108 protein-coding genes, 1 tRNA gene, 3 pseudogenes and 1 riboswitch (2 of these 113 running past the window's edge) are annotated in these 111843 nt (G+C 65.3%); of the genes and pseudogenes, 66 read left to right on the top strand and 46 right to left on the bottom strand.

The annotated features are described in order from the left end of the window. On the bottom strand, positions 1-1107 hold the 5' portion of the coding sequence (gene dnaG / locus ACVILL_RS20020; RefSeq protein ID WP_456730626.1) for a DNA primase. 927 nt of this gene lie to the left of the window's left edge; 1107 of the gene's 2034 nt are visible here — the first part of the coding sequence; it begins with the start codon at positions 1105-1107; its stop codon lies off the left edge, out of view. Between the two features lie 200 nt (positions 1108-1307). Here dnaG and ACVILL_RS20015 point away from each other — a divergent pair, with 200 nt between their 5' ends. Further along, entirely contained in the window at positions 1308-1862 is a 555-nt protein-coding gene (locus tag ACVILL_RS20015) for a chlorite dismutase family protein (RefSeq protein ID WP_456730625.1), read from the top strand. Positions 1863-1955: 93 nt separating this feature from the next. Here the strand turns inward: ACVILL_RS20015 and ACVILL_RS20010 are convergent, their stop codons facing one another. The 3 genes from ACVILL_RS20010 to ACVILL_RS20000 form a co-directional block, all read right to left on the bottom strand. Beyond that, entirely contained in the window at positions 1956-2354 is a 399-nt protein-coding gene (locus ACVILL_RS20010; RefSeq protein WP_456730624.1) for a gamma-glutamylcyclotransferase family protein, read from the bottom strand. 97 nt (positions 2355-2451) lie between these two features. After that, positions 2452-3261, bottom strand: coding sequence for a transglutaminase-like domain-containing protein (locus ACVILL_RS20005; RefSeq protein WP_456730623.1), 810 nt, complete (start codon positions 3259-3261; stop codon positions 2452-2454). Positions 3262-3263: 2 nt separating this feature from the next. Next, positions 3264-4166, bottom strand: coding sequence for a transglutaminase family protein (locus ACVILL_RS20000; RefSeq protein WP_456730622.1), 903 nt, complete (start codon positions 4164-4166; stop codon positions 3264-3266). Between the two features lie 102 nt (positions 4167-4268). Here ACVILL_RS20000 and ACVILL_RS19995 point away from each other — a divergent pair, with 102 nt between their 5' ends. Then, positions 4269-5066 (top strand): N-formylglutamate amidohydrolase, encoded by a 798-nt coding sequence (locus ACVILL_RS19995; protein ID WP_456730621.1) that lies wholly within the window; start codon positions 4269-4271, stop codon positions 5064-5066. A gap of 191 nt (positions 5067-5257) precedes the next feature. On the opposite strand, the gene ACVILL_RS19990 is transcribed toward ACVILL_RS19995, so the two are convergent. After that, entirely contained in the window at positions 5258-6037 is a 780-nt protein-coding gene (locus tag ACVILL_RS19990; RefSeq protein ID WP_456730620.1) for an ArsR/SmtB family transcription factor, read from the bottom strand. A gap of 252 nt (positions 6038-6289) precedes the next feature. Here ACVILL_RS19990 and ACVILL_RS19985 point away from each other — a divergent pair, with 252 nt between their 5' ends. Both ACVILL_RS19985 and ACVILL_RS19980 read left to right on the top strand, forming a co-directional pair. Next, positions 6290-7705, top strand: coding sequence for an MFS transporter (locus ACVILL_RS19985; protein ID WP_456730619.1), 1416 nt, complete (start codon positions 6290-6292; stop codon positions 7703-7705). 198 nt (positions 7706-7903) lie between these two features. Then, entirely contained in the window at positions 7904-8107 is a 204-nt protein-coding gene (locus tag ACVILL_RS19980; protein ID WP_456730618.1) for a DUF1127 domain-containing protein, read from the top strand. Positions 8108-8239: 132 nt separating this feature from the next. Here ACVILL_RS19980 and ACVILL_RS19975 read toward each other — a convergent pair whose 3' ends face one another. The 3 genes from ACVILL_RS19975 to ACVILL_RS19965 all read right to left on the bottom strand — a co-directional run bounded on the left by ACVILL_RS19975 (position 8240) and on the right by ACVILL_RS19965 (position 10868). Next, positions 8240-8422, bottom strand: a complete 183-nt coding sequence (locus tag ACVILL_RS19975; protein ID WP_456730617.1) for a hypothetical protein — start codon at positions 8420-8422, stop codon at positions 8240-8242. A 7-nt stretch (positions 8423-8429) separates the two neighbouring features. Then, positions 8430-9593, bottom strand: a complete 1164-nt coding sequence (locus ACVILL_RS19970; RefSeq protein WP_456730616.1) for a PepSY-associated TM helix domain-containing protein — start codon at positions 9591-9593, stop codon at positions 8430-8432. 204 nt (positions 9594-9797) lie between these two features. Further along, entirely contained in the window at positions 9798-10868 is a 1071-nt protein-coding gene (locus ACVILL_RS19965) for a CobW family GTP-binding protein (protein WP_456730615.1), read from the bottom strand. A 291-nt stretch (positions 10869-11159) separates the two neighbouring features. Here ACVILL_RS19965 and ACVILL_RS19960 point away from each other — a divergent pair, with 291 nt between their 5' ends. Then, positions 11160-12080, top strand: a complete 921-nt coding sequence (locus tag ACVILL_RS19960; RefSeq protein ID WP_456730614.1) for a cyclase family protein — start codon at positions 11160-11162, stop codon at positions 12078-12080. A gap of 69 nt (positions 12081-12149) precedes the next feature. On the opposite strand, the pseudogene ACVILL_RS19955 reads toward ACVILL_RS19960, so the two are convergent. From ACVILL_RS19955 to ACVILL_RS19945, 3 genes and pseudogenes are all read right to left on the bottom strand, one after another. Next, a pseudogene (locus ACVILL_RS19955) lies at positions 12150-13358 on the bottom strand (NAD(P)/FAD-dependent oxidoreductase). A 109-nt stretch (positions 13359-13467) separates the two neighbouring features. Beyond that, positions 13468-13803 (bottom strand): hypothetical protein, encoded by a 336-nt coding sequence (locus ACVILL_RS19950; RefSeq protein ID WP_456730613.1) that lies wholly within the window; start codon positions 13801-13803, stop codon positions 13468-13470. Positions 13804-13900: 97 nt separating this feature from the next. Further along, positions 13901-14848, bottom strand: coding sequence for a helix-turn-helix transcriptional regulator (locus tag ACVILL_RS19945; RefSeq protein ID WP_456734304.1), 948 nt, complete (start codon positions 14846-14848; stop codon positions 13901-13903). A 153-nt stretch (positions 14849-15001) separates the two neighbouring features. Here ACVILL_RS19945 and ACVILL_RS19940 point away from each other — a divergent pair, with 153 nt between their 5' ends. The 3 genes from ACVILL_RS19940 to ACVILL_RS19930 all read left to right on the top strand — a co-directional run bounded on the left by ACVILL_RS19940 (position 15002) and on the right by ACVILL_RS19930 (position 18189). Then, positions 15002-15718 carry an RrF2 family transcriptional regulator gene (locus tag ACVILL_RS19940; RefSeq protein WP_456730612.1) on the top strand — a complete coding sequence of 239 codons (717 nt, stop codon included), beginning with the start codon at positions 15002-15004 and terminating at the stop codon, positions 15716-15718. Between the two features lie 170 nt (positions 15719-15888). Next, positions 15889-17409, top strand: a complete 1521-nt coding sequence (locus ACVILL_RS19935; protein ID WP_456734303.1) for a PAS domain-containing sensor histidine kinase — start codon at positions 15889-15891, stop codon at positions 17407-17409. An 87-nt stretch (positions 17410-17496) separates the two neighbouring features. After that, positions 17497-18189: a response regulator transcription factor gene (locus ACVILL_RS19930; RefSeq protein WP_456730611.1), complete on the top strand. Its 693-nt coding sequence runs from the start codon at positions 17497-17499 to the stop codon at positions 18187-18189. A 60-nt stretch (positions 18190-18249) separates the two neighbouring features. Here ACVILL_RS19930 and ACVILL_RS19925 read toward each other — a convergent pair whose 3' ends face one another. Beyond that, a complete protein-coding gene (locus ACVILL_RS19925) occupies positions 18250-18429 on the bottom strand; it encodes a hypothetical protein (protein WP_456730610.1) in 180 nt (59 codons plus the stop codon). A 10-nt stretch (positions 18430-18439) separates the two neighbouring features. After that, positions 18440-18673, bottom strand: a complete 234-nt coding sequence (locus ACVILL_RS19920; protein ID WP_456730609.1) for a DUF6894 family protein — start codon at positions 18671-18673, stop codon at positions 18440-18442. A gap of 212 nt (positions 18674-18885) precedes the next feature. On the opposite strand from ACVILL_RS19920, the gene ACVILL_RS19915 reads away from it, so the two are divergent. The 3 genes from ACVILL_RS19915 to ACVILL_RS19905 are packed head-to-tail and all read left to right on the top strand — an operon-like array spanning position 18886 to position 23170. After that, positions 18886-19572 (top strand): TetR/AcrR family transcriptional regulator, encoded by a 687-nt coding sequence (locus ACVILL_RS19915; RefSeq protein WP_456730608.1) that lies wholly within the window; start codon positions 18886-18888, stop codon positions 19570-19572. Further along, a complete protein-coding gene (locus ACVILL_RS19910) occupies positions 19569-22250 on the top strand; it encodes a molybdopterin-dependent oxidoreductase (RefSeq protein ID WP_456730607.1) in 2682 nt (893 codons plus the stop codon). Before ACVILL_RS19915 ends, ACVILL_RS19910 begins: the two co-directional genes overlap by 4 nt. Then, positions 22247-23170: an FAD binding domain-containing protein gene (locus tag ACVILL_RS19905; RefSeq protein WP_456730606.1), complete on the top strand. Its 924-nt coding sequence runs from the start codon at positions 22247-22249 to the stop codon at positions 23168-23170. Before ACVILL_RS19910 ends, ACVILL_RS19905 begins: the two co-directional genes overlap by 4 nt. A gap of 24 nt (positions 23171-23194) precedes the next feature. Here ACVILL_RS19905 and ACVILL_RS19900 read toward each other — a convergent pair whose 3' ends face one another. The 3 genes from ACVILL_RS19900 to ACVILL_RS19890 form a co-directional block, all read right to left on the bottom strand. Further along, positions 23195-23812: a LysE family translocator gene (locus tag ACVILL_RS19900; RefSeq protein WP_456730605.1), complete on the bottom strand. Its 618-nt coding sequence runs from the start codon at positions 23810-23812 to the stop codon at positions 23195-23197. Positions 23813-23933: 121 nt separating this feature from the next. Beyond that, entirely contained in the window at positions 23934-24467 is a 534-nt protein-coding gene (locus ACVILL_RS19895; RefSeq protein WP_456730604.1) for a hypothetical protein, read from the bottom strand. A 7-nt stretch (positions 24468-24474) separates the two neighbouring features. Continuing rightward, entirely contained in the window at positions 24475-25920 is a 1446-nt protein-coding gene (locus ACVILL_RS19890) for an LVIVD repeat-containing protein (protein WP_456730603.1), read from the bottom strand. 119 nt (positions 25921-26039) lie between these two features. On the opposite strand from ACVILL_RS19890, the gene ACVILL_RS19885 reads away from it, so the two are divergent. Genes ACVILL_RS19885 through ACVILL_RS19870 form a run of 4 tightly spaced genes read left to right on the top strand, consistent with a single transcriptional unit; the run spans position 26040 to position 27816 of the window. Next, on the top strand, positions 26040-26354 hold the full coding sequence (locus tag ACVILL_RS19885) for an ArsR/SmtB family transcription factor (protein ID WP_456730602.1): 315 nt from the start codon (positions 26040-26042) through the stop codon (positions 26352-26354). Then, on the top strand, positions 26347-26811 hold the full coding sequence (locus ACVILL_RS19880; RefSeq protein WP_456730601.1) for an SRPBCC family protein: 465 nt from the start codon (positions 26347-26349) through the stop codon (positions 26809-26811). The genes ACVILL_RS19885 and ACVILL_RS19880 overlap by 8 nt, the downstream gene beginning before the upstream one ends. Next, positions 26804-27271, top strand: a complete 468-nt coding sequence (locus ACVILL_RS19875; protein WP_456730600.1) for an SRPBCC family protein — start codon at positions 26804-26806, stop codon at positions 27269-27271. The genes ACVILL_RS19880 and ACVILL_RS19875 overlap by 8 nt, the downstream gene beginning before the upstream one ends. A gap of 32 nt (positions 27272-27303) precedes the next feature. Further along, the gene (locus ACVILL_RS19870) at positions 27304-27816 is read left to right on the top strand and encodes an SRPBCC family protein (protein WP_456730599.1); all 513 of its coding nucleotides are present in this window, start codon (positions 27304-27306) and stop codon (positions 27814-27816) included. Between the two features lie 144 nt (positions 27817-27960). Here the strand turns inward: ACVILL_RS19870 and ACVILL_RS19865 are convergent, their stop codons facing one another. The 5 genes from ACVILL_RS19865 to ACVILL_RS19845 all read right to left on the bottom strand — a co-directional run bounded on the left by ACVILL_RS19865 (position 27961) and on the right by ACVILL_RS19845 (position 33001). Continuing rightward, positions 27961-29571: an acyl-CoA synthetase gene (locus tag ACVILL_RS19865; RefSeq protein ID WP_456730598.1), complete on the bottom strand. Its 1611-nt coding sequence runs from the start codon at positions 29569-29571 to the stop codon at positions 27961-27963. A gap of 38 nt (positions 29572-29609) precedes the next feature. Continuing rightward, complete coding sequence (locus tag ACVILL_RS19860; RefSeq protein ID WP_456730597.1) at positions 29610-31130, bottom strand: FAD-dependent oxidoreductase; 1521 nt, start codon at positions 31128-31130, stop codon at positions 29610-29612. Positions 31131-31207: 77 nt separating this feature from the next. Further along, the gene (locus tag ACVILL_RS19855; RefSeq protein WP_456730596.1) at positions 31208-31675 is read right to left on the bottom strand and encodes a hypothetical protein; all 468 of its coding nucleotides are present in this window, start codon (positions 31673-31675) and stop codon (positions 31208-31210) included. Positions 31676-31785: 110 nt separating this feature from the next. Next, positions 31786-32241, bottom strand: a complete 456-nt coding sequence (locus tag ACVILL_RS19850) for a GatB/YqeY domain-containing protein (RefSeq protein WP_456730595.1) — start codon at positions 32239-32241, stop codon at positions 31786-31788. A 58-nt stretch (positions 32242-32299) separates the two neighbouring features. Next, positions 32300-33001, bottom strand: a complete 702-nt coding sequence (locus ACVILL_RS19845; protein WP_456730594.1) for an alpha/beta fold hydrolase — start codon at positions 32999-33001, stop codon at positions 32300-32302. A gap of 160 nt (positions 33002-33161) precedes the next feature. Between ACVILL_RS19845 and carA the strand changes: the two genes are divergently transcribed. The 5 genes from carA to ACVILL_RS19820 all read left to right on the top strand — a co-directional run bounded on the left by carA (position 33162) and on the right by ACVILL_RS19820 (position 37980). Next, entirely contained in the window at positions 33162-34352 is a 1191-nt protein-coding gene (gene carA / locus ACVILL_RS19840; protein ID WP_456730593.1) for a glutamine-hydrolyzing carbamoyl-phosphate synthase small subunit, read from the top strand. A gap of 103 nt (positions 34353-34455) precedes the next feature. Further along, positions 34456-34953, top strand: coding sequence for a PaaI family thioesterase (locus ACVILL_RS19835; RefSeq protein ID WP_456730592.1), 498 nt, complete (start codon positions 34456-34458; stop codon positions 34951-34953). A gap of 127 nt (positions 34954-35080) precedes the next feature. Next, the gene (locus ACVILL_RS19830; RefSeq protein WP_456730591.1) at positions 35081-36181 is read left to right on the top strand and encodes a mandelate racemase/muconate lactonizing enzyme family protein; all 1101 of its coding nucleotides are present in this window, start codon (positions 35081-35083) and stop codon (positions 36179-36181) included. 70 nt (positions 36182-36251) lie between these two features. Beyond that, positions 36252-36797 (top strand): hypothetical protein, encoded by a 546-nt coding sequence (locus tag ACVILL_RS19825; RefSeq protein WP_456730590.1) that lies wholly within the window; start codon positions 36252-36254, stop codon positions 36795-36797. A gap of 142 nt (positions 36798-36939) precedes the next feature. Next, entirely contained in the window at positions 36940-37980 is a 1041-nt protein-coding gene (locus tag ACVILL_RS19820; protein ID WP_456729119.1) for an IS110 family RNA-guided transposase, read from the top strand. A gap of 295 nt (positions 37981-38275) precedes the next feature. Here ACVILL_RS19820 and ACVILL_RS19815 read toward each other — a convergent pair whose 3' ends face one another. Further along, positions 38276-38803 carry a Dps family protein gene (locus ACVILL_RS19815; RefSeq protein WP_456734302.1) on the bottom strand — a complete coding sequence of 176 codons (528 nt, stop codon included), beginning with the start codon at positions 38801-38803 and terminating at the stop codon, positions 38276-38278. Positions 38804-38944: 141 nt separating this feature from the next. Between ACVILL_RS19815 and ACVILL_RS19810 the strand changes: the two genes are divergently transcribed. The 5 genes from ACVILL_RS19810 to ACVILL_RS19790 all read left to right on the top strand — a co-directional run bounded on the left by ACVILL_RS19810 (position 38945) and on the right by ACVILL_RS19790 (position 45005). Beyond that, positions 38945-39634, top strand: coding sequence for a class I SAM-dependent methyltransferase (locus ACVILL_RS19810; RefSeq protein WP_456730589.1), 690 nt, complete (start codon positions 38945-38947; stop codon positions 39632-39634). A 77-nt stretch (positions 39635-39711) separates the two neighbouring features. Further along, positions 39712-39787 (top strand) — tRNA-OTHER (locus ACVILL_RS19805). A 346-nt stretch (positions 39788-40133) separates the two neighbouring features. After that, positions 40134-43598 carry a carbamoyl-phosphate synthase large subunit gene (gene carB / locus ACVILL_RS19800; RefSeq protein WP_456730588.1) on the top strand — a complete coding sequence of 1155 codons (3465 nt, stop codon included), beginning with the start codon at positions 40134-40136 and terminating at the stop codon, positions 43596-43598. Positions 43599-43794: 196 nt separating this feature from the next. Then, positions 43795-44268, top strand: coding sequence for a transcription elongation factor GreA (greA, locus tag ACVILL_RS19795; RefSeq protein ID WP_018269816.1), 474 nt, complete (start codon positions 43795-43797; stop codon positions 44266-44268). 341 nt (positions 44269-44609) lie between these two features. Further along, positions 44610-45005, top strand: a complete 396-nt coding sequence (locus tag ACVILL_RS19790; RefSeq protein WP_456730587.1) for a DoxX family protein — start codon at positions 44610-44612, stop codon at positions 45003-45005. Positions 45006-45152: 147 nt separating this feature from the next. Here the strand turns inward: ACVILL_RS19790 and ACVILL_RS19785 are convergent, their stop codons facing one another. Further along, positions 45153-45632: an Lrp/AsnC family transcriptional regulator gene (locus tag ACVILL_RS19785; protein WP_050628849.1), complete on the bottom strand. Its 480-nt coding sequence runs from the start codon at positions 45630-45632 to the stop codon at positions 45153-45155. Positions 45633-45915: 283 nt separating this feature from the next. On the opposite strand from ACVILL_RS19785, the gene trxB reads away from it, so the two are divergent. The 3 genes from trxB to dapA all read left to right on the top strand — a co-directional run bounded on the left by trxB (position 45916) and on the right by dapA (position 49245). Then, positions 45916-46881, top strand: coding sequence for a thioredoxin-disulfide reductase (trxB, locus tag ACVILL_RS19780; protein WP_456730586.1), 966 nt, complete (start codon positions 45916-45918; stop codon positions 46879-46881). 2 nt (positions 46882-46883) lie between these two features. After that, entirely contained in the window at positions 46884-47804 is a 921-nt protein-coding gene (locus tag ACVILL_RS19775; protein ID WP_028344089.1) for a LysR family transcriptional regulator, read from the top strand. Positions 47805-48324: 520 nt separating this feature from the next. Further along, positions 48325-49245 (top strand): 4-hydroxy-tetrahydrodipicolinate synthase, encoded by a 921-nt coding sequence (dapA, locus tag ACVILL_RS19770; protein ID WP_456730585.1) that lies wholly within the window; start codon positions 48325-48327, stop codon positions 49243-49245. Positions 49246-49350: 105 nt separating this feature from the next. Here the strand turns inward: dapA and ACVILL_RS19765 are convergent, their stop codons facing one another. Continuing rightward, entirely contained in the window at positions 49351-51744 is a 2394-nt protein-coding gene (locus ACVILL_RS19765) for a heavy metal translocating P-type ATPase (RefSeq protein ID WP_456730584.1), read from the bottom strand. Positions 51745-51810: 66 nt separating this feature from the next. On the opposite strand from ACVILL_RS19765, the gene ACVILL_RS19760 reads away from it, so the two are divergent. Then, entirely contained in the window at positions 51811-52086 is a 276-nt protein-coding gene (locus ACVILL_RS19760) for a metal-sensitive transcriptional regulator (RefSeq protein WP_456730583.1), read from the top strand. Between the two features lie 166 nt (positions 52087-52252). Here ACVILL_RS19760 and ychF read toward each other — a convergent pair whose 3' ends face one another. The 4 genes from ychF to ACVILL_RS19740 all read right to left on the bottom strand — a co-directional run bounded on the left by ychF (position 52253) and on the right by ACVILL_RS19740 (position 55332). Continuing rightward, on the bottom strand, positions 52253-53350 hold the full coding sequence (ychF, locus tag ACVILL_RS19755; RefSeq protein WP_456730582.1) for a redox-regulated ATPase YchF: 1098 nt from the start codon (positions 53348-53350) through the stop codon (positions 52253-52255). Positions 53351-53403: 53 nt separating this feature from the next. Further along, entirely contained in the window at positions 53404-54018 is a 615-nt protein-coding gene (gene pth, locus ACVILL_RS19750; RefSeq protein WP_456730581.1) for an aminoacyl-tRNA hydrolase, read from the bottom strand. Between the two features lie 55 nt (positions 54019-54073). After that, complete coding sequence (locus tag ACVILL_RS19745; RefSeq protein WP_456730580.1) at positions 54074-54796, bottom strand: 50S ribosomal protein L25/general stress protein Ctc; 723 nt, start codon at positions 54794-54796, stop codon at positions 54074-54076. A gap of 272 nt (positions 54797-55068) precedes the next feature. Then, a complete protein-coding gene (locus ACVILL_RS19740; RefSeq protein WP_456730579.1) occupies positions 55069-55332 on the bottom strand; it encodes an accessory factor UbiK family protein in 264 nt (87 codons plus the stop codon). Positions 55333-55509: 177 nt separating this feature from the next. Between ACVILL_RS19740 and ACVILL_RS19735 the strand changes: the two genes are divergently transcribed. The 6 genes and pseudogenes from ACVILL_RS19735 (at position 55510) to ACVILL_RS19710 (ending at position 60950) form a co-directional block, all read left to right on the top strand. Beyond that, positions 55510-56244, top strand: a complete 735-nt coding sequence (locus ACVILL_RS19735) for a dienelactone hydrolase family protein (RefSeq protein ID WP_456730578.1) — start codon at positions 55510-55512, stop codon at positions 56242-56244. 17 nt (positions 56245-56261) lie between these two features. Beyond that, complete coding sequence (gene lgt / locus ACVILL_RS19730) at positions 56262-57098, top strand: prolipoprotein diacylglyceryl transferase (RefSeq protein WP_456730577.1); 837 nt, start codon at positions 56262-56264, stop codon at positions 57096-57098. Positions 57099-57196: 98 nt separating this feature from the next. Then, positions 57197-58258, top strand: a complete 1062-nt coding sequence (locus ACVILL_RS19725) for a class I SAM-dependent methyltransferase (protein WP_456734301.1) — start codon at positions 57197-57199, stop codon at positions 58256-58258. Next, positions 58255-59023, top strand: a pseudogene (gene pgeF, locus ACVILL_RS19720) (peptidoglycan editing factor PgeF). The gene ACVILL_RS19725 and the pseudogene pgeF overlap by 4 nt, the downstream one beginning before the upstream one ends. Before the next feature lie 185 nt (positions 59024-59208). Beyond that, entirely contained in the window at positions 59209-59817 is a 609-nt protein-coding gene (locus tag ACVILL_RS19715; RefSeq protein ID WP_456730576.1) for a hypothetical protein, read from the top strand. 179 nt (positions 59818-59996) lie between these two features. After that, positions 59997-60950, top strand: coding sequence for a ribose-phosphate pyrophosphokinase (locus tag ACVILL_RS19710; protein WP_181196283.1), 954 nt, complete (start codon positions 59997-59999; stop codon positions 60948-60950). Positions 60951-61102: 152 nt separating this feature from the next. On the opposite strand, the gene ACVILL_RS19705 is transcribed toward ACVILL_RS19710, so the two are convergent. Both ACVILL_RS19705 and ACVILL_RS19700 read right to left on the bottom strand, forming a co-directional pair. After that, the gene (locus tag ACVILL_RS19705) at positions 61103-61909 is read right to left on the bottom strand and encodes an SDR family NAD(P)-dependent oxidoreductase (protein ID WP_456730575.1); all 807 of its coding nucleotides are present in this window, start codon (positions 61907-61909) and stop codon (positions 61103-61105) included. A 203-nt stretch (positions 61910-62112) separates the two neighbouring features. Next, positions 62113-62694: a 6,7-dimethyl-8-ribityllumazine synthase gene (locus tag ACVILL_RS19700; protein WP_456730574.1), complete on the bottom strand. Its 582-nt coding sequence runs from the start codon at positions 62692-62694 to the stop codon at positions 62113-62115. Positions 62695-62772: 78 nt separating this feature from the next. Then, positions 62773-62926, bottom strand: a riboswitch (FMN riboswitch). A gap of 441 nt (positions 62927-63367) precedes the next feature. Here ACVILL_RS19700 and ACVILL_RS19695 point away from each other — a divergent pair. Both ACVILL_RS19695 and proC read left to right on the top strand, forming a co-directional pair. Beyond that, positions 63368-63868, top strand: a complete 501-nt coding sequence (locus ACVILL_RS19695) for a YbjN domain-containing protein (RefSeq protein ID WP_456730573.1) — start codon at positions 63368-63370, stop codon at positions 63866-63868. A gap of 166 nt (positions 63869-64034) precedes the next feature. After that, positions 64035-64865: a pyrroline-5-carboxylate reductase gene (gene proC / locus ACVILL_RS19690; RefSeq protein ID WP_456730572.1), complete on the top strand. Its 831-nt coding sequence runs from the start codon at positions 64035-64037 to the stop codon at positions 64863-64865. Between the two features lie 136 nt (positions 64866-65001). On the opposite strand, the gene ACVILL_RS19685 is transcribed toward proC, so the two are convergent. Beyond that, on the bottom strand, positions 65002-65406 hold the full coding sequence (locus ACVILL_RS19685; protein ID WP_456730571.1) for a thioesterase family protein: 405 nt from the start codon (positions 65404-65406) through the stop codon (positions 65002-65004). 187 nt (positions 65407-65593) lie between these two features. Between ACVILL_RS19685 and ACVILL_RS19680 the strand changes: the two genes are divergently transcribed. Beyond that, entirely contained in the window at positions 65594-66634 is a 1041-nt protein-coding gene (locus ACVILL_RS19680; protein ID WP_456728609.1) for an IS110 family RNA-guided transposase, read from the top strand. Between the two features lie 294 nt (positions 66635-66928). Here ACVILL_RS19680 and ACVILL_RS19675 read toward each other — a convergent pair whose 3' ends face one another. From ACVILL_RS19675 to ACVILL_RS19665, 3 genes are all read right to left on the bottom strand, one after another. Continuing rightward, a complete protein-coding gene (locus ACVILL_RS19675) occupies positions 66929-67132 on the bottom strand; it encodes a tautomerase family protein (protein ID WP_044538952.1) in 204 nt (67 codons plus the stop codon). 113 nt (positions 67133-67245) lie between these two features. Further along, positions 67246-68760 (bottom strand): histidine--tRNA ligase, encoded by a 1515-nt coding sequence (gene hisS, locus ACVILL_RS19670; RefSeq protein ID WP_456730570.1) that lies wholly within the window; start codon positions 68758-68760, stop codon positions 67246-67248. A 146-nt stretch (positions 68761-68906) separates the two neighbouring features. Continuing rightward, positions 68907-69986 carry a branched-chain amino acid aminotransferase gene (locus tag ACVILL_RS19665; protein WP_456730569.1) on the bottom strand — a complete coding sequence of 360 codons (1080 nt, stop codon included), beginning with the start codon at positions 69984-69986 and terminating at the stop codon, positions 68907-68909. 330 nt (positions 69987-70316) lie between these two features. Between ACVILL_RS19665 and ACVILL_RS19660 the strand changes: the two genes are divergently transcribed. Genes ACVILL_RS19660 through ACVILL_RS19650 form a run of 3 tightly spaced genes read left to right on the top strand, consistent with a single transcriptional unit; the run spans position 70317 to position 72984 of the window. Further along, a complete protein-coding gene (locus ACVILL_RS19660) occupies positions 70317-70865 on the top strand; it encodes a MarR family winged helix-turn-helix transcriptional regulator (RefSeq protein WP_456730568.1) in 549 nt (182 codons plus the stop codon). Positions 70866-70885: 20 nt separating this feature from the next. Next, positions 70886-71590: a response regulator gene (locus tag ACVILL_RS19655; RefSeq protein WP_456734300.1), complete on the top strand. Its 705-nt coding sequence runs from the start codon at positions 70886-70888 to the stop codon at positions 71588-71590. Positions 71591-71598: 8 nt separating this feature from the next. Continuing rightward, complete coding sequence (locus ACVILL_RS19650) at positions 71599-72984, top strand: ATP-binding protein (protein WP_456730567.1); 1386 nt, start codon at positions 71599-71601, stop codon at positions 72982-72984. A gap of 28 nt (positions 72985-73012) precedes the next feature. Here ACVILL_RS19650 and ACVILL_RS19645 read toward each other — a convergent pair whose 3' ends face one another. From ACVILL_RS19645 to ACVILL_RS19635, 3 genes are all read right to left on the bottom strand, one after another. Continuing rightward, a complete protein-coding gene (locus ACVILL_RS19645; protein WP_456730566.1) occupies positions 73013-75148 on the bottom strand; it encodes a TonB-dependent siderophore receptor in 2136 nt (711 codons plus the stop codon). A 679-nt stretch (positions 75149-75827) separates the two neighbouring features. Next, positions 75828-76358, bottom strand: a complete 531-nt coding sequence (locus ACVILL_RS19640; protein WP_456730565.1) for a DUF3617 domain-containing protein — start codon at positions 76356-76358, stop codon at positions 75828-75830. Positions 76359-76401: 43 nt separating this feature from the next. Then, the gene (locus ACVILL_RS19635) at positions 76402-76701 is read right to left on the bottom strand and encodes a hypothetical protein (protein WP_456730564.1); all 300 of its coding nucleotides are present in this window, start codon (positions 76699-76701) and stop codon (positions 76402-76404) included. Positions 76702-76867: 166 nt separating this feature from the next. Between ACVILL_RS19635 and ACVILL_RS19630 the strand changes: the two genes are divergently transcribed. The 4 genes from ACVILL_RS19630 (at position 76868) to ACVILL_RS19615 (ending at position 79720) form a co-directional block, all read left to right on the top strand. Beyond that, positions 76868-77350 (top strand): hypothetical protein, encoded by a 483-nt coding sequence (locus ACVILL_RS19630; RefSeq protein WP_456730563.1) that lies wholly within the window; start codon positions 76868-76870, stop codon positions 77348-77350. 115 nt (positions 77351-77465) lie between these two features. Further along, positions 77466-78152: a ribonuclease T2 family protein gene (locus tag ACVILL_RS19625; RefSeq protein ID WP_456730562.1), complete on the top strand. Its 687-nt coding sequence runs from the start codon at positions 77466-77468 to the stop codon at positions 78150-78152. Positions 78153-78387: 235 nt separating this feature from the next. Continuing rightward, positions 78388-79248 carry a 23S rRNA (adenine(2030)-N(6))-methyltransferase RlmJ gene (locus ACVILL_RS19620; RefSeq protein WP_456730561.1) on the top strand — a complete coding sequence of 287 codons (861 nt, stop codon included), beginning with the start codon at positions 78388-78390 and terminating at the stop codon, positions 79246-79248. Positions 79249-79507: 259 nt separating this feature from the next. Then, entirely contained in the window at positions 79508-79720 is a 213-nt protein-coding gene (locus tag ACVILL_RS19615; RefSeq protein WP_013501119.1) for a cold-shock protein, read from the top strand. Positions 79721-79988: 268 nt separating this feature from the next. On the opposite strand, the gene ACVILL_RS19610 is transcribed toward ACVILL_RS19615, so the two are convergent. Further along, positions 79989-80612, bottom strand: coding sequence for an outer membrane protein (locus ACVILL_RS19610; protein WP_456730560.1), 624 nt, complete (start codon positions 80610-80612; stop codon positions 79989-79991). Between the two features lie 264 nt (positions 80613-80876). On the opposite strand from ACVILL_RS19610, the gene uvrC reads away from it, so the two are divergent. The 7 genes from uvrC (at position 80877) to ACVILL_RS19575 (ending at position 87939) form a co-directional block, all read left to right on the top strand. Beyond that, positions 80877-82985 (top strand): excinuclease ABC subunit UvrC, encoded by a 2109-nt coding sequence (gene uvrC, locus ACVILL_RS19605; protein ID WP_456730559.1) that lies wholly within the window; start codon positions 80877-80879, stop codon positions 82983-82985. Positions 82986-83177: 192 nt separating this feature from the next. Beyond that, on the top strand, positions 83178-83792 hold the full coding sequence (gene pgsA, locus ACVILL_RS19600; RefSeq protein ID WP_016844474.1) for a CDP-diacylglycerol--glycerol-3-phosphate 3-phosphatidyltransferase: 615 nt from the start codon (positions 83178-83180) through the stop codon (positions 83790-83792). Then, the gene (gene moaD / locus ACVILL_RS19595; RefSeq protein WP_456730558.1) at positions 83789-84040 is read left to right on the top strand and encodes a molybdopterin converting factor subunit 1; all 252 of its coding nucleotides are present in this window, start codon (positions 83789-83791) and stop codon (positions 84038-84040) included. The genes pgsA and moaD overlap by 4 nt, the downstream gene beginning before the upstream one ends. 68 nt (positions 84041-84108) lie before the next feature. Continuing rightward, a complete protein-coding gene (locus ACVILL_RS19590; protein ID WP_456730557.1) occupies positions 84109-84576 on the top strand; it encodes a molybdenum cofactor biosynthesis protein MoaE in 468 nt (155 codons plus the stop codon). After that, complete coding sequence (prmB, locus tag ACVILL_RS19585; protein WP_456730556.1) at positions 84576-85535, top strand: 50S ribosomal protein L3 N(5)-glutamine methyltransferase; 960 nt, start codon at positions 84576-84578, stop codon at positions 85533-85535. The genes ACVILL_RS19590 and prmB overlap by 1 nt, the downstream gene beginning before the upstream one ends. Before the next feature lie 121 nt (positions 85536-85656). After that, the gene (locus ACVILL_RS19580; RefSeq protein ID WP_456730555.1) at positions 85657-87069 is read left to right on the top strand and encodes an EAL domain-containing protein; all 1413 of its coding nucleotides are present in this window, start codon (positions 85657-85659) and stop codon (positions 87067-87069) included. Between the two features lie 15 nt (positions 87070-87084). Next, the gene (locus tag ACVILL_RS19575; protein ID WP_456730554.1) at positions 87085-87939 is read left to right on the top strand and encodes a TIGR01459 family HAD-type hydrolase; all 855 of its coding nucleotides are present in this window, start codon (positions 87085-87087) and stop codon (positions 87937-87939) included. Between the two features lie 193 nt (positions 87940-88132). Here the strand turns inward: ACVILL_RS19575 and ACVILL_RS19570 are convergent, their stop codons facing one another. Further along, complete coding sequence (locus ACVILL_RS19570) at positions 88133-89449, bottom strand: ISNCY family transposase (protein WP_456727712.1); 1317 nt, start codon at positions 89447-89449, stop codon at positions 88133-88135. A 302-nt stretch (positions 89450-89751) separates the two neighbouring features. Further along, complete coding sequence (locus tag ACVILL_RS19565; RefSeq protein WP_016844467.1) at positions 89752-90147, bottom strand: response regulator; 396 nt, start codon at positions 90145-90147, stop codon at positions 89752-89754. A 377-nt stretch (positions 90148-90524) separates the two neighbouring features. On the opposite strand from ACVILL_RS19565, the pseudogene ACVILL_RS19560 reads away from it, so the two are divergent. The 8 genes and pseudogenes from ACVILL_RS19560 to arfB all read left to right on the top strand — a co-directional run bounded on the left by ACVILL_RS19560 (position 90525) and on the right by arfB (position 100437). Next, positions 90525-91497: pseudogene (locus ACVILL_RS19560) on the top strand (bifunctional riboflavin kinase/FAD synthetase). Beyond that, positions 91494-92045: a sugar O-acetyltransferase gene (locus tag ACVILL_RS19555; protein ID WP_456730553.1), complete on the top strand. Its 552-nt coding sequence runs from the start codon at positions 91494-91496 to the stop codon at positions 92043-92045. Before ACVILL_RS19560 ends, ACVILL_RS19555 begins: the two are co-directional and overlap by 4 nt. 369 nt (positions 92046-92414) lie before the next feature. Continuing rightward, positions 92415-95459, top strand: a complete 3045-nt coding sequence (ileS, locus tag ACVILL_RS19550; RefSeq protein ID WP_456730552.1) for an isoleucine--tRNA ligase — start codon at positions 92415-92417, stop codon at positions 95457-95459. Next, complete coding sequence (gene lspA / locus ACVILL_RS19545) at positions 95432-95953, top strand: signal peptidase II (RefSeq protein ID WP_456730551.1); 522 nt, start codon at positions 95432-95434, stop codon at positions 95951-95953. Before ileS ends, lspA begins: the two co-directional genes overlap by 28 nt. A 100-nt stretch (positions 95954-96053) precedes the next feature. Then, positions 96054-96785: a hypothetical protein gene (locus ACVILL_RS19540; RefSeq protein ID WP_456730550.1), complete on the top strand. Its 732-nt coding sequence runs from the start codon at positions 96054-96056 to the stop codon at positions 96783-96785. A 151-nt stretch (positions 96786-96936) separates the two neighbouring features. After that, the gene (locus tag ACVILL_RS19535; RefSeq protein ID WP_456730549.1) at positions 96937-98328 is read left to right on the top strand and encodes a M16 family metallopeptidase; all 1392 of its coding nucleotides are present in this window, start codon (positions 96937-96939) and stop codon (positions 98326-98328) included. Continuing rightward, positions 98325-99689, top strand: coding sequence for a M16 family metallopeptidase (locus ACVILL_RS19530; protein ID WP_456730548.1), 1365 nt, complete (start codon positions 98325-98327; stop codon positions 99687-99689). Before ACVILL_RS19535 ends, ACVILL_RS19530 begins: the two co-directional genes overlap by 4 nt. 328 nt (positions 99690-100017) lie before the next feature. After that, positions 100018-100437 (top strand): alternative ribosome rescue aminoacyl-tRNA hydrolase ArfB, encoded by a 420-nt coding sequence (arfB, locus tag ACVILL_RS19525; protein WP_050426392.1) that lies wholly within the window; start codon positions 100018-100020, stop codon positions 100435-100437. Positions 100438-100655: 218 nt separating this feature from the next. Here the strand turns inward: arfB and ACVILL_RS19520 are convergent, their stop codons facing one another. After that, complete coding sequence (locus ACVILL_RS19520) at positions 100656-100976, bottom strand: hypothetical protein (protein WP_456730547.1); 321 nt, start codon at positions 100974-100976, stop codon at positions 100656-100658. Positions 100977-101366: 390 nt separating this feature from the next. On the opposite strand from ACVILL_RS19520, the gene ACVILL_RS19515 reads away from it, so the two are divergent. From ACVILL_RS19515 to ACVILL_RS19500, 4 genes are read left to right on the top strand one after another with little or no spacing between them, the layout of a single operon-like run. After that, positions 101367-101687, top strand: a complete 321-nt coding sequence (locus tag ACVILL_RS19515; protein WP_456734299.1) for a c-type cytochrome — start codon at positions 101367-101369, stop codon at positions 101685-101687. Next, positions 101688-102083 carry a VOC family protein gene (locus ACVILL_RS19510; protein ID WP_456730546.1) on the top strand — a complete coding sequence of 132 codons (396 nt, stop codon included), beginning with the start codon at positions 101688-101690 and terminating at the stop codon, positions 102081-102083. It begins immediately after the preceding gene. Positions 102084-102116: 33 nt separating this feature from the next. Next, on the top strand, positions 102117-102665 hold the full coding sequence (locus ACVILL_RS19505; RefSeq protein WP_456730545.1) for a gluconate 2-dehydrogenase subunit 3 family protein: 549 nt from the start codon (positions 102117-102119) through the stop codon (positions 102663-102665). A gap of 18 nt (positions 102666-102683) precedes the next feature. Further along, positions 102684-104252: a GMC family oxidoreductase gene (locus ACVILL_RS19500; protein ID WP_456730544.1), complete on the top strand. Its 1569-nt coding sequence runs from the start codon at positions 102684-102686 to the stop codon at positions 104250-104252. Between the two features lie 87 nt (positions 104253-104339). Here ACVILL_RS19500 and ACVILL_RS19495 read toward each other — a convergent pair whose 3' ends face one another. Then, a complete protein-coding gene (locus tag ACVILL_RS19495; protein ID WP_456730543.1) occupies positions 104340-104651 on the bottom strand; it encodes a ribbon-helix-helix domain-containing protein in 312 nt (103 codons plus the stop codon). Between the two features lie 231 nt (positions 104652-104882). Here ACVILL_RS19495 and mutL point away from each other — a divergent pair, with 231 nt between their 5' ends. Then, on the top strand, positions 104883-106703 hold the full coding sequence (gene mutL / locus ACVILL_RS19490; RefSeq protein ID WP_456730542.1) for a DNA mismatch repair endonuclease MutL: 1821 nt from the start codon (positions 104883-104885) through the stop codon (positions 106701-106703). Between the two features lie 177 nt (positions 106704-106880). On the opposite strand, the gene ACVILL_RS19485 is transcribed toward mutL, so the two are convergent. The 3 genes from ACVILL_RS19485 to ACVILL_RS19475 all read right to left on the bottom strand — a co-directional run bounded on the left by ACVILL_RS19485 (position 106881) and on the right by ACVILL_RS19475 (position 110438). Beyond that, a complete protein-coding gene (locus tag ACVILL_RS19485; RefSeq protein WP_456730541.1) occupies positions 106881-107516 on the bottom strand; it encodes a hypothetical protein in 636 nt (211 codons plus the stop codon). A gap of 100 nt (positions 107517-107616) precedes the next feature. Further along, positions 107617-108174 carry a 16S rRNA (guanine(966)-N(2))-methyltransferase RsmD gene (gene rsmD / locus ACVILL_RS19480; protein WP_456730540.1) on the bottom strand — a complete coding sequence of 186 codons (558 nt, stop codon included), beginning with the start codon at positions 108172-108174 and terminating at the stop codon, positions 107617-107619. 197 nt (positions 108175-108371) lie between these two features. Further along, positions 108372-110438, bottom strand: a complete 2067-nt coding sequence (locus ACVILL_RS19475; protein ID WP_456730539.1) for a pseudouridine synthase — start codon at positions 110436-110438, stop codon at positions 108372-108374. 131 nt (positions 110439-110569) lie between these two features. Here ACVILL_RS19475 and ACVILL_RS19470 point away from each other — a divergent pair, with 131 nt between their 5' ends. Further along, complete coding sequence (locus ACVILL_RS19470) at positions 110570-111028, top strand: nucleoside deaminase (RefSeq protein WP_456730538.1); 459 nt, start codon at positions 110570-110572, stop codon at positions 111026-111028. 132 nt (positions 111029-111160) lie between these two features. Here the strand turns inward: ACVILL_RS19470 and ACVILL_RS19465 are convergent, their stop codons facing one another. Next, positions 111161-111843: the 3' portion of an alpha/beta fold hydrolase gene (locus tag ACVILL_RS19465; RefSeq protein WP_456730537.1), read on the bottom strand. 223 nt of this gene lie beyond the right edge of the window; the window shows 683 of its 906 coding nt (coding positions 224-906); the start codon falls outside the window, past its right edge — the gene reads right to left on this strand; it ends in the stop codon at positions 111161-111163.

Below are 111843 nucleotides of genomic sequence, written 5' to 3'. Positions count from 1 at the left end.
CATGTCGGCGAGCGGACGCGCCGCCGAGATCACGTCCTCGATCGCGGCGCGGCCGCCGGAGCGGGCGAGATCGTCGGGGTCCTGGCCTTCCGGCAGCAGCGCGATGCGCAGGCTCTTGCCGGGCTTGAGCTGCGGCAGCGCGATGTCGGCCGCACGATACGCGGCCTTCTGTCCGGCGCGGTCGCCGTCGAAGCAGAGGACCGGCTCGTCGACCATCTTCCAGAGCAGCGCGAGCTGGTTCTCGGTCAGCGCGGTGCCGAGCGGCGCGACCGCGCCGGGGAAGCCCGACGTGACCATCGCGATGACGTCGACATAGCCCTCGACGACGATCAGCTGCGCCCCATCATGCGCGGCCTGCCGCGCGGTGAACAGGTTGTAGAGATTGTCGCCCTTGTGAAACAGCGTGGTTTCCGGCGAATTCAGGTACTTTGCCGGAACGTCCTTCTCCAGCGCGCGGCCGCCGAACGCGATGACGCGGCCGCGGGCATCCGTGATCGGGAACATGACGCGGTCGCGGAAGCGATCGAACGGCACCGGCTTGTCCTCGCCGGACACCAGGAGCCCCGCCTCGACCATGTCCTCGGTGGAGATTCCCTGCGCGCCCAGATGCTCCTTCAGCGCAAAGCGATCCGGCGGCGCGTAGCCCATCCGGAACTGGAGCTGGGTCGCCGGCGAGATGGCGCGGTCGGCTAGATAGCCGCGCGCCTTGGCGCCGTTGCGGGAGGCCAGCGTGTCCGCGAAGAACTTGGTCGCAAGTTCCATCACGTCGTGCAGGGTGCGGCGGCGCTGCTCGTTGCGCGCCGCGTCGGGCGTCGCAGCCGGCAGCGAAACGCCCGCCATCGCGGCGAGGCGCTCCACCGCTTCTGGGAACGTCACGCCCTCGGTCTTCATCAGGAAGTCGAAGATGTTGCCATTCAGCCCGGACGAGAAGTCGAACCAGGCCTGCTTCTGGTCATTGACGAAGAAGGACGGCGTCTTCTCCTGCTGGAACGGCGACAGCCCCTTCCACTCCCGCCCGGCCTTCTTGAGCTTGACGCGCCTGCCCACGACTTCCGAGACCGGAAGCCGGGCGCGCAGCTCTTCGAGGAATTCGGGCGTGAAGCGCATGGGTCGATCTTAGCGTGGTATCCGGTGAGTCGCTGGTCAACCGGTTAGCCATATAGGGGCGTCGACCGGTTGGACGAAGAATGTGGGATTTTTCCGGGCTATTCACAGGCCCTGACGCACCACCGGGCTACCCCGGATTCCTCGGTGGAGAGAGGTTTCAGCCACCTTGCCCCCTCCCCGCTTCCGGGATTGGATAGGGCATGTTCACGACGTTCAGAGGCGGACAAAGCGGCGGCTGGCAGGTCACGTCCATCACGCGGGTGAAGGGCGAGACGCTGCCGAAGGTTGCGGCGCTGTCGATCGTTGCGAGCGACGCGATCGCGCTGCCGCTGCTGCCGGCGCAGACCTCCTGGCGGCTCGCCGGCGTCGCAAGCCATCTGCGCTACACCGAGAAGGCGGAGCGCGAGAAGCTCACCGCCGTGCAGGCCGGGCTCGGCCGCAGCGAGGCAAAGCTTGCGGCGCTGATCCCGATCCGGAAATCCGCGGCGTGGTGGGATCTCACCCAAGAGGAGCGCCGCCAGATCTTCGAGGACAAGTCGCACCACATCGAAGGCACCCTGAAATACCTGCCGGCGATCGCCCGCCAGCTGTTTCACGCCCGCGACCTCGGCATGCCCTTCGACTTCCTGACCTGGTTCGAATTCGCCCCAGATCATGCCAGCCTGTTCGACGAGCTGGTCGCCATGCTGCGCGCAACCGAGGAATGGAGCTTCGTCGAGCGCGAGGTGGATATCCGCGTCGAGCGGGAAGTGTGACCCGGCAATCCATCAAACGAAACACTCTTGCGAAGTGAGATGGATGCCCGGGTCAAGCCCGGGCACGACGAAATACGCGGTTGCGCCCGAGCGCTAGTGTTCGAAGAACTTTCCTGACGCGATCCGCGGCAGCTCGGTGACCGGCCAGTTGTAGAGATAGGTCCACGCCTCGTTCACGCTGCCGTCGGCGAGCGTCACCTTCAGCATCTCGCGGACATATTCGGTCGGCGGCGGAAAGCCTTCGCCGCAGGCCTCGTACATGTCGAATTCGCGCAGCATGGCCTCGCGCTCGCGCAGGCGGAACAGTTCGCCATGCACGATGTCGGCGGGATCGTTCGATACGACGAGGCCCGGATAATGCTTAACGAGGTAGAGCCGGCCGCGGCACTGCGCCGAGCCCAGGAATTCGGCATTGCCCGCCAGCAGCTTCGCCATCGGATGGTCGAAGCCGCGCATCAGCGTGCCGTAGACGAAGAGAAGATCGGAGATCATGGCCTTCTATGTCATTGCGAGCGGAGCGAAGCAATCCATGCCGCCGCACAAACCAAGATGGATTGCTTCGCTTCGCTCGCAATGACGAGGGACCGGCTCAAGCCACCACCTCGTCGGCCACCACCACGAACTTCGCCAGCGTCATGCGGCCGAAGCTCGTGGTGAGCGCGACGTCAGCGGCGTCGCGGCCGGTCGCCATCAGGATGCGGCCGATCCGCGGCACGTTGTGACGGGCATCGAAGGTGTACCACTGGCCCGACAGATAGGCCTCGAACCAGCCGGAAAAGTCCATCGGCGCGGGATCCGGCGGCACGCCGATGTCGCCGAGATAACCGGTGCAGTAGCGCGCCGGAATGCCCATGCAGCGGCAGAAGGTCAGCGCGAGATGCGCGAAGTCGCGGCAAACGCCGGCGCGGCTTTCATAGACGTCGTGCGCCGACTTCATGTGATGGGCGTGCTGGTAGCCGAACGTCACGTGATGGTGCACGAAGTCGGTGATCGCCTGCACCCGCGCCCAGCCGGGCGGCGTGCCAGCGAATAGCGACCAGGCGATATCGGTCAGCTTGTCGGTCTCACAATAGCGGCTCGGCATCAGATAGAGCAGCATGTCGTCAGGCAATTGCTCGATCGGCAACTGCTGCGCCGCCGGGTTCACGATGTCAGGCAATCCGGAATCGCGCACCAGCGCGCTGCCGCGAAAGGTGACTCCACCGGCCGGCGCAACCAGGCGCCCGCACACATTGCTGAAGCCATCGCGATAAAGGCCGATCGGGACATCCGGCTCGGTCGAAATGCGCTCGGTGCCGACGATGTCGGCGTAGCGTGACGGATGGATCGACAGCATGATCACCATCGGGGTCGGCTGCGGCGCCGCATAGGTGATCTCGAAGCCGACCCTGATCTGCATCGTCAGGCCGTCTCCCGCTCCGCCACGTTCTCGGCGACCGAGACGACCTTGATATCCACGTCCATGCCGAGATGCGCATCCGGCGCGCCGAGATAGACGCCGTGCAGCGGGATCGCCTGGCGCGGATCGCGCGCCACCGCGACGCGGATCAGATCGCGCGTGCCGACGATGCCGTTGGTCGGATCGAACTCAATCCAGCCCGCGCTCGGCAGATAGACCTGCACCCAGGCATGGGTCGAGCCGCCGCCGACATAGCCATGCGCGCTGCCGGCGGGCATCGCCAGATAGCCGGAGACGAAACGCGCGGCGATGCCGAGCCGGCGCAGCGCCTCGATCATGAACAGCGCGTAGTCGCGGCAGGTGCCGGACTGCGTCCGCAGCGTGTCGAGCGGATGCTGGGTGCCCTGCTCATAGCGCTTGCGGTAGCTGAACGCCGCGCGGATGCCATGCGTCATGCCGCTCAGGATATTGAAAGTCGGCGTCGGCGCCTCGACATCGAGGAAGCGCCGCGCCCAGGCCGACAGCTCGCCGTTCGGGTCGCCATATTGCGGCGTGATGAACTGCTGCAGATCGGGGAATTCCTCATCGTCGTAGAGAAACGGATAGAAGTAGGCGGGATCGTCCGGCGTCAGCGCGAACGCATCAGCCGGATTGTGCTCCACCGTCGCTGTCGAGACAAAGGACAGCGTGTCGGCGCGCTCGTCGAACGCTGCGATCGCCACGCTGTTGCCGAACACGTCGTGGATCCAGCGCAGCGACATCGGCTGCGGATCGATCACAAGCGCGCTGTCGAGCACGCGCAGATCATGGCCGTCACGGGGGCGCAGCATGATGCGGTGCTCGCCGAACGCGACCGGGCGCGCGTAGCGGTAAACGGTCTTGTGATGAATAGTCAGCAGCGGCATCTTCAATCAATCATCGTGATTCCGGGCCGGTTAATCTATAGAGAAAGCTGCTTGATTCCAGACCGGATGCCGCTTGTATAGGCAAAGTTGAGGAAAAAGCCCTTGAATTACGGCGGCGGTCCATCATTCCTGCTCGCAAGCACCGACGTTTCGCCGGTTCTTGAACATAATCCTGCCGGCCGCTCACCCTTCCTGTTCACCTGCGACCACTACGGCAGGCTGATTCCCTCGCCGCTCGGCGATCTCGGCCTGCCCGAGAGCGAACGCGTGCGGCACATCGCCTGGGACATCGGCATCGCCGGCGTCGCAACGAAGCTCTCCGACCTGCTCGATGTGCACCTGATCGCGCAGCGCTACTCGCGGCTCGTGATCGACTGCAACCGTCCGCCGCATGTCGCAAGCTCGGTCCCGCTGATCAGTGAAGCCACCACGGTACCCGGCAATGAAGGCCTGTCGCGCGAGGCCGCCGAGATGCGCCGCGCACAGATCTTCGATCCCTATCACCAGCGCATCGACGACATCATCGACGAGCGCGCGCGCCAGGGCATGCCGACGGTGCTGGTGTCGCTGCACAGCTTCACGCCGGTCTATGCCGGCATTGCACGGCCGTGGCACATCGGCACGCTCTACCACCACGACACGGTGCTGCCGCCATTGCTGCTGAAGCAACTGCGTGCCGAAGGCGATCTCGTCGTCGGCGACAACGAGCCCTATGCGGTCAGCGACGAGACCGACTACACGATCCCGGTGCACGGCGAGAAGCGCGGCCTGATGAATTCTGGCATCGAGATCCGCCAGGACCTGATCTCCGATCAGGCCGGCGAAACCGCGTGGGCCGAACGGCTGGCGCGCGTCCTCGGCGAGATCGAGACGACGCTGCGCGCGGAAGCGCTGAGCTAGGCGCGGACTCAGAACGAGCAGCCAGCCATAGCCTGATGGATGCGAGTTGAACGAAGGCAAGGTAGTTGGCGGTGCCCCAGATCGTAGAACCCAGAAGATGCCGTTGAGGCATACGGGGCCGTGACCGGTTCAATTCGCATGTGCCGTCCTCCAAGCGAAAAAAGATAGCAGCGAGATAGGAATTATCCCCGCTACCTCCGTCCGGAGGACGCTGACTCTACCGGTACAACCGCTACCCGGCCTCGGGACAGCGATGCAAAAGGCGCTTCGCGGCCGTCGATCGGGGGTGCGCCCTCAATGCCGAACGTTGCGGCAAGCTCTCTGACACCAACAGGAGTCACGACAAGCGCCCGGCTATCCCGGACATGCTCGACCCAATCGTGCTCAAGAGCGTGACGAAGAATGGCAGCGCCAACTGCCCCGGCCAGATGCGGCCGGCGCTCGCTCCAGTCGAGACAGGGGCGACAGAACACTCGGCGCTTGGAGGCGAGGCGAAGATCGAGGCCCAACTCATCGAGGAACGACCGACCGGCATCGGTTAGTTGTCCGCCATCCTCGTCGAGCAGAATAAACGACTGTTGCACCAGCCGGTCGGCGATTGCGACGGCTATGCGGCCGGCCATGTGGTCATAGCACGTGCGCGCGTGTCGGAGCGTCTCTCCGCCGCGCCAAAGATTGCGCTGCCGGGCGGGGCCTTCCTGCGCCACGACCATGAGACCTTCCAGCATGCGCGCGACGAGCGGAGAGGCCAAGCGGAAATATCGTCGTCGCCCCCGCCTTTCGAGCGCGAGCAATCCGGCGTCGCTGAGTTTCGCAAGATGGCCACTCGCTGTCTGCGGCGCCACGCCAGACACATAGGCAAGCTCCGAGGCGGTCAACGTTCGGCCATCCATCAGCGCGCTCAGCATGTTGGCGCGCGCCGGATCGCCGATGAGTGCCGCGACTTGGGCGATTTTGGGTCCCGTGTCCATGTCTTTCTCCTAGGCCGACGAGGGCGCAGTGCCAAGCGCGAATACTTCGGTCAAGGCCGTAGTGTTTCCGCGAGACTGGTTCGATCACCGGACATAGGTTGCCTGGACACCAATAAGCCCAGCGAAAGCAAGTGCCGCGATGGGCGAAAGATATCATCCCCGCGGCTTCGAACATTCGATTGGTATCGAACGATGATCGCAGAGCGGGCCTGTCCGAGCCGTCAAATCCTCGCAGACAACTGAGTGTGATCAATGCAACCAACTTCGCTCAACACAAGGCGGCCGGAACTAGCCAGCTCCGTCAACACATCATCCCGTTCGCCTCTCGCGACGGCGCTAGCGCTTGCCGCCACGAGCCTCGGCCTTGGCGTGGTGCAGCTCGATATCACCATCGTCAATACTGCGCTGGGCAGCATCCGCACCTCGCTCGGCGGTAGCGTCGCCGAACTGCAATGGGTGGTCACCGCCTATACCATCGCGTTCGCTGCCTTCATTTTGACCGCCGGCGCGCTCGGTGACCGCGCTGGCGCCAAACGGATATTCATCGCGGGCTTTGCGATCTTCACGCTGGCCTCGCTCGCCTGCGCGCTGGCGCCGTCGGCGATGGTCCTGATCGCCGCGCGCTCCGTGCAGGGCCTGGCGGCGGCGATCCTGGTACCGAACTCGCTGACGCTGCTCAATCACGCCTATGCCGATCCGAAGGCGCGCGGCCGCGCGGTCGGCTTCTGGGCTGCAGGTGCGAGCGTCGCACTGACTTCGGGGCCGTTCGTCGGCGGCGCGCTGATCGCGCTGGTCGGATGGCGCGCGATCTTTCTCGTCAACCTGCCGATTGGCGCGGCCGGCCTCTGGCTCGCCTGGCGTTATGCCGAGGAGACGCCGCGGCTCGCGCAGCGCGAGATCGATCTGCCGGGACAGATCGCGGCGATTGCAACCCTCGGCACGCTTGCCGGCGCCCTGATCGAAGGCGGCGCGCTCGGCTGGAGCCATCCGCTCGTCATCATGGGCTTCGCGGCGGCCGCCGTGATCGGCCTCCTGTTCGTATGGCGCGAGGCGCGCGCCCCACAACCGATGCTGCCGCTGTCGCTGTTCCGCCATCGCATGTTCGCGCTGACCGCGCTGGTCGGGCTCCTCTTCAACATCGCCTTTTACGGCCTGATCTTCGTACTCAGTCTCTACTTCCAGAAGGTCAATGGCTGGTCGCCGTTCGCAACGGGCCTCGCTTTCGTGCCCATGATGGGCATGGTGCTGCCCGCCAACCTCGTCACCGCGTCGGTCAGCGAGCGCCTCGGCGCGCCGCAAACCATTGCGCTGGCTTGTGTGATCACTGCCGCGGGCTGCGTTGCGCTGCTGCCTATGGCCTCAGGCACGAACTACGGGGCGATCGGCGCTCAGCTCATGGTGCTCGGCGGCGGGCTCGGCCTGCTCGTGCCGTCCTTGACCTCGACGCTGCTCGGCAGTGTCGAAAAGTCGCGATCCGGCATCGCCGCGGGCGTGCTGAACGCGACGCGGCAAACAGGCAGCGTGCTTGGTGTTGCCCTGTTCGGCTCGCTGGTCGGAGGGGACGACGGGTTCATGACGGGGGCGCATGCCTCGCTCGTCATATCGGCCGCTGTGTTGCTCGCAGGTGCGGTCGCGATCCTGCAGGGCCGAGCAAAGGAGGGACGATGAAGAGGAACTGTGCAGGTCGAGGCTGGTGTGGTGCCCGGAGGCCGAAGATCAGCCGTCGGACGGTTCGTTGCTTTCTTACGCGACGAAGCGCGCGCTTTTTCAGCTCATCTAAGCTCGATTTTTCGAGTGTTCCGCCCTGCGAAATCGAACGTTGCGAAAGTTCAGCTTAGGACACTTGAGGTCAAATAGGAGCCGAAAATGTCCGCTTTCACGCACGATACGATGACAAATCATCATGGTCGCGGTCTTGTGAAGCAAGTCGGCGAAACCCTGCACGTTTGGCGCGACCGGGTTCGGCGGCGCCGCGAATTGGCGCAATGGACCGACCGCGACCTGCATGATGTCGGGCTTTCCTGGAGCGACATCGCTTTGGATGTCAAGAAACCGTTCTGGCGGGCTTGAATAGCAGTCGGATCGGCGGCCTCCGGCGGCCTAGCACGGGATGAGTTTGGGTTGAGCTGGATCGACAGCGGCGCGTCAGCTCTCCCCGATAGGGAGACGTGAAGGACGAGCTGCCGCTCGATCGACGCGCGGTCAATTCGGCCGGCGTCGCCAGATGAACACGAGATAGAGCAGCACGGGCAGGCCGAGCGCCAGCCACGAGACGGCGTCCCACCAGCCGTCGCCGACCAGCGCGCTGATCAAACCCACCGTGCTCACGATCGCGATCACGAGCGGGGCGGCGAAGATCTGGGTCAATGAACGATGTGCGACCATGCTGGTGTCACGAGGTGAGTGCGGGGCTGTCGATGGAGGCGGCGTTGGCGATGGCGCGTTCCTGGCTCACACCCGCCTTGCGCCGGCGCATCCACAGATAGACGCCGGTCACGAGGATGAAGATGGTCAGGATGTCGAGCAACGCCCAAACGATCTTGAGCGGCATGCCGCCATAGTCACCGAAATGCAGCGGCTGCGAAACGTACAGCGTCGACACATACCAGGGCATATCGCGGCTGTCGGTCAGCGTGCCGGTTTCCGCATCGATCAGCGCGGGCTTGAGCAGCCGCGAGGTCAGCGGCGTATCGCCGTGCAGGAACACCGCGTAGTGGCTCTTGCTGCTGAACAGCGTCCCCGGGAAGGCAACGAAGCTCGGCGTCATTCCGGGCACTGCATGGCTGGCCACTTCAACCGCCGCATTCAGCGAGGTCAGCTTCGACGGCACCGGCCTGTCCTTGTACTGCGCGGTCATCTCGGCGAGTTGGCCGAACTGCCACATCTTGAGCACGAGATCGGCCCAGGTGTTGATGACGCCGGTGAAGCCGACCACCAGCGTCCAGGCCACCAGCAGGATGCCGGCGAGATTGTGCACGTCGAGCCAGCGCACGACGCGGGTGCGTTGCGCGCGGTAGGCGCCGAAGCGCAACTTCCGCATCGACGGCGCGTAGACCACGATGCCGGAGATGATCGCGACGCAGAACAGGATCCCCATCAATCCAAGGAACAGTTTTCCGGGCAGGCCCGCGAACATGTCGGTGTGCAGCTTCAGCATGATGTAGGTGAAGCGGCCGGTCACATCGGGCGAATCGAGATAGGCGCCGGTATGCGTATCCATCCGGATCAGGAGATTGTTGGTCGGATCGGCGTCGATCGAGGGACCGACGCTGACCCACATCGCACCCGGCTCGTCACGATCCCAGATCAGGAAGTGAGGCACCTTGCCCGGCGCCTGCGCCAGCGCGTTGGCGAGCAGATGGTCCAGATTGGCCGGCGGCGTGCCTGCCGGCGCCTCCGCCGGCTTGACCGAACTGTGGAGGAGATCATCGATCTCGTCGTGGAAGATCAGCGGCAGGCCGGTGATGCACAACAGCAGCATGAACAAGGTGCAGATCAGGCTGGTCCATTTATGGACGGCGCCCCATCGCCGCAGGGATTTGGTCGTCGCAGTCAAATTTCGGTCGCCTAGTTCCAGGTACCAGCTTTCTCGCCGTCACTAACACGACGAAGGACCTGCGCGGCTGTCCGGAAATTAGAACGCGTCCAGTGTTGGATTTATCGCCGGCGGTGTTGCGAGCGCGCAACGAAGCGCCCCGGAATTGCGCCGATGCATCGCACCTTCGCAGCGATCCTTAGGACCATTCTAAATTGTGGTCCGTCACGCCGGTATGCGCGTTGCTTGCCATAATGCCATCACCTCGTGGCGTGCGATGCCACGAGTGATGAACACGATGCGCGAGCGGCGGTCGGCGTCGGGCCATCCGGCGAGCGCCACCGGCGGATGGAAGACATGGTGCACGCCGTGGATCGCGACCGGCGTCATCTCGTCACGCAGATTGAGAATGCCTTTGACACGCAGCAGGTCTTCGCCGCGCGCGTTGCGCAGATAGGCGAGCCATTGCGAGACGGCCATCCAGTCGAGCGGCTCATCGAATGCGAGCACGAAGCTCATGATCGCCGCATCATGGTGGTGATGGGCATGGTGATCATCGTCATCATGGTCATGTGCGGCATGCGAGTGCCCTTCGCTGCAGCAACCTGCAAAAGCCCGCTCGTTGAGCCAACGTTCGACGTCGACCGTCTTCTTCGCGGGATCGACCAGGGCGGCACCGAACAGCGCCGCCGGATCGATCTCGCCATGCATCGCGCGCTCGATCCGCGCACCGGGATTGAGTCGGCCAAGCCGCGCCTCTAATGTGTCAATGTAGCTGACCAAATCACTTTTGGTGATCAGCAGACGATCAGCAAGCGCCACCTGCTTCACCGCTTCGTATTGACGATCGAGCTGATGCGCTGCATTGGCGGCATCGACCGTCGTCACGACAGTGTCGAGCCGCAGGAAATGCGACACCAGCGGATTGTTCAGCAGCAGCTGGATGATCGGCGCGGGATCCGCCAGCCCCGTGGTCTCGACCAAGATGCGCTGGAATGGCGGCACCTCGCCGCGATCGCGCTTCACCAAGAGCGCGCGCAACGTCTCCTCGAGATCGCTGCGGATTGTGCAGCAAATACAACCGCTCGCGAGGACGGTCACCTCGCCATCGACGCGCTCGACGAGCAGATGGTCGAGCGCAACCTCGCCGTATTCGTTGATGATGACGGCGCTGTCGCTCATCGCCTCGTGACGCAACAGCCGGTTGAGCAGCGTCGTCTTGCCGCTGCCGAGAAAGTCGGTGATCACCGACACCGGCAGCCGATCGGCGGACTTGTCATTCTCGAACAGACTCATCGACGCCCTCGCAACCGTCTTATTTTTGTCGCTGGACAACAGCCTAGCGGAGGAGGAGCATGCCGAAAACAAATTTTAAGCCCGAACATCGGGCACAACCTGGGAGGGAAGCATGGACGACGTTGTCAAGGGCGACGCGCGAACAAGCGGCATGGGTGCGACCGATCGCCGGACCCTGCTCCGCACGGCGGGCCTCGCCGGCGCAGCAGGCGCGACGCTGGCAGGTGCGATGCACGGCAAGTTTTCTCGCTTGCACCGATCACCGCGGCCCAGGCGCAGACCCCCACCGCGATGCCCAAGGGCACCGATAAGCCGTGGTGGCCTTCGAAGTGGGGCCAGGACGACGAAGCGGGCGCATCCAACCACATCACGCCGGAGAAAGTTCTCGACACGGTGAAATGGATCAAGGACGGCAAGATCTACAAGATCGGCCGCGTCTACGAGGGCGGCATGCCGCTGTTCGGACCGCGCGCGTTCACGCTGCGCATCCCGGGCGGCCCGACCGGCGGTCCGTTCGGCGACAACAAGCTGGTCTATCACGACGAATTTCTCTCAACCGAGATCGGCCAGACCGGCACGCAGTTCGACGGCCTCGGCCATATTGGCATCCAGCTCGGCAAGGACGGCGACAAGAGCGAGATGCGATTCTACAACGGCCACACCGCTGCCGAGATCAGCGACGCCTATGGCCTCAAGAAGCTCGGCGTCGAGAAGCTGAAGCCGCTGTTCACCCGCGCACATCTCCTCGACATGGTCGCGCTCAAGGGCGGCATGATGGACGCCGGGCAGGAAATCACGACAGCCGACATCAAGGCGGCGTTGCAGAAGCAGAACATCAATGAGAGCGACATCAAGCCGGGCGACGCGATCCTGTTCCATACCGGATGGGGCTCGCTCTGGATGAAGAACAATGACCGCTTCAACAGCGGCGAGCCGGGCATCGGCCTCGACGCCGCGAAATGGGTGATCGAGAAGGATCTCGCGCTCACCGGCGCGGACACCTGGGCTGTCGAGGTGGTGCCCAATCCCGACAAGACGCTCGCCTTTGCGGTGCATGCGGAGTTGCAGACCAAGCACGGCATCCACAACCACGAGAACCTGATCTTCGACGAGCTGATCGCCGACAAGAAGTACCAGTTCGTCTATTGCTTCGCGCCGGCTCCCATCAAGGGCGCGACGGGAAGCAACGGCTGCCCGATCGCGATTACCTGATCGGGACATAGACGTCGCCCGCGATCGAAGACGGCCGCGCCCGCGCGGGGCGCGGCCGATGCCGAACGATCATTGCACGTCGGTGACGCGCTCCGGGTCGGCGGATGCGAGCGCGGCGGCGCGCTCGGGGCGCGGCGGATAGATCCAGACGGTGTTGATCTCCCGCTTGGTCTTCTTGGCGACGTCGCCGACCAGCTCGACCTTGCGTTCCCAGCCGCGGGTGAACAGCGCACCGGCCTCGCCGAGGTCGAGGCAGGTGACGTAGACCTTCTGGTGATACGGCCTGGTCGGGACGCCGAGCAGCTCGGCCGCGGCATTGTTGCCGGCGAAGGCGCCCATCCGCGTCGCGTGCTGGCACGACATCAGCGCGCAATTGCCGACATCGTCGCACGCGGCACGCGCCGCATCGCCGGTGGCGAACACGCCCGCGACCGACGGCACGCGCAAGTCGCGATCGACCAGCAGCCGGCCGAAATTGTCGCGCTCGGCCGGAATCTGCTGGGTCAGCGGCGCGGCGCGGATACCCGCCGCCCCAGACCACGGTCGCGGCCTCGATATGCTCGCCGTTGGACAGCGTGACGCCGGACTTGGTGACCTCTGCGACGCCGGCTCCGAACCGGCCTTCGACCCCGAGCTTGCGCATCGCATCCTCGACGACCGGACGCGCATCCTCGCCCATGTCGGGTGCGACCGCGGGGTTGCGTTCGACGATGACGACGCGCGGCCTGGCGTCCTTACCGAGGATCTCCCGCAGGCGCGCCGGCATCTCGGTTGCCGCCTCGATGCCGGTGAAGCCGCCGCCGGCAACCACCACTGTGTCGCGCACCACTGATGCCGGCTGCTTGGCGAGGTCGTGCAGATGCCGGTCGAGCGCGATCGCGTCCTCGATATTGTCGACGCTGAAGCCATGCTCGGCAAGGCCTGGCACGTTCGGACGGAACAGCCGGCTGCCGGTCGCCACCACCAGCCGATCGTAGGGCAGCGTCTTCCGCGCGTCCCTGGCGGTGACGATCTGCACGGTGCGGGCGTTGGTGTTGACCGCCTCGGCGCTGCCCTGCACATAGACGACGTCGATCGCGTTGAAGACGTCGAGCAGCGGCGCGGTCAGCGTTTCCGGCTTCGGCTCGTAGAGCCGCGGGCGGATCACGAGCGTCGGCTCCGGCGCCACCAGCGCGATTTCGAGGTCCTCGGGCGAAACGCCCGGATGTCGCGCAGGCGGGCTGCGGAGAGTGCGGCGTACATGCCGGCAAAGCCGGCGCCGATGATGACCAGTCGCATGGGATATTTCCTCTGGGTTGGCAGTCTCTGATGTCCGCGCGTTGCCGCCGCTGCCGATGGGCCTTGCGGCGATCACCACGCGAATCGGTGAAGCGAACGCGGCAGCCCGCTATCGACGCGCGGCGCAGGGCGACGCGAACGGCGCCCGCACGGCCGTCTCGCAAGCCGGGCGGCACGCTTGAGGGGCGAGCGATCCGCTGCGGCGGAAGGCGATCGGTTGGACCGCGGCTGCGAGCCAGTCCCCGTGGAGGATTGGGGCGCTGTCGCTGATCATGATCGACGTGATGGGATTGGCCTCCTGAAAGGCCTGTGCCGAAGCATCCGCGTCGGCACTTGTTGTTGACGTAAAGCGAACGGTCAGCGTCAGCCCATACATGAGTGCAGTCGCCACGATCCGCCGTCGGCGCGTGATCGCAAGGGAACTGCCGAAATCCTTCCAGGCCATCGCTTGTCTCCTTTGTTGGCTTGAGCGCCACGGTGATCTAGCGAGTTGGGTTTGCGCATGCCCCAGAGCGATTGCCCGACCTGAAGGGCGATTGCTGCTAGCGCAGCCGCCGCCGCCAATCGCTCGGGGTTTCGCCGGTCAGCTTCCGGAACGCGGCGGCGAACGCTGTCTGCGAGCTGTAGCCGAGCGCCGCCGCGATCGAGACCACCGGTTGCCCGGTGTCGCGCAGCATGGTCATGGCCTGCTCGAGCCGGTGCTGACGCAGCCAGGCATGCGGCGAAAGCCCGGTGCTCTCCTTGAAGGCGCGGCAGAAATGGAAGCGCGACAGGCCGGCCGCCGAAGCGAGCGCCGCGAGCGAAACGTCCGCTTCGCTGTCGGAACGCAGGCGCTCGATCGCGCGACGCAGCGCCAGCGGTGCCAGCCCGCCGCCGACCGGCCGGACCGGCACCGGCGCGCCCGTATGCGCCGCCAGCAGCCGCGTGGCCAGAAGATCCGTCAGTTGCTGCCTGAACAGCGCATCGAGCGCCTCGTTGCCCTGCAGCACATCCGCCGCACTCAACAGCAATCGGGACGTCACGGGGTCCGGATGCGCGGTCCGCTCCAGCAACTCAGTCGATGCGGCGCCGGCCTCATCGGCGACGCGCGCGAGCGTCGTCTGGGGAAGATAGAGCTGAACGACGTCGACAGGTTTCGGAATATCCCATCGGGAGCTTGATCCCTCGGGAATGATGATCACGACCCCGGGACGAAACGTGCCGATCGCGACCGACCGTCCCGACCGGCGCTCCATGCGCTGCATAGAGCCGTTGTAGGCCATGATCACGTGGTGGCTCATCGGCTCGACGACGTCGTGCAGCGGCTCATGTTTCCAGTGGGCGATCCCGCCGCCGGCGGCGTCCAACGCCATGCGAAACGGGGTGGTCCCGAGCACGCGTGCCATCTCCGCATCGGCGGCACGATGCGCGTCAGGCGGCTGGTCGGCCTGACGCGCCTCGGGGGAAGCCGGCAAACTCTCTGGGGCATCACGCAACAGCGGTTTGGTCATCATCTCGGGCTCATCTTCGGAGCAGGAAACTTCGATCGGAGCGACTGCCACGTCCGTCGAACGGCCGATATCGTGCGCGAGGATAGGTTGCCTGTACCGAGGGCTAGGTCGGCCGGACCTGCGCGCCGAAAGAATGCCGACGCGCATGCCGGAATGCGCCGTCACTTCAGCAGCTTACGGCGGTATCGACACATCGCCTTCATCGCCGCGTCATCAATTCGCATAACTCGGATAAATTCTATCTGCGTATTGCATGGCACAACTCAGACTGCTATAGTCCGCGTTATGGCCCACCTCACCGTGAGCGTCGAATACGGCATCCATTGCCTGCTGTGGCTGGTCGGCTCGGGCGACAAGCCGCTGAGCAGCCGTGACCTTGCCGAGTTGCAGGGCATTTCGCCGAGCTTCGTAGCCAAGATATTTCCGAAGCTCGAGAGGGCCGGGATCGTGCAGGCATCCGAAGGCGCCGGAGGGGGATATGTGCTTGCGAAGGCGCCGGAGCAGATCAGCTTCCTAGACATCGTCGACGCCATCGAGGGCGATAAGCCGCTGTTCGATTGCCAGGATGTGCGCTTGCGATGTCAGTTGTTCGGCGCCAGACCGCCGACATGGGCCGCGAAGGGAACGTGCGCGGTTCACGCCGTGATGCTGCGCGCCGAGAAGGCCATGCGCGACGCGCTGGCCGACCAGACCCTCGCCGACGTTGCGCAGCGCTTCGGGCGTGCCGCCCCCGCAGCGTTCTTCGGGGAAGTCCAGGACTGGATCAGCGACCGCGTCAAGGATCGCCCCCGAAGATCCGATCCGCCCGACGGTCCCAACAAGCCGCCGAAGCGGCAACAGCGCAAGTCGAAACGGGCAGGTGGGACGTGACGGACGCGGCGCGTTTCGCCGAGGGCTTCGGCTTCGCCCTGTCGGGCTGCGGCATCGGCCTGGTGCCGGCCGGATTGACACATGGGCTGAACGGCCTCTCGGCTGCCGCAGCGGCGTGCTCCCTTGTTGTCGGCCTCTGCTGCATCTGGTCCGGACGCCGGCGGGCGACGATGCGCGCGGGCAAGGCCGAGCAGGCCATGCGCATCATCGAAAGCATGCCGGCGTTCGCATGGTCGACCGATGCCAACGGCAGGTTTCTCTATATGAGCCGCCGTATCAGGACCCTCACGGGGCTCTCCAAGAAGGACCTGTCGCCGCTTGGACGCGACGCCTTCGGCGTGAGAAATCTCGTTCATCCCGATGACTATGATCGCCTCGTGGCAGCGTGGCAGCACAGCCTCGCGACCGGCGATCACTATGATCTGGAGCATCGCATTGCGCTGGCGGACGGCGTCTATCGCTGGTTCCGCAATTTCGCGTCGCCCGAACGCGATCAGGACGGGCGCATCGCCGCCTGGTACGGCACCACCATCGATGTCGACGACGAGAAGAAGGCCAAAGCGGCCCTGCTCGAACGCGAACAGCAACTTTCCCGACTGGTCGATTCAGTACCCGGCCTGATCTGGAGCCTGGCTCCGGATGGCGAACCCACTTACTTCAACAAGCGAATGGTGCAATTCACGGGGCTGTCGATTGACCGATTGGGTCATCTCGACGCTGGACGGCTCGCCGCGGCGATCAAGATCATCGTGCATCCGGACGACGCGGTCGTCGTCACCGACGCGGTTCGCGGCGCGATCGTGACCGGCGAGCCGTTCTCGTTGAAGCATCGGCTTCGTCGCACGGACGGTGTGCATCGCTGGGTGGAGGCCCGCGCGGCGCCGATGCGCAACGCTGAAGGTGTCGTGGTGCAATGGTACGGTGTCTGTCTTGATATCGAAGATCAGGTCCAGGCACAGGACGAGCTGCGGCGAACCCGGGACACCCTCGGACGCGCAAGCCAGGCCGCAAGCCTGGCCGAGCTCTCCGCTTCGATCGCCCACGAGGTCAATCAGCCACTCGCCGCCATCGTCGCCAATTCGCACGCATGCCAACGGTGGCTGACGGCGGATGCGCCGAATGTCGAGCGCGCGCAAGTGATCGTCACGCGCATCATTCGCGACGCCAATGCGGCCGCGGACGTGGTCAGCCGCATTCGCGCGCTGTTCAAGCAATCGACGCAGGAGAAGAGACGCGCGACGCTCGGTGAGATCATCGCGGAGGCGCGTGATCTGATGATCGACGCTGCACGGCAGAGCGACGTGAGCGTCGCGATGCAGATCGAGGCCGGCCTGCCCGCCGTGGTCTGCGACCGGATCCAGATCCAGCAGGTTTTGATCAATCTCATACGCAACGCGATCGAGGCCATGGAGGGCCTCGGAAACGCCAAATCGCTTGCCATCCGCGCGCGCAGATCCGGCGGCAGCGTGCGGATCGAGATCAGCGATCGCGGTCCCGGCGTGGAATCGCCGGACCGGATATTCGAGCCGTTCGTCACGACGAAGACGGATGGCATGGGAATGGGGCTCGCAATCTGCCGCTCGATCGTCGAGACGCATGGCGGCCGGCTATGGGCCGCGACCAGCCCGTCCGGCGAGACAACGTTCACCTTCACGCTGCCGGCGGCAGCCGACGAGGCGGTGGCAGTGTGATGGCCGCGCATCGAAAGTTCGCCATCGCCGTCGTTGATGGCGACGGAGATGGACCATCGGTTGCGCGAATTCAATGAGGAGGGAAATATGACATACGAACTTGAGACGTCGGAGAAGCCCGCTTCGGGCCGGACGCGGCCAAAGGATGAGGCCGAGCAGCCTCTTGTCATCATCGTGGACGACGATGCGGCGGTTCGCGAAGCCGTGCAGGAACTGATGTTGTCGGCCGGTCTTGAGTGCGCCTGCTTTGCCTCGCCGCAAGACCTGTTCGCGGCAAGCGTGTGGGAGAGGTCTGGCTGCCTGATCCTCGACGTTCGGATGCCGGGATCGAGCGGCCTCGATCTGCAGCATCATCTCGCGGCAAGCGGCAGGCGCAAGCCGATCGTGTTCCTGACCGGCCATGGCGACATCCCGATGACGGTGCAAGCCATGAAGGCCGGCGCCATCGACTTTCTGACCAAGCCGGTGCGCGATCAGACCCTGCTGGATGCCGTGACGGCCGGGATCAGGAAGGATCTCGCGCAACGCGCCGATGCCCAAATCCTCGAACGCAATGTCAGGCGGCTGCAATCGCTTTCTCCGCGCGAACGCCGGGTCCTGTACGAGGTGGCGCGCGGCCGTGTGAACAAGCAGATCGCCTTCGATCTCGGCATCAGCGAAGTGACCGTGAAACTGCATCGCGCCAATGTGATGCGCAAGATGCAGGCGAGTTCGATCGGCGATCTGGTTCGCACCTGGGAATCGCTGCCGGCCCCGATGCGCGAGAGGTGCGCGGCCTAGCTGGCGTGGCGGCGCAAGGTGCGCCGCGCGGCGAAGGGTCGGACAGGATCAGCTCCGCGCTCAACCGGCCGGCGCGCCGTGAACGACATGCTTGGCATGGCATTTGGGGCCCGGCCCGCGCATGTAATGCAGCTCGGGCCGATAGGGATCGCGAATTCGCGCGATCCAATTCCGCCAGCCGCTTGCGATCGCATTCAGACGACGGCGCAAAGTCAGTAATGACGGCTGCAGCGACGGCATAGCTGCCCTCTCAGTGCGGCTTGCCGAGAACGGATGCGAAGGACAGGATCACGATCTCCTCGCCGATCTCGTCGCTGACATGCACGGCCCAGTCACGCCAGTCTTCCAGGCTCGCCGTTGCGACCAGCGATCGCATCATGCACGTCGCTGCCTCGCAGGCCTCGGAGAGGCTGGTCACCGAGGTGCCGCGGCGATCCATCCACACCCCGCGCGTGGTCGAACAATGAAAATAGACCTGGGCCATCTGCATATCCTCGCAAGCTCCGGACGAGCGGGCTCGTCTCAGTGCGCGACGAAGCTCTCCGTTGCTCTACGTTTTCTTGGACGCGAGCATCAGTAAGGCGGTTCACACCGGCGCAGGCTGCGCGGCGACCTCGCGGAATGGTGATCAAGCTCCCGTATCGCCTACACCAGATCGCGATTTGACAATTCTTCTATATTTGTCAAAATCGTCAAATGGGACCGAAGACCCGCATCCTCGATGCCACCATGCTGGTGTTCCGCCGCCACGGCTTCCGCCGCTCCTCGATCGAGCAGGTCGCCGAGGCAGCGGGCCTGACGCGGCAGGCGCTCTATCATCATTTCGAATCCAAGGAAGCGCTGTTCCGTGCCGTGATCGAGCGCGTGCATGAGAGCGCGATCGCGGCCGAGGAGACGGCCGTCGCCGCGGCGGAGACGGCGGGCGGCGATCTCGGCGACATCCTGGTCGCAGGCATGGTCGCGCGGATGTCGGCCATGATCTCGTCGCTGGACGGCTCGCCGCATCTCGAGGAATTGTATTCCGAGCACCTCGTGCACGCGCGCGACCTCTACCAGATCTATTCCGCGCGCCATGCGGAGCGGATGGTGGCGACGATCTCGCGGATCGTGCGCCGGCAGCAGCTTGCGCTGCCGCAGCAGCTATCGCCGGCCGAATTCGCCCGGCTGGTCGAAATGGCGATGTACGCAGCGAAGTCGCAGAATCCGGCGATGCAGCCGGCGGACGCGTTCCTGAAGGACATGGCGATCATGGTGCGGACGCTCTGCGCGGGCGCCACACCGAAATCCGAGTCGAAATCCAAGCCCAAATCTCAGAAGCTGCCCGTCACGAAGGCGGCGCTCCGGAAAAAGCCGACACGCAGGACGACTGGAGGACCTCCATGACCACGACGACCATCAACGGCCGCGTTGAACCCCTGCCCGACGATCCCGACGCGCTCCTGATCGACATCGTGCGCGACGGGCTCAAGCTCACCGGCACCAAGCTCGTGTGCGGCGCCGGCGTCTGCGGCGCCTGCACGGTGCTGGTCGACGGCGCGCCGGTCGCAAGCTGCCTGATGCCGGCGCAGGCCGCGGCCGGCAAGGCGGTGACGACGGTGGAAGGCATCGGTGCCGCTCAGCTGCATCCGGTGCAGAAGGCGTTCATGGCGCATGACGCCCTGCAATGCGGCTTCTGCACGCCGGGCTTCATCGTGGAAGCGACCGCGTTTTGCGACCAATGGCGCGCGACCAGGGGAACGGCGGTGCCTTCACGCGAGGAGATCGGCGCGGCGCTGTCCGGCCATCTCTGCCGCTGCGGCGCCTATGACGGAATTTTCCGCGCGGTGGCGGACGCCTGCGCCGGCCGCTTCGACGGCGACAATGTCGCAGCGCCCCGTATCGAGGCGCGCGACAAGGTGACGGGCGCGGCGAAATACACCGTCGACATCAACCATGACGGCCAGCTCGAAGGCCTGATCCTGCGCTCGCGCGAGGCGCATGCGCGCATCACCACGCTCGACCTCGCGCCGGCGCGTGCGCTCGCGGGCGTCACCGCGATATCGCTGATCGGCGACGACCGCATCGTGCGCTATGTCGGCGAGCCGATTGCGGCGGTCGCAGCTCCAAACCGCAAGTCCGCGCTGGCCGCGCTCGCCGCGATCAAGCTGACCAGCGAGCGCCTGCCCGCCGTGGTCGGGCTCGACGCCGGACGCAAGGACGGCGCCCCAGTCGTGTTCGACAAAGCGAGCCGCAGGCGGGCCGGCAACGTCTCGGAAGCGGCCGGCGGGCCGGCGCCGTGGAAGCAGAACATCCGCGGCCCGACCGCGGTGTTCTCGACCCGCGCCAAGAAGGCCCGCAACTGGGTCGACGAGGCGCGCCAGGCCAACAACCGGCTGCTGGTCGAAGCAACGTTCCGCACCGCCACGCAGCAGCATGCGTGCCTGGAGCCGCACGCCGCGGTGGCGCGCTTCGATGGCGACCGGCTGACGCTGCACGCCTCGACCCAGCAGGTGTTTCACCTGAGGGAGCAGATCGCGAAACGCTACAAGCTCGATCACGACAAGGTTCGCGTGATCGCCGAGCACGTCGGCGGCGGCTTCGGATCGAAGGCGAGCCTCGGCATGGAGACGATCGCCGCGATCGAGCTCGCGCGCGAAGCGAAAGCACCGGTGCGGGTCGCCTACGATCGGCAGGAGGAGCTCTCGGTCGCCGGCTATCGGCCGGCCGCCGAACTGAAGGTCGCGCTGCTGCCCTCCGAGCAGGGCGGCCTGAAGGCGCTCTCCGTCACCGCGCATGCCGATACGGGGGCGGCGACCAATTCGACGATCGCAGGCCTGGCGCGGCTGATATATCCGGCCGAGGCGAAAGACCTGTCGGATTTCGACGTCATCAGCAATCTGCCGCCCGGCGCGGCCTTCCGCGGCCCCGGCGGTCCGCCGATGGCGTTCGCGGTGGAGCAGGCGATCGACGAGGCCGCGCTGCGGCTCAACATCGACCCGATCGCCCTGCGCAAGCGCTGGGATCCTGATCCGAACCGCCAACGGCTGTACGACTGGGCCTCCGGGCTCGAGCTCTGGCGCAACCGCAAGCCACAGCAGAACGGACGCTATCGCCGCGGCATCGGAATGGCCACGGGTTACTGGCTCTATCTCTGGCAGCCCAACGTGAAGGTCGAGGTGGCCGTCAAAGGCGGCCGCATCGTCGCCAGCACTGCGACGCAGGACATCGGCACCGGCACCCGCAGCGTGCTTGCCGACACGATCGCGCGCGAGTTCGATCTCGAACCTTCTGACATCGACGTGCGGATCGGCGATTCGTCGCTGCCCGAAGGGCCGGGCTCCGGCGGCAGCCGCGTCACCGCCTCGGTGATGCCGCCGACGCTGCAGGCGGTGCGGAAACTGAAGGCCGCGATGCTCGAACAGGCCACGCGAAAGCCCGCGCCCGGCTCGAACGCGCCCTGGCGCGAGCTGATCGCGCGCTCGCCGGACATCGCTGTCGTGGAGACGCGCGGCGAGGACGGCAAGAACACCGCGCCCGGTGTTCGCTCGCCGCTGCGCGAAGTCGGCCTGATCGGCATGGTGTTCGGCTGGATGATGCGCCGCTTCTCCAACATCGCGGTCGGCGCCGGCGTGCCGAGCTCGGTGCAGGTGATCGAGGTCGAAGTCGACACCTGGCTCGGCCATGTCCGCGTGCTCAACGTGCACACCGGCATCGCGGTCGGCAAGATCGCAGCGCCCGCGCTGGCGCGCAGCCAGGCCTGCGGCGCTGTGATCCAGGGCCTCGGCTACGCACTCTACGAGGCGCGCGAGCTCGATCCGAAGACCGGCGACGTCCTGACCGCGGGAATGGAGGATTATCGCATCCCCGGGATCGCCGACACGCCCGAGATCGATGTGCATTTCGATGAAGCCGGCTTCGACCATGTGCTCGGCAACAGCGTCGGCATTGGCGAGGCGTCGACGGTGCCGACGTCGGCTGCGGTTGCCAACGCGATCCACAATGCGATCGGCGTCCGCCTCACCGAGATTCCGATCCGGCCCGACCGCATCGTCGCCGCGCTGAAAGGGAGGGATGCCGCATGAGTGTCGCGATTGCAGAGGTAATATCCGCGCCGGAATTCCGTGCCGCCGGCACCGATCTGTCGGAGCGCCGCCGCAGCGGCCTGTCGTGCGGAACGGTCATCGATCTCACCGCCAGTCCCGACACGATCGGTGTCGCATGGGGTGCGGACGGTGCGGCGCGGATCGGCGCCCTGACCGCAATCGCCGCGGTCGCGTCCGACCGGCGGCTCGCCCAGGCCTATCCCGGCATCGCCGCTGCCGCGCAGGGCCTCGCCACGCCGCAGATCCGGCACATGGCGACGCTCGGCGGCAACCTCGCGCAGCGTTCGCGCTGCTGGTATTTCCGCAATCCGCAGATCGCCTGCCTGAAGAAGGGCGGCACCGACTGTCCAGCGCGATCCGGCAACCATCTCTATCACGTCGCGTTCGATCTCGGCCCGTGCGTGGCGCCGCATCCGTCGACGATGGCGATGGCACTGCTGGCCTATGATGCCAAGGTCACCACCGACCGGCGCAGCGGATTGTCGATTACCGACCTGCTCGGCGACGGCACAAACGGCGCGGCCGACAATCTGCTCGCATCGGACGAACGGATCGAGCGGATCGAGCTGCCTGCCCCGCTCGACGGCGAGCGCGCGCTCTACAAGCGCGCCATCAGCCGCTCGTATGCGGAATGGCCTCTGGTCGAGATCTGCGCGCGCGCCGTGATCTCCGGTGGCACGTTCCAGCAGGTCCACATCACCGCCGGCGGCATCGCCCCGGTGCCACTGCGTCTTGCGGCATCCGCGGCGGCGCTGGAGGGAAAGCCGGCCGACGCGGCGACCATCGCGCAAGCCGCTGAGCTGGCAACATCGGGGGCCCGGCCGCTGCCGATGACCGGATACAAGCTCGAGCTGCTGACGGGCCTGGTGCGCGACGTCGTCGAGCGGATCGCAACGTAGTGCTGGCGACCGTTCCGGCCGTGCTCACCGCGCCCGGGTCAGCGCCAGCCAGATGCCGCCGCCGATCATGAAACCGCCGGAGACGCGCGACATCAGCCGCGTCCGCTCCTTGGAGAAGAATTTTCGGGCGCGGCCGGCCGCCAGCGCGTAGGCGGCGTCGGTCAGCGCGGCCGTCGCCATGAACGTGACGCCGAGCAGCGCGACCTGCGGGACGTGCGGCTTGTCCATGTCCATGAACTGCGGAATGAAGGCGCCGAAGAACACCAGTACCTTCGGGTTCGACAGCAGCACCAGAAAGCCCTGCAGGAAGAAGCCGCCGCGCGGCGGTGGCGGGGTATCGTCGGTGCTAACGCCCTCGACCGGCGAGCGGATCAGCTTGAAGCCGAGCCAGACCAGATAGGCGGCGCCGGCAAAGCGCACCCAGTCGAACCAGTAGCCCATCGTCGCCATCAGCGAGGTCAGGCCGATCGCAACCGTGCCGATCACGATCGCGAGCCCGACCTGCGCGCCCAGCACGTTGGTGAGCGCCGCGCGCGTGCCGTAGCGCAGCCCGTTGGCGATCACCATCGTGACGATCGGACCGGGCAACAGCGCCAGCGCGATGCAGGCGGCGACGAAGGCGAAATAGGCTTGCAGGGACATGATGGCTATCCAGCTGGAAATTCTCGTCATGGCCGGGCTTGTCCCGGCCATCCACGTCTTATGCTCGTACAGCCGATCATAAAGGCGTGGATGCCCGGGACAAGCCCGGGCATGACGCATCCTATTGACCGTCCATTGCTGAAATCATCCACGTCCTGATCTCCTGCGAGCCCAGGAACGCCAGCGTCGCGCGCTGCATTTGCACCGGATCACCCCTGCCCTGCGCCGCAATCGCCATGAGATCGCAGCGGTGCGACACCGCGATGCCGATCGCGGTGCGGTGGCCGTCGAGATCATAGGCCCTGATTCGTCCCCGCATATCGGCCACGTCAACGACATCGCCCGCCTTGCGCGGTACGAAGCGCGGGCTGATCATGTCGACATCAGCGACGCGGTCGACCTCGTCGTCATCGGCGACACCGCCGTCGCAATTGCAGAAGCCGAGCTTCGGCCTGAAGTAGACCTCGATCTCGGCGCCGCACTCGGCCGCGCCGCAATGGAAGGCGCGGCCGGCGGGCCAGCCGTCGCGCGGGAACGGCCAGGCGATCTCTCGCCACTGCGCGGCGCGCGGCGGCGCCATCTCGTAGCCGGCAACGGCCGACAGTCCGCCGAGCGCGAGGAACATCGCCGCAATGACCGGCCACGGGCGCATCATCATTCGCTCACGGCAGACCGGCGATGGCACGCGCCTCGCCGGTCAGTTCGAGGATGTGCAGGCCGGTGTCGGCGCGGTCGACCGCATAGATGTAGCCACGATCGTCGGTCTCGACATTGTTGGTCTGGATCGCGACCTTGCAGCGCTCCTTGCCGTCGATCGTGACGCAGCGCTTGTCGGTCGCGGATGTGATCGATGGAATGAAGTGTCCGACTTCCCGGGGATGGTAGGGATCGCGAATGTCGAGGGCGCGGACGCCGGCGTTGAAGAAGGCGATGAAGGCAAGCTTCTTGTAATAGACCGGCGCCATGCTCTCGTTCGACGAGTGCGAGCCGAACCGGCCGCCGCGCTCGCAAAAATTCCCGCTCGCCTCCGGCACCGTGTAACTCGAGATCATCATCGGCCGTGCCTCGGTGGTGACGTCGGCGAACCACACCATCTGCCGCGCCTCGCCGCATTCGTTCTGGATCGCCTCGTCGACGATCATCACGATGTCCCGGGTCTTGCCGTCCTTGTCATGGACGAATTCCGCGATCGGCATGGCGGGCATCGGAAACACCGTGTGCGCGCCGTTCAGCGCCGACAGCGGCATCCGCGCGATCTCCGGGAATTTCAGATTGTCCGGCGTCGGCTCCTTCGGCCCGTTGAGCAGCTTGTCGCGATCGACGATCTGCAGGAAGCCGCCCTTGTTGGTGCCGTAGCCGAAATAGACCCGGTTGCTCTTCGGCCCGGTCGAGATCGGCCCGTGCAATTCGGTCGGTACCGCGCCGGTCGCACCCGGCTCCTGCCCGGGCAGGCCGAAATCCCTGATCTTCACGGGATGCGCGGGATCGGAGAGATCATAGATCTGCGTCATGCGCCGCGTGCGCCAGTCCGGCGCGCCCGACACCAGGAAGGCGATGCCGGTGTCGCATTCCCAAAAACTCTTGTGCGTATCCTTCAGCCCCTCACCAATGTGGGTCACGAGAACAGGATTGGCGGGATCGGCGACATTCCAGATCTCATGCCCCTCGGTGCCAACCGCGCGCAGCATGTAGACCGCGTTGCGATCGCCCTTCGGCAGATCCTTGCCGTCGCAGACGCGCACCATCTGCGCGCCGCCGGATTCATATTTGCCTTCCTGCCCGGGAATGTGCCGCAGATACTTTGGATGCGCGGGATCGGTGACGTCGACGATCGAGGTGCCGTTGGGCTCAGGCTTGCCGGTCATCGGGTTGACGGGATCGGGAATGTCGTCGGTGCCGCCGTGATGGCCGATATAGGCGATCCAGCGATCGCCCTGATGATGAATGGTCGGCTGATAGGCGCTGCGCGCCTGCAAATCGTTGGTTCCAACCAGCCTCATGTTGGAGGCGTCAGGCGGATCGCCGATCTTCTGCTGCTGGGCGCTCGCGGCATTTGCGAGCAGGACAAGAAGAAACGTGCAGCAAACTGCCGTAACGCGACCACCCATGCGCACCACCCGTGTTCCACACCAATCTGCGTTGGCTGCGAAGGACGCTAGCACGGCTGTGCCGGCGCCCAAACACACGCTCTTGACATGCAACCATTTGGTTGCCTATTATCCGACCCATGGATGAAGTCTTCAAAGCCCTCGCGGATGCCTCACGGCGAACGCTGCTTGACCGGCTTCACGATCAGAACGGGCAGACGCTCGGTGAGCTCTGCGACGGCCTCGACATGACGCGTCAGGCCGTCACCAAGCACCTTGTGATTCTCGAGGAGGCCAACCTCGTCACCACGATCAAGCATGGCCGCGAGAAGCTGCATTACCTCAACCCGGTTCCGATTCATCAGATCGGCGAGCGGTGGATCAGGAAGTTCGAGCGCGGGAAACTCGCCGCGCTCAGCGAATTAAAGAAACAATTGGAGAAGCGTGATGAGTAAACCGGATTACGTCTACGTCACCTATATCGAGACCACCGCCGAGAGGCTGTGGCAGGCGCTGACATCGAGCGAGTTCACCGAACGCTTCTGGTTCGGCTATCGCGTCAGCTCCGACTGGAAGGTCGGGTCGCCCTACAAACTCGCCAAGGACGGCAGCCGCGCCGTGCAGGGCGAGGTGCTGATCGCCGATCCGCCGAACAGGCTGGCCTATAGCTGGGACGTGGTGAAGGAAGGCGTCGAGCGCGAGCAGGTCTCGCGCGTCAGCTTCGACATCGAACCTTACGGCGGGGTCGTCAAGCTGACCGTGACGCACGACCAGCTCGGTCCCAGGACGCTGCGCGACATCTCCGGCGGCTGGCCGATGGTGATTGCGAGCCTGAAGAGCTTCCTGGAAACCGGACGCGAATTGCCGGCCGACCTGCTCACGAGCGGCGCCAGGGAGCCCTACCATGCCTAAGCCGGAATTCGTCTACGTCACCTACATCGAGACCACGCCGGAGAAGCTGTGGGATGCGCTGACATCAAGCGCATTCACGCGGCAATACTGGTTCGACACCGAGCTGCAATCGGACTGGAAGGTCGGCTCGCCGCTCGCGCTGGTGATGGGCGGCAAGACCACCGACACGGGCGAGATCCTCGAGGCCGACCGGCCGCGCCGCCTCGCCTACACGTTCAAGCACGAGGCCGACCCTGAAATGCGCAAGGAACCCGCGACCAAGGTCGTGTTCACGCTCGAACCGTTCGGCGAGATCGTGAAGCTGACCGTGACTCATGAAGGTTTTGGCGTCGGCAGCAAGCTGCTCGACGGCATTTCCAAGGGCTGGCCTGCGATCCTGTCCGGCCTCAAGAGCTTGCTCGAGACCGGCAAGGTGGTCGCGATCCCGCCTGCCGCGCTCGGGATCGACGGCTTCGAATGACAATGAAAATCTATCGACGGGTACGAACAGACATGAACATCGAGAAATTCAAACCGGCGATCGTTTACACGATTTACATCGCCTCGACGCCCGAGAAACTATGGCGGGCTTTGACGCAAGCCGAGTTCAGCCGACAGTATTTCGCCGGCAACTCGGTCGAGGTCGATCTTCGGATTGGCGGCGCCTACATCGTCCGTACGCCCGACGGCGCGCTGCACATCTCCGGCGAGGTGATCGAGTGCGATCCCCTGAGGCGGCTGACCGTCACCTTCAACGTCAACTGGCCGCAGCTCGTCGAAAAGCTCGGGCCGACGCTCGTCACCTACGAGATCGAACCGGCCGGCGACGGGGTCAAGCTGACCTTGCTGCAATCGCATGACCGCGCGATCAGCGACGACATCCTCGAAGGCGGCCGCACCGGCTGGCCGGCGTTCCTCTCCAGCCTGAAGAGCCTGCTGGAAACCGGCAAGGCCATGGTGATCCCGATGCAGCCCCCGCAGCGCATGCTGGCCGCGCTGAAGGAATTGGGGATCGCGATGCCGTGAGCGTACTCCGCTGTCGTCCCGGCGAAGGCGGGGACCCATTGCCGCCGCTCCAAGCGGCTAGAGTGTGCTGGGGCCACAGCGTCGCGCAAAACAAGCATTTGTGGTTATGGGTCCCGGCCTTCGCCGGGACGACGGTGGAGAGAGCTATCCCAATGCGCGCAACTCGCGCCGCAGCACCTTGCCCGTCGCCGTCATCGGCAGGCTGTCGGCGAACTGCACGAAGCGCGGATATTCGTGGGCGGCGAGCTGGACCTTGACGAACTCCTGGATCTCGCGCGCCAGGGCGTCACTCGCCGCATAACCCGGCCGCAGCACGATCCAGGCCTTGATCGATTCGGTACGGATCGGATCGGGAATGCCGACCACCGCCGACATCGCGACCGCCGGATGCTTCATCAGGGTGTGCTCGATCTCGGACGGGCCGACGCGATAGCCGGCCGTGGTGATGACGTCGTCCTCGCGGCTGACGTACCAGAAATAGCCGTCCTCATCCTGCACGCCGAGATCGCCGGTCAAAAGGAATTCGCCGGCATATTTCTTCGCAGTCGCTTCCGGATTGCGCCAGTACTCGATCATGGTGCAGGGGCAAGGCTGGCGCACGCCGATGATGCCGCGCTGTCCCCGCGGCAGTTCCTCGCCCTTGTCGCTGACGATGCGGACGTCGAAGCCCGGCGTGGCGCGGCCCATCGAGCCCGGGCGGATCGGAAACAGATTGGAATTGCTGCCGATCACGAGATTGCATTCGGTCTGGCCGAACACCTCGTGCGCATCGATGCCGAAGGTGTCGCGCACCCAGCCCAGCAATTCGCCGCCGAGCGACTCGCCGCCGGTGAAGATGCTGCGCAGCCTGACGCCGGAGTTCTTCACGTCGGCCTGTCGCATCAGCTTCAGCGCGGTCGGCGGCAGGAACACGTTGCGGATGCCGAGCTCGGCCATCATCTGCATCGCCGCCTGCGGCTCGAACTTGCGCGCGCGGTGACCGACCATCGGGATGCCGTGGTACCAGAACGCGAACAGGCCGTTGATCAGGCCGCCGATCCAGGCCCAATCGGCCGGCGTCCACATCAGGTCGCCCGGCCGGGGCAGGAAGTTGTGGCACATCTCGACATTGGGCAGATGGCCGAGCACGACGCGATGCGCATGCAGCGCGCCCTTCGGATTACCCGTGGTGCCCGACGTGTAGATGATCAGCGCGGGATCGTCGGCCGAGGTGTCGATCGTGGCTAATTCCGGCGACGCCGATCGGATCGCGCTCCAGAATGATTTTGTCCCCGCCGGCGTCTTGCCGCCGACGATATAGACGCTCTTCAGCTCGGGCAGACGATCGCGGATCTTTGCGATCTTCTCCCAGCCGGCCTCATCGGTGATGACAGCCTTCGCGGCGGAGTTCGACAGCCGGAATTCGAGCGCATCCTCGCCGAACAGCGCGAACAGCGGGATCGAGATCATGGCCGCGCGGAATGCCGCGAGATGCGCGACCGGCAATTCGAGGGATTGCGACAGGAACACCGCGACGCGGTCGCCGCGCACCAGGCCGTCGGCGGTCAGCACATTGGCGAAGCGGCGCGAGGCGTCCGCGACCTCATCGAACGAGGTGCGGGTGGTGCCGCCGTCCTCGTCGACATAGACCAGCGCCAGCCGGCCGGTGCCGTCAGCATGGCGGTCGCAGCACGCGGTCGCCATGTTGAACCGCGCCGGAACGTCCCAGCGGAAGTTGCGATAGAGCTCGTCGTAGGTCTTGGCATCCTGAAGCATGGCGGCAGACTAGAGCATTGCCGCCGGACTACAAGCGGTCAGGCCGCCGCCCGCTCCATTGCAACTTCGGCCTTGAGGCTGTCGAGGTCGCGATAGATCGACGCGACCGCGAGCACGCGCCCGCCGCGCTTGTAGCTGAGCACGCAATCCCTGCCGGCAATGCTGCCATCCACCGCGATCTCGTCCCACTGCTCGGCGTGGCCGACATAGTTGATCGGCACGTCGTAATGCTGGCTCCAGAAGAACGGCACCGCATCGAACACCTCGCGCTGCCCCAGCATATTCCGCGCCGCGGTCTGGCCCTGGCGCTCGGCCACCACCCAGTGCTCGACCCGGATGTTCTCGCCGCTGTGCGGATCGGGCCAGCGCGCGATATCGCCGGCGGCGTAGACGCCGGGAACGCTGGTCTCGAGATAGGCGTCCACCGTCACGCCGCGATCGATCGCGAGCCCGGCCGCTTCCGCCAGCGCCAGCCGCGGCTTCACGCCGACACCGACCACGACGAGATCGGCATCGAGCACGGGTCCGCTCTTCAGGTGCGTGCGCTTGCCGTCGATTGCGGTCACCGTGTCGCCAAGGTGGAAGACGACGCCATGCTCCTCGTGCAGCGCGCGGACGAAATCGCCCATGTCAGGCCCGAGCACACGCTCCATCGGCCGCTGCTCCAGCCCGACCACGTGAACCTCGATCTCCCACGCGCGCAGCGAGGCCGCGACCTCGAGCCCGATGAAGCTTGCGCCGATCACGACCGCGCGGCGCGCGCCGCTGGCCGAGGCGATGATCGCCCGGCAATCGTCGAGGCTGCGCAACACATGAACATGGGGCTGGTCCGCGCCCGGGATCGGCAGCCGTACCGGCTCGGCGCCGGTCGCCAGCAGCAGCCGGTCGTAGGGGAGCGCTTCGCCGCCGGCGAGCACGACATTGCGCCGGCCGGTGTCGATCGACTTGACCTCGGTCTTGAGTCTGAGATCGATCGCCGTGTCAGGATAGAAATCGCCCGGCTTCAGCGGCAGCCAGTCTTCCGGTGCGCTGCCCGCGAGGAAGTCCTTTGACAGGTTCGGCCGGTCCACCGGCGGCACGGCCTCGCCGCTCAGCATGACGATGCTGCCGCGATAATCCTGCCGCCGCAGCATCTCGGCGGCGGCAAAGCCTGCCGCGCCGCCGCCGACAATCACGATCCGGCCGGGCGCATCGACGGGGCCTTTGACGCGCGGTTTGGGCTGCGCGCGCTTCTCGCGCACGATGATGCGATCGCCCTCCCGCTCGACCTTCCAGACGGAGAGCGCGTTGAAGGCCGGTGCGTCGGCCGCTTCGCCGGTGCGAAGATCGAAACAGGCGTGATGCCAGGGGCAGCGAACGGACTCGCCCTCCACCAGGCCTTCGGCAAGCGGGCCGTGATAGTGGCTGCAATGCGCGTCGATGGCGAAGATGTCCGCCCCCGCGCGCACCAAGAGCACGTCGTCCTCGCCGACATGGCCGAGCAGCATCGTGCCCGCGAAATCGGAGAGTGCGACGCCTTGTGTCAGATCCGGACCGGAAGGAGCTTGCTGATCGGCCATGGCCTGTCTCCAGTTTATCCAGAACTTCACCCGAGGGCGCCGCCTGCACGGGCTTGGTGCTGCCCGACTGGCTGAGATCAATTCCCCTGCATGTAGCGGACCGGGTTCTCCTGATCCGCCTTGAAGATATCGGCAGCCTCGGCGAACAGCGCCGCAACGGCGGGCGCCTTCAGATCAACAAACGCCGCGAAGCTGAAATTGTTGCCGCCCGCCCGCAATTCGCCGAGCTTGCCCGTGTAGCAGGACACCAATGGCTTGCCGCCACGGGTCACCGCGACATAGACGCTGATGTAGTTCTTCTGCAGCGCCACCCCGATCACCGGCCAGGCCGCCGTCTTGCCGGACTTGATCGCATAGCGAAACTGGCCGTAGCCGATCATGTTCATGCGCATGCCGGCCTCGCCGGCCGGCGTGCCCGCATGAAAATGCCGCTTGAGCGACGGCGCCGCCTTGCGCATCACCGCGTGCAGCTGTTCGAGATCTTCGGTCCGTGCCGGATCAAAGGCGAGGTAGGCTTCCAGACTGTCCGCGGCGACACGAAACATCGCGAGGCCTCTGTGCTTTCGCAGCCCGGATGAAGCGAAGCGTAATCCGGGGACCTCACCGAACGGATAGACTGATCCGGATTTCGCTTCGCTTCATCCGGGCTACAAGATCAGGACGACAGCGCCGCCTTCACCAGGCCGCTGGCCTTGCCGAAATCCATCTGGCCGGCGTATTTCGCCTTCAGCGCGCCGATCACCTTGCCCATGTCCTTGATCCCCGCAGCTTTGGTCTCGGCGATGGTGGCGGAGATCGCGGCCTTCACGTCGTCGTCGGACATCTGCTTCGGCAGATACGCCGAGATCACGGCGATCTCCGCGCGCTCCTGGTCAGCGAGCTCGGCGCGGCCGCCCTTGTCGTAGAGCTCGACCGACTCCTGGCGCTGCTTGATCATCTTCTGCAACAGGCCGAGCAGATCGGCATCGGAGAGCGGCGGCTTGCCCTGCCCGCGCGCGTCGATGTCGGCGTTCTTGATGGTCGAATTGACCATGCGCAGCGTGGAGAGCTTGCGCTCGTCCTTCGCCTTCATCGCTTCCTTGACCGCAGTGTTGATATCGTCGCGCAGCATCTCGGTGTCCTTAAGCCGGTAATTCCTTCATGTAGGCAGTTTGCATCGACAGAACAACCTAGTTCCGCAACCACTCAACCAGCGCATCGGCACAGGCTTGCGGCTGTTCCAGCTGCGGCAGGTGACCGCAATTGGCGAGCACGACGAGCTTTGCGCCCGGAATGCCGTTGGCCATCTCGTCCGACAGCGCGTTCGGCACGGTGTTGTCGGTATCCGACGTCAGCACCAGGGTCGGGCATTTGATCCAGGCCATGCTCGGCCGCGAATCCGGCCGGGTGAGCACCGCGTTTTGCTGGCGGATGAAGGCCTCGGCGCCGACGTCCTCGCTCATATCATAAACAATCTGGCGCAGGCTTGCGTCGCCCTGCCGCGACGGATGCACGAAGCCGGGAAACAGCTCGTCGACCACGCTCCGATATTGCCCGCTTTTGGCGCGCTCGATCATGCCGCGGCGGCGGGCCGTCGCTTCCGGCGTGTCGGCCCGCGCCTGCGTGCTCATCAGCGCCAGTTTGGCGACCCGTTCGGGCGCCTGCCGGATGATCTCGAAGGCGATGTAGCCGCCCATGGAGTGCCCGGCGAGCGCAAAGCGCGGCGGCGCCTCGGCCAGGATCCGGCGGGCGATCGCCCCCATATTGTCGTCCCTGACGTGGTTGGCGACCGTGACCGGCCCGCAGCGCCACAGCGCCGGGATCACGGGTGCAAAAATCCGCGGCGAGCAGATGAGGCCCGGGACGAGCAGGATCGGCATCGTATTGTCCATAGGGGGCTCCGGACCGGGTCATTTTCGGCAAGCAAACGGCCGCTTCGAGGAACTTTAGATTAAAAGGCCGTTCGGGCCTGTCAAATCGGCGGGTATTGCCGTGTGAATCCGTGCCCTTTCGCTTTGACGCCGCAGGGTGCGGCGTCTATTTAAAGGGCTCATGACAACATCCGAAAACGCTCCCGCCTGGCCGGACCATAAACCGACCGCGCTCCTTGTGCTCGCCGATGGTACCGTGCTGGAAGGCTTCGGTCTCGGCGCCGAAGGCCACGCCGTCGGCGAGGTCTGCTTCAACACCGCGATGACCGGCTATGAGGAGATCCTCACCGATCCGTCCTATGCCGGCCAGATCATCACCTTCACCTTCCCTCATATCGGCAATGTCGGTACCAACGAGGAAGACATCGAGACGGTGAACATGGCCGCGACGCCAGGCGCGCGCGGCGTGATCCTGCGCTCGGCGATCACGGATCCCTCGAACTACCGCGCCACCAAGCACCTCGACCAGTGGTTGAAGGCGCGCGGCATCATCGGCCTCTCCGGCATCGACACCCGGGCGCTGACCGCGCTGATCCGCTCCAAGGGCATGCCCAATGCGGTGATCGCCCATTCCAAGACCGGCGAATTCGACCTGCACGCCCTGAAGGAAGAGGCCCGCGAATGGCCCGGCCTCGAGGGCATGGACCTGGTGCCGATGGTCACCTCCGGCCAGCGCTTCACCTGGGATGAGATGCCCTGGGTGTGGGGCAAGGGTTTCAGCCAGCAGACCGCGCCGGAATTCAACGTGGTCGCGATCGACTACGGCATCAAGCGCAACATCCTGCGCCTGCTCGCCGGCGTCGGCTGCAAGGTGACCGTGGTGCCGGCGACGACCGCGGCCGAGGACATCCTGGCGATGAAGCCGGACGGCGTGTTCCTGTCGAACGGCCCCGGCGATCCCGCCGCGACCGGCAAGTATGCCGTGCCCGTCATCCAGCAGGTGATCGCGTCGGGGACGCCGACCTTCGGCATCTGCCTCGGCCATCAGATGCTCGGCCTCGCCGTCGGCGCCAAGACCAAGAAGATGCATCAGGGCCATCACGGCGCCAACCATCCGGTCAAGGACGAGACCACCGGCAAGGTCGAGATCACCTCGATGAACCACGGCTTTGCAGTGGACCAGGCGACGCTGCCCAAGGGTGCGACCCAGACCCATATCTCGCTGTTCGACGGCTCCAATTGCGGCATCGCGCTCGAGGGCAGGCCGGTGTTCTCGGTGCAGTACCACCCCGAGGCCTCGCCCGGCCCGCGCGACTCGCACTATCTGTTCCAGCGTTTTGCTGAGCTGATGCGGAAGAAGAAGGCCGCCTAAACAACATCCGTCATTGCGAGGAGCGCAGCGACGAAGCAATCCATCTATCCCCGCATGGAGCGATGGATTGCTTCGCTCCGCTCGCAATGACGGAGATTTTCCGATGACCGACAGCCCGACCCCGAAGCCCACCTACGGCGTCTCCTCGATGGAGGTGATGGCGTCGATGCCGGGGCTCGACTTCGTGCGCGGCATCTTCGCCCGCAGCCTGCCGGAGCCGCCGATCATGGAGACGGTCGAGCCGTTCGACTGCACCGCCGAGACCGGCCATGTGGTGATCCACAGCATCCCCGGCCTGCGCCACTACAACCCGATCGGCTCGGTGCATGGCGGCTATGCCGCGATCCTGCTCGATTCCGCGATGGGGCTCGCAGTGCAGACCACGCTGCCGCAAGGGTTTGGCTACACCACGCTCGAGTTCAAGATCTCCTTCGTCCGCGGCATGAGCCAGGACACCGGCACGATCCGCACCGAGGGCCACGTCCTCAATGCCGGCCGCCGGGTTGCGACCGCGGAAGCGCGGATCACCGACGGCAAGGGCAAGCTCGTCGCGCATGCCACCACGACCTGCCTGGTGTTCGAACTCCCCAAGAACAGCTGAAGGCAATCGCGTCTTCGTGCATTGGAGGCATGACGAAGCGCGCTTTATCGGCGCCAGTGCTCTGTGATTGAGTCTCCCTGTCCGAGATCAGGCAAACATGATCCGGCCTGGATAAGGGAAACGCCCGATGACATCAGCCAGTTCAGACATGACCATCCGCGACGTCCGCGTGACGATGCTGCGGCTGCCTTGGGCCGACGATCCCTGGCTGAAGGGCGCCGCACTCGGCGCGACGCGCGACATCCTGGTCTGCGACGTCGAGACGTCAGGCGGCGTCACCGGCATGGGCTACCTGTTCGTGTTCCGCCCGGCAATGAAGTCGATCGCGGCCTGTCTCGACGAGTGCATCATCCCGCACGTCATCGGCAAGGACGCCACCGCGATCGAGGCGATCTGGCGTGATCTGTGGACCGCGACGATGACCTATGGCCGCGGCGGCATCGCCGCGATGGCGATGTCGGCGCTCGACATCGCACTGTGGGACGCCGTGGGGAAACGCGCCGGCCTGCCGCTGCACCGGCTGTGGGGCCACTATCGCTCGGAAATCCCGGTCTATGGTTCCGGCTGCTTCCGTGGCGCCGGCGGCGACGGAATGATCGAGAAGGCGCTGCATTTCGTCAAACAAGGCTACAAGGCGATCAAGATGCAGGTCGCGCATGTCCACACGCCCGCGCAGGACCTCGACAATGTGCGCCGCATGCGCGAGGCGCTCGGGCCCGACATCGACATCATGATCGACGTCAACATGGGCTGGAGCGCCGACGTCGCGATCGAGATGGGACGTAAGTTCGAGAAGTACGACATCTACTGGCTCGAGGAGCCGGTGCCGGCCGATGATTTCGCCGGCTACCAGCGCATCGCGGCGGCGCTCGACATGCGCGTCGTCGGCGGAGAGACGCATTTCACGCGCTACGATCTGCGGCCGTTCTTTCTCAATCCCTGCCTGCCGATCCTGCAGCCCGACCCGATGCGCGGCGGCATGACCGACCTGCGCAAGATCGCAGCGCTCGCGGACACGTTCGGCATCACCATCGCGCCGCATCTGTTCCCCGAGCTCAATGTGCACCTTTTGGCGTCGATCCCGAACGGCATCTGGTGCGAGAACATGGCCTTGATCGACGACCTCTGGGTCGACCCGCCCCGGATCGCCAACGGCATGATCACCGCGCCGGAGCGGCCGGGACACGGGCTCAGGTTCAAGGACGAGGTGTTGAAGTTCAAGATCTAGCGGGAACGGTTTCCGGACCGACGGCTTGGTGTCCGAAGATCGCGGCCCCTCGCAACGCTGGAGCGCCACCATGCCGGTCAGCAGTACCGACCCCCTGAGCTTCGTCTTTCAAGACGACGGCCTGGTGCCGAACAATCCGATGCCGTTCCTGGTCTACAAGGGCACGCTCGACGTCGGCAAGGATCCGGAAGCCATGATCGAGCAGCTGTTCGGCAAGAACGGCTGGGGCGCGATGTGGCGGAACGGCGTCTACGACTTCGCGCACTATCACGCCACCGTACACGAGGTGCTGGGCGTTGCCCGCGGCAGCGCGCGGGTGCAGTTCGGTGGCGCGCATGGCCGTGCGCTCGAGATCGCGGCCGGCGACGTCGCGATCCTGCCGGCCGGCACCGGGCATCAATGCCTGTCGGCGAGCGATGATTTCAGCGTGGTCGGCGCCTATCCGCCGGGCCCGCCGATGGACTTACAACGCCCGACTCCGGAGAACCACGCGCGGGCGTTGCAGACGATCCCGCTGGTCGCGATCCCCGCGACCGATCCGGTGCGGGGCAAGGACGGGCCGCTGCTGCGGCTGTGGAATTCTGTCCGTCGTCCCGGCGAAGGCCGGGACCCATAGCCACAGGATTGCGTTGTCGCATCGCGCTGGGGCTCCAGCGCCGCGCAAAAAATGCCATTGGCGGTTGATGGGGTGGACGGCCCCCTACGGCATCAGTGTGCCAGAATGAGGTTGTTGCAAATCTCAGACAAGGGAGCCGTCCGTGAGAGAGATTATCCGCATTGGAATGGATACGTCGAAGCATATTTTTGTGCTGCATGGGGTTGATGCGGCGGAGCAGGCGGTGTTGCGCAAGAAGCTGTCGCGCAAGCAGGTGCTGGAGTTCTTTGCCAAACTGCCGCCGACCGTGGTCGGGATGGAGGCGTGCGGTGCGGCCCATTACTGGGCTCGGGAGCTTGGCAAGCTCGGCCATGAGGTGAAGCTGATGGCGCCGCAGCTGGTGAAGCCGTATGTGGAACGCAACAAGAATGACGGGCGAGACGCGGACGGGCTGTGCGAAGCGATGAGCCGGCCGCGGATGCGGTTTGTGCCGGTGAAGAGCGCCGAGCAGCAGGCCGCGCTGATGCTGACGGGCGTCCGCGACGGGCTAATCGCCCGCCGCACCCAGCTCAGCAATGCGATCCGCGGCTATGCGGCGGAGTTTGGCCTGGTCGCCGCCAAGGGACTGGACAAGATCGAGCCGCTGCTGGCACGGATTGCGCAGGACGAGAGCCTTCCGGCGCTGGCGCGTGAGCTGTTCGCCATGCAGGGCCGCGACTACACGCAGCTGCAGGGCGAACTGAAGACGATCGAGGCCAAGCTTTTGGCCTGGCACCGGGCCAACGCCACGAGCCGCCGTCTGGCCCAGATCCCCTCGGTCGGTCCGATCATTGCGACGGCGTTGGTGATGAAGACCCCCGACCCGCACGCGTTCCGCTCCGGCCGGTGGTTCGCGGCCTGGCTCGGCCTGACACCCAAAGACCATTCCACCGCCGGCAAGACCAGGCTCGGCAAGATCACCCGCGCCGGCGACGAGACCCTGCGTCGGCTGCTCGTGGCAGGAGCCACTGCGGTGATCCGGCAAGCAAGGCTCGGACGCGGCCAGCCCTCGCGCTGGCTCGTTGCGCTGCTCAAGCGTAAGCCGCCGAAGCTGGCGGCGGTGGCGCTCGCCAACAAGGTTGCCCGCATCGCCTGGAAGCTGATGGTCACGGGCGAGAACTACGACGCCGCACGGATCAATGCCGCGCCGGCAATCGTCACCTAAGAGTTTGGCCGGCCGGACGCTGCACTCGCCGGCCGAACCGGAGCTGCAAGAGCAGATGGAATGATCGATCGATCCAGCACGCGAGACAAGCCGCGGGACCCATTGGCCTTCAGAAGGTCGCCAGGTTGTTTGGCACTCGCGTCGCGGAAACCATCTTGGCCCAGCGGTCAATCCGACCGCATCAAACAGGCCGGACATATGGATGACAGCGATCCGACCAGTTCCAGAAACCTCTTGTGCCACGGGGGCCGTCCACATATGGGTCCCGGCCTTCGCCGGGACGACGTGTGTGGGGCTAGGCCGCGTTGCTGCCTTCCTGGCGGCTGGCCTCGAACAGGAACCAGGTGCGGCGCTCGGTCTCGTCGATGAAGGTTTCGAGCAGACCGGCGGTTCCGGAATCCTCGTGGTCGTCGGCGAGCTTGTGCGCCTTGCGCATCGCCGCCGCGATGTGCTTGTTGTCCTCCATGAGCTCGCGCAGCATTTCGCGAGGCGGCACATAGTCCTCGTCGTTGTCCTTGATGGTCTGATGCTTGGCGATGTCGCCGATCGACCTCAGCGTCGCGCCGCCGAGCTTGCGCACCCGCTCGGCGAGCTGGTCGGTGGTCGCGAAGATCGCGTCCGACTGCTCGTCCAGCAACAGGTGGTAATCATGGAAATGCCGGCCGCTGACGTGCCAGTGAAAATTCTTTGTCTTCAGGTAGAGCGCGAAGGCGTCGGCCAGAAGCGTGTTGAGCGAGGTCGAGATCGTATCCACCGCAGCCTGCGGCAGGTCGCTCGGCGTGTCGAGATCGGGCGAGATCTTGTCGGTCTTGTTGGGGTCAATCTTGGCTTTGCTCACGGTAAACCTTCCTGTTAGGAACCCCCGTATTTCGGCGCATTGAACATTGGCCGCCGGACCGCTAACGCATCGTCACCCCACCTGTTCCTGGACGTCAGGAACTCGTTCTGCCGGATACCAAACGCGATGGATGAATGGATCGATTATTACGATTCCACGCATACGATTTATGCGAGCCGACTGCACCGCGACCTGCATTTCCAGGTCATCGCAAACGACATCATCGGATACATTGCTTCGCCCGATGCCGTGGTGCTGGATTACGCCTGCGGCGAGGCGCTGTCGGCGGCGAAGGTCGCCAATGCCTGCGCCCAGCTCTACCTGGCGGAGCCTGCGCCCGGCGTACGCGGCCGGCTGGTCGCGCGCTTTGCGCCCGACACCAGGATCCGCGTCCGCTCGCTCGATGATCTCAGAAACATGGAGGCCGACTCGATCGACCTCGTGGTGATGAATTCGGTGGCGCAATACATGACGCCGGCCGAGCTCGATACGGCGTTCGACGTGATCCACCGCCTGCTGAGGCCCTCGGGCCGTTTCGTGCTCGGCGATATCCTGCGGCCCGAAGTCGGCATGATGAGAGACGTCGCAGCGCTGGTGCGCTTTGCGGCGACCCACGGCTTCCTGCGCGATGCGCTGGTCGGGCTCGCCTCAACGGCGTTGTCGGACTACCGACAGCTGCGCACCAGGATCGGGCTGCAGCGCTACCGCGAGGACGACATGATCAAAAAGCTCGCCGCCGCGGGGTTCAGCGCCACGCGCGCGCCGCGCAACATCGGGCACAATCCGTGGCGAATGACATTCGTGGCGCACCACTGATCAAAGGTTGCGAAAGATATTAGGGTTAACCAAAAGTAAACGTAGCGGCGGCTGAAATAATCAGCAATGATCCGCTCGGCCCGGTGGCGGAAGCGTCGACGCGGCAGTGGTGCAACACTGTTTATCCTGGTTCAAATCCAGGCCGGGCCTCCACGCTTCGCCCTGACGGGCTTCGCGTGGCGCAGCCACGCTGGACCGGCGGGGCAAAGCGTGTCCGGCGTAGCTTGAGCGCAGCGAAAGCGTAGACGGACCAAAGACGGCCTCAGCATGCCCCCCGTTCCCCACCACCCCCGACCGGGCGTCCATCGAACCAGGAATTTCCCCCAGAATCACGGTTGATTGGGCGCTTTTTGGGGTTTCGCGGGTGCGGAAACTGGTCTAAAGACCACCCGCGCGCGAGGGATCGCGCTTCCGGCGCTACAACATGTAGCGCATGGCTCGAGGGACGCGCGGGAAGCGCGCCCTTTTTTTGTGCCTAAATTCCAGTCCGCGAGAGCTGATGCCCAAAAGAACCGACATCTCCACCATCCTGATCATCGGCGCCGGTCCCATCGTGATCGGCCAGGCCTGCGAATTCGACTATTCCGGCACGCAGGCCTGCAAGACGCTGAAGGAAGAGGGCTATCGGATCGTCCTGGTCAATTCGAACCCGGCCACGATCATGACCGACCCGGAGCTGGCGGACGCGACCTATATCGAGCCGATCACGCCCGAAATCGTCGCCAAGATCATCGAAAAGGAGCGCTACGTCCTGCCCGGCGGCTTCGCGCTGCTGCCGACCATGGGAGGCCAGACCGCGCTGAACTGCGCGCTGTCGCTGCGCAAGCAGGGCACGCTGGAGAAGTTCGACGTCGAAATGATCGGCGCCACCGCGGACGCGATCGACAAGGCCGAGGACCGCCAGCTGTTCCGCGACGCCATGGAGAAGATCGGGCTGCAGACGCCGCGGTCGCGGCTCGCCAACGCCTCGGCGCTTAAGAAGTCCGACCGCGACAAATACCTCGCCGACCAGGCCGAGCTGTCCGGCACCGAGCTCGAAGCCTTCGAACGCAAGTGGGAAGCCGGCGAGAACGAACGGCGCAAGCGCTACCAGCAGCAGGCCCTGGCCGAAGCGCTGATGGCGCTGTCCGACATCGGCCTGCCCGCGATCATCCGCCCCTCCTTCACGCTCGGCGGCACCGGCGGCGGCATCGCCTACAACAAGGAAGAATATCTCGACATCATCGAGCGCGGGCTCGATGCCTCGCCGACCAACGAGGTGCTGATCGAGGAATCCGTTCTCGGCTGGAAAGAGTTCGAGATGGAGGTGGTGCGCGACAAGAAGGACAATTGCATCATCATCTGCTCGATCGAGAACGTCGATCCGATGGGCGTGCACACCGGCGATTCCATCACGGTGGCGCCGGCGCTGACGCTCACCGACAAGGAATACCAGATCATGCGCGACGCATCGATTGCGGTGCTGCGCGAGATCGGCGTCGAGACCGGCGGCTCCAACGTGCAGTTCGGCATCAATCCCGACGACGGCCGCATGGTCGTGATCGAGATGAACCCGCGCGTGTCGCGCTCCTCGGCGCTGGCCTCCAAGGCCACCGGCTTCCCGATCGCCAAGGTCGCGGCCAAGCTTGCGATCGGCTACACGCTCGACGAAATTGCCAACGACATCACCGGCGGCGCCACGCCGGCCTCGTTCGAGCCGACCATCGACTACGTCGTCACCAAGATTCCGCGCTTCGCGTTCGAGAAGTTCCCGGGCGCCTCCTCTACCCTGACGACCTCGATGAAGTCAGTCGGCGAGGTGATGGCGATCGGCCGCACCTTCCAGGAGAGCCTGCAGAAGGCGCTGCGCGGGCTGGAGACCGGGCTGACCGGCCTCGACGAGATCGACATCGAGGGCCTCGGCCGCAGCGACGACAAGAACGCGATCCGCGCAGCGCTCGGCACCCCGACGCCGAACCGCCTGCTGCAGGTCGCGCAGGCAATGCGGCTCGGCTGGACGAACGAGGAGATCTTCAATTCCTGCAAGATCGATCGCTGGTTCCTCGCCGAGCTGCGCGCCATCGTCGAGATGGAGGACAAGGTCCGCGGCAACGGCCTGCCGGCCAATGCGTTCTCGATGCGGATGCTGAAGGCGATGGGCTTCTCGGATGCGCGGCTGGCCGTGCTCACGGAGACCACCGAGGCCGACGTCACCGCGAAGCGCCACGCGCTCGGGGTGCGCCCGGTGTTCAAGCGCATCGACACCTGCGCGGCGGAGTTCGCCTCGCCCACCGCCTACATGTATTCGACCTATGAGCGGCCGTTCGCGGGTGAGCTCGCCGACGAGAGCGCGCCGTCGGATCGCAAGAAGGTGATCATCCTCGGCGGCGGGCCGAACCGCATCGGCCAGGGCATCGAGTTCGACTATTGCTGCTGCCACGCCTGCTTCGCGCTCGAGGACGCCGGCTACGAGACCATCATGGTCAACTGCAATCCGGAGACGGTGTCGACCGACTACGACACCGCCAATCGGCTGTATTTCGAGCCGCTCACCGCCGAGGACGTGCTCGAGATCATCGCGACCGAGCGCAAGAACGGCACGCTGCACGGCGTGATCGTGCAGTTCGGCGGCCAGACCCCGCTGAAGCTCGCCCGCGCGCTCGAGGCCGCCGAAGTGCCGATCCTCGGCACCTCGCCCGACGCGATCGACCTCGCCGAGGACCGTGACCGCTTCAAGCGCGTGCTCGACAAGCTCCGCCTCAAGCAGCCGAAGAACGGCATCGCCTATTCGGTCGAGCAGGCCCGCCTGGTCGCCGCCGATCTCGATTTGCCGCTGGTGGTGCGTCCGTCCTACGTGCTCGGCGGCCGCGCGATGCAGATCATCCGCGAGGAGACCCAGCTCAACGACTACCTGTTGGGAACGCTGCCGGAGCTGGTGCCCGCCGACATCAAGGCGCGCTACCCGAACGACAAGACCGGGCAGATCAACACCGTGCTCGGCAAGAACCCGCTGCTGTTCGACCGGTATCTGTCCGACGCGACCGAAGTCGACGTCGACTGCCTCTCCGACGGCAAGGACACTTTCATCGTCGGCATCATGGAGCACATCGAGGAAGCCGGCATCCACTCCGGCGACTCCGCGTGCTCGCTGCCGCCGCATTCGCTCGACACCAGCACCATCGAGGAGCTGGAGCGGCAGACCCGTGAGCTCGCGCTCGGCCTCGACGTGGTCGGCCTGATGAACGTGCAATACGCCATCAAGGACGGCGAGATCTATGTGCTCGAGGTCAACCCGCGCGCATCGCGCACGGTGCCGTTCGTCGCCAAGGTGGTCGGCACGCCGGTCGCCAAGATCGCGGCGCGGGTCATGGCCGGCGAGAAGCTCGCCGACTTCAAGCTGAAGAAGAAGAAGCTCGGCCATGTCGGCGTGAAGGAATCGGTGTTCCCGTTCGCGCGCTTCCCCGGCGTCGACACCGTGCTCGGGCCGGAGATGCGTTCGACCGGCGAGGTGATGGGCATCGACCGCTCCTTCGAGGTCGCGTTCGCCAAGAGCCAGCTCGGCGGCGGCACGCGCGTGCCGCGGCAGGGCACGGTGTTCGTCTCGGTGCGCGGCGACGACAAGATGCGCATCGCGGATGCGGTGCGGCTGCTGCACTCGCTCGGCTTCAAGGTGATGGCAACCTCGGGCACGCAGCGCTATCTCAGCGACAACGGCGTGCCGACGGAAAAGGTCAACAAGGTGCTCGAAGGCCGCCCGCACATCGTCGACGCCATCACCAATGGCGACGTCCAGCTGGTCTTCAATACCACCGAAGGTCCGCAGGCGCTGGCCGACAGCCGCTCGCTGCGGCGGGCTGCCCTCTTGCATAAAGTGCCATATTACACCACTCTTTCAGGCGCGGTGGCGGCCGCACGGGGGATCCGGGCCTATCGGGACGGGGACCTTGAGGTCCGCACGCTTCAGAGTTACTTTTCCGAGAGCTGACCGCTGCCCGGGCTGAAGGTCCGAAGCGGTCAATTAGCCGAATGGCTGGAACTCACCGCGCGATTGGATGTTGTCACGGCCCTTAGCGGGGCCGAATATCACTGGGCTTCCGGGCGCGCTTGCGTCCTGATTCCTGCGTTAGCTGAACTGGATATTCCTGCACTCCGCCGGGCGCGCAGGATGAAGGACGAAGATGATGGATAAGGTTCCGATGACTGCGGGCGGATACGCCGCGCTGACGGACGAGTTGAAGCATCGCCAATCGGTGGATCGTCCGCGCATCATCGAACACATCGCGGAAGCGCGCTCGCACGGCGATCTCTCGGAGAACGCCGAGTATCACGCTGCGAAGGAAGAGCAGTCGCACAACGAGGGCCGCATCGCGGAGCTCGAGGACAAGCTCGCGCGCGCCGACATCATCGACATTTCCAAACTGTCCGGCGACACCATCAAGTTCGGCGCGACCGTGACGCTGATCGACGAGGACACCGAGAAGAAGGCGGTGTGGCAGATCGTCGGCGAGGTCGAGGCCGACGCCAAGAAGGGCCGCATCTCGATCACCTCGCCGCTCGCGCGCGCGCTGATCGGCAAGAAGAAGGGCACCACCGTCGAGGTGATGGCGCCGGGCGGCGCCAAGGCCTACGAGATCACCAAGGTCGAGTGGCGGTAGTTACCTTCATGTGACTGGTGCAAAAAGGCCGCGTACTGCACGCGGCTTTTTTTGTGCCTGCGTTTTGACGGCAATGTGAGTAGAGCGCCGCGGCGCGCCATACTAGGGAGGCCGTGACATGTTTATGCAGTATAATCATGTCAGGGGACGGAGTTCGGGCCGACGATTGCATCGCAACACGCATCGCTGGGCGTCACCACGTCACTGCCGCATTCTCTCGCAACTGCCATGGCGCGAGGAATGATTCCAGGTGCAAGGTGTTGACATCACACTCCGGTGGCGGACACCGTGTGTTTCTGCATCATGCAACGTTCCAGTGTGTCAAAAGGGGGACAATGACAATGGACCAGATACTATCCAAGCTTCAGCCGCTGGCGCTCAGCCTGTTTCGATTCACCACAGGGCTGCTGCTGTTTCAGTTTGGCGTCGCCAAGCTTTTCAAATTCCCACCCGGGACGATGTTCGAGAAAGTCGAACTGTTCTCGTTGATCGGCGCAGCCGGCACGCTCGAATTGATCCTGGGCGGGCTGCTGATGATCGGCCTCTTTTCACGGATCGTGGCTTTCATCCTGGCAGGTGAAATGGCCTTCGCCTACTTTATCGGCCATTTTCCGAAGGGCTTCTATCCGCTGCTCAACAACGGCAGTCTGGCGATCGCGTTCTGCTTCGCCTGCCTCTACCTCGCGACCTCGGGCCCGGGTCCGATCAGCGTCGACGCTGCGATGGGCAAGAGGTAGCGCGCTCTCACCACGTCATTGCGAGCCAGCGGGTCGCGCGCCCGATGACAGGCTCAGCGAAGCAATCCATCTGTCCGCATATGCGGAGCGATGGATTGCTTCGTCGCTTCGCTCCTCGCAATGACGGGTCGACTTGCCGCGTACAACTCAGCTCGCGACCTTCACGCCGAGCGGCACCGCGGCTTCGTATTTCGAATTGTGCAGCACCAGCGACGTCCTGACGTTGCGGACATGCGGCGCCGCCGTCAGATGGGTGACGAAATCCTGGAAGGTCGCCATGTCGGGGGCGACGCATTTGAGGATGAAATCGACTTCGCCCGACAGCATCCAGCACTCGCGCACCAGCGGCTCGGCGCGCACGAAATTCTCGAAGGCGCGGAGATCGGCGTCGGCCTGGCTCGACAGATGCACCGAGGCGAACACCGTCACGTCGTAGCCGAGGCGGCGCGGATCGAGCAGCCCGCGATATCCCTGGATGTAGCCTTCCTCTTCCAGCGCCCGGACCCTGCGCAGGCAGGGCGGCGGCGAGATCCCGACGCGTTTGGCGAGTTCCACATTGGTGATTCGGCCATCGGCCTGGATCTCGGCGAGGATTTTGAGGTCGATCTCGTCAAGGTTCTTCGACACGCGACTACAGTTCCCTAAGGGTTTGGAAAACTTGGCAGGTCTGCCGGCAACTCTCATAGCGCAGCCAGCCGCCATTGCGCAATTTTATTGCGCGTGCAGCGCACGATTTCGCGAATGTGACGTCAGTTCCGGGGAAAAATCGCTGCCATGGATTGCAATTCTTGCATAGCTACCCAGATATCCTAGACTTGGATTTGACACTTTTGGCGCCGCCGTGACCTGCTTCCGGGGCGCTTCCCGCACAAGTCCTCGATCAAAATCCCCAAAAGAGAGGGATCTCAAAATGCCCGCGCCTACCCATGCCAAGGTCGTCATCATCGGGTCCGGCCCCGCCGGTTACACCGCAGCGATCTACGCGGCGCGCGCGATGCTCGAGCCGATCCTGATCCAGGGCATTCAGCCGGGCGGACAGCTCACCATCACCACCGACGTCGAGAACTACCCGGGCTTCGCCGACGTGATCCAGGGCCCCTGGCTGATGGAGCAGATGGAGAAGCAGGCGGCCCATGTCGGCACCAAGATCGTCACCGATCTCGTCAACAAGCTGGAACTCGGCCAGCGGCCGTTCCGCCTGACCTGTGATTCCGGCGATGTCTATCTCGCCGAAACCGTCGTCCTCGCCACCGGCGCCCAGGCGCGCTGGCTCGGGCTTCCCTCGGAGGAGAAATTCCAGGGCGGCGGCGTATCGGCCTGCGCGACCTGCGACGGCTTCTTCTACCGCGGCAAGGAAGTCGTGGTGGTCGGCGGCGGCAACACCGCGGTCGAGGAAGCGCTGTACCTGACCAACCATGCCTCCCAGGTCACCATCGTGCATCGCCGCGATCAATTCCGCGCCGAGCGCATCCTGCAGGAGCGGCTGTTCAAGCATCCCAAGATCAAGGTGGTGTGGGACTCCGCGATCGACGAGATCTGCGGATCGGAGAATCCGAACAAGGTCACCCATGTGCGGCTGAAGAACGTCAAGACCGGCGCACTGACCGACCTCAAGACCGACGGCGTCTTCATCGCGATCGGCCATGCGCCGGCGACGGAGCTCGTCAAAGGCCAGATCAAGCTGAAACCGTCGGGCTATGTCGAGGTGGCGCCGAACTCCACGGCGACCTCGGTACCCGGCCTGTTTGCCGCCGGCGACGTGGCGGATGAAACCTTTCGGCAGGCGGTCACCGCCGCCGGCCTCGGCTGCATGGCTGCGCTCGAGGCCGAACGCTTCCTGGCTCTTCGCGCGAGCGATCGCGCAGCGGCGGAATAATCATGGCACGATCTCGGGACGGATTTACGGATATGGATTGGGACAAGCTGAAGGTCTTTCACGCGGCGGCGGAGGCGGGCAGCTTCACGCATGCCGGCGAGCAGCTTGGTCTGTCGCAATCGGCGGTCTCCCGCCAGGTCAGCGCGCTGGAACAGGAGCTCTCGGTCTCGCTGTTTCACCGCCATGCACGCGGCCTGATCCTCACCGAACAGGGCGACCTCCTGTTCCGCACCGCGCATGACGTGTTCATGCAGCTGCAGGCGGCACGCGCCAAGCTCACCGACAGCCGCGAGCGGCCGAGCGGCGACCTCAAGATCACGACGCCGCCGGCGCTCGGCATCAACTGGCTGATCCCGCGGCTCGACGAATTCACCGCGCTCTATCCGGACATCCGGATTTCGCTGATCGTCACCGACGAAGACCTCGATCTGTCGATGCGCGAGGCCGACGTTGCGATCCGCACCCGCAAGCCGACCCAGCCGGACCTGATCCAGCGCAAGCTGTTCTCGATCGGCTTCCATGCCTATTGCTCGCCGGAATACATCAAGCGCTTCGGCACGCCGCGGACGCTGGATGATCTCGACTCGCACCGCATCATCATGCTCGGCGACTCGCAGGTGCCGCCGCATCTGCAGAACCGCAGCTGGCTGATCGATGCCGGCCGCAACGGCTCCGGTCCACGCGAGCCCTACTTCAAGGTCAACAACATCCTGGGCTTGGTGCGCGCCTGCCAGCAGGGCCTCGGCATCGCCGCGCTGCCGGACTATCTGGTCGAACAGAACAACCTCGTGCAGCTGTTCGGCGAGTCCGACTCGATCGCGCTCGACACCTACTTCGTCTATCCGGAAGAGCTGAAGACAGTGGCCCGGGTGCAGGTGTTCCGCGACTTCGTGGTCAGCAAGGCGCAGCGCTGGCCGTCCTGATTAAGCCGGCCTTATGGGCCAAGCTTATAGGCTTTCCGCGCGGCCCCAAGAGCCCCCTGAATCTCCGCATGACTGACATGCGACCTGGATAGTTGCTGCATGCCGTCGATGGGGATCATAGTGTTGACACGCTGAGCGGTCGCGTCGCGCATATGTCCCCCTCCTCCAGTGGCGCGGAAGTTCAGTAATCCCTCTTGGAAGGTGATTGTGTCGGCCTCACGTGGCCAATACCTTAAGCCGGGCTCGCTTGAGCCCGGCTTTTTTTCACCCGCACGTCATCCTTAACGTGTCGCACGCCCCGGTCAGCATGTGCATTGACAACAACCTCGCAGCGCAGCATCATCGGCTCATGATCACGACTTCGTGCGCCGCTCTGTTCTCGAAAAAAGCCCCCCTCCCGGGGACACGAGATCGCGCGCGATAAGATCACCTTCGCATTCAACCGATCCCGAAACCCCGCCGCCTGGACGGGGTTTTTTGTTGGTCCCGTCTCCGGCTCTGCCTTCCCAGGAGATGGAACATGACTGACCTACACCAGCAATTGCAGGGCCTCTGGCTGCCCCTGATCACGCCGTTCCGCGACGGCGAACTCGACGTCACCTCGCTGCGCCGCCTCGTGCGGCACTACGCCGGTGGTCCGGTCGACGGCTTCATTCTCGGTGCGACCTCCGGTGAGGGCATGGCGCTGAGCATGGATGAGCTGGAGGGGCTGGTCAGCGTCGTGCTCGACGAGCTCAGTGCCAACTCCCGCCATTTGCCGGTCGTCCTCGGGCTCTCCGGCGCCTCCACCGCCAGGATGACAGAAGCGCTGGATGACACGGCCGACTGGCCGATCAACGGCTATCTGATCGCGAGCCCCTACTACACGCGCCCGTCACAACGCGGGCTGATCCAGCATTTCAACGCGCTGGCCGATCACGCGTCGTGGCCAATCGTGCTCTACAACATTCCCTATCGCACGGCGGTGAACCTGACCAACGAGACGCTGCTGGCGCTCGCCGACCATCCGAACATCGCCGGCATGAAGGATTGCAGTGCCGACCGCGCACAGTCGATCGATTTCCTCACCCGACGGCCGGCCGGCTTCCGCGTGCTGACCGGCGAGGATGCGCAGACATTCGATGCGCTCTCCGACGGCGCCGACGGCGCGATCCTGCTCTCCGCACATCTGGAAACAAACATCTTCGCCTCGATCCGCACGCTGTTGCAGCAGGGCCAGCGCGACGCGGCGCTGGCCGCCTGGCAGAGCGTCGTCGGCCTGACCCGGCTGCTGTTCGCCGAGCCGAGCCCCGCGCCGGCCAAGCACTGGCTGTGGCGGCAGGGGCTGATCGACAGCCCCCAGGTGCGGCTGCCGATGGTCGAGGTGAGCGAGGATCTCGCGACCTGGCTCGATGCCGAGATGGAGCGCCGCGCGCAGTTGCTGTTGCCGCAACCCGCCTAACTCCCGTAGCCCGGATGCGGCGAAGCGAAATCCGTGGCCGTCTCCACGTGGGGAGACTGGTCCCGGATTTTGCTGCGCTTCATCCGGGCTACCGGTCTCGTTGGCTTAGTCCAGCTTCACCCGCGACAGCCGCAGCGCGTTGCCGATCACGCTGACCGAGGACAGCGCCATCGCGGCGGCGCCGACCATCGGCGACAGCAGGATACCGAACAGCGGATACAGCACGCCGGCCGCGATCGGCACGCCGGCCGCGTTGTAGACGAAGGCGAACGCCAGGTTCTGGCGGATGTTGCGCATGGTCGCGACCGACAATCGGCGCGCGCGGACGAGGCCCGTCAGGTCGCCGGTGAGCAGCGTGATGCCGGCGCTCTCGATCGCCACGTCCGTGCCGCCGCCCATCGCGATGCCGACATCGGCGGCGGCGAGCCCCGGCGCATCGTTGACGCCGTCGCCGGCCATCGCGACAATGCGACCCTCGCCGCGCAGCCGCTGCACGACCGCGCTCTTGCGCTCCGGCAGCACGCCGGCCTCGACCTCATCGATGCCAAGCGTCTTCGCCACCGCGCGCGCGGTGGTCTCATTGTCGCCGGTCAGCATCACGATGCGCAGGCCCTCGGCGCGCAGCGCTTGCAGCGCGCTCTTCGCCGACGGCTTGACCGGATCGGCAATCGCGATCACGCCGGCAATGCTGCCATCGACCGCGACATAGATCGCGGTTGCGCCGTCGCGCCGCGCGGCTTCGGCGGCCTGGTCCAGCGCGGCCGTCGCGATGTTCCGTTCGGCCATCAGCACGGCATTGCCGAGTGCAACCTGCTTGCCGTCGACGGTACCGGTCGCGCCCTTGCCGGAGGGCGAGGCAAAGTTGCTGACGGCAACGGATGCGAGCTTGCGGTCTTTGGCTGCCGCGATGATCGCCTGCGCCAGCGGATGCTCGCTGCCCTGCTCGACGCCGGCGGCAAGACGCAGCAGGTCACCCTCGTCGATCCCTTCGGCGGCGATGATGCGCACCACCTTCGGCTTGCCCTCGGTGAGCGTGCCGGTCTTGTCGATGACCAGCGTGTCGATCGCCTCCATCCGCTCCAGCGCCTGCGCGTCGCGGATCAGGATGCCGGAATGCGCGCCACGGCCGACACCGACCATGATCGACATCGGCGTTGCCAGTCCCAGCGCGCAGGGGCAGGCGATGATCAGCACGGTGACCGCGGCGACCAGCGCAAAGGTCAGGCGCGGCTCGGGGCCGAACGCCGTCCAGGCGATGAAGGCGAGCACGGCGGCGGCGATCACCGCCGGCACGAACCAGCCGGCGACGCGATCGGCGAGCCGCTGGATCGGCGCGCGCGAACGCTGCGCCTTCGCCACCATGTCGACGATCCGCGACAGCATGGTGTCGCGGCCGACCTTCTCGGCGCGCATCACGAGGCCGCCGCTCTGGTTGACGGTGCCGCCGATCACATTGCCGCCCTCGGCCTTCGTGACCGGCATCGATTCACCGGTCACCATGGATTCGTCGATGACGGCGCTGCCCTCGATGACGACGCCGTCGACCGGAACCTTCTCGCCGGGACGCACGCGCAGCCGATCGCCGACCTTGATCGCGTCGATGTCGATATCCTCGTCGCCATGATCGGTGATGCGCCGCGCGGTCTTGGGCGCGAGGCCGAGCAGCGCGCGGATCGCGCCCGACGTCTGCGCCCGGGCGCGCAATTCCAGCACCTGGCCGAGCAGCACCAGCACCGTGATCACCGCCGCCGCCTCGAAATACACCGCGACCGCGCCATGCATGTCGCGGAACGCCGGCGGGAACAGCTGCGGCGCCAGCGTCGCAACCACGCTGTAGACATAGGCGACGCCGGTGCCCATCGCGATCAGCGTGAACATGTTGAGATTGCGGGTGACCAGCGACTGCCAGCCGCGCACGAAGAACGGCGCGCCGGCCCACAGCACGACCGGCGTCGCCAGCACGAACGAGATCCAGTTCGACCAGCCCTGCGGCACCAGATGCATCAGTCCCAGATGGCTGCCCATCTCGAGCACGAACACCGGCAAGGTCAGCGCGAGGCCGATCCAGAACCGCCGCGTCATGTCGATCAGTTCGGGATCCGGGCCGTCGTCGAGCGATACCTGCTCGGGCTCCAGCGCCATGCCGCAGATCGGGCAACTGCCGGGACCGACCTGGCGCACCTCGGGATGCATCGGACAGGTGTAGATCGTGCCGGCCGGCATTGGCGGCTCAGGCTCGCGCGGCTTGAGATACTTCTCCGGCTCGGCCTCGAAGCGTTCGCGGCAGCGGCCGCTGCAGAACAAATACTCCTCGCCCTTGTAGCTGAAGCGGTGCTTGGCGGTCGCCGGGTTGACCTTCATGCCGCAGACCGGATCGATCGCGAACGTGGCCTCCCGCGGCGCGTCGTCGTGCTCATGCTTGCCGCCGCAGCAGGAATGCGCGGCCGCGCCATGATGCTGATGATCCGCGTGCGAATGGTCGTGCTTTGGCTGTGCCACAAAGACTCTTCCCGGCCGGTATCCCGGCCTCTTGATTTATATACCCTATGGGGGTATATGAGACCTATGAGAGACGAGGTCAAGACGTCCTGTTTAAAACGGCTCAAACGGATCGAGGGTCAGATCCGCGGGCTAGCCACCATGGTCGAGAACGACCGCTATTGCATCGACGTGGTGACGCAGATCGCCGCGGCGCGCGCGGCGCTACGCCGCGTCGAGGAAGAGGTGCTGCGCGATCATGTGGCGCATTGCGTGGAGCATGCGATCTCGTCCGGCGACAAGGCCGACCAGCGGCGCAAGATCGCCGAGCTGATGGACGTGATTGGGCGGGCGGATCGGTAGAACGCTTTTTAGCTGCGCCGTGTCCGCACATTCAGTGTCGTCCCTGCGAAAGCAGGCACCCATGGCCACAGGACATCGGGATGGAGCGAGCTGGGGCCACATCCCGGCTCGCGCTTCGCTTGGCCGGGACGACGAGTCGAGAAACCGAAGCTAGTCTAGAACCCGATCAGGTATTGAACCTGAAATGCATGACGTCGCCGTCGGCGACGACGTAGTCCTTGCCTTCAAGCCGCAGCTTACCGGCATCGCGCGCGCCGGCTTCGCCATTGCCGGCGATGTAATCCGCATAGGCGATGGTCTCGGCGCGGATGAAACCCTTCTCGAAATCGGTATGGATCACGCCGGCAGCCGCTGGCGCCTTGGTGCCGCGGTCGATGGTCCAGGCGCGGGCTTCCTTCGGGCCGACGGTGAAATAGGTGATCAGGTCGAGCAGCCTGTAACCGGCGCGGATCAGCCGGTCGAGCCCGGCCTCTTCCAGACCGAGCGTTTCCAGGAAGTCGACACGCTCCTCGCGCGACAGCGTCGCGATCTCGGATTCGATCTTGGCCGAGATCACGACCGCGACTGCACCCTCCTGCTTGGCGCGTTCGAACACCGCCCTGGAGAAATTGTTGCCGTCCTTGGCCGAGCCTTCCTCGACGTTGCAGACATAGAGCACGGGCTTCGAGGTCAGGAGCCCGAGCATGCGGAACCCGCGCTCCTCCTCCGGCTTGCGCTCCATCGCACGCGCCGGCTTGCCGTCGCGCAGCAGCACCAGCGCGCGGTTGACGAGTTCGAGCTGCTCCTTGGCTTCCTTGTCGTTGCCCTTGGCCTTCTTCGACAGGTTGTCGACGCGCTTCTCGAGGCTGTCGAGGTCGGACAGCATCAGCTCGGTCTCGATGGTCTCGATATCGGCGAGCGGCGCGATCTTGCCTTCGACATGGGTGATGTCGGAATCCTCGAAGCAGCGCACCACATGGGCGATGGCATCGACCTCGCGGATGTTGGCGAGGAACTGGTTGCCGAGACCCTCGCCCTGCGACGCGCCGCGCACCAGGCCTGCGATGTCGACGAAGGTGAGCCGGGTCGGGATGATCTGCGCGGATTTCGCGATCGCCGACAGCTTGTCCAGCCGCGGATCGGGCACCGCCACCTCGCCGACATTCGGCTCGATGGTGCAGAACGGATAGTTCGCCGCCTGAGCGGCCGCCGTCTCGGTCAGCGCATTGAACAGCGTCGACTTGCCGACGTTAGGCAGCCCGACGATCCCGCATTTGAATCCCATGTCTTCCTCTATCCATCTTCGTCATGCCCGGCCTCGCGCCAGGCACAAGGGGATCAGGCCGGCTTCTCGCCGCCGTTCTCACCCTTGTCGAAAAATCCCTTGGCCTGCATCGTCAAATGCACCTTGTTGGCGAACGAGGCGTCGTGCCCCGCAGCCAGCAGGCCGGCATTGTCGGCGACGGCCTGGCACAAGGCCTCCACCCACGCCCGGTCGCTCTTGGCGAAGTCCGACAGCACGTGGCTGTGCACGAGCTCCTTGACGCCGGGATGACCGATCCCGAGCCGCACCCGCCGATATTCGTTGCCGATATGGGCGGAGATCGAGCGCAGTCCGTTATGGCCGGCGATCCCGCCGCCGATCTTGACCCGCACCTTGGCCGGCGGCAGTTCGAGCTCGTCCTGGAACACGGTGATGTCGGCGGGCGCGAGCTTGAAGAAGTTCGCCGCTTCCTGCACCGCGCGCCCGGACTCGTTCATGTAGGTGGTCGGCTTCAGCAGCACGACCTTCTCACGATCGACCACGCCTTCGGAGGTCTCGCCCTGAAAGCGACGGCGCCATGGTGCGAAACCATGACGCCGTGCAATCTCGTCGACCGCCAGGAAACCGATATTGTGCCGGTTGCTGGCGTATTTCGCGCCGGGATTACCAAGACCAACAAAAAGGCGCATGGCACGGCATCCCGCGTCGGCGCGCCATCAGAGGATCGCGCGCCGACCTGATCGATTACTTCTTCTTGTCGCCACCGGCGGGGGCCTTGGCACCCGCGGCCGGAGCCGCAGCACCCGCAGCCGGAGCCGCCGCAGCGGCCGGAGCTGCAGCACCCGCGGCCGGAGCAGCGCCACCGGCAGCCGCCGCCGCTGCGGCCTTCTGCTCTTCGGCGTAGCCGGACGGCGGCACGATGGTGACCAGGGTTGCGTCCTCGCGGGTCAGCGACTTCACGCCCTTGGGCAGCTTGACGTCGGAGAGATGCAGCGAGTGGCTGATCTCGAGGCTGCCGACATCGGCCTCGATGTATTGCGGGATGTTGTCGACCGCGCACTCGAGTTCGAGCGCGTGGGTGACGATGTTCACCGTGCCGCCGCGCTTGATGCCGGGGGCGGTTTCCGCGTTCACGACGTGCAGCGGCACGCTGACGCGGATGGTCGCGCCTTCGCCGAGCCGCATGAAGTCGACATGGATCGGGAAGTCCTTCACCGGATCGAGGTGGTAGTCGCGCGGAATCACGCGATGCTTCTTGCCCTCGAGATCGATATCGAACAACGTGGTCAGGAACCGGCCCGCCAGGATGCGCTGGCGCAGTTCACGATCTTCAACCGAGATGGTGAGGGGGGGCTGGTTGTCTCCGTAGATCACTCCGGGAACTCTCCCGGCGCGACGCTCTGCCCGGGCGGCCCCCTTGCCGCTCTGCGGACGCGCGGTCGCCTTCAACTCCTTGACGGTCGCCATAGCGTTAAGTCCTTGTATTTAAAAAGTTAAAGGCCGCAGCGCGGCCCATGCTCAGGTCCACAGCAAGCCTCCAGGGGTGCGGGGGCCGCGGACGTGGCGGGCTTTTAGCCCCAAAGGGCCGAAATGACAAGGAAATGAAGGGATTTTTCTGCGGACGCGATCCGCCCCTTCGTCATGCCCGGGCTCGCCCCAGGCATCCATCAAGAAAAGGGCTTTTCCAAAAGGAGAGATGGATGGCCGGGTCAAGCCCGACCATGACGAGCGAGACAGGATCAGCCGGCCGCGCCGCCCCCGAGCTTGGCTTCCAGCGCGGCGATCCGCGCCTTCAGCGCCTCGTTCTCCTCGCGCGCCAGCCGGGCCATGTCCTTGACCGCGTCGAACTCCTCGCGCTTGACCACGTCGAGGTCGCGCAGAATCCGTTCGGCCTGGTTGCGCATGACCGTGTCGACCTCGCGCTTGACGCCCTGGGCGGCGCCGGCGGCGTCGTTCATCAAACGGCCGATCTCATCGAAAAACCGGTTGCTGGTCTGGGTCATCTCGCAAAGCTCTCCGCATGCACTGAATCGCGATAAGACAATGGCTATCCCCGCCGTCGGGTTCAAGTCCGCCGCGAATGGCAGGCCTCCCGGTAGCTTGCCTTGTCATGCTCCGGTTTCCTTGCAATCGTATGAACTCACAACAGAAATCGCACACATAACGCGAGCAGAAACGCCATGATCGAGCATACCGTCGAGATCCCGACCAAGGACGGCAAGACCACCACCTTCATCACCCATCCAGAGCGCGGCGGCCCCTTCCCGGTCGTCATCTTCTACATGGACGCGCCGGCGATCCGCGAGGAGCTGCGCGACATGGCGCGCCGGCTCGGCACCTCAGGCTATTACGTGATGCTGCCGAACATGTACTACCGCGCCGGCGTGATGGAGCTCGGCCCGATCAATCCCGATCCGGAATCGCCCGAGCGCAAGCGCATGTTCGAGCTGATGCACTCGCTCAACATCCCGCTGGTCATGGAAGACACCAAGGGCCTGCTCGCCTATGCCGAGACGCAGAAGGCGGCCAACACGAAAATCATCGGCACCGTCGGCTACTGCATGAGCGGCCGCTATGCGGTGAACGCGGCGACGCACTTCGGCGATCGCGTCAAGGCCGCCGCCTCGGTCTACGGCACGCATCTGGCGACCGACCAGGCGGACAGTCCGCATCTTGCCGCGCAAAAGACCAAGGCCGAACTCTATTTCGCCTGCGCCGAGACGGATATCTACGCGCCACAGGAAATCATCGAGCAGGTGAAGGCCGGCATGAAGGGATCGAACAACGAGGTCGAGATCTATCCCGGCACGCATCACGGCTTTGCGTTCCCGAAGCGCCCGGTCTATGACCGCGACGCCGCCGAACGCCACTGGGAGCGGCTGCTGGCGCTCTACCGCCGCAACCTGGTGAGCTGAAGTCTTAAAGACACACGATGCCGTTCCTGCTGATCGACTTTCCGGTATTCAACCCCGTCGCGCTCTCGCTCGGCCCGATCGTGATCCGCTGGTATGCGCTGGCCTACATCGTCGGCATCGTGCTGGGCTGGATCTATGCCCGCTCGCTGATCCGGAAGGAACGGCTGTGGGGCGGCCCGGCACCGATCACGCTGCCGCAGCTCGACGATTTCATCCTCTGGGTCACCATCGGCATCATCGTCGGCGGCCGCACCGGCTACGTGTTGTTCTACAACCTGCCGTTCTTCATGGCGCACCCTTCCGAGATCCTGGAACTGTGGAAGGGCGGCATGTCGTTCCACGGCGGCTTCCTCGGCTGTGTCGCGGCGGTGATGCTGTTTGCCCGGCGCAACAACATTTCGATCCTGTCGCTCGGCGACATCACCACCGCGGTCGCGCCGATCGGGCTGTTCCTCGGCCGGCTCGCCAACTTCATCAACAGCGAATTGTGGGGCCGTCACGCCGACCCTCATCTGCCCTGGGCCATGATCTTCCCCAATGGCGGGCCGCTGCCACGCCATCCGAGCCAGCTCTACGAGGCCGGGCTCGAAGGCATCGTGCTGTTCACGGTGCTCGCGATCATGATCCGGATGGGCGCGCTCAAGCGGCCCGGCCTGATCCTCGGCGCATTCATCACCTTCTATGGTGTTGCCCGAATCATCGGCGAGCATTTCCGGGAGCCCGACCCGCAGCTCGGATTCCTGTGGGGCGGATTAACCATGGGGATGTTGCTGTCGGTGCCAATGCTTATTGTGGGCGTTATCATCATGGTGGCCGCCGTCCGCAAGGCGAAGCGGCCGGCGCCGAGCGCCTAGGCAACTCCAATCCAGGCAAGTCCAATCCAAGGAAGGCCGTGAGCGAACCCTCCCCGTTGCTGGATGAGATCAGGAAGCTGATCAAGCTGTCCGGACCGATGCCGGTCTGGCGCTACATGGAATTGTGCCTGATGCATCCGCGGCACGGCTACTATTTGTCGCGCGATCCGCTCGGCCGCGAGGGCGACTTCACCACGGCGCCGGAAGTCAGCCAGATGTTCGGCGAACTGCTCGGGCTGTGGAGCGCCTCGGTCTGGCGCGCGATCGGTTCGCCGGAGACGCTGCGCCTGATCGAGCTCGGCCCCGGCCGCGGCACCATGATGTCTGACGCTTTGCGTGCGCTGCGCGTGCTGCCGCCGCTCTACCAGTCGCTCAGCATCCACCTCGTCGAGGTCAATCCGGTGCTGCGCGAAAAGCAGCACGCCACGCTGACCGGCGTGCGCAACATCACCTGGCACGACAGCGTCGACGACGTGCCGGAAGGACCGGCGGTGATCCTCGCCAACGAATATTTCGACGTGCTGCCGATCCACCAGATGATCCGCCGCGAGACCGGCTGGCACGAGCGCATGGTCGGGATGGACGCCAACGGCAACCTGTATTTCGCGCCCGCCGCCGAGCCGACACCGCACTTCGAGGTGCTGCTGCCGCCGCTGGTGCGCGCCGCCCCGCTCGGCGCGGTGTTCGAATGGCGGCCCGACAACGAGATCATGAAGCTCGCAACGCGCCTGCGCGACCAGGACGGCGCCGCGCTGATCATCGATTACGGCCATCTGCGCAGCGACGCCGGCGACACCTTCCAGGCGATCGCGCGTCACAGCTTCGCCGACCCGCTGAAGAACCCGGGCCAGGCCGACGTCACCGCGCATGTCGATTTCCAGGCGCTGGCACGGGCCGCCGAGGACGTCGGCGCGCGCGTCCACGGGCCGGCGACGCAGGGCGACTTCCTCAAGCGCCTCGGCGTCGAGGCCCGCGCCGCCGGGCTGATGGCGAAAGCCAGCCCGGAGGTTTCCGCCGACGTCGCCGGTGCACTAAGGCGCCTGACCGATTCCGGGCGCGGCGGGATGGGCTCGATGTTCAAGGTCATGGCCATCTCCGACCCGCGCCTCACCACGATCGCCGGCCTCAGCGATCAGCCTGACGAGACCGAACCATCATGACATTGGGATCACCGCTGCTGTCGGCCATACCTAGCCTGCGCCACGCCTTCTTCTCGCGCGAGGGCGGCGTCTCCGAAGGCATCTATGCCGGCCTCAATGGCGGGCTCGGCTCGCGCGACGATCCGGCCAAGGTCTTGGAGAACCGCCGGCGGATGGCGGAGCAGCTCGGCGTGCCGCTCGATCACCTGATCAGCGTGCATCAGGTCCACTCGCCCGACGTCGTGGCGGTGACCGGCCCGTGGAACGGCGCCGCGCGTCCGAAGGCGGATGCGCTGGTCACGCGCGTCGAAGGTCTTGCGATCTCGGTCACCACCGCCGACTGCGGCCCGATCCTGTTCGTCGATCCCAATGCGCGCGGTGATCGGTGCGGCGCATGCCGGCTGGAAGGGCGCGCTGACCGGCATTCTGGAATCGACCATCGACGCTATGGAGAAGCTCGGCGCCGAGCGCGGCGGCATCGTCGCCGCGATCGGCCCGCTGATCCGCAAGGAATCCTACGAGGTCGGAAACGAATTCGTCGAACGCTTCATCGAGGCCGATGCCGAGAACGGCATGTTCTTCATGCCCAGCGAGCGCGACGGACACGCGATGTTCGATCTCCCCGGCTTCATCCGCATGCGGCTGGAAAATGCCGGCGTGCTGATGATCGACGATCTCGGCGTCGACACCTATTCCGACGAACGCTGCTTCAGCTACCGCCGCTCCGTGCACCGCAAGGAAGGCGATTACGGCCGACACGTTCACGCCATCGCGCTGGAAGGCTGACGCCGCGTCTGGCGGCCATCGTGCGCGGCCAGCCGCCCAAACCTCGATCACCGAAGCGATGCGGCACCATCTCTCTGACTGAGCGGGGAAAATCCGAAACCTCCTGGCACCGCCGCCGGATCGGTTAAGGGCTGTGGCCGTCCTGCCCTAGACGTTAAGCCGTTTTAACGATATCGCAGGACGCAATGAGGGAAGCGTCAAACCACCAGTTTCAAACTGGGACAGCCGTGCGTGCCGCGATCGCAGCCACATGGCTGGCGGTCGCCTGCGCGCTCGGCGGCTGCGCGGCCGGCGGCAATGTCGCCGACTCCTATGCCATGGCCACGCCGGCAGCGAGCGGCGCGACCGTCGCATTCGAATCGATCGACGGCCCGCCGCCCCAAGTGTTCGACCGCATGGTCGGCGTGCTCGACAGTGAATCCAAGCTGCGCAGCCTGTCGATCGTGTCGCGCGAGGGCACCGCGGCGTATCGCGTGCGCAGCTATCTGTCGGCGCAGGTGGTCCGCGGCCGCACCATGATCGCGTGGGTGTGGGACGTCTACGACAGCAACCAGCAGCGCGCGCTGCGGCTCTCCGGCGAAGAGCCGGCCGGCAAGGCCGGTCGCGACGCCTGGGCTGCGGCCGACGATCTGGTGCTGCGCAGGATCGCCCAGGCCGGCCTCAGCGGCCTGTCCGGCATGATCAACGGCGGCCCGGCGTCCGCCCCGGCACCGGAGCTGCGGGGCCCGACGGTGGCGAGCGCCCCGGCCTCCGCCGCGCCCGAGACTGTGGCGCTGGGCTATTCCGCCGACTAACCCCCGGTATCTCCCGGGGAAAGGCGTTTTTTGCCCAGGAAAACGGCGATGAAGGCGGGCTAATGGGTTGCCAGCGCGGCCGCCTGCCTGATATTCCCTCGCGCACCGAAAACCCGCCGGTTCTGTAAGGACTTGAGATGCTGAACGTCGTATCCAGCAAGGCGCGGGGGGAAGCATCGATGTCGGCAAAAAACGGATCAATCAAGCTCGTCGCCGGCAACTCCAATCCTGCGCTGGCGCAGGACATCGCCAAGGGACTTGGCATCGAACTCACCAAGGCCGTGGTCCGGCGTTTCGCCGACATGGAGATCTTCGTCGAGATCCAGGAAAACGTCCGCGGCTCGGACATGTTCATCCTGCAGTCGACGTCGTTTCCGGCCAACGACAATCTGATGGAACTCTTGATCATCACTGACGCGCTGCGCCGCTCCTCGGCGCGCCGCATCACGGCAGTGATCCCCTATTTCGGCTATGCCAGGCAGGACCGCCGCTCCGGCTCGCGCACGCCGATCTCGGCCAAGCTCGTCGCCAACCTGATCGCCCATGCCGGTGTCGACCGCGTCATGACGCTCGACCTGCATGCCGGCCAGATCCAGGGCTTCTTCGACATCCCGACCGACAATCTGTTCGCTGCTCCCCTGATGGTGCGCGATATCAGAGAGAAGTTCGACCTCGCCAAGGTGATGGTGGTGTCGCCCGACGTCGGCGGCGTGGCGCGTGCCCGCGGCCTCGCCAAGCGCATCAACACTCCGCTGGCGATCGTCGACAAGCGCCGCGAGCGCCCCGGTGAGTCCGAGGTGATGAACGTGATCGGCGACGTCGCCGGCTACAACTGCATCCTGGTCGACGACATCGTCGACTCCGGCGGCACGCTGGTGAACGCCGCCGAGGCGCTGATCGCGCACGGCGCCAAGGAAGTCTCGGCCTACATCACCCACGGCGTGTTGTCCGGCGGCGCCGCCGCGCGGATTGCATCGTCGCGGCTGAAGGAACTGGTCATCACCGACTCGATCCTGCCGACCGAAGCCGTCAACAAGGCCCCGAACATCCGCCAGATCTCGATCGCCGGCCTGATCGCCGAAGCAATCGGCCGCACCGCGGCGGAAGAGTCGGTGTCGAGCCTGTTCGATTAACTCGCCGTCGTCCCTGCGAAAGCAGGAACCCATAACCACCAGCCGTTGTTGTTGCGACGGCTGTGGCTCCAGCGTTGTAAATCAATTCGCATTCGTGGCTATGGGTCCCGGCTCGAGGCCGGGACGACACCTGATGTGTGGCGGCCGATGCGCTAGAATCCCGGCCGCGGAACGTGGCTCATCAGCGTCCGCGCATAGCCGCCATCGACGATGATCTCCTCACCATTGACGTATGACGACCTGTCGCTCGCCAGGAACAGCGTTGCATCCGCCATGTCCTGCGGCGCTCCGATCCGGCGCATCGGCACCACGGCGGTGCGCCGTTCGGTGACCCCGGGCGTATCGTAGAACGCCTGGCTCATCGGCGTGACGACGAGGCCGGGGCTGACCACATTGCTGCGGATACCGTGCGGCCCCCATTCGGTGGCGAGTTGCTGCGAGAGCATCACGACGGCGGCCTTGCTGACGCTGTAGGCGCCGCTCTGGCCCTGCGCGTTGCTGGCGGCGATCGAGGCGACGTGAATGAGGCTGCCGCGTCCGGCCTTGCGCATCTGACTGCCGAACGCCTGCGCGCAGATGAAATAGCCGGTGAGATTGACCGCCAGCACCGCGTTCCATTCAGCGAGCGGCAGTGTGTCGAGTCCGCCGGGGCGCAGCACCGCCGCGGTGTTGACGAGGATGTCGCAACCACCAAGCGTGCGCGCAACGGTGTCGGCGACATCAGCGACATTGTCCTCGCTGGTCGTGTCGCAGGTCGCAACGAGATGACCTTCGCCGAACTCGCGAAGCTTTGCCTTGGTCTCGGCAAGCCCGCGCTCGTCGCGATCGAGCGCGGCGACCTTGACGCCGGCGCGCGCGAAACTTATGGCAGTGGCGCGGCCGATGCCGCCGCCTCCGCCGGTGACGACGGCAACGCGGCCCGACAGGCCGAGCCAGTCGGAGGAATGTTGTTCGGTCATGGGCGCCTCCCGCGCATTTTGATTTATGGCGGCAAGCATAACCGAACACAGAGCAGGCGAGAGCGACTCCGGCATGCATGCCGGAATCGCTTTTGTGCTGGACCTGGGGCGTTGACGCTCTTCTTAGTTGCGCATGATCTCCGCGCAAACGCTTCGCGTTTGTCGCGAGGAAAACCGCTTCGCACTTTTCAGGATCATGCGCGCTAGCCGGGAATTCCCGCCGCGACCTGGCCGCGCAGACGTTCCAGGCTGAGCAACGTATTGGCGCAGGCCTCCGCGACCTCGATCCCTTTGATCACGAAGTGCTTGCGGAAGAACTCGTAATGCACCTCGGTCTCGTGGAATTGCTGCGGCGTCAGCACCGCCGAGAACACCGGCACCTCGGTGCGCAACTGCACGTCCATCAGCGCCTTGATCACGGTGTCGGCGACGAATTCGTGGCGGTAGATGCCGCCATCGACGACGAGCCCGGCCGCGACGATCGCGGTGTAGCGGCGCGTCTTCGCCAGCAGCTGCGCGTGCAGCGGGATCTCGAACGAGCCTGGCACCTCGAACACGTCGACATTGGTGATGTGACGCGCCTCGATCTCCTTCAGGAAGGAGATGCGGCACTCTTCCACCACGTCGCGATGCCAGGACGACTGCACGAAGGCAACGCGCTGCGGCTTGGCGAAGTGCGGATGCTCCGGCACCGGCGGACTAGCCGGATGATCGGGAGCGTTTTCTGCTTGGGAGGTTTGGACTTCGGCGTCTTGAACTTCAGCGTCTTGCAACATCTGATTCATGGCTTTCCTCTTTCAGGACCAGAATCAGGGCACACGGACAACGACACGAGCCCACGCGAAAATCGCGTTGGCTGTCGCAACCGTTCTCTTTCATCCGGACTGTAACCGTCGGCTTCGGAATTGCACCGAATCTGCTGACCCTTCTCCCGGCTTCGCGGAAGAAGGCGCTCGCGGGCTTGGGCTCATCACCCTTACCGCCGGTGGGGATTTTCACCCCGCCCTGAGAACATCGGCGCGCCCGGGATGGACGTGCCTGACACGAAATATGACCAAACCGCGACAGCCGGGCAAGGCCTTTGGCATGGGGAAACGGCATGTCCCCATGAGCGCGCCGCGGCTCTTGCAGCGACGCTGCGAGGGCTTGGGGTGATTCACGCGTGCGGCAGAGCGCCTGCAAATGGTTAACAAATCGTTATTCGAATGCAGAGATTCCGATTTGTTCGCAAAATCACAAGTGTGGCGGAGATCAGCTGTGGACGATGCGCGCTTTGGCTGTGGACGGACTCGGCGTGCGGTTGCGCGGATTCCGCAAATCACATCACTTCATCGGCGTCAGGTCCAGGGGCATCCGGAAGCCCGGTCAAGGAACTGCACTCGGCCACGACGCAGTATGTCGCAAGTGCCGGCTTCCGTGTGCGTATCAAGCGATCATAAGAACAAGGTCCGAGACGGCATGTCCCTCCTCGAAAGCATTATCGATTCCCGGAACAACCCGCTTGCGGTGGTCGAGGATATCGCCACCGACAACAACTGGTCGTTCGAGCGTTCTGGCGAAGACGAGGTGACGATTGTCTCCAAGGGAGACTGGATCGATTATCAGCTCTCCTTCACCTGGATGGCCGAGATCGAAGCGCTGCATCTCGCCTGCGCCTTCGACATGAAGATGCCGCAAGCGCGGCGCGCCGAGGTGCAGCGGCTGGTCGCCGCGATCAACGAACAATTGTGGGTCGGCCATTTCGATCTGTGGACCCACACCGGCATGGTGATGCATCGCCAGGCGCTGGTGCTGCCCGGCGGCCTCACCGCCTCCACCGCGCAATGCGAGGCCATGGTGGTCAACGCGATCCACGCCTGCGAGCGCTACTATCCGGCGTTCCAGTTCGTGGTGTGGGCCGGCAAGTCGACCGCCGAGGCGATGGCCGCGGCAATGTTCGATACCGAGGGCGAAGCGTAAGGGCATCCGCATACTCAGTGTCGTCCCGGCGAAGGCCGGGACCCATACTCCGCGGCCTCGGGGCTCACGCAAACTGCTTGTGGCTGATCGCGTGCCTCACTAGAACCACTTGTGGTTATGGGTCCCGGCCTTCGCCGGGACGATGTGAGAGTTTGCGGAGCCGCCTGTGAGCACATCCAGCAGCACACTGACGAATACTTCCGGCACCATCGCGCTCGCGGGCGCGGGCAAGATGGGCGGCGCGATGCTGACCGGCTGGCTCGCGCAGGGCCTTGCGCCAAAGCAGGTCGCAGTGATTGATCCGTATCTTTCGCCCGAAATCTCCGCGCTCGCCGCGCGCGGCGTGCGGCTCAATCCGCAGGCGAAGGATCTAGGCACGGTCGATACACTCGTCGTCGCGGTGAAGCCGCAATCATTCCGCGATGCCGGCGCCGCGCTGAAGGCCTTCGTCGGCCCCTCGACACTGGTGGTCTCGATCATGGCCGGTACGACGATCTCTGCACTGGAAGAGGTTGTCGGCGGCGCGGTGGTGCGCGCGATGCCGAACACGCCGGCGGCGATCGGACGCGGCATCACGGTCGCGGTGCCGTCAAAGCGCGTCACCGCCGCACAGCGCGCGATGACGGATGCGCTGCTGAAGGCGACCGGGCTCGTCGAATGGGTCGACGACGAGAGCCTGATGGACGCGGTGACCGCGGTCTCCGGCTCCGGCCCGGCCTATGTCTTCCTGCTCGCCGAGGAGTTGGCGCGCGCCGGCGTCGCGGCCGGCCTACCCGAGCAGCTTGCGACCACGCTGGCCCGCGCGACCGTCGCCGGCTCCGGCGAGCTGCTGCATCGCTCCGATCTGCCGTCGGCGACGTTGCGGCAGAACGTCACCTCGCCCGGCGGCACCACCGCCGCCGCGCTCGAGGTGCTGATGGCCAATGACGGCCTGCAGCCGCTGATGACCCGCGCCATCGACGCCGCGACGAGACGCTCGAAGGAATTGGCGAAGTAGGCCACCTCGTCATTGCCGGGCTTGACCCGGCAATCCATCGATCGAGAGAGCGCTTTCCTCCGTGATGGATGCGCGGGTCAAGCCTGCGCATGACGAACTGGCAAGCGGATAGCAAGCGCGCCTTTGCCTGCGACTGTTATTGACCCGACGTCCCGGCCAGGCGCTTGTTGAAACTCTCGACATTGATCAGGCCGCGGGCGTGGCGGCCTTCGCCGAGCCTGCGCGCGCCCTCGAAGGCCTCGACCTCGAAGCGGATCACGCGGCGCTCGACCGCGATCACTTTTGCGGTGGTCCGCACCGTGGCCCCGACCAGCGCGGCCGCGAGGTGGCGGATGTCGACCTCGGTCCCGACCGTGACCCAGCCGGGCTGCAGCGCGGCGCGGATCGCATCGCCCGATGCCATCTCCATTTCGAGGATCATCATCGGCGTCGCATAGACCATCGGCATGCCGGGCACGAAATGCCCGACCGTGCGCTCCGGCGGCACCACCAGCACGCGCTCGGCGCTCATGCCGATCTTGATGAAGTCGCGTGCGTCCATGTGGTGCCTCAAAAAGACTGTCGTCCCGGCGAAGGCCGGGACCCAACCACGAATGCCTGATGTCACGAAAGCTGGGGCCCCAGCGAACATAACAAATTGGCATCTGGGGTTGATGGGGTGGACGGCCCCCTACGGCATCAGTGTGCCAGAATGAGGTTGTTGCAAATCTCAGACAAGGGAGCCGTCCGTGAGAGAGATTATCCGCATTGGAATGGATACGTCGAAGCATATTTTTGTGCTGCATGGGGTTGATGCGGCGGAGCAGGCGGTGTTGCGCAAGAAGCTGTCGCGCAAGCAGGTGCTGGAGTTCTTTGCCAAACTGCCGCCGACCGTGGTCGGGATGGAGGCGTGCGGTGCGGCCCATTACTGGGCTCGGGAGCTTGGCAAGCTCGGCCATGAGGTGAAGCTGATGGCGCCGCAGCTGGTGAAGCCGTATGTGGAACGCAACAAGAATGACGGGCGAGACGCGGACGGGCTGTGCGAAGCGATGAGCCGGCCGCGGATGCGGTTTGTGCCGGTGAAGAGCGCCGAGCAGCAGGCCGCGCTGATGCTGACGGGCGTCCGCGACGGGCTAATCGCCCGCCGCACCCAGCTCAGCAATGCGATCCGCGGCTATGCGGCGGAGTTTGGCCTGATCGCCGCCAAGGGACTGGACAAGATCGAGCCGCTGCTGGCACGGATTGCGCAGGACGAGAGCCTTCCGGCGCTGGCGCGTGAGCTGTTCGCCATGCAGGGCCGCGACTACACGCAGCTGCAGGGCGAACTGAAGACGATCGAGGCCAAGCTTTTGGCCTGGCACCGGGCCAACGCCACGAGCCGCCGTCTGGCCCAGATCCCCTCGGTCGGTCCGATCATTGCGACGGCGTTGGTGATGAAGACCCCCGACCCGCACGCGTTCCGCTCCGGCCGGTGGTTCGCGGCCTGGCTCGGCCTGACACCCAAAGACCATTCCACCGCCGGCAAGACCAGGCTCGGCAAGATCACCCGCGCCGGCGACGAGACCCTGCGTCGGCTGCTCGTGGCAGGAGCCACTGCGGTGATCCGGCAAGCAAGGCTCGGACGCGGCCAGCCCTCGCGCTGGCTCGTTGCGCTGCTCAAGCGTAAGCCGCCGAAGCTGGCGGCGGTGGCGCTCGCCAACAAGGTTGCCCGCATCGCCTGGAAGCTGATGGTCACGGGCGAGAACTACGACGCCGCACGGATCAATGCCGCGCCGGCAATCGTCACCTAAGAGTTTGGCCGGCCGGACGCTGCACTCGCCGGCCGAACCGGAGCTGCAAGAGCAGATGGAATGATCGATCGATCCAGCACGCGAGACAAGCCGCGGGACCCATTGGCCTTCAGAAGGTCGCCAGGTTGTTTGGCACTCGCGTCGCGGAAACCATCTTGGCCCAGCGGTCAATCCGACCGCATCAAACAGGCCGGACATATGGATGACAGCGATCCGACCAGTTCCAGAAACCTCTTGTGCCACGGGGGCCGTCCACATATGGGTCCCGGCTTTCGCCGGGACGACGACGTCGAATTATTTCTTCGCTGCTGCCGCGCGCTCGACGAAGGTCTTGCCGCCCTTCATCTTGTGATGCAGCGGCGCCTCGTTGATCTGGATCACGACCGCGTCGGCGTCGACGCCGAGGTTCTTCACCAGCGCCTGGGTGATGTCGCGCATCATTCCAGCCTTCTGTTCATCGGTGCGGCCGGCGGCCATGCTGACAGTGATCTCGGGCATCGGAATAGCTCCCTGGTTATCGTTGACGCGCAAACCGGTCATCTGCCGGGTCGGCGGGCGCGCCATCCTTTTGAAGATGGATGCGCGGGTCAAGCCCGCGCATGACAAACCAGCTATCCCCACGCCACGTCATGCCGCGCCAGGACCTCGCGCACTTTCGCGACCAGATCGGCCTCGGCGCAGGAGAACTGCGCCGGACGCGTTTCACGCCATTCCTGGTTGGAGGCGATCGCCGCCGCCGCCTTGGCACCCTCGATCAGGTCCTTGATCTGCACCTCGCCGCGCACCTTCTCGTCCGAACCCTGGATGATCACGCAGGGCGAGTTGCGGCGGTCGGCATATTTGAGCTGGTTGCCCATGTTCTTCGGGTTGCCGAGATAGAGCTCGGCGCGGATGCCGGCCTGGCGCAGTTGCGCGACCATCTTCTGGTAGTCGCCGACGCGGTCGCGGTCGAACACGGTGACGACGACGGGGCCGAATTCGGCCTTTGTGTCGAGCTGGCCGAGCATCGTCAGCGCGGCCTGCAGCCGCGACACGCCGATCGAGAAGCCGGTCGCCGGCACCGGCTCGCCGCGGAAGCGCGAAACGAGACCGTCATAGCGGCCGCCACCCCCGACCGAGCCGAACCGCACCGGGCGGCCCTTCTCGTCCTTGGTGTCGAGCAGCAATTCAACCTCGTAGACGGGGCCGGTGTAATATTCGAGGCCGCGCACGACAGTCGGATCGATGCGGATGCGATCCGCGCCATAGCCGGACGCCGCGACCAGCTTGGCGATCTCCTCGAGCTCGCTCACGCCGGCCTGACCAACCTCACTCTTCGCCAGATAGGCCTCTGCCGCAGCAATGGCCTGTTTCCAGTCGTCGCGCTGCTGCGTGACGGCAAGGACAATATCGGCATCCGCCGGACTCAAATCGGCGCCCTTGGTGAAGTCGCCCTTGCCCTCTTCGCCGCCGTCCCATCGCCCGGGACCGAGCAGCTTGCGAACCTCGTCGGCAGGAAACTTGTCGAGCTTGTCGATCGCGCGCAGCACGGTGAGACGACGACCAGCATTCGCTTCGCCGCCGAGACCGATCGCCTCGAGCACGCCGTCCAGCACCTTGCGATTGTTCACCTTCACCACATAGGAGCCGCGCGGGACGCCGAGCGCTTCCATCGTGTCGGCCGCCATCATGCAGATCTCGGCGTCAGCCGCCGGCGTCGCCGAGCCGACAGTGTCGGCGTCGAACTGCATGAACTGACGGAATCGGCCGGGGCCGGGCTTCTCGTTGCGGAAGACGTAACCGAAACGATAGGACCGATACGGCTTCGGCAGCGCATCGAAGTTTTCCGCGACATAGCGCGCCAGCGGCGCGGTCAGATCGTAGCGCAGCGAGATCCACTGCTCGTCATCGTCCTGGAACGAGAACACGCCCTCGTTGGGCCGGTCCTGGTCGGGCAGGAACTTGCCGAGCGCGTCGGTGTATTCCATCGCCGGCGTCTCTACCGGCTCGAAGCCGTAGAGCTCGTAGACGGCGCGGATCTTCTCGACCATCGCCCGCGTGGCGTTGATCGCGGCCGGGCCGCGATCTTCCAGTCCGCGCGGCAGGCGCGCCTTCAGTTTCTGGGGTTTTTTGGGTTTTTCGGCCATTGGCGGCGTTTACCAGCCGGCGCGCAAGGCGGCAACCGGTGCCGTCCTTAAGTGCGATGTCATTCCGGGATGGTCCGCAGGACCAGACCCGGAATCTCGAGATTCCGGGCTCGATGCTGCGCATCGCCCCGGAATGACGGTGCCGGTCAGGCGACGCTTCTGATCCAGTTGTGCGGGTCGTTGGTGCGACCGTACTGGATGTCGACCAGCTTCTTGCGCAGACCCATGGCGACCGGACCGGCCACGCCGCCGCTGATCTGGAAATCGCCGCTCGCCGAGCACACCTTGCCGATCGGCGAGATCACGGCGGCGGTGCCGCAGGCGAACGCCTCCTTCAGCTTGCCGCTGGCCGCATCGGTGCGCCACTGCTGGATCGTGTAGGGCTCCTCGCGCACCTGCGTGCCGGCATCCTTGGCGAGCGCGATGATCGAATCGCGGGTGATGCCGGGCAGGATGGTGCCGAGCGGCGGCGTCGAGAGCGAGCCGTCGTCGAACACGAAGAAGACGTTCATGCCGCCGAGCTCCTCGATGTAGCGGCGCTCGACCGCGTCGAGGAACACGACCTGGTCGCAGCCACGCTCGATCGCCTCGGCCTGCGCACGCAGGCTGGCGGCGTAGTTGCCGCCGCACTTCACGGCACCGGTGCCGCCGATCGCGGCGCGCGTGTAATTCTCCGACACCCAGATCGACACCGGCGCGGGGCCGCCCTTGAAATAGGAGCCGACCGGCGAGGCGATCACCGAGAAGATGTATTCGGCCGACGGCTTCACGCCGAGGAAGATCTCGCTCGCGATCATGAAGGGCCGCAGATAAAGACTGCCCTCGCCGCCCGGGATCCAGGCGCGATCGATCCGCACCAGTTGCTCGACCGCCTCGATGAACACATCCTCGGGCAGCGGCGCCATCGCCATGCGCTCGGCCGAATCATGGAAGCGGCGGGCGTTGGCATCCGGGCGGAACAGGTTCACGCCGCCATCGTCGCGCTTGTAGGCCTTGAGACCTTCGAAGATTTCCTGGGCGTAGTGCAGCACCGCGCCGGCCGGATCGAGCGGAAAATTCGCGCGTGCCTCGACGCGGGCGCTGTGCCAGCCCTTGCCCTGACTGTAGCGGACAATCGCCATGTGATCGGTAAAGATACGGCCGAAGCCCGGGTCCACGAGCTTCGCCGCGCGGTCCTTGTCGGGCGTCGCAGTCGGCGAAGGCTGGATGTCGAATTTCAAAGTCATTTTTCTTGCTTTCCGCTATCGGAACCGGCGCCATGCCGGGCCCCGGCCTGTTTCCCCCGGAGCCATTAGGCTCGGCTGGCCCGGACTTCACCACCGCCGGCCGGGCCGCCGGTTTCCATCGCCAACATGCGGTTTAGACATGCTTTTGCGGAACGCTGAAGTCCAGTATGTTTGCCGAAATGCCGCTCGACAATCGCACGGTAGTCCAATTTGCGGCCCAAACCGCCTCACAGGCTCTTTCAGGCCGCCATAAACGCTGTCGAGGACAAAACGACCTAATGTTTCGTCGTAACAGGCAATTTTGTAACATTGAACCCAAGATACGTCAATATGACTGACATAAATTTCTCAGGCATGGCTGGCAAGCCCGATTCGCAGGGAGATGACCACGCTCCCGCGGCAGGCACGCGCGATCTCCGCTGGGACATCATCGAGCTCTTGTTCTTCGCCTATCGCGACTTTGTCGGCGACGCCGACCAGGAGCTGGAGGCGTTCGGCTTCGGCCGCGCCCACCACCGCGTCATCCACTTCGTCACCCGCTATCCGGGGCTGAAGGTCGCCGACCTGCTCGACGTGCTGCGCATCACCAAGCAGTCGCTCGGGCGCGTGCTCAAGCAGCTGCTGGACGAAGGTTACATCGTGCAGAAGACCGGCAACAATGACCGCCGGCAGCGCCTGCTCTACGCGACGGCGAAGGGCGAGGCGCTGGTCGCCAAGCTCGCCGGGCTGCAGACCGACCGCATCAACCGCGCGGTCGCCGGCGTCGATCCGGCCGGCGTCGAGACGGTTCGCCAATTCCTCCGCGCGATGATCGACCGCGACGACCCCGACAAGGTGCTCGAAGCGATCTTCGGCGGCGGCAAAAAAACAAGGGAGTGAACCTGGTGCAGGCTGCAACCATGATGCGCGCGCCGGTCGAGCCGGCCGACGACGCGCCGCATCTCCTTCTGGTCGACGACGACCGCCGTATCCGCGACCTGTTGTCGCGCTTCCTGTCCGGCGAGGGCTATCGCGTCACGACCGCGATGAGCGCCACCGACGCCCGCGCCAAGCTGCTCGGTCTGCATTTCGACCTGCTGATCCTCGACGTGATGATGCCCGGCGAGAACGGCTTCGACCTCGCCCGCTTCATCCGCAGCTCCTCGTCGGTGCCGATCATCATGCTGACCGCGCGCCACGAGGCGGAGGCCCGCATCGAGGGCCTGCAGATCGGCGCCGACGACTATGTCGCCAAGCCGTTCGAGCCGCGCGAGCTCGTGCTGCGCATCGGCAACATCCTCAAGCGCACCGCGCCGCCGCAGGTCGCGACCGTCGAGCAGATCGCGTTCGGCCCCTACATCTTCCACATCGAGCGCAGCGAGCTGCGCCAGGGCGACGAGATCATCCATCTCACCGACCGCGAGCGCGAGATGTTGCGCATCCTCGCGAGCGCCCCCGGCGAAACCGTGCCGCGCGCCGAGCTGACCAGCGGCGGCACCGTCAACGAGCGCGCGGTCGACGTGCAGATCAACCGTCTGCGCCGCAAGATCGAGCACGATCCCGCCAATCCGCTGTTCCTGCAGGCGGTGCGCGGCATCGGCTATCGCCTGGTGGCCTCGCCGTAAGACATCCCATGAGCACGCTCGACTCCGGCCTGACCCTGATCAAGAACGCCTCGCAGCGCGTCTCGAAGGCGAACGGCTGGATGGGCAATGCGTTCAAGAGCTGGATGCCGACCGGCCTCTATGCCCGCGCACTGCTGATCATGATCGTGCCGATGGTGATCCTGCAGACCGTGGTGGCGTTCGTGTTCATGGAGCGGCACTGGAACACGGTGACACGGCGCCTGTCGGCCGCGGTGGTCTCGGACATTGCCGCGCTGATCGACGTCTACAAGAACTATCCGCAGGACAAGGACCGCGCGCAGCTGCGCCACATCGCCCAGAAGCTGCAGCTGGTGGTCGATTTCCTCCCCGCCGGCGACATGCCGCCGCCCGGGCCGAAGCCGTTCTTCTCGCTGCTCGACCAGACGCTCTCGGTGCAGCTCGGGCGCCAGATCAGCCGCCCGTTCTGGATCGACACCGTCGGCAAGTCCAATCTGGTCGAGATCCGGGTGCAGCTCGACGATTCGGTGATGCGGATCTTCGCCCAGCGCAGCGCGGCCTACGCCTCCAATTCGGAGATCTTCATCTTCTGGATGCTCGGGACCTCGACCATCCTCCTGATCGTCGCGGTGCTGTTCCTGCGCAACCAGATCAAGCCGATCCTGCGGCTGGCCGACGCCGCCGAAAGCTTCGGCAAGGGCCGCGAGGCGCCGAATTTCCGGCCGCGCGGCGCGCGCGAGGTGCGGCGCGCGGCACAGGCCTTCATCGAGATGAAGGCGCGCGTCGAGCGCTCGATCGAGCAGCGCACCGCGATGCTGGCCGGCGTGTCGCATGACCTGCGCACCATCCTGACCCGCTTCAAGCTCGAGCTCGCCCTGATCGGCGAAGGCCCCGAAATCGACGCGATGCGCAAGGACGTCGACGAGATGGCAATGATGCTGGAGGATTATCTCGCCTTCGCGCGCGGCGATTCCGGCGAGGTCGCGCAGCCGACCGACATGGCGTTGGCACTGGAGGAGTTGCGCAGCGACGCCGAGCGAAACGGCCACACTGCGACCGTCGCGTTCCACGGCCTGCCCGTCGTCACGGTAAAGCCGGCCTCGTTCAAGCGCTGCCTCGCCAACCTCGTCTCCAACGCCGCGCGCCACGCCAACACGATCTCGATCACCGGCCAGCGCGACCACCGCTATCTCCATATCACGGTCGACGATGACGGGCCCGGGATTCCCGCCAACATGCGCGAGGAAGTGTTCAAGCCCTTCCTGCGGCTCGACGATGCCCGCAACCAGGACGAAGGCGGCACCGGCCTCGGCCTTGCGATCGCCCGCGACATCGCGCGCTCGCATGGCGGCGACATCATGCTGAGCGAAAGCCCGATGGGCGGCCTGCGGGCGCAGGTGCGGGTGCCGGTTTAGCGAAGGCCAATCCTTCGGCTGCCTTGAGCTACCAGCGGTAGGACAAGGTACCGATGACCTGACGCCGCTCGCCGGGGTAGCAGTAGCCGGACTGACAGGTCTGGTAGCGCGTGTCGAACAGGTTGGTGGCGTTGACGCGCATGATGGCGCCGAGGAAGCGCCGGTCCAGCTTGCCCAGATCGTAATCGATCACGGCATCGAACAACGTCGTCGCCGCATTCTGGAACGTGTTCTGGTCGTTGCCGAAGCTCGTCCCGATGTAGCGAACGCCGAGACCGAGCCCGAGCCCCTCGACGGGGACGCCGGACTGGAAGGTGTATTTGCCGAAGGCGGCGAAGGAATTCTGCGGAATGCCGGAGAGCTCATTGCCGGTCGTATCGGGATTGCCCTGCGTGATCACGACGTTGAGATGAGTGTAGGCCGCGGTGAGATCCAATCCCTGCTTGAGCGCCAGCTTCGCCTCGAGCTCGACGCCCTTGGATTCGACCTGCCCGGTTGCCGCCTGGAACGCCATGTTGCCGGGATCGGTGCGCAGCACATTGTCCTGGGTGATGTCGAACACCGCGGCGGTCAGCAGCACAGGGATTTGCGGCATCTGGTACTTGATGCCGATTTCCTTTTGCTCGCCGGTGGTCGGCTTGAACGGCGATCCCGATGCATCGACGCCGACCTGTGGGGCGAATGCCGTCGCGTAGCTCACATAGGGCGCAAGGCCGTTGTCGAAGACGTAGCTGAGGCCGGCGCGACCCGTGAAGGCGGTCACCTTCTGCGTCGACGGCACGCCGTCGAGACCTGCCGTCGTCGTCTGCGAGACCCAGCTCTGGCGCCCATTGAGCGTCAGGATCAAACCGCCGAGCCTGGCCTGCTCCTGCGCATAGACACCGACCTCGTCGGTCGACTGCTTGTTGAAGATCGAGAAGGCCGGCGTCGCAATGGCCTGGGCGCCGTAGTTCATCGTCAGGAGATTGAGATCCGGCGCCGGCCCGTAGCCGATCTTGTCGTTGTAGTAGGAGTGCCCGTAGTCGACGCCGAACAGCGCCGTGTTCTTGATCGCGCCGAGCATGAACTTGGCCTCGGCCTGATTGTCGAGGGTGACCGTGTTGAAACTATCCAGGATCCGCCAGGCCGAGCGCGACGCGAGATTGGTGCTGCCGTCGACGGAATCGATCTGGGTGTATTTCGCGTCCGTATCGACCTGATAGAAGCGGAAGTTCTGCCGCACCGTCCAGACGTCGTCGACGTTGTGCTCGAACGCGTAGCCGATGCGATACTGCTTCTGATCCATCGCGCTGAAGGCTGGATCGTTCGAGTAGATGTTGGTCAATTGTCCGTCGGGCGTGCGGAAATTGCCGATGCTCGCGGCGGTCCGGCTGGTTTGATATTCGCTCAGGATCGTGAACGACGTATCGGTGTCCGGCCGCCAGGTCAGCGCCGGCGCGATATAGGTGCGGTCGTCGTCGTTGCCGGGATACCAGGTCTTTGCGTCACGCAGCAGGCCGGTCAGCCGGTAGTACAGCTGATCGCTGCCGGGCACCGGACCACCGATATCGAAACTGCCCTGGTAACGATCGTAGGTGCCGCCCTGCAGCTGTACCTCGCCGAACGGCGTCAAGGTCGGCCGCTTCGTCGTGACGTCCACGATGCCGCCTGGAGAGCCGAGGCCATAGAGGCCCGAGGCCGGCCCGCGGAGGATCGACACGCTGTCGAGACCGTACGGCTCGATCTTCGGTATGACGAAGCTGCCGCCGCCCTGACGCAGGCCGTCGCGATAGATCCCGGTATATGTCGCATCGAAGCCGCGGATATAGAAACTGTCGAACCGGGGATCGTAGCCGAACGCCGTGGTGGTCACGCCGGGCGTGTAATTGACGGCGTCCTTGAGCGTCTGAACGTTACGGTCCCTGAGCTCCTTTTGCGTGACGACCGAGAGCGACTGCGGCGTCTCGATCAGCGCCGTGTTGGTCTTGGTGCCGACCGTGCTGCCGCTCGCGACGTAACCGGTGGTCGCCCCGATCGCGCCAGCTGTGCCCTGCGACCGCGGAGCCTGGCCCTGAGCGGGCGCTGCAACAGCACGACGCCGGTTCGTGGCGACCGCGCGCGAAGACCTCGTATTCTGACTTGACGCGGCAGCGCCGCGCTTCTTTGCAGCATCGGGTTGATCCACTGTCACAGCAGGAAGCACGCTGACATTGTTCTGCGCAGGGCTGATCTGCGGAGGGCTGGCTTGCGTCTGCTGAGCGCTGGCGACGTTTGCACCAATCGGCACAAGCATGACCGAACCGAGAAACGCTGCATTGATCGCAGCCGTTGATCCAAGCAAGCTGCGCCTGCTCCGACACGAAGCCATTCCCACCGAACACATCCCCCAGACTGATCTTGATCGAGCCGCGTGTTCGTCATTGCGCGGCACCGAATGGGGCGGACTTCTATCGGCGTGATCGGCGAAATTCCACACGCGCAAACTAGAATCGCTTGAAGCGCGCGCGGCGCGCAACATTGGAGCGATTCAAGATGTGTAGTGCTGGAACGATTCAAAGCGAAGCGCAGCAGCAGCAAGCATGCACCGCGACGCATTCGATACGAGTCCACATTCTCTCAGATCGTCTCGGGTGTGAGGCACGCAGCGATCGTCGACGACGTTGATTTTCGTCCACTCATCGTGCGCCAACGGGTCGCACGAACGTGTGACGGGGAAGGACCAGATGGACTGCGCGACACTTCAGCGCAAAGTAGTTTGCAGTTTTGTCGCGAGCTGCGCGCAACGATGATGGCCGAAAGCAACACGGCCTCTCCACATGAGAGAGGCCGTGTTGAACGCGCAGCGGCAAACGAATGCGCGGTGCTTACTTCTGCTTGGGCAGCAGGCCCTTCAGCTTTTCCATGTCCTTGACGTTCATCTTCATGCCGCCGGGCATGATGATGTCACCGGGCTTCTGGTCGCTCTTGCAGGCACCGAGCCATTTCGCCTCGATGGTCATGGTGGTGTCGCGCGAGCCGGCCGCGCCGCCCTCGGCATGCGAGGTGCTCTTCACCGTGTAGGCGGAGTTGAAATCGCCGACGATCTCCGCATGGCTCTGCATCGACATGCCGGCGACGCTGCACACGCTATCGCTGACATAGCCGGTCGCGGTCTTCTGGATATCCTGCTTGGAGCAGACTTCCTTGGCCATCGGCGAGGCCGCCGCGCTCATTTCCTTGTCGGTGGTCTCGTCGGTGCAGTGCTGCATGGTGATTTCCGGCATCGGCCCGCCGGTGCGCACCATCTTCATCTCCCACAGACCGGGCTTGCGGATCGGCAGGTCGACGGCGCTCGCGGCGCCGGCGGACAGGACAAGGCAAACAGCAGAACCAAGCAAGGCAAGCTGTCGGGTCATGCGGCTGGCTCCCCGGCTGAACGATCAAAGGATTTGGGCGCGCTCAGTAGAGCGCGCGCACCGGCCTCTGGGCCGTGCCATAGGGTACCCAACGGCAGGCAAAGGAGATGTAGCCGCCCGGATAGCGCTGCACCGCAAGGAACTTGACGACCTTGCCGTAGGCGGCGCAGTGGTCGACGGCGAGTTGCCGGGCGTCGGTCTGGGTCGCCAGCGAGTAGGCGATGATACCGCCGGTATCATTGCCCTTGAACGGCGGCACCGGCTGCATCCAGTCGGCTCGCGCCGAACCAACGGCCAGCATCCCGCAAACGGCAACCAGGCACGCGGCCAATTTCCTTCGCATCGCAGACTCCATTTCGCTTGAGGCCAACATAGAGTGCGCGGACGACCGTGAAAAGAACGAGCCGGCTGCCAAAAGTGGACTTCTCTGCAGGTGTTGCCGTGCTGCACTTGACCTTGCCGGGGCTTCACGGCACCGTCCCCCGCATCGGATAATCGGGTGGATTCCCATGCGCAACCTGTTCAACTCCCGCAACAAACTCGGCCGCACGCTTGGCCTCGGCGCCGCACTCGTGGTCGGCATGCTGGCTACCGGGGGCACCGCCCAGGCGGCCAATCCGTTCGAACTGAATTTCTGGCTGTCCGGCCCGCGCTATGACGGCAATGTGGCACCCTGCGACAAGGCCTTGAGGACCATCAGCTATCAATTCCAGGAAAAGGAAGCCACCTTCTGGAATTCGCCGCTCGTGATCACCGGTTTCAGCGGAATCCACGAGACCGCGTTCCGCCCGTGGCAGTCCGACAATATTCCGCGCCGCTACTGCTCGGGCGAAGCGATGCTGAGCGACGGCAAGGTGCGCAAGGTGCACTATTCGATCATCGAGGACGGCGGCTTTGCCGGAGGCGCATACGTCGATGGCGTCGAATGGTGCGTGAGCGGGCTTGACCGCAACTGGGCCTACAATCCGTCCTGCCGGGCCGCCCGGCCCTGATTCTTCGGCCAGATTGGGTAAATGGAAGCCGCCATCGTTCAGATGGCGGCTTTTGTTCTTGAAATGTTCCGGCGGCCTGCTAGGCTCCGAACGTTCGCGTGAGGGGAGCGTTTTGATGCCTCGGTTCGTCACAATTTCCCGATTCCTGATTTCGATCGCGTTTGTTCTGGGCGCTGCGGCCGGCGCCTCGGCCCAGGACCGCCGCCAGAATGCGCCGGGCGAGTTCGATTTCTATGTGCTGTCGCTGTCGTGGTCGCCGTCGTTCTGCGAGGCGGCGAGCGAGCGCGGCAGCAACGGCCGCGGCACCCAGGCGCAATGCGGCGGACGGCCCTATTCGTTCGTGGTGCACGGCCTCTGGCCGCAATATGAGCGGGGCTTTCCGGAATACTGCCAGCGGCCCTCGCCGCGGCTCGCCCGCAACATCATGACCTCGATGCTCGACCTGATGCCGGCGCCCGGGCTGATCTATAACGAGTGGGACAAGCACGGCACCTGCTCCGGTCTCGGCGAGCGCGCCTATTTCGAAGCCATCCGCAAGGCCCGCGCCGCGGTGAAAATCCCCGAGGAATTCCTGCAATTGTCGGAGCCGAAGACGATCGCACCCGACGAGCTGGAGACCGCGTTCATCAAGGCCAATCCGGGGCTCAGCAACTCCGCAATCTCGGTGACCTGCGACAGCAAGCGCCTCAGCGAGGTCCGGATCTGCCTCAGCAAGGATCTGCAATTCCGCTCCTGCGAGGAAATCGATCGCCGCGCCTGCCGCCGCGATCAGGTGCTGCTGCCGCCGGTGCGCGGCGGCTGACACTCTCCGCGTCATGACCGGGCCGCCGCGCGCCACGCATCGTCGCGCGGAATGTGCCGACCGCCTGTGCCGTCACGAAACAGGTGAGATAAGGCGCAGGGGCCCAGGAGCCGGCTACGCCAAGGCTTCGCCCAGCTCAGACGTTAACCTCGCCGAAGCTTTAGCGAAGGCGGGACAAGCCCGGGCATGACGAAGTACAACATTCGCTCCCTCTGGAGCGCAGCGCGATAACAGCATGAACTACCGTCACGCCTTTCATGCCGGCAACTTTGCCGACGTCATCAAGCACATCGTGCTGGTGCGCATGCTCACCTATCTGCAGGAAAAGCAGGCGCCGTTCCGCGTCATCGACACCCATGCCGGCGCCGGCCTCTATGACTTGATGTCGAGCGAGGCCGAACGCGGCGGCGAATGGCTGACCGGCATCGCGCGACTGATGCAGGCGCGGCTCTCCGACAAGGCGTTGCCCTTGATCGCTCCCTATCTCGACATCGTCAGAGCTTTCAATCCGCGAGGCGAACTGAAAGCCTATCCCGGTTCGCCGCTGATCGCGCGGGCGCTGCTGCGTCCGCAGGATCGCCTCACCGCCTGCGAGATCGAACCGACGGCGCGCAAGCAACTGATCGATGCGTTGCGGCGCGACGCGCAGGCGCGCGTCGTCGATCTCGACGGCTGGATGGCGCTACCTGCATTCGTACCGCCGAACGAGCGGCGCGGCCTGGTGCTGATCGATCCACCATTCGAGGCGAACGACGAGTTCGAGCGGCTGGCGCGCGCTTTCACCGAAGCGTTCGCGAAGTGGCCGACCGGCGCCTATCTTTTGTGGTACCCCGTAAAATCCCGGAGAGCCACTGACGACCTCGCGCGCAGCGTTGCCGCTGCAGCAGCAAGCAGCCGACCCGCTGGCAAATGCTTGCGCTTGGAATTCAGTGTCGCGCCGCAAGAAGCGGACGCCGGCCTCGTTTCCACGGGCCTTTTGATGGTGAATCCGCCGTGGACGCTGGCGGGCGAGCTGAAGATCATCCTGCCCGAACTCGAGAAGCCGCTCGGTCAAGGCGGCGCGGCACGCTTCAGACTCGAAACGCCTAAACCTTGAACTGTAGCACCCACTGAAAAGTTCGATTTGAGCATAGGCAATTTGCGCGGAACCGTATTATGCTCATCCTGTTACGACTGGCTTTACGTTCCGCTTCCGCGAATGGTTGCGGCGGAGTGACAAGGCCGAAATAAATCCAGGCAGACCGGCGGCGTGACGCCGGCCTGTTCAGGTGGCCAAGCTTCCGACAAGCGAATGTCGGTCAACCGCTACGCGGCGTGCGCGTAGCGGTGGAGCAATACGGGGGAGGAGTTTCCCGATGGCCATGACTGGGACAGTCAAGTTCTTTAATGGAGAGCGTGGCTACGGCTTCATCAAGCCTGACGATGGCGGCCGCGATGTGTTCGTTCACATCACAGCCGTCGAACGTGCAGGATTGAAGGACCTGACTGAAGGACAACGCATTAGTTTCGAGGTTGAGCCGGACAAGAAGGGCAAGGGCCCGAAGGCGGTCAACCTGGTGGTCTCATGACGAGCTCGCAATGCGCGACTCGTGATGAACGCCGAATGAAGCGTTGCGTGTGAGTTGAATGCCGGGCGCGTGGCTCGCGCTCGCTGCATGACCACCTGCATGGATGCGGACGCGACTGGCCGTGCCGCATATCCGAGGCGTGCGGCCCACCGGTTGGATTCACGGATGCCGCGGCGCGCGTGCTGCGCGATGTCGACATGATCAGCACAAAGAAAAACCCGGCCGCGCGAGGCGCGGCCGGGAGTTGATGGTCAACGTCTTCTTGTTCTCAGAAGTGATAGTTGATGCCGGCGCGAACCAGGCTGAAGCTGTAGCCGTTCGACACGCCGCCGGTGATCGCGAAGTTGCTGTTGGCGAGATCGACGTAGAGATACTCGATCTTGGCGCTCCAGTGCGGGGCGAAGCCCATTTCGGCGCCGGCGCCGACGGTGAAGCCCGCATTGGTGTGGGTCTCCGATATGCCGAAGGTCTCGCCGCGCAGCTCGCCGAAGGCGAGACCGCCGGTCGCGTAGAACAGCACGTTGTTGACCGCATAGCCGGCGCGGCCGCGTACCGTGCCGAACCACGGGTTGGAGAACTTCCAGGGCGCGAACCGATCGTCCGCGGTGGAGCCCTGGATATCGGCCTCGATACCGAACACCCAGGGGGAGCCGTTCTGGAAATTGTAGCCGGCCTGCACGCCGCCGGCGAAGCCGGACGGCTTGGTCGGGTTGTTCTCGACCGAGCCCCAGCCATAGCCGACGTTGCCGCCGAGGTAAGGACCGGCCCAGCTATAGGCGTTGAGCGGCTGATAGACAGTATAGGGCGAGCCGTAGTTGAGGTCCGCCGACGCCGCCGAGGTCGTCCAGCCTGCGACGATCAGTGCCAGCGCACGCGCAACGAACCGGGTCATTGGTACTCTCCACCACGCAACTGCCGCAGCCCGCTGGCCCAGGGCCGGCGTGGTTACGGAACTCCACCTTTTTCGCCAAGATTTATCGAGAGTTTTAAGTTAAAGGGCTGTTAAGCCCGGTTACCGGCCCGCTCATCAGTCTTAACAAGGTGTTACGCACCCTCCCCGGCGATTGCGCGAGGCTGGTAAGCTGCTGCAATCGGGGTTGTTTTCCGGCGCCGCCAACGCTGGCGACCGGTCGCCCAAGCGCTTAATTTACGGCCCATGGTTCACGATTCTCCCGAGCGTCCGGCGCCGGCCCCCAAAGCTGATTCCAGGCCTGATCCCAAGCCGCGGCGCGGTTCGAAGTCAGACCTGCCGCAGGACGACCCGACGCTCGACACCAGCGATGTCGATCCCGAAACCTCCGCCGCCGAGGAGGAGGATGACGCTCGTCTTCCCGAGGCTCACGAGGACGCCATTGAGGCGGTCGGCGAGGGCACGCTCTCGGTCGGGCATGCCGCGATCGAGAACGCGGTCCGCCTCGCCCCGACCTCGCCGGGCGTCTACCGCATGCTCAACGCCGCCAACGACGTGCTCTATGTGGGCAAGGCGAAGAACGTCAAAAAGCGGCTGTCGTCCTATGCGCGCGCCAACGCGCCGCTGCCGGCGCGCATCCTGCGCATGATCGCGGCGACCACGCAGGTCGAGATTGTCTCGACCATGACCGAGACCGAGGCGCTGCTGCTCGAAGCCAATCTGATCAAGCAGCTGCGCCCGCGCTTCAACGTGCAGCTGCGCGACGACAAGTCGTTTCCCTATATCCTGATCACCGGCGACCATTGGGCGCCGCAGATCCTCAAGCATCGCGGCGCGCAGTCGCGGCCCGGCCGCTATTTCGGCCCGTTCGCCAACGCAGGCGCGGTTAACCGCACCATCACGGCGCTCCAGCGCGCGTTCCTGATCCGCTCCTGCACCGACGGCTTCTTCGAAAGCCGCACCCGGCCCTGCCTGCTCTATCAGATCAAGCGCTGTGCAGGCCCCTGCACCCGCGAGATCGATTTCCCCGGCTATAGCGAGCTGGTGCGCGAGGCGACCGAATTCCTCTCCGGCCGCAGCCACGCGGTGAAGGAGCTGCTCGCGGCCGAGATGGAGAAGGCCTCCGGCGAGCTCGAATTCGAGACCGCGGCGCTGTATCGCGACCGCCTCGCGGCGCTGTCGGCGATCCAGTCGCAGCAGGGCATCAATCCGCGCACGGTCGAAGAGGCCGACGTGTTCGCGATCCACCAGGAAGGCGGCTATTCCTGCGTCGAGGTGTTCTTCTTCCGCACCGGCCAGAACTGGGGCAACCGCGCCTATTTCCCGAAGGCCGAGAAGAGTTTTACGCCGGAGGAGGTGCTGTCCTCGTTCCTCGCGCAATTCTACGACGACAAGCCGCCGCCGAAGCTGATCCTGCTGTCGCACGAGATCGAGGAAAGCGCGCTGCTCGCCGACGCGCTGTCGGTGAAGGCCGGCTCCAAGGTCGAGGTCTCCGTGCCGAAGCGCGGCGAGAAGAAGGAGCTGATCGGCCACGCGCTGACCAACGCGCGCGAGGCGCTCGGCCGCAAGCTCGCCGACACCGCGACGCAAAGCCGGCTGCTGGAGGGCATGGTCACGACGCTCGGCCTGCCGCACACGCCAAAGCGCATCGAGGTCTACGACAACAGCCACATCCAGGGCACCAACGCGGTCGGCGCGATGATCGTGGCGGGCCCCGACGGGTTCATGAAGAACCAGTACCGCAAGTTCAACATCAGGTCCGAGGGGCTGACGCCCGGCGACGATTACGGGATGATGCGCGAGGTGCTGGAGCGACGCTTCAAGCGGCTCCTGAAGCCGCCGGAGGGCGACGCCGCGAAAGCCAGGCAAGACGACAAGGCGGACGACGATTCGTTCCCGCAATGGCCCGACCTCGTCATCATCGACGGCGGCCGCGGCCAGCTCAACGCGGTCAGGGAGATTTTCGAGAATCTCGGGCTGACCCAGGTCTCGCTGATGGCGGTCGCCAAGGGTCCGGAGCGCGACGCCGGGCGCGAGACCCTGTTCATGCCGGACCGCGAGGCCATCAAGCTGGAGCCGCGGGACCCGGTGCTCTATTTCATCCAGCGGCTGCGCGACGAGGCCCACCGCTTCGTGATCGGCTCGCACCGCAAGCTGCGCAAGAAGGACATCCGCGAGGCCGGCCTCCAGGAGATCCCGGGGATCGGCCCGTCGCGCAAACGTGCCCTGCTGCACCACTTCGGAACGCTCAAGGAGATCGAGCGGGCCTCGATCGCCGACCTCGGCAAGGTTCCCGGCGTCAGCGCCGAGAGTGCCCGCAAGATTTTCGAGTTTTTCCACGCCCAGCCGGGTTAAACCAAAGGCGAGTCATCAGGACGTCGCCTGCGACAGGGCATCTAGGGCATGATGCGCAAAAGTGCGAGGCGGCCGTCCGAAAAGCTCATGCTTAAACAAGGGGCTAAGGCGCCATGACGATTCCGCGTAATCTCGTCGCGCCCTAGCGCCCGCACGGTTGACCTTCTTGCTTTAGCGGTATTGGTAGAACGGATGAACATCGCCACGACCCGGGGACAGACCAAGACCATGTCCCTCCCGAATATCCTGACCTACGCCCGAATCGCCGCGATCCCGGTGGTGATCGGCTGCGTCTACTGGCAGTCGATCCTGGACGGCCCGTTGTGGCTGCGCTGGGTGGCGCTGGCCGTGTTCATTGCGGCAGGGATCACCGACTATCTCGACGGCTATTATGCCCGGATGTGGGACCAGCAGTCCGCCTTCGGCCGGATGCTCGATCCGATCGCCGACAAGCTGCTGGTCGCCTCCAGCCTCTTGATGCTCGCCGCCGACAACTCGATCCATGGCTGGACGCTGTGGGCGGCGATCGTGATCCTGTGCCGCGAGATCCTGGTCTCGGGGCTGCGCGAATATCTCGCAGGGCTGCGGGTCAGCGTTCCCGTCACCAAGCTCGCGAAATGGAAGACGACGATCCAGCTGGTGGCGATCGGCTTCCTGATCGCCGGCGAAGCGGGCGAGCAGGTGTTCCCGGCAACCACCCTGATCGGCATCGTGCTGCTCTGGATGTCGGCGATCTTCACGATCTACACCGGCTGGGATTACTTCCGCGCCGGCATCCATCACCTCATCAAGGAGGATGAGGGATGAAGCTGAAATATTTCGCCTGGGTGCGTGAACGCGTCGGCAAGGCCGAGGAGACCGTCGAGCCGCCGGCCGAGGTGCGCACCGTCGGCGAACTGATCGGCTGGCTTGCCGCGCGCGACGATGCCTACGCCTATGCCTTCGAGAAGCCCACGGTGATCCGCGCCGCGATCGACCACGCCCATGTCAAGCAGGATGCTGCGATCTCGGGCGCCCGCGAGATCGCGTTCTTCCCGCCGATGACCGGCGGCTAAGAAGAGCGTTTTCAAGCGAAGTGGATACCGGTTCGCGTGAAGAAAACGCGTCAAATAAAGAAGTAATCATGGCTGTTACAGCGACCATCCGCATCCAGGAAGCCGACTTCGACGTCGCGCAGGAGATCGCTGGCCTGAGCAAGGGCCGCATCGATGTCGGCGCGGTCGTCAGCTTCAGCGGTATCTGCCGCGGCAACGAACAGGGCGAGCCGATCGCCGCGCTGACGCTCGAACATTATCCCGGCATGGCGGAAGCCGAGATCGCGCGCCATGCCGACAAGGCGCTGTCGCGCTGGCCGTTGCAGGGCCTCACCATCATCCATCGCTTCGGCCGTATCGTGCCGGGCGAGAACATCGTGCTTGTGGTCACCGCCTCGGCGCACCGGCAGGCCGCATTCGAGGCCGCCGAGTTCCTGATGGACTATCTCAAGACCAACGCACCGTTCTGGAAGCGCGAGGAGAGCGCGCGCGGCACGAGCTGGATCGAGGCGCGCGATCATGACGATGCCGCCGCCGCGCGCTGGACCAAATCCTGATGGCCAAGCGCAGCAAAGTGCCGGCAAAGCGCAGCCCCGCCGTGCCGAAAGCGCCCAAGGTCGGCGCCGGCGAGCTTCGCACACTGTTCGATTTCCTGCGCTACGCGGCGAGCCGCTTCAACGCGGCCAAACTCGTGTTCGCGCACGGCACCACCGATCCGGTGGCCGAGGCCGCGTTCCTGATCTGCGAGACGCTGCATCTGCATCCCGACCAGTTCGAGAACTTCGCCAACGCCCGCGTCACCGTGGCCGAAGGCAAACAGATCATCGACCTGATCGAGCGGCGGATCGCGACGCGCAAGCCGGCCGCCTATCTCGTCAACAAGGTCTATATGCGCGGCCTGCCGTTCTATGTCGACGAGCGCACCATCGTGCCGCGCTCCTTCATCGGCGAATTGCTGGATTCGCATTTCGGCGGCGACGCGGACGGCACCTCGCTGATCGGCGATCCCGAGGCGGTCGGCAGCGTGCTCGACCTCTGCACCGGCTCCGGCTGCCTGGCGATCCTGGCCGCCCGGCACTTCGCCAACGCCGCGGTCGACGCGGTGGATATTTCAAAGGATGCGCTCGAGGTCGCTGCGCGCAACGTCACCGACCACGGCCTCGACGACCGCCTGACGCTGCATCGCGGCGACCTGTTCAAGCCGCTCGGCCACGTCAGCTACGATCTCATCATCTCGAACCCGCCCTATGTCGATGCCGAAGGCATGGCTTCGCTGCCGCGCGAGTGCCGCGCCGAGCCGAAGATCGCCTTCGATGGCGGCCCTGACGGGCTCGATATCGTCCGCCGCCTGCTCGATGAGGCCAAACAACATCTGACCCCGCAGGGCGGGCTGCTCTGCGAGATCGGCCGCGGCCGCGACAATCTCGAGGCGGCCTATCCGAACCTGCCGCTGCTCTGGCTCGACACCGAGGACTCCGAGGGCGAGGTGTTCTGGATCGCGGCCGCCGACCTCTGACCAAGGAGGCGAAAATCATGTGCAGTTCCAGCCGGTTCCGAAGATCGCAGGCCCGTCGAATCAACAATGGTGCTAAGGTATCGCTCCGGGGACGTTCGGACAGAGGGCGCGGGCGCGCGACATGATTCGCATTTCGACGATCTTCATCGCCATCTGCATGGTGCTGGTCGCAGCCTCGCTCGGCTTCGTGCTGTATTCGGTGGCCGGCATCAGCGGATCGGAATCGGCGATCGTGGCGCTCACCGCCCTCACCTGCCTGATCCTCTACAACGCCGTCTCGATGCGGCTGCGCGACCGCAGCGATGTCGGCGGCCAGATCGCGGATCTGTCGCGCGGCACCGCCGACCTCGCCCGCCAGGTCGCCGAATTCGGCCGCCGGCTGGCCGCGGTCGAGGGCCGCGTCGCCTCGGCCAATTCCACCGGCGCCGACCGGATGCAGGGCATGGCCGGCGAGATCAACGAGCTCGGCGGACTGGTGCGGCAGCTCGCGGCGTCGGTTGCCCATCATGAGGATCTCCTGGCCGCAGCTCCGGTGGCGCAGCCGGTCGCCTCTCCGCGGAACGACCTGCTGCAGCCGGTCGCGCCGGCTCCGACCGTCGTGTTTGCGGCCCCGCCGCCGCCCGCGCCTCCGTCGCCGGTCTCACGCAGCCAGACCCAGCTCATTGGCACGATCAAGCACGCCATCGACGAGAACCGCCTCGACATCTACCTGCAGCCGATGGTGACGCTGCCGCAGCGCAAGGTGCGCTATTACGAGGCGGTGACGCGGCTGCGCGACGAGCGCGACCAGGTGTTGGCCGCCGAAGATTTCATCGAGGCCGCCGAGGCCGGCGGCCTGATCGGCCGCATCGATCACATGGTGATGCTTCGCTGCGTCCAGGTGCTGCGCCGCCTGATGATCCGCAGCAAGGATGTCGGGGTGTTCTGCAACGTCTCGGCGGCGACGCTGTCCAGCCCGGAGTACTTCACCCAATGCCTCGACTTCCTCGAGGCCAACCGCGCGCTGGCGCCGTCCTTCGTGCTCGAGTTCAAGCAGGCGACCTTCCGCAATCTCGGCGCGGTCGAAAGCGAGAACCTCGCGGCGCTGGCGCAGCGCGGCTACCGCTTCTCGATCGACCATGTCAGCGATCTCCGCTTCGAGCCGCGCGAGCTCGCCGATCGCGGCGTCCGCTTCATCAAGGTGCCGGCGGCGCTGCTGCTCGACGCCAAGCAGATCGCGACCACCGATATCCATCCTTCCGATCTGTCCGACCTGCTCGGCCGCTACGGCATCGACCTGATCGCCGAACGGATCGAGGGCGAGCGCTCGGTGGTCGATCTGCTCGACTATGATGTCCGGTTCGGCCAGGGCTTCCTGTTCGCACCGCCGCGGCCGTTGCGGCCGGAGGGGGCATCTGCTACCGCCGAGGCTCCGCAGGCCAACCCCCAGGACGTTAATGGCGCCAGCACTTCAGCACCTGTCTCCAACCCCGCAGCGCCGTCGCGCGCAACCGGCAGCGCCGCGCTGGCGCGCCGCGCCGTCGGCCCGAACTAACCGGCGGCTCGCATCATGAGTTCGCTGCGTTTCGTCGAACGGCTGCGCGACCTCACTGGCGGCGTCGATGTCGTGCTGTCGGATATCTGGGGCGTCGTGCACAACGGGCTCGAATCCTTTCCCGAGGCCTGCGAGGCGCTGCACACATTCCGCAAGCAGGGCGGCACCGTCATCCTGATCACCAACGCGCCGCGGCCGGCCGATTCCGTGCAGCGCCAGCTGCGCAAGCTCGGCGTCGCGGACGAGACCTATGACGCGATCGTCTCGTCCGGCGACCTGACCCGCCATTTCGTTTCTGATCATCCCGGCCAGAAGATCTTCTGGATCGGTCCGGAGCGCGACAGCTCGATCCATCGCGGCCTCGACGCCACCTTGGTGCCGCTGGAGCAGGCCGACTACATCATCTGCACCGGCCTGTTCGACGACGAGACCGAATCCGCCGAGGACTACCGCGACACGCTGCTCAAGGCGCTCGCGCGCAAGCTCACGCTGGTCTGCGCCAATCCGGACATCGTGGTCGAGCGCGGCGACCGGCTGATCTACTGCGCCGGCGCGGTCGCCGAGCTCTATCGCGAACTCGGCGGCGAGGTGATCTTCTACGGCAAGCCGCACCGGCCGATCTACGAGCGCGCCATGGCGCTGGCCACCGAGCGCCGCGGGCGTCCGACCGAACTCGGCCGCGTGCTCGCGATCGGCGATTCCGTGCGCACCGACCTCACCGGCGCCCACAACTTCGGCATCGATCTCTTGTTCGTCACCCGCGGCATCCATTCCGAGCAGTTCGAGGGCATCGAGCAGCTCGATGCCGCATCGATCAAGGAATTGTTCGGCCATCCGCCGCGGGCGCTGATGCGCGAGCTGAAGTGGTAGCGACGCTTCGCAGCGGGCGCGTCACCAAAATATCGAAAACAACCCCATGCAAAGGAGCCCGCGGCGCCGGGTGTTCGACCGGCCGCCTGTCCGTAGCGGGTGAAGATGTCGTGTTTTTGTAGCTCGTGATCTGTCGCCTTCGTTTTGGAGTTTTAGGCGCCCCCGGAAGGCGTGGACGGGTGCGCCGAGTTTGTCATGCCATGGATAGAGGGGTCTGGTCAGCCCTGCGGGTCGGTTTCTTTGTTCGATTTGAAGCCCGTTTCTCCGTCCCGACCCGCGCTTTCTCGACGGCGGCGCGCGCAGGAGCGGTCAAGGACGCGCGCTTGCGCGCCCGCCAGGGCTTGTCCTTGACGGCTCCGAGCACGCTGCCAGGCTGAGGCGCGTCGGGGCTGAGCTGCTGTCCGTCAGGCGCAAACCTTGCCAATCGATGCGGGCCAAAGAACACGCTGAGGGTGCCATCGGGATACTCATGCACTCGCACCAAGGCCCTGACGAAGTGAGGCCTGAGCCGGCTCTGCGGCAGCTGCAGCCGCCGACCGTTCCATGCAACGGTATTGTCGTTGGCGACGGTTCGCTCCTCGATCACGCACAGCGCCTCGCGCCAGGCCTCGTGGCGGTCGGCCACGAAGGCGGTGCCTTGCTGTTCGGCCTTGATCGCAAATGCGGCGTTGTGCTCGGCGATGTAATGCGCCTTCAACCACGCATTGGCGGCTTCGACCGTCCTGATCCCGGCGAGCCGCAGCTCCTTTGGCAGGCGGTCCTGCAGCGTACCAAACAGCCGCTCGGAGCGCCCGCGCGCCTGCGGCGAATAGGCCGCAATATGCTCGATCCCAAGATGCGATAAAGCCCGTCCCACCTGGGTTTGTTGCGTCTTCGAGACCTTCTCGCCAGCTTTTGGGGTAAGGAAATAATGGCTGCCGCGATCGGTGTAGAGCGCACAGAACAAGCCACGCTCGCCAATCACTTCGCGCAAGGCCTGGAACGTCGAGGTCGTGCCTTCTTCCTCGACCAGCAGCATCGAGTAGACCTCACTGGTCGCATCGTCCATCGTCACGATCAGGTCCATCGCCGGCAGATCCTCGATCCAGACGTGGCGCGACCCGTCCTGGTGCAACAGCATCCCCGGCAGCGGCCGGCGTGGGCGCTTCTTGCGGTGCGCCGAACGCTTCGGCGCCTTCCGTACCAGGCCCGCCGCCTGCAGGGCGAGCTTCGTCACCGTATAGCCCAGCATATAGTCATGCCGCTTTTGCAGCTGCTCGTGGAAGTGCTTCACCGTGAAGTCCGCGTACTTGTCCCGGAACAGTCCCAGCATCCGCTCCAGTTCTTCCTCTGGAGCCCGCCGCGGCGATCGCCGTCCCATGCGTCGGTCGACCAGCCCCTCATCGCCCTCCGCCTCATAACGCTCCGCCCAGCGTTGGAAGGTCCGAACACTGATCCCGAGAACCTCCGCAGCAGCCTCCTGCGTCAGTTCCCTCGCCTCCGTCCGTTCCAGCAAATCTGAAAACCGCATCCGTCGTACACCCTCGTGAATGGATGCCGTGCCCATCGTGCCCCCCTCGTTCCGGGGCACCGAAAACACGACACTTCACGAGCTACAAACAGGCGACAGATCACGAGCTACTGACAGTGTTCGACCGGCCGCCTTGACACGTCGGGCAACTCAGGGCTATTCTTCTAATATTCCGAAATCAGCACGCGTCCGCTCGCCCTGCTTTCAACCCCGAAGACGCAAAATGCCCGGGACATCTAGCGCGAAGACGCGCTCCTGCCCGGGCATGACGTGAATTTCAGTTGATGGGATGGACGAGCGTCTTACGCCGTCGCCATGTCCGGGAACACGGCCTCGATCTTGGTCTTCAGCGTCGCCGCGTTGAACGGCTTGACGATGTAGTTGTTCACGCCGGCCTTCTTCGCCGCGATCACGTTCTCGGTCTTGGATTCCGCCGTGATCATGATGAAGGGCGTGGTTGCGAGATTGGGATCGGCGCGGACTTCCTTGAGCAGGTCGTAGCCGGTCATCGGCTCCATGTTCCAGTCGGAAATCACCAGGCCGTACTTCTTGCCGCGCATCTTGTTCAGCGCCGCGGAGCCGTCAGAGGCATCGTCGATATTCTCGAATCCAAGCTGCTTGAGGAGATTCCGGATGATGCGGATCATGGTGCTGTAATCATCAACCACCAGAACCGGCATGGACAAATCAACCGCCATCTTTCCCCCAAAACAACAAACGCAACTGGCTTCTGCACGAACGCAGCTTTCCTCCAACGACTAACAGCCGGCGTTAAACAGCGCGTTAACCGGCTGAATCCGGATTGTTACGGATTTGACGCGATTTTCGTCAGTTCGACTGCGTCACAGGGGCTCTCCCTCTTAAGGGAGGCTGCCAGCCGTCATTGCGAGCGAAGCGAAGCAATCCACTAGGCAACAAACGCGGATAGATGGATTGCTTCGTCGCTGTCGCTCCTCGCAATGACGGCGGAAGGAGCACCCTGACGCAGTAGAGTCAGCCTTGACTTCCACGCCGCCGCCGCGTCACGGTCCGGCGCACAGCGATCATGCTTAAGAATCCTTGAAGAATCCCTGACATGAGCACCGGCTTTACCGTTATCCGCGACACCACCCCCGAAAGCGCCATTCCGAAGGGCGCCGTGGTCGCGATGGGCAATTTCGACGGCGGTCCATCTCGGTCACCGCGCCGTGATCGGTGCGGCGCTCACGATGGGCAAAGCACGCGGCGTGCCCGCGCTCGCGGTGACCTTCGAGCCGCATCCGCGCAGCTTCTTCAGCCCGAACACCCCGCAATTCCGCCTCACGGACGAGACCAACAAGCTGCGGCTGCTCGCAGCGACCGGGCTCGCCGGCGCCGTCGTGATGACCTTCGACAAGGCGCGCGCCGGCACCACCGCGCAGGATTTCATCCACCATGACCTGATCGCCCGGCTCGGCATCAGCGGCATCGCAGTCGGCTACGACTTCCATTTCGGCAAGGGCCGGGTCGGCTCGCCGAGCCTGCTGGTCAGCGAAGCGCCGCGGCTCGGCATCGAGGTCGATGTGCAGGCCCATGTCGACATCGAGGAGCGCCCGGTCTCCTCCAGCGCCATCCGCATGGCGCTCGCCGAGGGCGAGGTCACCGACGCCACCACGATGCTGGGCGGGCCGTGGTTCGTCACCGGCAAGGTGATCCACGGCGAGAAGCGCGGCCGCGACCTCGGCTACCCCACCGCCAATATCCGCCTCGACAAGCATTGCGGCCTGAAGCACGGCATTTATGCCGTGCGGGTCGGAAAGGGTTCGCAACGGTTCGACGGTGTCGCGAGCTTCGGGCGCCGCCCGACCTTCGACAACGGCGCGCCGCTGCTCGAAGTGTTCCTGTTCGATTTCAAGGGCGATCTGTACGACGCGGTCCTTGATGTCGCATTCATCGGTTTCATTCGCGAAGAGCTGAAATTCGACACCATCGAGGCGTTGATACGCCAGATGGATGACGACAGCGCCAAGGCGCGTGCGGCGCTGGCCGCCGCTCCCGGCGCGTTCCCGCAGCTCGGAGTGATTGGTTGAACAAGACCGAAAAGCAAAAGATGCTGGCGGGCGAGCTCTATCGCCCCGATGCAGAACTCGCCGCCGACCATACCGCGGCGGAACAGTGGATGGCGCGCTACAACGCGTCCGGCGCATGTTCCGCGGCCGAGTTGCACGCGCTGCTCGCCGAGCGCTTCCCCAAGGTCGGCAAGGATGCCGTGATCCGGCCGCCGTTCTTCTGCGATTACGGCAGCAATATCAGCCTCGGCGACGGCGTGTTCCTCAACTTCAATTGCGTGATCCTCGATGTCGTCGAAGTGACGATCGGCGATCGCACCCAGATCGGGCCCGCGGTGCAGATCTATACCGCCGACCACCCGCGTGACGCCGAGACCCGGCGCGCCGGGCTGGAATTCGGCCGCCCGATCCGGATCGGCAGCGATGTCTGGATCGGCGGGGGTGCCATCATCCTGCCCGGCGTCACGATCGGCGACGGCGCCCTGGTCGGGGCCGGCAGCGTGGTGACGCGGGACGTCGCCCCCGGCACCATCGTGGCCGGAAATCCCGCCCGGCGGCGGGCTGCCTAGAGGCATACGGCTCTTGATCCGTCACCCCCGCGCAAAGGCTTCGCCTTTGTCGCTGGAGGAGCGCGAAGCGCGTCTCGAAGGGCCGACGGCCACCAGCCGGGCCGATTCATCTTTCGAGACGCGCTCCGCGCTCCTCAGGGATGACGGGGATAGGCTCTGCAGGTCCCCCGGAACGGTCCGCCGGCCACCGGGGGCTTTGCGATTTCCTTGGCTGGCTGCTATGGAAACCCCATGTTTTCGCGGCGCATCATACGGATTAGCGGCCCGGCTTCCGCCTGAGCCTGAAGGCTCGGCGCAAGACCGGGACTTCGTCGTTTCACCCGCGATTGATCGCGTATCCGCGCCTTTCCGAGCCAAATCAGAGCTTTCATGTCCGACAAGCCGCAAAAAACCGACGCCCAAAAGACTGACGCTAGGGACTATTCCAAGACCCTTTACCTGCCGCAGACGGATTTCCCGATGCGCGCCGGCCTGCCCCAGCGCGAGCCGGAAATCCTGAAATACTGGAATGACATCGGCCTCTACACCAAGCTCCGCCAGGAAGCCGAGGGCCGCGCCAAGTTCGTGCTGCATGACGGCCCGCCCTATGCCAACGGCAACATCCATATCGGGCACGCGCTGAACAAGATCCTCAAGGATGTCGTGACCAAGAGCCAGCAGATGCTCGGCTTCGACTCCAATTACGTGCCGGGCTGGGACTGCCACGGCCTGCCGATCGAATGGAAGATCGAGGAGGAGAACTACCGCTCCAAGGGCAAGCAGAAGCCCGACTTCCGCGACTCCGCCGCGATGGTCGCCTTCCGCAAGGAATGCCGCGCCTATGCGACGCACTGGATCAACGTGCAACGCGAGGAGTTCAAGCGGCTCGGCATCATCGGCGACTGGGACCATCCCTACCAGACGATGAGCTATCCGGCCGAGGCGCAGATCGCCCGCGAGCTGATGAAGTTCGCCGCCAACGGCACGCTGTATCGCGGCTCGAAGCCGGTGATGTGGAGCGTGGTCGAGAAGACCGCGCTGGCCGAAGCCGAGGTCGAATACGAGGACTACACCTCCGACATGGTGTGGGTGAAATTCCCGGTCACCTCGCCGGCGCATGGCGCGCTGGCCAATGCCTCGGTGGTGATCTGGACCACCACGCCATGGACGCTGCCCGGCAACCGCGCGATCTCGTTCTCGCCGAAGATCGCCTACGGCCTCTACAAGGTGACGGACGCCCCCGCGGACAATTGGGCGAAGACCGGCGATCTGCTGATCCTGGCCGATGCACTTGCCGCCGAGGTGTTCAAGCAGGCCCGCGTCACCTCCTACGAGAAGGTCCGCGATATCCCGGGCGACACGCTGGACGCCGTGGAATGCGCGCATCCGTTGAAGGGTTTTGGCGGCGGCTACGAATTCACCGTGCCGCTGCTATCAGGCGAACACGTCACCGACGACACCGGCACCGGCTTCGTGCACACCGCGCCGAGCCACGGCCGCGAGGACTTCGACGTCTGGACGGCCAACACCCGCGAGCTCGATGCGCGCGGCATCCCGACCGCGATCCCTTACACGGTCGACGAGAACGGCGCCTACACCGCGCAGGCTCCCGGCTTCACCGGAAAGCGCGTGCTCAACGACAAGGGCGAGAAGGGCGATGCCAACGAGGCCGTGATCAAGGCGCTGATCGAGGCCGGCAGGCTCTTGGCGCGCGGCCGCCTCAAGCATCAATATCCGCATTCCTGGCGCTCCAAGAAGCCGGTGATCTTCCGCAACACGCCGCAATGGTTCATCGCGATGGACAAACCCATCCTGGACGCCCCGGGCAAGCCCGGGGCTATGGCGGAGCACGGCCACGCGAAGAAGGGCGACACGCTGCGCGCCCGCGCGCTGCACGCGATCTCGGTCACGCAATGGGTGCCGCCGGCCGGCGAGAACCGCATCAACGGCATGATCGCCAACCGCCCCGACTGGGTGATCTCGCGCCAGCGCGCCTGGGGCGTGCCGATCGCGGTGTTCGTGCGCGAGAACAGCGACGGCTCGGCCGAGATCCTGCAGGACGAGGTCGTTAACCAGCGCATCACCGAGGCCTTCATGGAGGAAGGCGCCGACGCCTGGTACATGGACGGCGCCCGCGAGCGTTTCCTCGGCACGCGCGCGTCCGAGAACTGGAAGAAGGTCGACGATATCTGCGACGTCTGGTTCGATTCCGGCTCGACGCATGCCTTCGTGCTGGAAGACCGCCAGAACTTCCCGCAGCTCGGCAACATCGTCCGCAAGATCGATGGCGGCAACGACACCGTGATGTATCTCGAAGGCTCGGACCAGCATCGCGGCTGGTTCCACTCGTCGCTCTTGGAAAGCGCCGGCACGCGCGGCCGCGCGCCGTATGACATCGTGCTGACCCACGGCTTCACGCTCGACGAGAACGGCCGCAAGATGTCGAAGTCGCTCGGCAACACCGTCGAGCCGCAGAAGGTGATCAAGGATTCGGGCGCCGATATCCTGCGCCTGTGGGTCTGCGCCACCGACTATGCCGACGACCAGCGCATCGGCCCGGAGATCCTGAAGAACACCATCGAGACCTATCGCAAGCTGCGCAACTCGATCCGCTGGATGCTCGGTACGCTGCATCATTTCAAGCAAGCTGAGAAGGTCAGCTTTGCCGAGATGCCCGAGCTCGAGCGGCTGATGCTGCACGAATTGGCCGGCCACGCCGAGACCATCCGCGAGGCCTATGCCGCGTTCGACTACAAGACCGTCGTCGCAAGCCTTGCGGCCTTCATGAATTCCGAGCTGTCGGCGTTCTATTTCGATATCCGCAAGGACACGCTGTATTGCGATCCGCCGTCCTCGGTGGCGCGCAAGGCGGCGCTGACCACGATCGACCTGCTCTGCGACGCGATCCTGAAATGGCTGGCGCCGATCCTGAGCTTCACCACCGACGAGGCCTGGCGCATGTACCGGCCGGACGCGGAGCCTTCGGTGCATCTCACGCTGTTCCCCGAGGGTCTCGCCCAGTTCCGCAACGACGCCCTCGCCGCGAAGTGGGAGACGATCCGCGACGTCCGCCGCGTCGTCACTGGCGCGCTCGAGCTCGAACGCGCCGCCAAGCGGATCGGCTCATCGCTCGAGGCATCGCCGGTGATCTACGTCGCCGACCGCGAGATGCTGGCAACGCTGTTCGACATCGACCTCGCCGAGGTCTGCATCACCTCGAACTACGAGGTGCGCGAGGGCGAGGCGCCGGCCAACGCCTTCCGCCTCGATGCGGTGCCCGGCGTTGCCGTCTTGGTCGAGAAGGCGGTCGGCACCAAATGCGCGCGCTCGTGGAAGATCCTGCCGATGGTTGGCGAGGATCCCGAATATCCCGACGTCTCGCCGCGCGACGCCCAGGCGCTGCGCGAATGGAAGGCGCTGGGGGTCACGGCTTGAGTTCGCCCGTTCGCGCCGGTGTGCTGGCGGCGGTCATCACCCTGATCGCCGACCAGGCCTCCAAGCTCTGGTTACTGCATGTGCTCGACATCGCCCACCAGGCCCCGGTCCGAGTCGCCCCGTTCTTCGACCTGGTGCTCGCCTGGAATCCCGGCATCAGCTTCGGCTGGTTTCAGAGCGAGACCCCGGCGGCCCAGATCCTGCTGATGGTGATCAAGGCGGCCGCCGTGATCGCGCTGGCGATCTGGATGGCGCGGTCGCGGACCTGGCTCGCGACGGTGTCGCTCGGCTTGATCATCGGCGGCGCCATCGGGAACGGCATCGACCGCTTCGCCTACGGCGCGGTGGTCGATTTTGCCCTGTTTCATGTCGAGATCGCCGGAAAAACCTTCAATTGGTACATATTCAACCTCGCCGATGTGGCGATCGTTGCTGGTGTGGCGGCCCTATTGTATGATTCCCTGATGGGGACTCCCGCCGTAAAAGCGCCCTGATCCCGGCCGATACGAGCCGGTCAGCGGATGACCTGTACCCAGCGGAACTGAGCCTTAAGCCGGTGATCGCTTTGGCGAATTTTGAGATGGGAATAGCGCGATGCGCAACACCAAAGCCCGCTTGTATCTGAACGAAACGTCCCGGCTGCCGCTGCTGCGTGGCCTGCACCTGGCACTGGTTGCGGCCGGCATCGGCCTGGTCATGGCGGCCGGCCCGGTGCGTGCCGGCGACGACGACGATGACGGCGACGACGGCCTGACCTTCGAAGAGCGGATCATCGACAATTTGATGACCGGGCTCGGCGCCAAGAGCGCGGCCAGCAAGGGCATCGACTATCGCGAGCGCTCGCCGCTGGTGGTGCCGCCGAAGCTCGACCTGCCCCCGCCCTCCTCGACCAGCCAGGTCAACGCCCCGAACTGGCCGAAGGACCCTGATATCGCCGCCCGCAAGGCCGCCATCGCGGCGCGCAAGAAGGAAGTCAAGAAGGAGCCTTGGGAGTCGGCCGTGGCGCTCACGCCGGCCGAGATCGAGGCCGGCCGCAAGCAGCAGACCGCCACCGAGGGCCGCAAGGAGCCGCTCGAGCCCGGCACGAACACCAATCCGTCGCTGATGCCGAGCCAGCTCGGCTACAATGGTGGCCTGCTCGGCATCTTCAAGGGAAACAGCAGCGAGGAGAAGCCGTTCAAGGGCGAGCCCACGCGTGACTCGCTGACCGAGCCTCCTCCGGGCTACCAGACGCCGTCTGCAGGCTATGCCTATGGCACCGGCCCGATGAAGCCGAAGGTGAACGACGGCCAATACGACGTCATGACCGGAAAACCGATCCAGTGACGCTCGGCCTGTTTGGGCGAAGGCCGACATGAGCAAAGCTTAATGCGGAGTGACGGATGTCTCTCCGCTTCGTGACGACGGGCACGGGCACGACCGTGTACGATGGCTTGCTTTCGCGCCCCGGCCGTTTGTCCGGGCTTTCATAAGGACCATGATGCGCTCCCGCCGATCGATTGCCTTGTTCGCTGCCGCGTTTGTTTCGACAATCCCGCTGCCGGGCGCCAGCCTCCGCGCCCAGACCACCGTCACCTCCGAACGCCCCGCCAGCTTCACGCTCGATAACGGCCTGCAGGTCGTGGTGATCCCCGATCACCGCACGCCGGTCGTGACCCAGATGATCTGGTACAAGGTCGGCTCCGCCGACGAGACGCCCGGCAAATCGGGCCTCGCGCATTTCCTCGAGCATCTGATGTTCAAGGGCACCGCCAAGCACCCGGCCGGCGAGTTCTCGCAGACCGTGCTGCGGGTCGGCGGCAACGAGAACGCCTTCACCTCCACCGACTACACCGGCTACTTCCAGCGCGTGCCGCGCGAGCAGTTGCCGACCATGATGGAATTCGAGGCCGACCGCATGACCGGCCTGATCCTGAAGGACGAGAACGTGCTGCCCGAGCGCGACGTCGTGCTCGAGGAGTTCAACATGCGGGTTGCCAACAATCCGGATGCAAGGCTCACCGAGCAGATCATGGCCGCGCTCTATCTCAACCATCCCTACGGCCGGCCGGTGATCGGCTGGCACCAGGAGATCGAGAAGCTCGACCGCGAGGATGCGCTCGCCTTCTACCGGCGCTTCTACGCACCGAACAACGCGATCCTGGTCATCGCCGGCGACGTCGACGTCAAGGATATCCGCCCGCTGGTCGAAAAGAATTTCGGCCCGATCCCGGCACAGCATGCGATCCCCGAAAAGCGGGTCCGGCCGCAGGAGCCGATGCCGGCCGCGCCGCGCACCGTGACGCTGTCGGATCCGCGCGTCGAGCAGCCGAGCCTGCGCCGCTATTATCTGGTGCCGTCGGCCACCACCGCGGCGGCCGGCGAGAGCCAGGCGCTCGATGTGCTCGCGCAATTGATGGGCGGCGGCGCCAACTCCTACCTCTATCGCTCGCTGGTGATCGACAAGGGCCTCGCGATCTCGACCGGCGCCGGCTATCAGGGCACCTCGCTCGACCCGTCGCAATTCTCGATCTCGGTGACGCCGAAGCCGGGCGTCGAGTTTGCGCAGATCGAGGACGCGATCGACAAGGTGATCGCCGATCTCGCGCAGAACCCGGCGCGCGCCGAGGATCTCGAGCGGGTCAAGACCCAGCTCATCGCCGAGGCGATCTACGCCCAGGACAACCAGGCGACGCTGGCACGCTGGTATGGCGGGGCGCTGACCACGGGCTTAAGCATCGAGGACATCAGGAACTGGCCGGAGCGAATTCGCGCCGTCACCGCCGAGCAGGTGCGCAGTGCGGCCGCCACCTGGCTCGACAAGAAGCGGTCGGTGACCGGATATCTGATCAAGGATACTGCGCCGAAACGCGAGGAGAAGCGCTCGTGACCTATTCCCTCACCCGCCGTGCGGCGCTGATCGGCGGCGCGTGCGCCGCGCTGCTGACGCTGACTTCGGTGCCCTCGCAGGCCGCGGCCAAGATCCAGCGGCTGGTGTCGCCCGGCGGCATCGAGGCGTGGTTCGTGCAGGACGCGACCGTGCCCCTGATCGCAATGGAATATGCCTTCAGCGGCGGCGCCGCCCAGGACCCGTCCGGCAAGCCCGGCGTCGGCAACCTGGTCGCCGACCTGCTTGACGAAGGCTCCGGCGATCTCGATTCCAAGACCTATCACGAGCGGCTCGAGCGCCGCGCCATCGAGCTCAGCTTCCAGTCCAACCGCGATCAATTCCGCGGCTCGCTGCGCATGCTCAAGGACAACAAGGACGAAGCCTACGACCTGTTGCGGATGGCGCTGACCTCGGCGCATTTCGAGCCCAAGGACGTCGAACGCATCCGTGCCCAGGTGATCTCGAACCTGCGCCGCGAATCGACCAATCCGTCCTCGCTGGCCGGGCGCAAGTTCCTCGAGCTCGCATTCGGCGATCATCCCTATGGCCGGACCGCCACCGGCACGATCGAAAGCGTGCCGACGATCGAGATCTCCGACCTCAAGGACTATGTCCGCCGCGTCATCGCCAAGGATACGCTGCGCATTGCCGTGGTCGGCGACGTCGACCCGGAGACGCTCGGCAAGCTGCTGGACAAGACCTTCGGCGGCCTGCCGGCGAAGGCTGACTTGACGCCGATTCCCGACGTCGTGGCGACCAAGCCGCCGCAGCGTGCCTTTGTCCCGCTCGACGTGCCGCAGACCGTCGTCACCTTCGGCGGCCCGGGCATCAACCGGCACGACCCGGATTTCATGCCCGCCTATGTGGTGAACCACATTCTCGGCGGCGGCGGACTGTCGTCGCGGCTCTACAAGGAAGTGCGCGAGAAGCGCGGGCTGGCCTACTCGGTCTATGAAGCGCTGCTCTGGATGGATCACTCCGCGCTGTTCATCGGCAACACCGGCACCCGCGCCGACCGCGCCGGCGAGACCGTCGATGCGATCGATGCGGAGGTCCGCCGGATCGCCGAGCAAGGTCCGACGCAGCAGGAGCTCGACGAGGCGAAGTCCTATCTGAAGGGCTCGCAGATGCTGGCGCTCGACACCTCGTCCAAGCTCGCGCAGGCGATGCTGCAATACCAGCTCGACAAGCTGCCGATCGATTACATCGAGAAGCGCAACGCCATCGTCGATGCGGTGACGCTCGACGACGCCAAGCGGGTCGCCAAAAAGCTCTGGGGCAACGGCCTGCTCACCGTGATCGTCGGCCGCGCCCCGCAAGCCGCGGCGCAATCGGTATCGACGCCGCCGAAGGCGAACTGACGCGGTCTCGGCGCGCGTCCGGTTCTTCATACGCACCACCGTTGTGGCGACCCCTCTCCCCAACCCTCCCCCGCAAGGGGGGAGGGAGCCTGACGGGCGTGCTCACCTCACTTCGCTCCTCGCACCAAGTCGCGTCTGGCGCAGACGTTTCAGTTGTTAGGGACGCACCAGCGGATGGGCTCCCTCCCCCCTTGCGGGGGAGGGTGGGGAGAGGGGTAAGCCGCGCGCGCCGGCAGCAGACGTAACGAACGCCGCATCAACGCCACCCAAGCCCAGCCAAACCCGCTATCCTGCGGCCTGCCGATTCTTCCCTCCACCGGGTGCTGTCATGCTGCGGGTGTCCCGCGACCTTACGATCGACGAGAACGACATTGAGATCGTCTTTGTCCGCGCCTCCGGCCCGGGCGGGCAGAATGTCAACAAGGTCTCGACCGCAGCGCAGCTCCGCTTCGACACGCACAAGATCGCGCTGCCGCCGGACGCGGCGCAGCGGCTGGCGCGGCTGGCCGGCAGCCGCATGACCAAGGACGGCGTGATCGTGATCCAGGCGTTTCGGTTTCGCACCCAGGAACGCAATCGGGCCGATGCGATCGAGCGATTGCTCGAGATGCTGCGGGAAGCGATGGTGCGGCCGACGCCGCGGCGGCCGACCAAGCCGACGCTCGGTTCCAAGCAACGCCGGCTCGAAGGCAAGAAGCGCCGCAGCGACATCAAGGCCGGCCGCGGGACGCGCCGGTTCGACGACTAGCGCGTTTTCGAGCGAAGCCGATACCGGTTCGCGTGAAGAAAAGGCGGCAGAAGAACAGACCTCCAGAGAGCACCGGACACAGCGCACGTGCGGTGCGCTGCGTCCGGAATCCGATCATCGCGGGACTAGAGCAGATAACGCGGAACGCGTTTGCGCGGAGATCATGTTCAAACAAGAGGTCAAAGCGCGATGACGCTTCAACGCAATCTCATCGCGTCCTAGTACTTCTTGGTTCCCGGCGTTGCGGGCGCCATCTCGGAACCACCAGACTTCGGCGACGTCGTGCGGCCGCTGCTGCTGCCGACCGTTCCCTTGCTGCCCGACTTGGCGGCGCCGCTCTTCTGCGTCGGCGCGCCGGGCTGCGCGGCCATTTCGTCATCGCCGCTGCCGGACATGCCGCCGCCCTGCTGCATCGTTCCTGCGCCCGCGGCACCGCCGCGAGGCTGGGCACCCGGTGTAGCCGCCCCCTGTGCCAGGACGGGGCCGGCCATCGCGGCCGAGATGGCAAGGGCGAGCACGCTGGTTTTTGCAAACGTCATCCATTTCTCCTGGACTTTAATTGACGATGGACGGAGCGGCGCGGGGTGTGCGCCGTTTGCAGCGCCGACCCTTGAACCCCATCGCGCAAGACTGAATTTCCGCAAACGGCGCACACGCAATGCAAGCTGCGTCGTGTGGTGATCGTGCAGGGATTTCGCGGTGATTTTGCGAAATTGTCGTCCGCATATGCGGCAACCACCGGTTCCTCGCCAGATCATCGCCCAGCTTTGTTCTGCTGTGAAACAGCCCGCTACTACCAACGGCCGATTTCAGCCCCCTACAGTCACTGCACAGAGGCGGTGATGTATATGACAAAGCTGCGCGCAAGGTGGACGTTGGCGCTGGGATTTTGCGGTGCAATGCTTGCAGTGCAAACGGCCAGCGCGCAGATGCCCCTGCCCGCCGCCAAGCCGCCCGACGGGGCGACGCTGTTCAAGCAGCAATGCGCGACCTGCCACGCGTCCAACACGTCGGATCCGGTCCGGCAGGGACCGTCGCTCTACAAGATCGTCGGCCGCCATGCCGGCAAGGCCGACGGCTTCAAATATTCCGCAGGTCTCGCCCAAGCGGATTTCGTCTGGGACGACGCTCACCTCGATGCCTGGCTGACCAATCCACAAGAGGTGATCCCAGGCAGCGTGATGACCTATCGGCAGGCCAAGCCGGAAACCCGCGCCATGATCATCGCCTATCTGAAGGAGCTGAACTGAATGGCGAAACCCGTGCATTCGATGATCCGCGTGCTCGACGAGCCGAAGGCGCTCGACTTTTACAGGCGCGCGTTCGGCCTCGAGATCGCGGACAATCTGAGATTTCCCGATTTCGCGCTGATCTATCTGCGCCATCCGTCCTCGCCCTTCGAGGTCGAACTCACGGTCAATTTCGACCGCAAGGAACCTTACGCGCTCGGCGACGGCTACGGCCATCTCGCCGTCGTCGTCGATGACGTCGATGCCGAGCATGCGCGCTTCGAGAAGGAGAAACTGTCGCCGGGGCCGCTGCGCGACTTCAGGCATGACGGCAAGACGCTGGCGCGCTTCTTCTTCGTCTCCGATCCCGACGGCTACAAGATCGAGGTGATCCAGCGCGGCGGGCGGTTCGGCTAATTCAACTACAAAATAATTGATGGAGGAAACCCAATGAGAGAAATCGATCGACGCAGCAAATATGACCGGCGTGTCTTTCTCAAAGGCGCGGCCGTCACCGCACCCGCAGTCGCGATCGCGACGTCCACGGGGCTCGGCATCACCGATGCGTGGGCCGAAGACGCCTCGACGTTGACGCCGACCACGATGAAGACGCTGTTGAAGATGGCGCGCGACATCTATCCGCACGATTTCCTCGGCGACAGCTACTACATCACGGCGGTCAAGCCGTGGGACGACAAGGCCGCCAAGGATCCGGCCGTCAAATCGCTGATCAATGACGGCGTCGCCCGGCTCGATCAGGAGGCCAACGACCGCCACAAGATGCCTTATGCGCAGGTCGCCTGGGAGAACGACCGCGTCGCGCTGCTGCAACGGATCGAAGAGAGCGCGTTCTTCCAGAAGGTCCGCGGCGACCTCATCGTCTCGCTCTACAACAACAAGGAGGTGTGGCCGCGGTTCGGCTACGAGGGCTCCTCCGCCGAGCATGGCGGCTACATCAAGCGCGGCTTCGCCGACATCGACTGGCTGCCCAAGGCCTGAACGGATCGGGAGGACACAATGGCAAAATTCGATCTGAATGACAGCGGCGTTGTCGTGATCGTCGGCTCCGGTGCCGGCGGCGGAACGCTCGGCAATGAACTGGCGCAGAAGGGCGTCAAGGTCGTGATCCTGGAGGCCGGCGCACGCATCGAGAACCAGGATTTCATCAACGACGAGTGGGACAGCTTCAGCCAGCTCGCGTGGTCGGACATGCGCACCACGTCGGGAAGCTGGCGCGTCCACAAGGACTTCCCCAACATTCCGGCCTGGATCGTGAAGGCCGTCGGCGGCTCGACCACGCACTGGGCCGGCGCCTCGCTGCGCTTCGACGAGCACGAGTTCAAGATCAAGTCCGCCTACGGCAACATCCCCGGCGCCAATCTCTTGGACTGGCCGATCACGCTCGCCGAGATGGAGCCGTATTACGCCAAGGCCGAAGACAAGATGGGCGTCACCCGCACCAACGGCATCCCCGGACTTCCCGGCAACAATAACTTCAAGGTGATGGAGGCCGGTGCCAAGAAGCTCGGCTACAAGGAAGTCCACACCGGGCGGATGGCGATCAACAGCGAGCCGCGTGACGGCCGCGGCTCCTGCCAGCAGATCGGCTTCTGCTTCCAGGGCTGCAAGTCCGGCGCCAAATGGTCGACGCTCTACACCGAGATCCCGAAGGGCGAGGCCACCGGCAATCTCGAAGTGCGCCCCGGCAGCATGGTGATCAAGATCGAGCACGACCAATCCGGCAAGGTCACCGGCGTGGTCTATGCCGATGCGACCGGCGCGATGCAGCGCCAGAAGGCGCGCGTGGTGGCGGTCGCCGGCAACTCGATCGAGAGCCCGCGGCTGCTGCTCAACAGCGCCTCGAGCATGTTCCCGGACGGCCTCGCCAATTCATCCGGCCAGGTCGGGCGCAACTACATGCGGCACATGACCGGCAGCGTGTATGCGAGCTTCGAGAAGTCCGTGCACATGTATCGCGGCACCACGATGGCCGGCATCATCCGCGACGAGGCGAAGAACGATCCGAAGCGCGGCTTCGTCGGCGGCTATGAAATGGAGACGCTGTCGCTCGGCCTGCCCTTCATGGCGGCGTTCCTCAATCCCGGCGCCTGGGGACGCTCCTTCACGTCGGCGATGGAAGGCTATCCGCGAATGGCCGGCATGTGGCTGGTCGGCGAGGACATGCCGCAGGAGACCAACCGCATCACGCTGGACCCGAAGGAGAAGGACAAGTTCGGCATGCCGGTCGCGAGCGTGCATTTCGACGACCATCCGAACGACATCGCAATGCGCGATCACGCCTACAAGCAGGGCTCCGCGGTCTACGAAGCGGTCGGCGCCACCGTGACCTACCCGACGCCGCCCTATCCCTCGACCCACAACATGGGCACCAACCGGATGAGCGAGAAGCCGCGCGATGGCGTGGTCAACAAGTTCGGCCAGACCCACGACATCAAGAACCTGTTCGTGTCCGACGGCAGCCAGTTCACGAGCGGTGCGGCCTGCAACCCGACGCTGACGATCGTGTCGCTGGCGATCCGCCAGGCCGACACCATCGCCGGTGCGATGCAGCGCAGGGAGATCTAGCGCTCGAAAAGACGAGTTCCCTCTCGACTCAGAACGGCCTTGTCCTGTCAGGACAAGGCCGCTCTTTTGCGCGATCGGTCCGAAAGCCTATTCGGCGGCGTCGAGGATAGGCTGGCCCTGAAATGCGGAGACTGCCGTGGTGCTCTGCGAGCGATAGATCAGACAGCAGCAGCGCAACAGCGACGCGAAATTATTGACCTCGCCATGGTGGTCGAGCACTTCGCCATACAGCGTGGTGACGAACTTGGCGACGCTCATCCCCTCCTTGGCGGCGATCTCCTCCAGCGTGTCCCAGAACGACATTTCCAGCCGGATCGAGGTGCAGTGACCGCCGATCCGCAGCGACCGGGTCTGCGATTCATAATTGCGTTGCGGCTGGTGCGCGAAAAGATGGCACATGGCGTTCCTCCGGCAAGAACTTATAATTTTTCTAAACGATATACCCGCGCGTGCGGCGTCACAATCGCCACGTAGGGCGTAGCCGGCGCACACGCGAAGGCGAGTGTCTTCAAGGCGATAGGCCGGCTCCATCCCCAGCTAAAGGCAGCTATTCGCGGGCCGCCCCATGCATTTGGCCGATGGGCCGACTAGAATGGCCGCGCCCTCGAATCTCCATCACATCCGGCCGCCATGCCCGTCCGCCAGCTTCCCGAACAGCTCGTCAACCGCATCGCCGCCGGCGAGGTGGTCGAACGCCCTGCGAGCGTGGTCAAGGAACTGGTCGAGAACGCGATCGACGCCGGCGCGAGCCGGATCGACGTGTTCACCGACGGCGGCGGGCGGCGCCGGATCGGCATCACCGACGACGGCGGCGGCATGACCCGCGCCGACCTTGCGCTTGCGGTCGATCGCCACGCCACCTCCAAGCTGGACGACGAAGACCTGTTGCGCATCCGCACGCTCGGGTTCCGCGGCGAGGCGCTGCCGTCGATCGGCGCGGTCGCCAAGCTCGGCATCACCACGCGGCATGCCAGCGAGCCGCACGCCTGGTCGCTGGCGGTCGAGGGCGGCGAGAAATCCGAGGTCATGCCGGCCGCGCTCGGCCAGGGCACCCGCGTCGAGGTCAACGAACTGTTCTACGCCACGCCGGCGCGGCTGAAATTCCTCAAGACCGATCGCACCGAGGCGGAGGCGATCCGCGAGGTGGTGCGGCGCCTCGGCATGGCGCGCCCCGACATTGCCTTCACGCTGGCCGGCGAGGAGCGCGCGCCGGTGACCTGGGCCGCGGCGCTGCCCGGCGCGGCCGGCCGGCTGACCCGGCTCGGCGACATCCTCGGCGCGGACTTTCGCGCCAGCGCCATCGAGGTGCGCGCCGAGCGCGAGGGCGTCACGGTCGAGGGCTTTGCCGCCGCGCCGTCGCTGACCCGCGCCAATGCGCTTGGGCAATATCTGTTCGTCAACGGCCGTCCGGTGCGCGACAAGCTGATCCTCGGCGCGGTGCGCGCGGCCTATTCCGACTATCTGCCGCGCGACCGCCATCCCGTGGTGGCGCTGTTCGTGACCTGCGACCCGCAGGAGGTCGACGCCAACGTGCATCCGGCCAAGACCGAGGTGCGCTTCCGCAATGCCGGCCTGGTGCGCGCGCTGATCGTGCATGCCTTGAAGGACGGCCTCGCGCGCGAAGGCAAGCGCACCGCGGCCAACACCGCTGACGGCGCGACGCTTTCGGCGTTCCGCCCTGTCTTCACCACGCCATCGCGCCCGGGCAATTGGGACTGGCGCAGCTCGCCGTCCTATCCGGCTGGTCCGGTGCGCGCGTTCGAGGGCGCGGCGGCGCCCGCCTTCGCCGAGCCCGGGCAAGCGGCCTTCGACGTCGGCACGCCGACGGCCGATGTGCGCTTCGAGGCCGCACCCGCGCCTGATATGCTCGACCGCCCGCTCGGCGCGGCGCGTACCCAGATCCATGAGACCTACATCGTCTCGCAGACCCGCGATGGCCTGATCGTGGTCGACCAGCACGCGGCGCATGAGCGCATCGTTTATGAAAAGCTGAAGGCCTCGCTCGCGAGGAACGGCGTGCAGCGGCAGATTCTCCTGATCCCCGAGATCGTCGAACTCGATGAGGCGACCGTCGAGAAACTGCTCGACCGCGCCGAGGAGCTGGCATCGTTCGGGCTCGCGATCGAATCCTTCGGCCCCGGCGCGGTCGCGGTGCGCGAGACGCCCTCGCTGCTCGGCAAGGCCAATGCCGCGGCTTTGTTGCGTGACCTCGCCGAGCACATGGCCGAGTGGGACGAGGCGCTGCCGCTGGAGCGCCGGCTGATGCACGTCGCCGCCACCATGGCCTGCCACGGCTCGGTCCGCGCCGGGAGACGCCTCAAGCCGGAAGAGATGAACGCGCTGCTGCGCGAGATGGAAGACACGCCGAACTCCGGCCAGTGCAACCACGGCCGGCCGACCTATGTCGAACTGAAGCTGAGCGATATCGAAAAGCTGTTCGGGCGGAGATAGTCGCCGCACTCCGTCGTCCCGGGCAAGCGAAGCGCGACCCGGGACCCATAACCACAGGGTACGCTTGTTGTGCGAGGCTGTGGCTCCAGCGAACTTCATCACACAGTGCGGTGGTTATGGGTCCCGGCTTTCGCCGGGACGACAGATCTTGGCGCCCTGACTACCTATCCACAAATTTTACCGATCCCGCGAATCCTGCCGCGCGAAGGCGTTCAGCGCCGTGCGAAGCTGCGCGATCCACGCGTCGCCGTCGTCGAACCCGCCTGCCGCGATCCGCTTGCAGATCTGATCGAGATCTTCATCGCGGGATGACGTCCGATCCCCGGCAAGCCGCCGCGCGATCGCGACATAGCCGTCGGTCAGCAGCACCAGGCCAGCTGCCCTCGCGTCGACATAGCTCTGACGCGCACCGCGAAAGATGTCGATCGCCTCGAGATATCGACCAAGCGCCAGATCGAAGGCGCCCACCAGCCAGGCGCCCGTTCCCAGCCGCAACGGTCCGAGCTCCAGCTCCTGCACGATATCCAGCGAGCGCTCGGCAAGGTCGCGCGCCGCCAGCAGGTGATCGGGGTTGATCGGCTTGCCAGTCACGCTCCAGCCCGGCCAGCAATCGGCCGCGGCGTTGAACGTCATGCGCTGAACGATCCGGAGCGCTTCGTGCGCGTCGCCATCCAGCGCGCCACGACGGCGGCGCTCGATCTGGTCGGCGGCATCGCGCGCGGCCGCAAGCAGCGCCGCGTCATCGCCCGCGCTGCGCAACGCCTTGACGCGCATCTCCAGCTGATCCGCGAGCCCGGCAAGTGTGTCGGCCATGGTTCGCCCCCGCAAATGGCGATGGTACCGCCGCTGCGAGGATTAGCCGAATCCGTGTTCCGCCAGAAGGTCCGGCGGATGCCGCCGGCGCCAATTCGGCCTACACTTTTTCGCGAAGAAACACGAACTCCGTGTCGTCATAGGCCCGCCGCTCGAGCTCCTCGAAGCCCTCGGGTGCCGCGAATGCCGCGGCCTTGGCCTCCTCCACCACGAGCAGCGCGCCCGGCACGAGCCAGCCGCCGTCGCGCAGCGAGGCGAGTGCCTTGTCCGCGAGACCCTTGCCATAGGGCGGGTCGAGAAACACCAGCGAGAACGGCTCGACCGGATGCGCCGGCCCGAGATCGGTGGCGTCGCGGCGATAGACCTTGGTGGTCCCGCCCAGGCCGAGCGACTCGACATTGTTGCGCAACAGCGCCCGCGCCTCGGCGCCATTGTCGACAAACAGCGCGAACCTGGCGCCGCGCGACACCGCCTCGATGCCGAGCGCGCCGGTGCCGGCAAACAGATCGAGCACGCGGGCGTCCTCGATCGGGTTGTCATAGGCGTGGACGAGAATATTGAACACGGACTCGCGCAACCGGTCCGCGGTCGGACGGATCTCGCGGCCCGAGGGCGAAGCGAGATTGCGGCCCTTCAGCCTGCCCCCGACGACACGCATTAGGGTGCCCCGATATTGGCGGCACGGGCAGTGCGTTCCCTCCCCCCTTGTGGGGGAGGGCTAGGGAGAGGGGTGCCACACGGGAGGTCCGTGCAAGCCGCACCCCCTTCCCCAACCCTTCCCCACAAGGGGGAAGGGAGCGCGGCGTGCCACCCGGTAACGACAGTGGCAAAAAACGCGCGGCCCATTGTCGATCCCTACTCGTCCTGCGACTTGAGATCGCGCTTGCCGTGATAGCCGCGCTTGGGACGGCGCGGCGGGCCGTAGCCGTTGGCCTCGTCCTCGTTGCGCGCGCGGGCTTCCTCGCTGCCGGTGCGCTGCACCAGCACGCGGCGGCCCTTGCGATCATTGATGGTTTCGCGCTTCGCCTTGGCCGGCTTCCTGGCGGGCGCATCGTCACTGTTACCGGTGTCACGCTGCTCCGGCCGCGTGAAATCCGCGCCCGCGATCTTGGCGATCTTCTCGCCGAGCTGCTCGCGCAGCACCCGCGTCTTGACCTCCTCGACCTTGCCCTCCTCGAGCTCGCCGAGCTGGAACGGGCCGTAGGAAATCCGGATCAGCCGGTTCACCTCGAGCCCGAGATGCGCCATCACGTTGCGCACCTCGCGGTTCTTGCCCTCGCGGATCGCGAACACCACCCAGACGTTGGCACTCTGGTCGCGCTCCAGCGTGGCGTCGATCGGCCCGTATTTGACGCCGTCGACCTCGACGCCGTCCTTGAGCTGGTCGAGCTGACCCTGCGTCACCTCGCCATGCGCGCGCACGCGGTAACGTCGCAGCCATCCGGTGTCGGGATGCTCCAGCGTCCGCGCCAGCCCGCCGTCATTGGTCAGCAGCAACAGGCCCTCGGTGTTGAAGTCGAGCCGGCCGATCGAGATCAGGCGCGGCAGGCCCTCGGGCAGATTGTCGAACACGGTCGGCCGCCCCTCGGGATCGGCATGCGTCGTCATCAGCCCGCGCGGCTTGTGATACATGAACAGCCGGGTCCGCTCGCGCGGCGGCAACGGCTTGCCGTCGACCGCCACGACATCGTTGTCGGTGATATCGAGCGCCGGCGAGTTGATCACGCGTCCGTTGACCGTGACGCGGCCCTGGGTGACGATCTCCTCGGCATCGCGGCGCGACGCAAGGCCGGCGCGCGCCAGCACCTTGGCGATGCGCTCGCCGGATTTCTTCGGCTTCGGTTCCGGACGCTCGCGGCGGTCGTCATAGGCGCGCTCGCGATAGGCGCCGCGGCCGCCGAACGCCGGGCGCTTGGCGAAGATCCTGCTGTCGTCCTCATTGTCGCGACGCGGCCGGTCGGAGAAGCGGCCCTCGCTGCGCGGATGCTCCTGCCAGTCGGTGCGGCCTTCGGGCCGCTCACGGCGCCGGCTGTCACGGCGGTCGCCGCCGTCCTCATCCTGCTTCCAGCGCGGCCGGCTGAACTTCGGACGATCGCCCTGCTCACGATCGTCGCGGGAGCGGGAGAACCGCGGACGGTCGTCGCCGCCGCGATCCTCGCGGGAGCGCGAAAAGCGCGGACGCTCGTCGCCGCCACGGTCGTCGCGCGGCTTGTAGCCGTCGCGCGGCGTGCGCTCGCGCTTCTGCCAGGGCTTTTCGTCGCTGCGGTCGCGGCCCTCGAAGTCGCGGTCGCGCTTGAAGCGCGGCCGGTCGCCGAAATCGCGGCGCGGCGCATCGCCATCCTCGCGGCGGCGGAACGGGCGGCCCTCGCCCTTGTCGCGGAACGAACCCTTGTCGCGGTCACCGCGCGAAAACTTGCGGTCGTCGAACTTGCGTTCGGCGCGCTCGCCGCGCGGCGCATAGGAACGCTTCTCGCCGTCGCGCTCGCCACGCGGCGTATAGGGACGCTTCTCGCGATCGCCATAGGACCGCTTTTCACCGAACTTGCGATCAGACGAGCGGCCCTCCGAACGCGCGCCGCCGCGCTGCGGACGATCGCCCGCATCGAAGTCGCGGCGCTCGCCGCGTGGCTTGAACGGACGCTTGCCGCCCTCGCCGCCACGCGCCGGCCGATCGCCACGGGGACGATCGTCACGGCTGAATCTGGGCTTGTCGCCGAAATCGCGGCGCGGCGGACGGTCCTCGCGATCGCCGCGATAGGGTCGCTTCTCGCCATCGTCCTTGCCAGCAAAGCCGCGCTTGGCGAATTTCTTGTCCGGTCCGCGGGCAGCTCCGGAGCGGCCTTTGCCTCCGGCGCGGCCCCCTCCGCCGGGCCGATCACGCCGGCCGCGGGAATCGTTGTGTTTGTCGCTATCGCGGGGCATGAATGTTCTCGCCTGGGCGTTCAATTGGGGTGCAAGGGCCAACCGGTCGTACGCGCCCCGTTGGCAGCGCGCTTGACGCAAAACCGGCATCCACTTTTGCTGAAGGCGAAGCTACTAGCAGGTTTCTTCCGATGATACGAGGCATGTCGGCCCCTTCTTTCATGGATTTGGCGCTGAAAACCGCCGAAAATGCCGGAAAAGCGGGCGAAGTTCCGATCGGATGCGTCATTGTGCGGGGCTATGAGGTGATTGCCTCGGCCAGCAACCGCACGCTGACCGACCGCGACCCCACCGCCCATGCCGAAATCCTGGCGATCCGGCAGGCCGCGGATGCCATCGGCACCGAGCGGCTGGTCGATTGCGACCTCTACGTCACGCTGGAGCCCTGCACCATGTGCGCCGGCGCGATCTCTTTCGCCCGCATCCGCCGGCTGTATTACGGCGCCGCCGACCCCAAGGGCGGCGCGGTCGAGTCGGGCGTGCGGTTCTTCGCACAGCCGACCTGCCACCACGTGCCGGAAGTCTATGGCGCGGTCGGCGAGACCGAGGCGGCGCGCCTGCTGCGCGAGTTCTTCAGGGAGCGAAGGTAGGGGCGCGAAAGATAAATCCGTCTCCCTGAGGAGCGCGTAGCGCGTCTCGAAGGGTCGACGGCCACCGGCCGGGCCGTGCATCCTTCGAGACGCGCGTTCCGCGCTCCTCAGGATGACGGGTCTAGGATGCAGCTACCCCGCCAGGAAAAACTCCCGCAGCAGCTTCGCCGTTGCGTCCGGAGCTTCCTCGGGGAGAAAATGCCCTGAGGCCACCGGCGCGCCGCTGACGTTGGTGGCCCAGGTCTTCCACGTGTCGAGCGGCGTGGTTGCCGCGCGGGCAACGCCGGCATCGCCCCACAGCGCCAGCATCGGGATCGTGATCTTGTTGCCGGCGTCGACATCGGCCTTGTCGATCTCATAGTCCGCATAGGCGCCGGCGCGATAATCCTCGCACATCGCGTGGATGCGCGCGGGATCGCGGAATGGCGCCAGATAATGCGCGAGCGCGCGCGGATCGATCGCCTCCAGCGTCTTGGTCCGGGTCTGGCTTGCCATCTTCTCCTTGAGGAAGAATTCGCCATTGTTGGAGATCAGCGTCTCCGGCAGCGGATAGGGCTGCGCCAGGAACGCCCAGTGGTAGATCTTCAGCGCCGACAGGCGATTGAGCTTCTGCCAGTAGTCATAGGTCGGCGCGATATCGAGCACCGCGAGTTTGGACAGCCGGCCGGGATGATCTAGCGCCAGCCGGTACGATACGCGGCCGCCGCGGTCGTGACCGGCGAGCGCGAAGTGCACGTGCCCGAGCTGCTCCATCATTTCGATCATCGTCTTCGCCCACGCCCGCTTGGTATAGGGCGTATGATCCTTGTCGCTGT

Source organism: Bradyrhizobium sp. USDA 3364, from assembly GCF_054056355.1.
Note: the sequence above shows the minus strand (reverse complement) of the source record. Positions and strands in the feature narration are given on the sequence as shown.

Excerpts from the sequence above, each read along its gene's own strand:
- ACVILL_RS19855 (WP_456730596.1), bottom strand. The coding sequence starts at position 31,675 with ATGTTTCGTGTCGCCGCGGACAGTCTGGAAGCCTACCTCGCCTTTGAT.
- ACVILL_RS19705 (WP_456730575.1), bottom strand. The coding sequence starts at position 61,909 with ATGACCGAACAACATTCCTCCGACTGGCTCGGCCTGTCGGGCCGCGTT.
- ACVILL_RS19655 (WP_456734300.1), top strand. The coding sequence starts at position 70,886 with ATGATGCGCGCGCCGGTCGAGCCGGCCGACGACGCGCCGCATCTCCTT.
- ACVILL_RS19725 (WP_456734301.1), top strand. The coding sequence starts at position 57,197 with ATGCCGGTCTGGCGCTACATGGAATTGTGCCTGATGCATCCGCGGCAC.
- ACVILL_RS19715 (WP_456730576.1), top strand. The coding sequence starts at position 59,209 with ATGAGGGAAGCGTCAAACCACCAGTTTCAAACTGGGACAGCCGTGCGT.
- ACVILL_RS19920 (WP_456730609.1), bottom strand. The coding sequence starts at position 18,673 with ATGGCCCAGGTCTATTTTCATTGTTCGACCACGCGCGGGGTGTGGATG.
- ACVILL_RS19540 (WP_456730550.1), top strand. The coding sequence starts at position 96,054 with ATGCGCAACACCAAAGCCCGCTTGTATCTGAACGAAACGTCCCGGCTG.
- ACVILL_RS19825 (WP_456730590.1), top strand. The coding sequence starts at position 36,252 with ATGCCGGTCAGCAGTACCGACCCCCTGAGCTTCGTCTTTCAAGACGAC.
- ACVILL_RS19650 (WP_456730567.1), top strand. The coding sequence starts at position 71,599 with ATGAGCACGCTCGACTCCGGCCTGACCCTGATCAAGAACGCCTCGCAG.
- ACVILL_RS19615 (WP_013501119.1), top strand. The coding sequence starts at position 79,508 with ATGGCCATGACTGGGACAGTCAAGTTCTTTAATGGAGAGCGTGGCTAC.
- arfB (WP_050426392.1), top strand. The coding sequence starts at position 100,018 with ATGCTGCGGGTGTCCCGCGACCTTACGATCGACGAGAACGACATTGAG.
- ACVILL_RS19640 (WP_456730565.1), bottom strand. The coding sequence starts at position 76,358 with ATGACCCGACAGCTTGCCTTGCTTGGTTCTGCTGTTTGCCTTGTCCTG.
- pgsA (WP_016844474.1), top strand. The coding sequence starts at position 83,178 with ATGAACATCGCCACGACCCGGGGACAGACCAAGACCATGTCCCTCCCG.
- ACVILL_RS19570 (WP_456727712.1), bottom strand. The coding sequence starts at position 89,449 with ATGCGGTTTTCAGATTTGCTGGAACGGACGGAGGCGAGGGAACTGACG.
- ychF (WP_456730582.1), bottom strand. The coding sequence starts at position 53,350 with ATGGGATTCAAATGCGGGATCGTCGGGCTGCCTAACGTCGGCAAGTCG.
- ACVILL_RS19580 (WP_456730555.1), top strand. The coding sequence starts at position 85,657 with ATGATTCGCATTTCGACGATCTTCATCGCCATCTGCATGGTGCTGGTC.
- ACVILL_RS19510 (WP_456730546.1), top strand. The coding sequence starts at position 101,688 with ATGGCGAAACCCGTGCATTCGATGATCCGCGTGCTCGACGAGCCGAAG.
- ACVILL_RS19625 (WP_456730562.1), top strand. The coding sequence starts at position 77,466 with ATGCCTCGGTTCGTCACAATTTCCCGATTCCTGATTTCGATCGCGTTT.
- ACVILL_RS19520 (WP_456730547.1), bottom strand. The coding sequence starts at position 100,976 with ATGACGTTTGCAAAAACCAGCGTGCTCGCCCTTGCCATCTCGGCCGCG.
- ACVILL_RS19985 (WP_456730619.1), top strand. The coding sequence starts at position 6,290 with ATGCAACCAACTTCGCTCAACACAAGGCGGCCGGAACTAGCCAGCTCC.
- ACVILL_RS19500 (WP_456730544.1), top strand. The coding sequence starts at position 102,684 with ATGGCAAAATTCGATCTGAATGACAGCGGCGTTGTCGTGATCGTCGGC.
- ACVILL_RS19880 (WP_456730601.1), top strand. The coding sequence starts at position 26,347 with ATGAGTAAACCGGATTACGTCTACGTCACCTATATCGAGACCACCGCC.
- ACVILL_RS19950 (WP_456730613.1), bottom strand. The coding sequence starts at position 13,803 with ATGGCCTGGAAGGATTTCGGCAGTTCCCTTGCGATCACGCGCCGACGG.
- ACVILL_RS19790 (WP_456730587.1), top strand. The coding sequence starts at position 44,610 with ATGGACCAGATACTATCCAAGCTTCAGCCGCTGGCGCTCAGCCTGTTT.
- greA (WP_018269816.1), top strand. The coding sequence starts at position 43,795 with ATGGATAAGGTTCCGATGACTGCGGGCGGATACGCCGCGCTGACGGAC.
- ACVILL_RS19515 (WP_456734299.1), top strand. The coding sequence starts at position 101,367 with ATGCCCCTGCCCGCCGCCAAGCCGCCCGACGGGGCGACGCTGTTCAAG.
- ACVILL_RS19905 (WP_456730606.1), top strand. The coding sequence starts at position 22,247 with ATGAGTGTCGCGATTGCAGAGGTAATATCCGCGCCGGAATTCCGTGCC.
- ACVILL_RS19685 (WP_456730571.1), bottom strand. The coding sequence starts at position 65,406 with ATGGACGCACGCGACTTCATCAAGATCGGCATGAGCGCCGAGCGCGTG.
- ACVILL_RS20010 (WP_456730624.1), bottom strand. The coding sequence starts at position 2,354 with ATGATCTCCGATCTTCTCTTCGTCTACGGCACGCTGATGCGCGGCTTC.
- ACVILL_RS19535 (WP_456730549.1), top strand. The coding sequence starts at position 96,937 with ATGATGCGCTCCCGCCGATCGATTGCCTTGTTCGCTGCCGCGTTTGTT.
- moaD (WP_456730558.1), top strand. The coding sequence starts at position 83,789 with ATGAAGCTGAAATATTTCGCCTGGGTGCGTGAACGCGTCGGCAAGGCC.
- ACVILL_RS19470 (WP_456730538.1), top strand. The coding sequence starts at position 110,570 with ATGATACGAGGCATGTCGGCCCCTTCTTTCATGGATTTGGCGCTGAAA.
- ACVILL_RS19475 (WP_456730539.1), bottom strand. The coding sequence starts at position 110,438 with ATGCCCCGCGATAGCGACAAACACAACGATTCCCGCGGCCGGCGTGAT.
- pth (WP_456730581.1), bottom strand. The coding sequence starts at position 54,018 with ATGCGCCTTTTTGTTGGTCTTGGTAATCCCGGCGCGAAATACGCCAGC.
- ACVILL_RS19925 (WP_456730610.1), bottom strand. The coding sequence starts at position 18,429 with ATGCCGTCGCTGCAGCCGTCATTACTGACTTTGCGCCGTCGTCTGAAT.
- ACVILL_RS19845 (WP_456730594.1), bottom strand. The coding sequence starts at position 33,001 with ATGGACAATACGATGCCGATCCTGCTCGTCCCGGGCCTCATCTGCTCG.
- carB (WP_456730588.1), top strand. The coding sequence starts at position 40,134 with ATGCCCAAAAGAACCGACATCTCCACCATCCTGATCATCGGCGCCGGT.
- ACVILL_RS19945 (WP_456734304.1), bottom strand. The coding sequence starts at position 14,848 with ATGACCAAACCGCTGTTGCGTGATGCCCCAGAGAGTTTGCCGGCTTCC.
- ACVILL_RS19740 (WP_456730579.1), bottom strand. The coding sequence starts at position 55,332 with ATGACCCAGACCAGCAACCGGTTTTTCGATGAGATCGGCCGTTTGATG.
- ACVILL_RS19635 (WP_456730564.1), bottom strand. The coding sequence starts at position 76,701 with ATGCGAAGGAAATTGGCCGCGTGCCTGGTTGCCGTTTGCGGGATGCTG.
- hisS (WP_456730570.1), bottom strand. The coding sequence starts at position 68,760 with ATGGCCGAAAAACCCAAAAAACCCCAGAAACTGAAGGCGCGCCTGCCG.
- ACVILL_RS20015 (WP_456730625.1), top strand. The coding sequence starts at position 1,308 with ATGTTCACGACGTTCAGAGGCGGACAAAGCGGCGGCTGGCAGGTCACG.
- ACVILL_RS20000 (WP_456730622.1), bottom strand. The coding sequence starts at position 4,166 with ATGCCGCTGCTGACTATTCATCACAAGACCGTTTACCGCTACGCGCGC.
- rsmD (WP_456730540.1), bottom strand. The coding sequence starts at position 108,174 with ATGCGTGTCGTCGGGGGCAGGCTGAAGGGCCGCAATCTCGCTTCGCCC.
- trxB (WP_456730586.1), top strand. The coding sequence starts at position 45,916 with ATGCCCGCGCCTACCCATGCCAAGGTCGTCATCATCGGGTCCGGCCCC.
- ACVILL_RS19660 (WP_456730568.1), top strand. The coding sequence starts at position 70,317 with ATGACTGACATAAATTTCTCAGGCATGGCTGGCAAGCCCGATTCGCAG.
- ACVILL_RS19565 (WP_016844467.1), bottom strand. The coding sequence starts at position 90,147 with ATGGCGGTTGATTTGTCCATGCCGGTTCTGGTGGTTGATGATTACAGC.
- ACVILL_RS19695 (WP_456730573.1), top strand. The coding sequence starts at position 63,368 with ATGTCCCTCCTCGAAAGCATTATCGATTCCCGGAACAACCCGCTTGCG.
- ACVILL_RS19960 (WP_456730614.1), top strand. The coding sequence starts at position 11,160 with ATGCCCAAGGGCACCGATAAGCCGTGGTGGCCTTCGAAGTGGGGCCAG.
- ACVILL_RS19865 (WP_456730598.1), bottom strand. The coding sequence starts at position 29,571 with ATGCTTCAGGATGCCAAGACCTACGACGAGCTCTATCGCAACTTCCGC.
- ACVILL_RS19860 (WP_456730597.1), bottom strand. The coding sequence starts at position 31,130 with ATGGCCGATCAGCAAGCTCCTTCCGGTCCGGATCTGACACAAGGCGTC.
- ACVILL_RS19710 (WP_181196283.1), top strand. The coding sequence starts at position 59,997 with ATGTCGGCAAAAAACGGATCAATCAAGCTCGTCGCCGGCAACTCCAAT.
- ACVILL_RS19990 (WP_456730620.1), bottom strand. The coding sequence starts at position 6,037 with ATGGACACGGGACCCAAAATCGCCCAAGTCGCGGCACTCATCGGCGAT.
- ACVILL_RS19735 (WP_456730578.1), top strand. The coding sequence starts at position 55,510 with ATGATCGAGCATACCGTCGAGATCCCGACCAAGGACGGCAAGACCACC.
- ACVILL_RS19935 (WP_456734303.1), top strand. The coding sequence starts at position 15,889 with ATGCGCGCGGGCAAGGCCGAGCAGGCCATGCGCATCATCGAAAGCATG.
- ileS (WP_456730552.1), top strand. The coding sequence starts at position 92,415 with ATGTCCGACAAGCCGCAAAAAACCGACGCCCAAAAGACTGACGCTAGG.
- ACVILL_RS19900 (WP_456730605.1), bottom strand. The coding sequence starts at position 23,812 with ATGTCCCTGCAAGCCTATTTCGCCTTCGTCGCCGCCTGCATCGCGCTG.
- ACVILL_RS19760 (WP_456730583.1), top strand. The coding sequence starts at position 51,811 with ATGAGAGACGAGGTCAAGACGTCCTGTTTAAAACGGCTCAAACGGATC.
- ACVILL_RS19665 (WP_456730569.1), bottom strand. The coding sequence starts at position 69,986 with ATGACTTTGAAATTCGACATCCAGCCTTCGCCGACTGCGACGCCCGAC.
- ACVILL_RS19875 (WP_456730600.1), top strand. The coding sequence starts at position 26,804 with ATGCCTAAGCCGGAATTCGTCTACGTCACCTACATCGAGACCACGCCG.
- lspA (WP_456730551.1), top strand. The coding sequence starts at position 95,432 with ATGGAAGGCGCTGGGGGTCACGGCTTGAGTTCGCCCGTTCGCGCCGGT.
- ACVILL_RS19910 (WP_456730607.1), top strand. The coding sequence starts at position 19,569 with ATGACCACGACGACCATCAACGGCCGCGTTGAACCCCTGCCCGACGAT.
- ACVILL_RS19485 (WP_456730541.1), bottom strand. The coding sequence starts at position 107,516 with ATGGCCGACACACTTGCCGGGCTCGCGGATCAGCTGGAGATGCGCGTC.
- ACVILL_RS19505 (WP_456730545.1), top strand. The coding sequence starts at position 102,117 with ATGAGAGAAATCGATCGACGCAGCAAATATGACCGGCGTGTCTTTCTC.
- ACVILL_RS19495 (WP_456730543.1), bottom strand. The coding sequence starts at position 104,651 with ATGTGCCATCTTTTCGCGCACCAGCCGCAACGCAATTATGAATCGCAG.
- ACVILL_RS20005 (WP_456730623.1), bottom strand. The coding sequence starts at position 3,261 with ATGCAGATCAGGGTCGGCTTCGAGATCACCTATGCGGCGCCGCAGCCG.
- dapA (WP_456730585.1), top strand. The coding sequence starts at position 48,325 with ATGACTGACCTACACCAGCAATTGCAGGGCCTCTGGCTGCCCCTGATC.
- lgt (WP_456730577.1), top strand. The coding sequence starts at position 56,262 with ATGCCGTTCCTGCTGATCGACTTTCCGGTATTCAACCCCGTCGCGCTC.
- ACVILL_RS19835 (WP_456730592.1), top strand. The coding sequence starts at position 34,456 with ATGACCGACAGCCCGACCCCGAAGCCCACCTACGGCGTCTCCTCGATG.
- ACVILL_RS19940 (WP_456730612.1), top strand. The coding sequence starts at position 15,002 with ATGCGCCGTCACTTCAGCAGCTTACGGCGGTATCGACACATCGCCTTC.
- ACVILL_RS19965 (WP_456730615.1), bottom strand. The coding sequence starts at position 10,868 with ATGAGTCTGTTCGAGAATGACAAGTCCGCCGATCGGCTGCCGGTGTCG.
- ACVILL_RS19885 (WP_456730602.1), top strand. The coding sequence starts at position 26,040 with ATGGATGAAGTCTTCAAAGCCCTCGCGGATGCCTCACGGCGAACGCTG.
- uvrC (WP_456730559.1), top strand. The coding sequence starts at position 80,877 with ATGGTTCACGATTCTCCCGAGCGTCCGGCGCCGGCCCCCAAAGCTGAT.
- ACVILL_RS19915 (WP_456730608.1), top strand. The coding sequence starts at position 18,886 with ATGGGACCGAAGACCCGCATCCTCGATGCCACCATGCTGGTGTTCCGC.
- ACVILL_RS19775 (WP_028344089.1), top strand. The coding sequence starts at position 46,884 with ATGGCACGATCTCGGGACGGATTTACGGATATGGATTGGGACAAGCTG.
- ACVILL_RS19745 (WP_456730580.1), bottom strand. The coding sequence starts at position 54,796 with ATGGCGACCGTCAAGGAGTTGAAGGCGACCGCGCGTCCGCAGAGCGGC.
- ACVILL_RS19870 (WP_456730599.1), top strand. The coding sequence starts at position 27,304 with ATGAACATCGAGAAATTCAAACCGGCGATCGTTTACACGATTTACATC.
- ACVILL_RS19590 (WP_456730557.1), top strand. The coding sequence starts at position 84,109 with ATGGCTGTTACAGCGACCATCCGCATCCAGGAAGCCGACTTCGACGTC.
- ACVILL_RS19575 (WP_456730554.1), top strand. The coding sequence starts at position 87,085 with ATGAGTTCGCTGCGTTTCGTCGAACGGCTGCGCGACCTCACTGGCGGC.
- ACVILL_RS19980 (WP_456730618.1), top strand. The coding sequence starts at position 7,904 with ATGTCCGCTTTCACGCACGATACGATGACAAATCATCATGGTCGCGGT.
- ACVILL_RS19675 (WP_044538952.1), bottom strand. The coding sequence starts at position 67,132 with ATGCCCGAGATCACTGTCAGCATGGCCGCCGGCCGCACCGATGAACAG.
- ACVILL_RS19890 (WP_456730603.1), bottom strand. The coding sequence starts at position 25,920 with ATGGGTGGTCGCGTTACGGCAGTTTGCTGCACGTTTCTTCTTGTCCTG.
- ACVILL_RS19895 (WP_456730604.1), bottom strand. The coding sequence starts at position 24,467 with ATGATGCGCCCGTGGCCGGTCATTGCGGCGATGTTCCTCGCGCTCGGC.
- ACVILL_RS19975 (WP_456730617.1), bottom strand. The coding sequence starts at position 8,422 with ATGGTCGCACATCGTTCATTGACCCAGATCTTCGCCGCCCCGCTCGTG.
- ACVILL_RS19610 (WP_456730560.1), bottom strand. The coding sequence starts at position 80,612 with ATGACCCGGTTCGTTGCGCGTGCGCTGGCACTGATCGTCGCAGGCTGG.
- prmB (WP_456730556.1), top strand. The coding sequence starts at position 84,576 with ATGGCCAAGCGCAGCAAAGTGCCGGCAAAGCGCAGCCCCGCCGTGCCG.
- ACVILL_RS19700 (WP_456730574.1), bottom strand. The coding sequence starts at position 62,694 with ATGAATCAGATGTTGCAAGACGCTGAAGTTCAAGACGCCGAAGTCCAA.
- ACVILL_RS19830 (WP_456730591.1), top strand. The coding sequence starts at position 35,081 with ATGACATCAGCCAGTTCAGACATGACCATCCGCGACGTCCGCGTGACG.
- carA (WP_456730593.1), top strand. The coding sequence starts at position 33,162 with ATGACAACATCCGAAAACGCTCCCGCCTGGCCGGACCATAAACCGACC.
- ACVILL_RS19620 (WP_456730561.1), top strand. The coding sequence starts at position 78,388 with ATGAACTACCGTCACGCCTTTCATGCCGGCAACTTTGCCGACGTCATC.
- ACVILL_RS19930 (WP_456730611.1), top strand. The coding sequence starts at position 17,497 with ATGACATACGAACTTGAGACGTCGGAGAAGCCCGCTTCGGGCCGGACG.
- ACVILL_RS19850 (WP_456730595.1), bottom strand. The coding sequence starts at position 32,241 with ATGCTGCGCGACGATATCAACACTGCGGTCAAGGAAGCGATGAAGGCG.
- ACVILL_RS19630 (WP_456730563.1), top strand. The coding sequence starts at position 76,868 with ATGCGCAACCTGTTCAACTCCCGCAACAAACTCGGCCGCACGCTTGGC.
- ACVILL_RS19810 (WP_456730589.1), top strand. The coding sequence starts at position 38,945 with ATGGATGAATGGATCGATTATTACGATTCCACGCATACGATTTATGCG.
- mutL (WP_456730542.1), top strand. The coding sequence starts at position 104,883 with ATGCCCGTCCGCCAGCTTCCCGAACAGCTCGTCAACCGCATCGCCGCC.